Origin of the sequence: Aquincola tertiaricarbonis (genome assembly GCF_000969605.1) — a bacterium.
GTDB lineage: Bacteria > Pseudomonadota > Gammaproteobacteria > Burkholderiales > Burkholderiaceae_C > Aquincola > Aquincola tertiaricarbonis.
Genome location: NZ_JZUE01000003.1, coordinates 1 through 112,923, shown reverse-complemented (window position 1 = coordinate 112,923; position 112,923 = coordinate 1). Strand labels below are relative to the sequence as shown.

100 protein-coding genes, 1 tRNA gene and 4 pseudogenes (1 of these 105 only partly in view) are annotated in these 112,923 nt (G+C 70.5%); 51 read left to right on the top strand and 54 right to left on the bottom strand.

The features are described from left to right. Positions 1-443: the start of an aminotransferase-like domain-containing protein gene (locus VO99_RS04640; protein ID WP_046111652.1), read on the bottom strand. It extends 1,006 nt beyond the left edge of the window; the window shows 443 of its 1,449 coding nt (coding positions 1-443); its start codon is at positions 441-443; its stop codon lies beyond the left edge, outside the window. Positions 444-635: 192 nt separating this feature from the next. Between VO99_RS04640 and VO99_RS04635 the strand changes: the two genes are divergently transcribed. The 3 genes from VO99_RS04635 (at position 636) to VO99_RS04625 (ending at position 2,804) form a co-directional block, all read left to right on the top strand. Then, positions 636-995: a hypothetical protein gene (locus tag VO99_RS04635; RefSeq protein WP_046111651.1), complete on the top strand. Its 360-nt coding sequence runs from the start codon at positions 636-638 to the stop codon at positions 993-995. Between the two features lie 32 nt (positions 996-1,027). Further along, complete coding sequence (locus VO99_RS04630) at positions 1,028-1,996, top strand: threo-3-hydroxy-L-aspartate ammonia-lyase (protein WP_046111650.1); 969 nt, start codon at positions 1,028-1,030, stop codon at positions 1,994-1,996. A gap of 70 nt (positions 1,997-2,066) precedes the next feature. Continuing rightward, the gene (locus VO99_RS04625; protein WP_052736087.1) at positions 2,067-2,804 is read left to right on the top strand and encodes a Crp/Fnr family transcriptional regulator; all 738 of its coding nucleotides are present in this window, start codon (positions 2,067-2,069) and stop codon (positions 2,802-2,804) included. A gap of 24 nt (positions 2,805-2,828) precedes the next feature. Here the strand turns inward: VO99_RS04625 and VO99_RS04620 are convergent, their stop codons facing one another. Beyond that, positions 2,829-5,243: a YgiQ family radical SAM protein gene (locus VO99_RS04620; protein WP_046111649.1), complete on the bottom strand. Its 2,415-nt coding sequence runs from the start codon at positions 5,241-5,243 to the stop codon at positions 2,829-2,831. 203 nt (positions 5,244-5,446) lie between these two features. Here VO99_RS04620 and VO99_RS04615 point away from each other — a divergent pair, with 203 nt between their 5' ends. Further along, positions 5,447-6,424, top strand: coding sequence for a Tim44 domain-containing protein (locus tag VO99_RS04615; protein ID WP_046111648.1), 978 nt, complete (start codon positions 5,447-5,449; stop codon positions 6,422-6,424). A 54-nt stretch (positions 6,425-6,478) separates the two neighbouring features. Here VO99_RS04615 and VO99_RS04610 read toward each other — a convergent pair whose 3' ends face one another. Then, positions 6,479-8,677, bottom strand: a complete 2,199-nt coding sequence (locus VO99_RS04610) for a TonB-dependent receptor plug domain-containing protein (protein ID WP_157039435.1) — start codon at positions 8,675-8,677, stop codon at positions 6,479-6,481. Positions 8,678-8,807: 130 nt separating this feature from the next. On the opposite strand from VO99_RS04610, the gene VO99_RS30750 reads away from it, so the two are divergent. Both VO99_RS30750 and VO99_RS04605 read left to right on the top strand, forming a co-directional pair. Continuing rightward, on the top strand, positions 8,808-8,969 hold the full coding sequence (locus VO99_RS30750; RefSeq protein WP_198156872.1) for a hypothetical protein: 162 nt from the start codon (positions 8,808-8,810) through the stop codon (positions 8,967-8,969). A 46-nt stretch (positions 8,970-9,015) separates the two neighbouring features. Then, positions 9,016-9,654, top strand: coding sequence for a pseudouridine synthase (locus VO99_RS04605; protein WP_046111647.1), 639 nt, complete (start codon positions 9,016-9,018; stop codon positions 9,652-9,654). A 33-nt stretch (positions 9,655-9,687) separates the two neighbouring features. Here the strand turns inward: VO99_RS04605 and VO99_RS04600 are convergent, their stop codons facing one another. After that, on the bottom strand, positions 9,688-10,314 hold the full coding sequence (locus tag VO99_RS04600; protein ID WP_046111646.1) for a substrate-binding domain-containing protein: 627 nt from the start codon (positions 10,312-10,314) through the stop codon (positions 9,688-9,690). Beyond that, positions 10,290-10,598 carry a LysR family transcriptional regulator gene (locus tag VO99_RS04595; RefSeq protein WP_046111645.1) on the bottom strand — a complete coding sequence of 103 codons (309 nt, stop codon included), beginning with the start codon at positions 10,596-10,598 and terminating at the stop codon, positions 10,290-10,292. Before VO99_RS04595 ends, VO99_RS04600 begins: the two co-directional genes overlap by 25 nt. Before the next feature lie 100 nt (positions 10,599-10,698). Between VO99_RS04595 and VO99_RS28595 the strand changes: the two genes are divergently transcribed. From VO99_RS28595 to VO99_RS04570, 5 genes are all read left to right on the top strand, one after another. Next, positions 10,699-11,001 carry a YdhR family protein gene (locus VO99_RS28595; protein ID WP_052736085.1) on the top strand — a complete coding sequence of 101 codons (303 nt, stop codon included), beginning with the start codon at positions 10,699-10,701 and terminating at the stop codon, positions 10,999-11,001. Between the two features lie 26 nt (positions 11,002-11,027). Continuing rightward, positions 11,028-11,774, top strand: coding sequence for an SDR family NAD(P)-dependent oxidoreductase (locus VO99_RS04585; protein ID WP_046111644.1), 747 nt, complete (start codon positions 11,028-11,030; stop codon positions 11,772-11,774). Between the two features lie 59 nt (positions 11,775-11,833). Next, entirely contained in the window at positions 11,834-13,009 is a 1,176-nt protein-coding gene (locus VO99_RS04580) for an MFS transporter (protein ID WP_046111847.1), read from the top strand. Positions 13,010-13,089: 80 nt separating this feature from the next. Beyond that, positions 13,090-13,602: a putative pterin-binding protein gene (locus VO99_RS04575; RefSeq protein ID WP_046111643.1), complete on the top strand. Its 513-nt coding sequence runs from the start codon at positions 13,090-13,092 to the stop codon at positions 13,600-13,602. Beyond that, positions 13,599-15,848 (top strand): ATP-binding protein, encoded by a 2,250-nt coding sequence (locus VO99_RS04570; RefSeq protein ID WP_046111642.1) that lies wholly within the window; start codon positions 13,599-13,601, stop codon positions 15,846-15,848. Before VO99_RS04575 ends, VO99_RS04570 begins: the two co-directional genes overlap by 4 nt. On the opposite strand, the gene murB is transcribed toward VO99_RS04570, so the two are convergent. After that, a complete protein-coding gene (murB, locus tag VO99_RS04565; RefSeq protein ID WP_046111641.1) occupies positions 15,841-16,890 on the bottom strand; it encodes a UDP-N-acetylmuramate dehydrogenase in 1,050 nt (349 codons plus the stop codon). The genes VO99_RS04570 and murB overlap by 8 nt on opposite strands. A 69-nt stretch (positions 16,891-16,959) precedes the next feature. On the opposite strand from murB, the gene VO99_RS04560 reads away from it, so the two are divergent. Together VO99_RS04560 and VO99_RS04555 are read left to right on the top strand one after the other, a co-directional pair. Beyond that, the gene (locus VO99_RS04560) at positions 16,960-17,457 is read left to right on the top strand and encodes a YajQ family cyclic di-GMP-binding protein (protein WP_046111640.1); all 498 of its coding nucleotides are present in this window, start codon (positions 16,960-16,962) and stop codon (positions 17,455-17,457) included. Then, complete coding sequence (locus tag VO99_RS04555) at positions 17,457-18,101, top strand: retropepsin-like aspartic protease family protein (protein WP_046111639.1); 645 nt, start codon at positions 17,457-17,459, stop codon at positions 18,099-18,101. The genes VO99_RS04560 and VO99_RS04555 overlap by 1 nt, the downstream gene beginning before the upstream one ends. Before the next feature lie 30 nt (positions 18,102-18,131). On the opposite strand, the gene flgF is transcribed toward VO99_RS04555, so the two are convergent. The 5 genes from flgF to flgB form a co-directional block, all read right to left on the bottom strand. Further along, a complete protein-coding gene (gene flgF / locus VO99_RS04550) occupies positions 18,132-18,860 on the bottom strand; it encodes a flagellar basal-body rod protein FlgF (RefSeq protein WP_046111638.1) in 729 nt (242 codons plus the stop codon). 34 nt (positions 18,861-18,894) lie between these two features. Then, complete coding sequence (gene flgE, locus VO99_RS04545; RefSeq protein WP_046111637.1) at positions 18,895-20,163, bottom strand: flagellar hook protein FlgE; 1,269 nt, start codon at positions 20,161-20,163, stop codon at positions 18,895-18,897. Between the two features lie 25 nt (positions 20,164-20,188). Further along, positions 20,189-20,851 (bottom strand): flagellar hook assembly protein FlgD, encoded by a 663-nt coding sequence (locus VO99_RS04540; protein WP_046111636.1) that lies wholly within the window; start codon positions 20,849-20,851, stop codon positions 20,189-20,191. A gap of 18 nt (positions 20,852-20,869) precedes the next feature. After that, the gene (gene flgC, locus VO99_RS04535) at positions 20,870-21,352 is read right to left on the bottom strand and encodes a flagellar basal body rod protein FlgC (protein WP_046111635.1); all 483 of its coding nucleotides are present in this window, start codon (positions 21,350-21,352) and stop codon (positions 20,870-20,872) included. 190 nt (positions 21,353-21,542) lie between these two features. Continuing rightward, positions 21,543-21,959 carry a flagellar basal body rod protein FlgB gene (gene flgB / locus VO99_RS04530; RefSeq protein ID WP_046111634.1) on the bottom strand — a complete coding sequence of 139 codons (417 nt, stop codon included), beginning with the start codon at positions 21,957-21,959 and terminating at the stop codon, positions 21,543-21,545. A gap of 138 nt (positions 21,960-22,097) precedes the next feature. Here flgB and flgA point away from each other — a divergent pair, with 138 nt between their 5' ends. The 3 genes from flgA (at position 22,098) to VO99_RS04515 (ending at position 23,791) form a co-directional block, all read left to right on the top strand. Further along, complete coding sequence (flgA, locus tag VO99_RS04525) at positions 22,098-22,883, top strand: flagellar basal body P-ring formation chaperone FlgA (protein ID WP_232315263.1); 786 nt, start codon at positions 22,098-22,100, stop codon at positions 22,881-22,883. Positions 22,884-22,980: 97 nt separating this feature from the next. Then, positions 22,981-23,271: a flagellar biosynthesis anti-sigma factor FlgM gene (gene flgM, locus VO99_RS04520; protein WP_046111633.1), complete on the top strand. Its 291-nt coding sequence runs from the start codon at positions 22,981-22,983 to the stop codon at positions 23,269-23,271. A 112-nt stretch (positions 23,272-23,383) separates the two neighbouring features. Beyond that, positions 23,384-23,791 carry a hypothetical protein gene (locus VO99_RS04515; protein WP_046111632.1) on the top strand — a complete coding sequence of 136 codons (408 nt, stop codon included), beginning with the start codon at positions 23,384-23,386 and terminating at the stop codon, positions 23,789-23,791. A gap of 27 nt (positions 23,792-23,818) precedes the next feature. Here VO99_RS04515 and VO99_RS04510 read toward each other — a convergent pair whose 3' ends face one another. The 4 genes from VO99_RS04510 to VO99_RS28590 are packed head-to-tail and all read right to left on the bottom strand — an operon-like array spanning position 23,819 to position 26,353. Beyond that, positions 23,819-24,211, bottom strand: coding sequence for a DUF1801 domain-containing protein (locus tag VO99_RS04510; RefSeq protein WP_046111631.1), 393 nt, complete (start codon positions 24,209-24,211; stop codon positions 23,819-23,821). Positions 24,212-24,230: 19 nt separating this feature from the next. After that, a complete protein-coding gene (gene ypfJ, locus VO99_RS04505) occupies positions 24,231-25,103 on the bottom strand; it encodes a KPN_02809 family neutral zinc metallopeptidase (RefSeq protein ID WP_046111630.1) in 873 nt (290 codons plus the stop codon). A 47-nt stretch (positions 25,104-25,150) separates the two neighbouring features. Continuing rightward, positions 25,151-25,720, bottom strand: coding sequence for a dCTP deaminase (dcd, locus tag VO99_RS04500; RefSeq protein ID WP_046111629.1), 570 nt, complete (start codon positions 25,718-25,720; stop codon positions 25,151-25,153). Positions 25,721-25,780: 60 nt separating this feature from the next. Then, on the bottom strand, positions 25,781-26,353 hold the full coding sequence (locus VO99_RS28590; RefSeq protein WP_052736084.1) for a phosphatase PAP2 family protein: 573 nt from the start codon (positions 26,351-26,353) through the stop codon (positions 25,781-25,783). 136 nt (positions 26,354-26,489) lie between these two features. On the opposite strand from VO99_RS28590, the gene VO99_RS04490 reads away from it, so the two are divergent. From VO99_RS04490 to VO99_RS04475, 4 genes are all read left to right on the top strand, one after another. Next, positions 26,490-27,017 (top strand): Mpo1 family 2-hydroxy fatty acid dioxygenase, encoded by a 528-nt coding sequence (locus VO99_RS04490; protein ID WP_046111628.1) that lies wholly within the window; start codon positions 26,490-26,492, stop codon positions 27,015-27,017. Beyond that, on the top strand, positions 27,014-27,418 hold the full coding sequence (locus VO99_RS04485) for a hypothetical protein (protein ID WP_046111627.1): 405 nt from the start codon (positions 27,014-27,016) through the stop codon (positions 27,416-27,418). The genes VO99_RS04490 and VO99_RS04485 overlap by 4 nt, the downstream gene beginning before the upstream one ends. Positions 27,419-27,574: 156 nt before the next feature. Next, the gene (locus VO99_RS04480; RefSeq protein ID WP_046111626.1) at positions 27,575-28,276 is read left to right on the top strand and encodes a PEP-CTERM sorting domain-containing protein; all 702 of its coding nucleotides are present in this window, start codon (positions 27,575-27,577) and stop codon (positions 28,274-28,276) included. 76 nt (positions 28,277-28,352) lie between these two features. Beyond that, positions 28,353-31,463, top strand: coding sequence for a DUF8811 domain-containing protein (locus VO99_RS04475; RefSeq protein WP_046111625.1), 3,111 nt, complete (start codon positions 28,353-28,355; stop codon positions 31,461-31,463). Between the two features lie 21 nt (positions 31,464-31,484). On the opposite strand, the gene apbC is transcribed toward VO99_RS04475, so the two are convergent. Beyond that, positions 31,485-32,579 carry an iron-sulfur cluster carrier protein ApbC gene (apbC, locus tag VO99_RS04470; RefSeq protein ID WP_046111624.1) on the bottom strand — a complete coding sequence of 365 codons (1,095 nt, stop codon included), beginning with the start codon at positions 32,577-32,579 and terminating at the stop codon, positions 31,485-31,487. 137 nt (positions 32,580-32,716) lie between these two features. Here apbC and VO99_RS04465 point away from each other — a divergent pair, with 137 nt between their 5' ends. Together VO99_RS04465 and VO99_RS04460 are read left to right on the top strand one after the other, a co-directional pair. Next, positions 32,717-34,333, top strand: coding sequence for an OpgD/OpgG family glucan biosynthesis protein (locus VO99_RS04465; RefSeq protein WP_046111623.1), 1,617 nt, complete (start codon positions 32,717-32,719; stop codon positions 34,331-34,333). A gap of 67 nt (positions 34,334-34,400) precedes the next feature. Next, a complete protein-coding gene (locus VO99_RS04460) occupies positions 34,401-35,975 on the top strand; it encodes an OpgD/OpgG family glucan biosynthesis protein (RefSeq protein ID WP_046111844.1) in 1,575 nt (524 codons plus the stop codon). A gap of 13 nt (positions 35,976-35,988) precedes the next feature. On the opposite strand, the gene VO99_RS04455 is transcribed toward VO99_RS04460, so the two are convergent. Then, on the bottom strand, positions 35,989-38,064 hold the full coding sequence (locus VO99_RS04455; protein ID WP_046111622.1) for an Ig-like domain-containing protein: 2,076 nt from the start codon (positions 38,062-38,064) through the stop codon (positions 35,989-35,991). A gap of 206 nt (positions 38,065-38,270) precedes the next feature. On the opposite strand from VO99_RS04455, the gene metG reads away from it, so the two are divergent. Beyond that, on the top strand, positions 38,271-40,313 hold the full coding sequence (gene metG / locus VO99_RS04450; RefSeq protein WP_046111621.1) for a methionine--tRNA ligase: 2,043 nt from the start codon (positions 38,271-38,273) through the stop codon (positions 40,311-40,313). Between the two features lie 18 nt (positions 40,314-40,331). Here metG and VO99_RS31965 read toward each other — a convergent pair. Together VO99_RS31965 and VO99_RS04445 are read right to left on the bottom strand one after the other, a co-directional pair. Beyond that, positions 40,332-40,421: pseudogene (locus VO99_RS31965) on the bottom strand (PEPxxWA-CTERM sorting domain-containing protein); the annotation flags it as partial. 72 nt (positions 40,422-40,493) lie between these two features. Further along, positions 40,494-41,516 (bottom strand): annotated as a pseudogene (locus VO99_RS04445) (esterase-like activity of phytase family protein); the annotation flags it as partial. A 278-nt stretch (positions 41,517-41,794) separates the two neighbouring features. Between VO99_RS04445 and VO99_RS04440 the strand changes: the two are divergent. Beyond that, positions 41,795-43,507: a SulP family inorganic anion transporter gene (locus tag VO99_RS04440; protein ID WP_046111619.1), complete on the top strand. Its 1,713-nt coding sequence runs from the start codon at positions 41,795-41,797 to the stop codon at positions 43,505-43,507. On the opposite strand, the gene bamE is transcribed toward VO99_RS04440, so the two are convergent. After that, a complete protein-coding gene (bamE, locus tag VO99_RS04435) occupies positions 43,491-43,991 on the bottom strand; it encodes an outer membrane protein assembly factor BamE domain-containing protein (protein WP_052736081.1) in 501 nt (166 codons plus the stop codon). The two genes, VO99_RS04440 and bamE, sit on opposite strands and share 17 nt — an antisense overlap. Before the next feature lie 51 nt (positions 43,992-44,042). On the opposite strand from bamE, the gene VO99_RS04430 reads away from it, so the two are divergent. Beyond that, entirely contained in the window at positions 44,043-44,246 is a 204-nt protein-coding gene (locus VO99_RS04430; RefSeq protein WP_046111617.1) for a DUF3460 family protein, read from the top strand. A gap of 37 nt (positions 44,247-44,283) precedes the next feature. Continuing rightward, positions 44,284-45,138, top strand: coding sequence for a segregation and condensation protein A (locus VO99_RS04425; RefSeq protein WP_046111616.1), 855 nt, complete (start codon positions 44,284-44,286; stop codon positions 45,136-45,138). Here VO99_RS04425 and VO99_RS31960 read toward each other — a convergent pair. From VO99_RS31960 to VO99_RS04365, 13 genes and pseudogenes are all read right to left on the bottom strand, one after another. After that, positions 45,123-45,230, bottom strand: a pseudogene (locus VO99_RS31960) (PEP-CTERM sorting domain-containing protein); the annotation flags it as partial. The gene VO99_RS04425 and the pseudogene VO99_RS31960 overlap by 16 nt on opposite strands. Before the next feature lie 27 nt (positions 45,231-45,257). Continuing rightward, positions 45,258-46,133: pseudogene (locus tag VO99_RS04420) on the bottom strand (SGNH/GDSL hydrolase family protein); the annotation flags it as partial. 96 nt (positions 46,134-46,229) lie between these two features. After that, a complete protein-coding gene (locus VO99_RS04415) occupies positions 46,230-47,999 on the bottom strand; it encodes an ATP-binding protein (RefSeq protein ID WP_046111614.1) in 1,770 nt (589 codons plus the stop codon). Next, entirely contained in the window at positions 47,996-48,742 is a 747-nt protein-coding gene (locus VO99_RS04410) for a response regulator (protein ID WP_046111613.1), read from the bottom strand. The genes VO99_RS04415 and VO99_RS04410 overlap by 4 nt, the downstream gene beginning before the upstream one ends. Positions 48,743-48,792: 50 nt before the next feature. Next, positions 48,793-50,025: a glycolate oxidase subunit GlcF gene (gene glcF, locus VO99_RS04405; protein ID WP_046111612.1), complete on the bottom strand. Its 1,233-nt coding sequence runs from the start codon at positions 50,023-50,025 to the stop codon at positions 48,793-48,795. A 5-nt stretch (positions 50,026-50,030) separates the two neighbouring features. Continuing rightward, on the bottom strand, positions 50,031-51,170 hold the full coding sequence (gene glcE / locus VO99_RS04400; RefSeq protein WP_046111611.1) for a glycolate oxidase subunit GlcE: 1,140 nt from the start codon (positions 51,168-51,170) through the stop codon (positions 50,031-50,033). Between the two features lie 2 nt (positions 51,171-51,172). After that, a complete protein-coding gene (locus VO99_RS04395; protein WP_046111610.1) occupies positions 51,173-52,642 on the bottom strand; it encodes an FAD-linked oxidase C-terminal domain-containing protein in 1,470 nt (489 codons plus the stop codon). A 31-nt stretch (positions 52,643-52,673) separates the two neighbouring features. Next, positions 52,674-53,843: an alpha-hydroxy acid oxidase gene (locus VO99_RS04390; RefSeq protein WP_046111609.1), complete on the bottom strand. Its 1,170-nt coding sequence runs from the start codon at positions 53,841-53,843 to the stop codon at positions 52,674-52,676. A 22-nt stretch (positions 53,844-53,865) separates the two neighbouring features. Next, positions 53,866-55,527 (bottom strand): L-lactate permease, encoded by a 1,662-nt coding sequence (locus VO99_RS04385; RefSeq protein ID WP_046111608.1) that lies wholly within the window; start codon positions 55,525-55,527, stop codon positions 53,866-53,868. A gap of 189 nt (positions 55,528-55,716) precedes the next feature. Further along, positions 55,717-56,598: a LysR substrate-binding domain-containing protein gene (locus tag VO99_RS04380; RefSeq protein ID WP_046111607.1), complete on the bottom strand. Its 882-nt coding sequence runs from the start codon at positions 56,596-56,598 to the stop codon at positions 55,717-55,719. A 6-nt stretch (positions 56,599-56,604) separates the two neighbouring features. Beyond that, positions 56,605-57,459 (bottom strand): alpha/beta fold hydrolase, encoded by an 855-nt coding sequence (locus VO99_RS04375; protein ID WP_046111606.1) that lies wholly within the window; start codon positions 57,457-57,459, stop codon positions 56,605-56,607. 10 nt (positions 57,460-57,469) lie between these two features. Then, positions 57,470-57,922, bottom strand: a complete 453-nt coding sequence (locus tag VO99_RS04370; RefSeq protein ID WP_046111605.1) for a MaoC family dehydratase — start codon at positions 57,920-57,922, stop codon at positions 57,470-57,472. After that, positions 57,919-58,545 carry a ParA family protein gene (locus VO99_RS04365; RefSeq protein WP_046111604.1) on the bottom strand — a complete coding sequence of 209 codons (627 nt, stop codon included), beginning with the start codon at positions 58,543-58,545 and terminating at the stop codon, positions 57,919-57,921. Before VO99_RS04365 ends, VO99_RS04370 begins: the two co-directional genes overlap by 4 nt. Positions 58,546-58,602: 57 nt before the next feature. On the opposite strand from VO99_RS04365, the gene kefF reads away from it, so the two are divergent. Further along, positions 58,603-59,211 carry a glutathione-regulated potassium-efflux system oxidoreductase KefF gene (gene kefF, locus VO99_RS04360; RefSeq protein ID WP_052736080.1) on the top strand — a complete coding sequence of 203 codons (609 nt, stop codon included), beginning with the start codon at positions 58,603-58,605 and terminating at the stop codon, positions 59,209-59,211. Positions 59,212-59,213: 2 nt separating this feature from the next. Continuing rightward, positions 59,214-61,076 (top strand): glutathione-regulated potassium-efflux system protein KefC, encoded by a 1,863-nt coding sequence (gene kefC / locus VO99_RS04355; RefSeq protein ID WP_046111602.1) that lies wholly within the window; start codon positions 59,214-59,216, stop codon positions 61,074-61,076. A gap of 18 nt (positions 61,077-61,094) precedes the next feature. Here kefC and VO99_RS04350 read toward each other — a convergent pair whose 3' ends face one another. Beyond that, positions 61,095-61,838 (bottom strand): sulfite exporter TauE/SafE family protein, encoded by a 744-nt coding sequence (locus tag VO99_RS04350; RefSeq protein WP_046111601.1) that lies wholly within the window; start codon positions 61,836-61,838, stop codon positions 61,095-61,097. After that, entirely contained in the window at positions 61,835-63,568 is a 1,734-nt protein-coding gene (locus VO99_RS04345; RefSeq protein ID WP_046111600.1) for a GMC family oxidoreductase, read from the bottom strand. The genes VO99_RS04350 and VO99_RS04345 overlap by 4 nt, the downstream gene beginning before the upstream one ends. A gap of 138 nt (positions 63,569-63,706) precedes the next feature. Here VO99_RS04345 and VO99_RS04340 point away from each other — a divergent pair, with 138 nt between their 5' ends. Then, positions 63,707-64,141: a DUF1841 family protein gene (locus VO99_RS04340; RefSeq protein ID WP_046111599.1), complete on the top strand. Its 435-nt coding sequence runs from the start codon at positions 63,707-63,709 to the stop codon at positions 64,139-64,141. A 42-nt stretch (positions 64,142-64,183) separates the two neighbouring features. On the opposite strand, the gene VO99_RS04335 is transcribed toward VO99_RS04340, so the two are convergent. From VO99_RS04335 to xseB, 4 genes are read right to left on the bottom strand one after another with little or no spacing between them, the layout of a single operon-like run. Next, positions 64,184-64,744: a nucleoside deaminase gene (locus VO99_RS04335; protein WP_046111598.1), complete on the bottom strand. Its 561-nt coding sequence runs from the start codon at positions 64,742-64,744 to the stop codon at positions 64,184-64,186. 6 nt (positions 64,745-64,750) lie between these two features. Beyond that, complete coding sequence (gene dxs / locus VO99_RS04330; RefSeq protein ID WP_046111597.1) at positions 64,751-66,646, bottom strand: 1-deoxy-D-xylulose-5-phosphate synthase; 1,896 nt, start codon at positions 66,644-66,646, stop codon at positions 64,751-64,753. A 22-nt stretch (positions 66,647-66,668) separates the two neighbouring features. Further along, positions 66,669-67,577: a polyprenyl synthetase family protein gene (locus tag VO99_RS04325; RefSeq protein WP_375136379.1), complete on the bottom strand. Its 909-nt coding sequence runs from the start codon at positions 67,575-67,577 to the stop codon at positions 66,669-66,671. Positions 67,578-67,589: 12 nt separating this feature from the next. Then, positions 67,590-67,832, bottom strand: a complete 243-nt coding sequence (xseB, locus tag VO99_RS04320; protein ID WP_046111595.1) for an exodeoxyribonuclease VII small subunit — start codon at positions 67,830-67,832, stop codon at positions 67,590-67,592. 224 nt (positions 67,833-68,056) lie between these two features. Here xseB and VO99_RS04315 point away from each other — a divergent pair, with 224 nt between their 5' ends. From VO99_RS04315 to VO99_RS04300, 4 genes are all read left to right on the top strand, one after another. Then, a complete protein-coding gene (locus VO99_RS04315) occupies positions 68,057-69,169 on the top strand; it encodes an aromatic ring-hydroxylating oxygenase subunit alpha (RefSeq protein ID WP_046111843.1) in 1,113 nt (370 codons plus the stop codon). A 27-nt stretch (positions 69,170-69,196) separates the two neighbouring features. Beyond that, positions 69,197-70,108 (top strand): DMT family transporter, encoded by a 912-nt coding sequence (locus VO99_RS04310; RefSeq protein ID WP_046111842.1) that lies wholly within the window; start codon positions 69,197-69,199, stop codon positions 70,106-70,108. Further along, positions 70,105-70,968 (top strand): sulfurtransferase, encoded by an 864-nt coding sequence (locus tag VO99_RS04305; RefSeq protein WP_046111594.1) that lies wholly within the window; start codon positions 70,105-70,107, stop codon positions 70,966-70,968. The genes VO99_RS04310 and VO99_RS04305 overlap by 4 nt, the downstream gene beginning before the upstream one ends. 91 nt (positions 70,969-71,059) lie before the next feature. Then, positions 71,060-71,494 (top strand): universal stress protein, encoded by a 435-nt coding sequence (locus tag VO99_RS04300; RefSeq protein ID WP_046111593.1) that lies wholly within the window; start codon positions 71,060-71,062, stop codon positions 71,492-71,494. Positions 71,495-71,524: 30 nt separating this feature from the next. Here the strand turns inward: VO99_RS04300 and VO99_RS04295 are convergent, their stop codons facing one another. Continuing rightward, entirely contained in the window at positions 71,525-72,301 is a 777-nt protein-coding gene (locus VO99_RS04295; protein WP_046111592.1) for a ZIP family metal transporter, read from the bottom strand. A 117-nt stretch (positions 72,302-72,418) separates the two neighbouring features. On the opposite strand from VO99_RS04295, the gene ppx reads away from it, so the two are divergent. Further along, positions 72,419-73,927, top strand: a complete 1,509-nt coding sequence (ppx, locus tag VO99_RS04290; RefSeq protein ID WP_046111841.1) for an exopolyphosphatase — start codon at positions 72,419-72,421, stop codon at positions 73,925-73,927. 6 nt (positions 73,928-73,933) lie between these two features. On the opposite strand, the gene sixA is transcribed toward ppx, so the two are convergent. Genes sixA through polA form a run of 3 tightly spaced genes read right to left on the bottom strand, consistent with a single transcriptional unit; the run spans position 73,934 to position 79,451 of the window. Continuing rightward, a complete protein-coding gene (gene sixA / locus VO99_RS04285) occupies positions 73,934-74,398 on the bottom strand; it encodes a phosphohistidine phosphatase SixA (RefSeq protein WP_046111591.1) in 465 nt (154 codons plus the stop codon). A gap of 12 nt (positions 74,399-74,410) precedes the next feature. Beyond that, positions 74,411-76,543: a polyphosphate kinase 1 gene (gene ppk1, locus VO99_RS04280; RefSeq protein ID WP_046111590.1), complete on the bottom strand. Its 2,133-nt coding sequence runs from the start codon at positions 76,541-76,543 to the stop codon at positions 74,411-74,413. A 46-nt stretch (positions 76,544-76,589) separates the two neighbouring features. Further along, positions 76,590-79,451, bottom strand: a complete 2,862-nt coding sequence (gene polA, locus VO99_RS04275; RefSeq protein ID WP_083440352.1) for a DNA polymerase I — start codon at positions 79,449-79,451, stop codon at positions 76,590-76,592. 31 nt (positions 79,452-79,482) lie between these two features. On the opposite strand from polA, the gene VO99_RS04270 reads away from it, so the two are divergent. Genes VO99_RS04270 through VO99_RS04260 form a run of 3 tightly spaced genes read left to right on the top strand, consistent with a single transcriptional unit; the run spans position 79,483 to position 81,608 of the window. Then, entirely contained in the window at positions 79,483-79,773 is a 291-nt protein-coding gene (locus tag VO99_RS04270; RefSeq protein ID WP_046111589.1) for a hypothetical protein, read from the top strand. A gap of 4 nt (positions 79,774-79,777) precedes the next feature. Continuing rightward, positions 79,778-80,746, top strand: a complete 969-nt coding sequence (locus tag VO99_RS04265; protein ID WP_046111588.1) for a homoserine kinase — start codon at positions 79,778-79,780, stop codon at positions 80,744-80,746. 46 nt (positions 80,747-80,792) lie between these two features. Further along, entirely contained in the window at positions 80,793-81,608 is an 816-nt protein-coding gene (locus VO99_RS04260) for a BPSS1780 family membrane protein (protein WP_046111587.1), read from the top strand. A 66-nt stretch (positions 81,609-81,674) separates the two neighbouring features. On the opposite strand, the gene VO99_RS04255 is transcribed toward VO99_RS04260, so the two are convergent. Both VO99_RS04255 and VO99_RS04250 read right to left on the bottom strand, forming a co-directional pair. Continuing rightward, positions 81,675-83,933: a PhoX family protein gene (locus VO99_RS04255; protein ID WP_046111586.1), complete on the bottom strand. Its 2,259-nt coding sequence runs from the start codon at positions 83,931-83,933 to the stop codon at positions 81,675-81,677. Positions 83,934-84,047: 114 nt separating this feature from the next. Continuing rightward, positions 84,048-85,832, bottom strand: a complete 1,785-nt coding sequence (locus VO99_RS04250) for an amidase family protein (RefSeq protein WP_052736079.1) — start codon at positions 85,830-85,832, stop codon at positions 84,048-84,050. 194 nt (positions 85,833-86,026) lie between these two features. On the opposite strand from VO99_RS04250, the gene VO99_RS31165 reads away from it, so the two are divergent. Beyond that, positions 86,027-88,831, top strand: coding sequence for an ATP-binding protein (locus VO99_RS31165; RefSeq protein ID WP_232315262.1), 2,805 nt, complete (start codon positions 86,027-86,029; stop codon positions 88,829-88,831). Between the two features lie 13 nt (positions 88,832-88,844). Here VO99_RS31165 and VO99_RS04235 read toward each other — a convergent pair whose 3' ends face one another. Next, complete coding sequence (locus VO99_RS04235; protein WP_046111585.1) at positions 88,845-91,169, bottom strand: UvrD-helicase domain-containing protein; 2,325 nt, start codon at positions 91,167-91,169, stop codon at positions 88,845-88,847. A 65-nt stretch (positions 91,170-91,234) separates the two neighbouring features. Here VO99_RS04235 and VO99_RS04230 point away from each other — a divergent pair, with 65 nt between their 5' ends. From VO99_RS04230 to VO99_RS04220, 3 genes are read left to right on the top strand one after another with little or no spacing between them, the layout of a single operon-like run. After that, positions 91,235-92,314, top strand: coding sequence for a patatin-like phospholipase family protein (locus tag VO99_RS04230; RefSeq protein ID WP_046111584.1), 1,080 nt, complete (start codon positions 91,235-91,237; stop codon positions 92,312-92,314). Between the two features lie 13 nt (positions 92,315-92,327). Then, positions 92,328-92,591, top strand: coding sequence for an AbrB/MazE/SpoVT family DNA-binding domain-containing protein (locus VO99_RS04225; protein ID WP_046111583.1), 264 nt, complete (start codon positions 92,328-92,330; stop codon positions 92,589-92,591). After that, entirely contained in the window at positions 92,585-92,905 is a 321-nt protein-coding gene (locus VO99_RS04220; RefSeq protein ID WP_046111582.1) for a type II toxin-antitoxin system PemK/MazF family toxin, read from the top strand. Before VO99_RS04225 ends, VO99_RS04220 begins: the two co-directional genes overlap by 7 nt. 24 nt (positions 92,906-92,929) lie before the next feature. On the opposite strand, the gene mdtD is transcribed toward VO99_RS04220, so the two are convergent. Beyond that, positions 92,930-94,333 (bottom strand): multidrug transporter subunit MdtD, encoded by a 1,404-nt coding sequence (gene mdtD, locus VO99_RS04215; RefSeq protein WP_046111581.1) that lies wholly within the window; start codon positions 94,331-94,333, stop codon positions 92,930-92,932. A gap of 139 nt (positions 94,334-94,472) precedes the next feature. Here mdtD and VO99_RS04210 point away from each other — a divergent pair, with 139 nt between their 5' ends. Together VO99_RS04210 and VO99_RS04205 are read left to right on the top strand one after the other, a co-directional pair. Continuing rightward, on the top strand, positions 94,473-95,450 hold the full coding sequence (locus VO99_RS04210; RefSeq protein ID WP_046111580.1) for a GMP reductase: 978 nt from the start codon (positions 94,473-94,475) through the stop codon (positions 95,448-95,450). An 82-nt stretch (positions 95,451-95,532) separates the two neighbouring features. After that, on the top strand, positions 95,533-98,379 hold the full coding sequence (locus VO99_RS04205) for a valine--tRNA ligase (RefSeq protein WP_046111579.1): 2,847 nt from the start codon (positions 95,533-95,535) through the stop codon (positions 98,377-98,379). A 17-nt stretch (positions 98,380-98,396) separates the two neighbouring features. Here the strand turns inward: VO99_RS04205 and VO99_RS04200 are convergent, their stop codons facing one another. Beyond that, on the bottom strand, positions 98,397-99,338 hold the full coding sequence (locus VO99_RS04200; protein WP_046111578.1) for an NAD(P)-dependent oxidoreductase: 942 nt from the start codon (positions 99,336-99,338) through the stop codon (positions 98,397-98,399). An 81-nt stretch (positions 99,339-99,419) separates the two neighbouring features. On the opposite strand from VO99_RS04200, the gene galU reads away from it, so the two are divergent. After that, on the top strand, positions 99,420-100,286 hold the full coding sequence (gene galU / locus VO99_RS04195) for a UTP--glucose-1-phosphate uridylyltransferase GalU (RefSeq protein WP_046111577.1): 867 nt from the start codon (positions 99,420-99,422) through the stop codon (positions 100,284-100,286). Between the two features lie 21 nt (positions 100,287-100,307). Here the strand turns inward: galU and VO99_RS04190 are convergent, their stop codons facing one another. Together VO99_RS04190 and cysM are read right to left on the bottom strand one after the other, a co-directional pair. After that, positions 100,308-100,535 (bottom strand): sulfurtransferase TusA family protein, encoded by a 228-nt coding sequence (locus VO99_RS04190; RefSeq protein ID WP_046111576.1) that lies wholly within the window; start codon positions 100,533-100,535, stop codon positions 100,308-100,310. 12 nt (positions 100,536-100,547) lie between these two features. Continuing rightward, positions 100,548-101,453, bottom strand: a complete 906-nt coding sequence (cysM, locus tag VO99_RS04185) for a cysteine synthase CysM (RefSeq protein ID WP_046111575.1) — start codon at positions 101,451-101,453, stop codon at positions 100,548-100,550. 105 nt (positions 101,454-101,558) lie between these two features. Between cysM and VO99_RS04180 the strand changes: the two genes are divergently transcribed. The 3 genes from VO99_RS04180 to VO99_RS04170 all read left to right on the top strand — a co-directional run bounded on the left by VO99_RS04180 (position 101,559) and on the right by VO99_RS04170 (position 103,485). After that, positions 101,559-101,643 (top strand) — tRNA-Leu (locus VO99_RS04180). Positions 101,644-101,719: 76 nt separating this feature from the next. After that, the gene (locus VO99_RS04175) at positions 101,720-102,316 is read left to right on the top strand and encodes a rhomboid family intramembrane serine protease (protein WP_046111836.1); all 597 of its coding nucleotides are present in this window, start codon (positions 101,720-101,722) and stop codon (positions 102,314-102,316) included. Between the two features lie 110 nt (positions 102,317-102,426). Continuing rightward, the gene (locus VO99_RS04170) at positions 102,427-103,485 is read left to right on the top strand and encodes a S1C family serine protease (RefSeq protein WP_046111574.1); all 1,059 of its coding nucleotides are present in this window, start codon (positions 102,427-102,429) and stop codon (positions 103,483-103,485) included. Positions 103,486-103,495: 10 nt separating this feature from the next. Here VO99_RS04170 and VO99_RS04165 read toward each other — a convergent pair whose 3' ends face one another. The 4 genes from VO99_RS04165 to VO99_RS04150 form a co-directional block, all read right to left on the bottom strand. Beyond that, positions 103,496-104,632, bottom strand: a complete 1,137-nt coding sequence (locus VO99_RS04165) for a YbdK family carboxylate-amine ligase (protein WP_046111573.1) — start codon at positions 104,630-104,632, stop codon at positions 103,496-103,498. A gap of 76 nt (positions 104,633-104,708) precedes the next feature. Then, positions 104,709-105,923: a cation:proton antiporter gene (locus VO99_RS04160; protein ID WP_046111572.1), complete on the bottom strand. Its 1,215-nt coding sequence runs from the start codon at positions 105,921-105,923 to the stop codon at positions 104,709-104,711. Between the two features lie 148 nt (positions 105,924-106,071). Beyond that, on the bottom strand, positions 106,072-106,761 hold the full coding sequence (locus VO99_RS04155; RefSeq protein ID WP_046111571.1) for an ABC transporter ATP-binding protein: 690 nt from the start codon (positions 106,759-106,761) through the stop codon (positions 106,072-106,074). Beyond that, complete coding sequence (locus VO99_RS04150; protein WP_046111570.1) at positions 106,754-108,028, bottom strand: lipoprotein-releasing ABC transporter permease subunit; 1,275 nt, start codon at positions 108,026-108,028, stop codon at positions 106,754-106,756. The genes VO99_RS04155 and VO99_RS04150 overlap by 8 nt, the downstream gene beginning before the upstream one ends. 56 nt (positions 108,029-108,084) lie before the next feature. On the opposite strand from VO99_RS04150, the gene VO99_RS04145 reads away from it, so the two are divergent. The 4 genes from VO99_RS04145 (at position 108,085) to VO99_RS04130 (ending at position 112,858) form a co-directional block, all read left to right on the top strand. Beyond that, positions 108,085-109,023 (top strand): hypothetical protein, encoded by a 939-nt coding sequence (locus VO99_RS04145; protein ID WP_046111569.1) that lies wholly within the window; start codon positions 108,085-108,087, stop codon positions 109,021-109,023. Next, positions 109,020-110,747 carry a single-stranded-DNA-specific exonuclease RecJ gene (gene recJ / locus VO99_RS04140; protein WP_046111568.1) on the top strand — a complete coding sequence of 576 codons (1,728 nt, stop codon included), beginning with the start codon at positions 109,020-109,022 and terminating at the stop codon, positions 110,745-110,747. Before VO99_RS04145 ends, recJ begins: the two co-directional genes overlap by 4 nt. Before the next feature lie 75 nt (positions 110,748-110,822). Next, positions 110,823-111,947, top strand: coding sequence for a PQQ-dependent sugar dehydrogenase (locus VO99_RS04135; protein WP_046111567.1), 1,125 nt, complete (start codon positions 110,823-110,825; stop codon positions 111,945-111,947). A 38-nt stretch (positions 111,948-111,985) separates the two neighbouring features. After that, positions 111,986-112,858, top strand: a complete 873-nt coding sequence (locus tag VO99_RS04130; RefSeq protein ID WP_046111566.1) for a 3',5'-nucleoside bisphosphate phosphatase — start codon at positions 111,986-111,988, stop codon at positions 112,856-112,858. Positions 112,859-112,923 lie beyond the last annotated feature (65 nt).

Below are 112,923 nucleotides of genomic sequence, written 5' to 3'. Positions count from 1 at the left end.
GGCTGGCGGCGCAGCGCACGGATGGCGGCGGCCTTCAGCGCCTCGCCGGGGTAGGCCTCGGCCGCGGCATAGGTGGCGCCGAAGTCCACCTGGGCCGGGCAGCCCTCGCTGCGCGCCACGAAGGCCGACACCCGGTCGTGGATGCCCACGTACTGCGCGGGATCGGGCGCGCGTGCGAAGTCGGGCTCGCTGGCCGGCGGCATGCCGCCGCGGCGCGGCACGCGCACGAAATAGCCCGAGCGCGGCCGCGCCTCCAGCAGGCCTTCGTCCTCCAGCCGGCGGCAGGCCTGCAGCGCGGTGGACAGGCTCACCTGGTGCAGCCGCTGCAGGCTGCGCACCGAGGGCATGCGCTCGCCGGCCGGCATCAGGCCGGAACGGATGGCGCCGCGGTAATGCTGGGCGATGCGCTGGTACAGCGGGTCTGCGGGGGCGGCTACTTCCATGCGCCCATGATGCCGCGCACCGCGGCCGGCCCACCAGAACAGATCGGGCCGCAAGCCACCGGAACAGCCGCCCGTGCACGCCGGCTGATACGGAACAGATGCCGTCCGCCTGTGCCTGTTGCGCCCTGGCCGGTGTGCCTACGCTGGAGGCCTCGAACGACCCACCCGCCACCCGCCCAGGAGGACCTTGCCATGCGCCATTCCATCCACCCTCGCCAGACCCTGCCGCTGCAGCGCGGCGAAGGCCGCTGGCTGCCGGCCGGCCGCGGGCTGCAGGTCCTGGTGCAGCACGGCAGCGTGTGCTGCCAGGGCACGCCACAATGGCCCGCGACCGGCGGCGCAGTGCAGCGGCTGGCCGACGGCGAGGCCGGTGTGCTGCGCGGCTGGACCTGGGTGCAGGCCGAGCGCTCCACCCTGCTGCTGCTGATGCAGCCGCCAGGCCACGCCGCGCTGTGGCACGAGGCGGCACGGTCGCTGCAGCAGGCGCTGCGCAGCCTGGGCCGGGCCGCCGTGGCCAGCCTGCGGCAGGCACCGGATGCCGGCCTGCGCTGACACCTCTTCCGCATCACCACCCCACCCAAGCCATGCTGAACTTCAACGACATCCAGGCCGCCGCCGGCCGGCTGCGCGGCGTTGCCCACCGCACGCCCGTGATCCATTCGCACACGCTCGACGAGCTGCTGGGCGCCAAGGTCTACCTGAAGGCCGAGAACCTGCAGCGCATGGGCGCCTTCAAGTTCCGCGGCGGCTTCAATGCGGTGAACGTGTTGACCGACGAGCAGCGCGCCAAGGGCGTGGTGGCCTTCTCGTCGGGCAACCATGCGCAGGCGGTGGCGCTGGCCGCGCGCCTGCACGGCTGCAAGGCCACCATCGTGATGCCGCACGACAGCCCCACGCTGAAGCTGGCCGCCACCCGCGGCTACGGCGCCGAGGTGGTGATCTACGACCGCTACAAGGAAGACCGCGCCGCCATCGCCCGCGCGCTGGTGGCCGACACCGGGGCCGCGCTGATCCCGCCGTTCGACCACATTCCGGTGATGGCCGGCCAGGGCACGGCGGCACTCGAATTGATCGAGGACGCCGGGCACCTCGATGCACTGATCGTCTGTGCCGGCGGTGGCGGCTTCCTGTCGGGCTGCACCGTCGCGGCCAAGCACCTGCTGCCGGACATCCAAGTGTTCGGCGCCGAGCCCGAGCGCGGCAACGACATGCAGCAGTCGCTGCGCCAGGGCGAGATCGTGCACATCGACGTGCCGCGCACCATCTGCGACGGCCAGCAGACCCAGGCCGTGGGCGTGGAGCCGTTCAAGGTGATCCAGGCGCTGGTGACCGACGTGCTGACCGTGCCCGACCCGGTGGTGGTGGAGGCGATGCGCTTCGTGTTCGAACGGCTGAAGCTGGTGGTGGAGCCTTCCGGCGCCTGCGCACTGGCCGCGCTGATGCAGCACCGCGAGCGCTTCGCCGGCCGCCGCGTGGGCGTCACGCTGTCGGGCGGCAACATCGGCATCGACCGCTTCATCGCGCTGATGACCGGCGCCGAGCAGGTGGATTGAGCCTCGCGGGGCGGGCGCCCGCATAGACTTTGCGCCGGGCCACCGCCGGGGTGGCCGCCAAGGTCCCGCGATGCTGATGCCCGTGATTCCGCTGTACCGCACCGATGCCGTACCGCATCCACAGGCCCAGGTGTGCGTCGCCTGCGAGGTGCGCCAGGCTGCCCTCTTCGGCGCGCTGGACGACGCCGGCCTGGCGCGCATCCACGAGCACATCCCGTCCACCGAATGGGCCCCGGACGCGGTGCTGTGGCGTCGCGGTGAACGCGGCAGCGCCGCCTACACCCTGCGCAGCGGCATCGTGCGCTTCGAGCGCATCACCTCGTCGGGCGAGCGACGCATCGTGCGGCTGGCTGGCCGCGGCGACCTGATCGGCCAGCAGGCACTGCTGGGCGAGGCCTATGCGGATGAAGCCGTGGCCTGCACGCCGGTGCGCATGTGCCGGCTGCCGGCGCCGATGATCCAGCGCATGGGCGCCGAGGAGCCGGCACTGCTGCAGGAGCTGATGCGCCGCTGGCAGCGCGCGGTCGACGAGGCCGAAGGCTGGCTGGCCGAGCTGACCACCGGCCCGGCGCGCCGCCGGCTGCTGCGCCTGCTCGACCGCCTGGCCGCCGACGCCGAGCCCGGCGCCCTGCTGTGGATGCCCCGCCGCGACGAGATCGGCGACATGCTCAACATGACGGTGGAAACCGCCAGCCGCGTGGTGAGCCAGCTGCGCCGCGAAGGCGTGCTGACGCTGCAGGGCCCGCGCAACGCCACCGTGGAAGCGGCAGCGCTGCGGGCGGCGCTGGAGGCGGAAGACGCGGGCTGAGCCTCGCTGCGCCCCGCCGCCCGCTCAGCCCCGGCCCTTGGCCCGCAGCGGCGCCTTCACCAGAGGCCCCTTGGCCTTGGCCCCGGCCGTGCCGCTCAAGCTGGTGCGGCCGGGCCGGCTGCCGTTGTCGCGCGGGGGCAGGCCAGTGTGCTGGGTGAGCAGGCGGCCGGGCATCGGGCGGCCGGCCTTGCCGGACGTCGGTGCCGAAGCCTTGGCGGCCTGCGGCGCGGGTGTCGAGTTCTTGCGCCGCGCGCTCTGGTAGCTGCCGTCGGTGGTCGGCTGGAAGGTGGGGATCAGGTGGTGCTTGCCGTTGCCGATCAGGTCGGCGCGGCCCATCGCCTTCAGCGCTTCGCGCAGCAGCGGCCAGTTGTTGGCATCGTGGTAGCGCAGGAAGGCCTTGTGCAGTCGGCGGCGGCGCTCGCCACGAACGATGTCCACCTTCTCGGCACGGGTGCCGTCGCGGCTGATGCCCTTCAGCGGGTTCATGCCCGAGTGGTACATCGCGGTGGCGGTGGCCATCGGGCTGGGATAGAAGGTCTGCACCTGGTCGGCGCGGAAGCCGTTCTTCTTCAGCCACAGCGCCAGGTTCATCATATCCTCGTCGCTGGTGCCCGGGTGCGCCGCAATGAAGTACGGAATCAGGAACTGCTGCTTGCCCGCCTCGGCGCTGAACTTCTCGAACAGCTGCTTGAAGCGGTCATACGTGCCGATGCCCGGCTTCATCATCTTGGACAGCGGGCCGCCCTCGGTGTGCTCGGGCGCGATCTTCAGGTAGCCACCCACGTGGTGCTGCACCAGTTCCTTCACGTACTCGGGCGACTTCACCGCCAGGTCGTAGCGCAAGCCGGAGCCGATCAGGATCTTCTTGATGCCCTTGAGCGCCCGCGCACGGCGGTAGATCTGGATCAGCGGGCCGTGGTCGGTGTCGAGGTTGGGGCAGATGCCGGGGTAGACGCAGCTGGGCTTGCGGCAGGCCGACTCGATCTCGCGGCTCTTGCAGCCGATGCGGTACATGTTGGCCGTGGGGCCGCCCAGGTCGCTGATGATGCCGGTGAAGCCCTTCACCTTGTCGCGGATCTCCTCGATCTCGCGAATGATGGAGTCTTCGCTGCGGCTCTGGATGATGCGGCCCTCGTGCTCGGTGATCGAGCAGAAGGTGCAGCCGCCGAAGCAGCCGCGCATGATGTTCACGCTGAAGCGGATCATCTCCCACGCCGGGATCTTGGTCGGGCCGTCGTGGCCGCCATTGGCGTCGGCGTAGGAAGGGTGCGGCGCCCGCGCATACGGCAGGTCGAACACATGGTCCATCTCGGCCGTGGCCAGCGGGATCGGCGGCGGGTTGATCCACACGTCGCGGGCGGTATGGCCTTCGCCGTGGCGCTGCACCAGCGCGCGGGCGTTGCCGGGGTTGGTCTCCAGGTGCAGCACGCGGTTGGCGTGGGCATACAGCACCGGGTCGCTCTTGACCTGCTCGTAGGCCGGCAGCCGGATCACGGTGCGCTCGCGCGGCGGCATCACCACGCGGCTGCGCGGCACGATCTTGATCGGCTGCTCGGCGGCGCCCAGGCCACCGTTGCTGGCCGCCGCGGCCGCGTCCCCGCCCTCTTCCTTCGCGCAGGTGGTGCCCTGGGCCTCGGCCTGCTCGCTGGTGGTCTGGTAGGGGTTGATGTGCTCGTCCACCCGGCCCGGGCGGTCCACCTCGGTGGAATCGAGCTCGAACCAGCCTTCGGCCGACGGATCGCCTGCACGCCGGATGAAGGCGGTGCCGCGCACGTCGGTGATGCTCTCGATCGGCCGGCGCTGCGCCAGGCGGTGCGCCACCTCGATGATGGCCCGCTCGGCGTTGCCGTACAGCAGCAGGTCGGCCTTGCTGTCCACGAGGACGGAGCGGCGCACCTTGTCCTGCCAGTAGTCGTAGTGCGCGATGCGGCGCAGGCTGGCCTCGATGCCGCCGATGATCACCGGCACGTCCTTGAAGGCTTCCTGGCAGCGCTGGGTGTACACCAGCGTCGCCCGGTCCGGCCGCTTGCCGGCCGCGCCGCCCGGCGTGTAGGCATCGTCGCTGCGGATCTTCCGGTCAGCCGTGTAGTGGTTGATCATCGAATCCATGTTGCCGGCCGCCACGCCGAAGAACAGGCGCGGCTTGCCCAGCGCCTTGAACGCCTCCGCGCTGTGCCAGTCGGGCTGGGCGATGATGCCGACACGGAAGCCCTGCGCCTCCAGCGTGCGCCCGATCACCGCCATGCCGAAGCTGGGGTGGTCCACGTAGGCGTCGCCGCTGACGATGACGACGTCGCACTCGTCCCAGCCCAGGCGCTCCATCTCGGCACGGCTCATCGGCAGGAACGGCGCCGGCCCGAAGCGCTTGGCCCAATAGGGGCGGTACGCGGTGAGCGGCTTGACCGTCGGGGCGGGATTCGGTGCGAGGGCGGTGGACACGGGCGGGCTTTCCGGAGCGGCGGCTAACCCTCGATTGTCGGCGCTAGGGGTTCACCCTGTCGGTTTATCCCCTCCGAAACACGGTCTTGCGCTTGAGTTCGCGGTGAAATGAACCAAATCCGCCCTGGACACTCATACCCCGAGTGCCGCATGGGAGCGGTGCACGGGTGCAAGTCACCCTCTCGACGATCAAAGGAGACCCTGTGAAGACCTGGTTGGTAGCCCTTTCCGTGGCGGTGGCGGCCGTATCGCTGCCGCTCGCCTCATTCGACGCCGAGGCCAAGCGCCTGGGCGGCGGCCGCAGTTCGGGCATGCAGCGCCAGGCCCCTGCGCAGTCGCCCCAATCCACCCCGGGCACGCCGGCCCAGCAGCCGGGCAATGCCGCGCCGGTGGCAGGCGCCGCCGCACCCGCGGCTGCCGGTGCCGCCGCCGCGGCGGGCAAGCGCTCGTGGATGGGCCCGATCGCCGGCCTGGCAGCGGGCCTGGGCATCGCCGCGCTGTTCAGCCACCTGGGCATGGGCGCCGGCCTGGCCAACTTCATGACCATGCTGCTGCTGGCCATCGTGGCTTTCGTGGCCATCCGCTTCCTGATGCGCCGCTTCGCCGGCAACCGCCAGGGCCAGAACAACGGCCTGCAGATGGCCGGTGCGGGCGCGGGTGCCGGCGGCAACGCCAACGGAGGTGCCTTCAACTTCAACCGCACGCCCGAGCCGCAGCAGCCGCTGCAGCGCCAGTCGTTCGACGCCGCGCCGGCCGCCGCCGCCACGGGCCTGGGTGCGGTGCCCGCCGCCGCAGCCACCGGCCGCGCCACGCTGCCGGCGGACTTCGACAGTGAAGGCTTCCAGCGCATCGCCAAGATGCTGTTCATCCGCATGCAGGCCGCCAACGATGCCGGCCAGGTGGACGACTTGCGCAAGTTCACCACGCCGGAGCTGTTCGCTTCGCTGCGGCTGGACCTGCAGGACCGCGGCGCCAAGGCGCAGCAGACGGACGTGGTGCAGCTCGACGCCGACCTGGCCGACTATGCCGAGGAGCAGGGCCAGCAGATCGTCACCGTGCGCTTCCACGGCCTGATCCGCGAGGAGATCGGCGCCGGTGCCGAGCCCTTCAACGAGCTGTGGCACTTCGTCAAGCCGGTGGCCGGCGGCGACTGGGCGATTGCCGGCATCCAGCCGCTGTAATCCCCGCCCCCAGCAGGCAAGAAGGCGGCTCCGGCCGCCTTTTTCATGCCCGCCTCACAGCTTCATCTCGAGCTGCAGCTGCCAGTTCATGGTGGAGGGCGACACGGTGCGCGACTGTTCCTGCGCCACCACCGAGCCGGTGATGTCGTCCAGCGGCGCCAGGTTGCTGGCCGACACACGCAGCTGCAGGCCGGGCCGCACCCGCCACAGCGCATACGCATCGATCACCCGCTTGCGGTTCTGGGTGGCGAACTGGTCTTCCGACAGCCGCGCGTCATAGCCCGGCGTGAGGTTGAGGGTGGCGCCCAGGGTCAGCGGCCAGTCGGTCAGGCGGTAGTCGGCGCCCAGGTTGAGCGTGGCGCCGGGCTGCTGGTCCAGCCGGTTGTCGGGCCCGGGCACCGACTTCACCCGCGAGCGGAACAGGCTCAGGTTGCTGCGCACGTCCACCGCCGGCGCGGGGGCCCACAGCGCGTCCAGCTTGAAGCGCGCCTCCAGCTCCACCCCGCTGGTGGTGGCGTCGCCGATGTTGCGCGGCCGGGCCACCCAGCGCGGCTCGGTCGACCAGCTGACCGTCTCCAGCGTGGTGACGGTGCGCATCAGGTCGCGGATTTGCCGGTGGAACAGGTTGGCGCTGAGCAGCCCGCCGCCGGCCAGGTGGCGCTCGAAGGCCAGGTCGATGCCGGTGGCGATCTCGGGCCTCAAGTCCGGGTTGCCGGCGCGGTCGGGCGACGTGGGCTCGTTGGCGCCGGTGGGGTAGAGCGTGCTCAGCGCCGGCCGGCCGATCAGGTTCTGCAACGTGGGCGCGCGATAGCTGCGCGTCAGGCTCAGGCGCACCTGGTCCTTGCGCTGGGCGTCGGGCCGCCACACGCCGTGCAGCAGCGGCGTCCACACGGTGCTGCTGTTGCGAACGCGGGCGCCACCCTCCCCGCTGCCCTCGGTGCGGATGCCTTCGCCGCGCAGGCCCAGCTGCAGGTCCAGCTGCGGGCTGACGCTCCATTCGTCCTGCACGTACACCGCCCAGCGGCGGGACGAGGCGCTGAGGTTGTCGCCGAACTCGTCCAGCACCGGCAGGCCGTCCAGCGTGGTGGCGCGCCGCTCGTCGCGCTGCTGGCCGGCCAGTTCCAGGCCGGAGACCAGGTTGTGCCGCTCGCCCAGCGGCGTGCTCAGCTTGAGCGTGGTGCTGGCGTCGTCGCTGTCGGTCCGGGTGGCGTCGGTGCGCAGGCCGGGGCTGGCGCCGCCGGATTCCGCCCGCAGCGTGTCCGACGACCACTGCGCCTGGGTGCCACCCACGCGCCACTCCAGCCGGTGCTCGCCCAGCCGGCGGTTGAGCTGTGCATTCAGCCGCCGCAGCTGGAAGCCGTTGTCGAAATCGGTACGGAAGCGCTCGTACGGTGCTGCGCCCAGCGTCTGCTGCAGCGTGCCCGCCCGGAAGGGCGTGGCATCGGCCAGCAGCAGGTAGGGCGTGAGGGTGAGGCTTTCGCCCTCGCCCAGCCGCCAGCGCAGCCGGCCGGAGCCGCGCAGTCCCTTGCGCCGGTCGTGCAGCACCTGCTGCGCCTGCTGCTCCAGCGTGGGCGACACGGTGCGGGTGCTGCTGCGGGTGTCTTCCTCGCGGGCGTACACCGACAGCGACGCGGTGTAGTCGAAGGCCTCGCCGAGCTTGCCGCCCCGCGTCCAGGCCACGGTGGGGGAGACCTGCCCTTCGTCGAAGGCCGAGGTCAGACGCCAGTCGTTCAGCGGCTGGCGCTGGTTCTCCCGCGTGACGATGTTGATGGTGCCGGCGATGGCGCGGGCGCCGGTTTCCGCGGTGGGGCCGCGCAGCAGCTCGATGCGTTGCAGCTGCTCGGGCGACAGCGAATCCACGCTGAAACCCGCCGGCAGCGGCTCGCCGTCCACCAGGATCTGGGTGTAGCCGCTGCCGAGGCCGCGCATGCGCGGCGTGCCGCCACGCCCGGGGCTGCCCTGCACCGTCACGCCGGGCAGCCGGCGCAGCACGTCGCTCACGTTGGCGTCGCCGAAGCGCTCGATCTCCTCCCGGCCCACCACCACCTTGGCGGCGGTGGACTGCCGGCGCTCGTCGGCATCGCTGCGGCGGTTGCTGCCGGTGACCTCCACCCGCTGCGCGGGCACCGGGGCCGAGGCGGCCGACGCGGAGGCGGCCGCGGCCGGCGGCGGCGGTACGGGCTGGGCGGCGGCCGTGCTGGCGGCGCAGGCCAGCAGCCAGGGGCGGAGCGACTGCGACAACGGCGGAGACATGGCCGGGATTGTCCTGCAGCCCCATGACGTGCGATGCCGGGAACTGGCGCGGGCAGCGCGCTTGTTTCAGCTTCGCGGCCCGGGGGGTTATGCTGGCGCCGCGGCCATTCGCAGCAACAGGAGACGCCCGGTGGCGACGCCCAACTACTCGTACGAAAAGCGACAGCGCGAGCTGGCCAAGAAGCGCAAGGCGGAAGAAAAGCGCCAGAAGAAGGTCGGCGACCGCGGTAGCCACGAGCCGGCGCCCAACGAAGGCTCGCCCGCCCCGGGCAGCGAACCACCCGCGCGCTGATGCACCGCGGCCCACCCGGGCCGCGGCCAGCGCCGCACACACCGCGATGACGGCCCCGCCCCCGCTGGCCGTGCTGCACCAGGACGACGCGCTGATCGTCGTCGACAAGCCGGCCGGCCTGCTCTCGGTGCCCGGCCGTGGCCCCGATCTGCAGGACTGCATCGCCCACCGGGCCCAGGCCCGCTGGCCGGATGCGCTGATCGTGCACCGGCTGGACATGGCCACCTCCGGCCTCATGGTGCTGGCCCGCGGCGCCCAGGTGCACCGCCAGCTCAGCATTGCCTTCGCCGAGCGGCATGTGGCCAAGCGCTACGTCGCCCTGGCCCACGGCCACCTGGCCGACGACGCCGGCACCATGGACTGGCCGTTGATCTGCGACTGGCCCAACCGGCCGCGGCAGATCGTCAACCTGCGGGAGGGCAAGCCCTCCCTCACCCGCTACCGCGTGCTGCAGCGGCAACCCGACGGCATCACCCGCGTGGCGCTGGAGCCGGTCACCGGCCGCTCACACCAGTTGCGGGTGCACATGCAGGCGCTGGGGCATCCGCTGCTGGGCGACGAGCTGTACGCCCCGCCCGCGGTGCAGGCGCTGGCCCCGCGCCTGCTGCTGCATGCCGAGCACCTGGCGCTGGTGCATCCACGCACCGGGCTCCCGGTGCAGTTCGACAGCCCGGCGCCCATCTGACGCTTCCTGCACGACCTGCGGCGGCGCAACGCCTCACGCCGCCAGGCCGCGCGCCAGGGTGGGCACCACCCGGTGCACGAAAGTGAGGAAGGCCGCCACCGGTCCGGCCCCGGCGGCACCGCGTCGCCACACGGCTTCCAGCGCCAGCCTGAGCGGCGCGCCCGCGGCGTCCAGCAGCGGCCTGGCCAACGCCTGGCGGCGCACGTGGAAGCGCGGGATCACCGCGCTGCCCAGGCCCAGATCCACCCAGTCTTCCAGCGCGCCGTAGCTCATCGCGCGACCGGGGTAGGCCTGGATGGGCAGGCCCGCGGCCTCGAACAGGCCGCGGGTGGCGCTGGCCAACCCGCACAGGTCGGCGGTGAGCAGCAGCCGCTCCCGGCTGGCCGCGGGCAGCGTCGCCGCACCGCCTGCACCCAGTGGCGGCTGCGGCGAGCACAGCACCAGCTCGTCCTCCAGCAGCCGGGCGCGACCGCGGGTGCGCAGCCTGCGGAAGCCGCAGCCCACGATCACGTCGAGCTGGCCGGCGTCCAGCCGCTGCTCCAGGTCGGCCACCGACGATTCAAAGAACAGCAGCCGCACGCCCGCATGTCGTTGCTCGAACGGCTCCAGCAGCAGCGCCAGGCGGCCCGCGCCCATCAGCGGCGTGAAGCCGATGCGCAACTCCTGGGGGCCGCGGAAGCCAGCTCGCGGCTTTCCGCCTGCAGCAGCGCCACCGCGCCGACCACCGCGTCGATCCGCGGCAGCAGGCGCTCGCCTTCGGCGGTCAGGCCGAGCTGCCGGCCCGAGCGCAGGAAGAGCCGTGCGCCCAGCACCGCCTCCAGTTCTGCCACCGCAGCCGACACCGTGGGCTGCGACACGCCAGCTTCGCGTGCAGCGGCGCTGAAGGAACGCAGCCGTGCCGCCGCCGAGGCGTAGTGCAGGGCAGGGAGTCCGTAGTGCGCCATTTCTATAGGCCAGGCCAATGGGTTGATAGAAAGTATAGGCATTGCCCCGATTGCTCACCGGATATATCGTTTTGCTATTGCAACCCTTGCAGAAATTCCCATGCGCTACGCCCAGATCTTTCGCTACGTGCTGACCCTGGACCCCGAGCAATACCAGCAACGCTGGGTCGATCCCTACGCCGATGCCATCGCCGGCGTGCCCGGTTTGGAACGCAAGACCTGGATGGCCGACTTCGACACCGGCACTTTCGCCAGCGTGTACATCTGGCAGGACAAGGCCTCGATGGACGCCTTCATGGCCTCCGAGGCGGTGGCCCGCGTGGCGGCCGAACCCTTCCTGAAGGACCTGGAGATCACCGCGCTGCCGGTGCACGAGGGCGCATCGGTCATCACCCGCGGCTGAGGGCCGGCGCGGGTATCCTCGCCCGCATGCAGTCCCCCTCTTCCGCCTCCCACCTCTTCATCGTCACCGGCAGCTCGCGCGGCATGGGCGCCGCCATGGCGCAGCAGCTGCTGCAGGCCGGCCACACCGTGCTCGGCATCGCCCGCGCGGCCAACCCGCAGCTCACGGGCGCCGAGCAGTGGCAGGCCGACCTGGCCCAGCCGCTGGACGTAGCCGCCCGGCTGGAAGCCTGGCTGGCCGCGATGCCGGCCGACCGCTTCGCCAGCGCCTCGCTCATCAACAACGCGGCGCTGCTGAGCACGCCGGGACCGCTGGAAGGCGATGCGCCCGAGGCGCTGTCGGCCGCGCTGCGCGTGGGGCTGGAAGCGCCGCTGCTGCTGTCCGCCGCCTTCCTGCGGTCCACCCGCGGCTGGACCGGCCAGCGCAAGCTGCTCCACATCTCCTCCGGCCTGGGCCGGCGGCCGATGGCCGGCAGCGCCTCGTACTGCGCGGTCAAGGCGGGGCTGGACCACTTCTCCCGCGCGCTGGCGCTGGACGAGGCGCTGCTGCCCAACGGCGCGCGCACCGTGTCGCTGGCCCCGGGCGTGATCGACACCGACATGCAGCGCCAGCTCCGCGGTGGCGACCCGGCCCGCTTCCCCGAGCAGGCCCGCTTCGCCAACCTGGCCGCCACCGGTGCGCTGGATTCGCCCGAAGCCGCGGCGGCCAAGGTGCTGGCCTTCCTCGCCCGGCCCGACTTCGGCAGCGCGCCCGTCGCCGACGTGCGCGAGTGACGGCCGAGCCGCCGCAGGCCACGGCGGCCGACGCGCCGCTGCGGACCTTTCCTTCCTTCATGCGCATGTGGTGGGGCCGCCTGGCCGGCACCATGGCCGCGCAGATGCTGATGGTGGCCCTGGGCTGGCAGATGTACGACACCACCGGCAGCGCCTGGGACCTGGGCCTGGTGGGGCTGGCGCAGTTCCTGCCCGCGCTGCTGCTCACGCTGGTGGTGGGCACGGTGATCGACCGCAGCAACCGTGGCCATGTGCTGGCCGCCTGCCTGGCGCTGCAGGCGCTGGTGGCCGGCGTGCTGGCCGTCGGCACGCTGGGCGGCTGGGTGGGCCGGGAAGCCATCCTGGGCGTGTCGGTGCTGCTGGGCGTGGCGCGCGCCTTCCAGCAGCCGGCGCAGCAGGCGGTGGTGCCTTCGCTGGTGCCGGCCGCTGTGCTGCCGCGGGCGCTGGCCTTCAGCTCGGGCGCGATGCAGGCGGCCATCATCGCCGGCCCGGCGCTGGGCGGCTTCGTCTACGTGGCCGGGGCGGCGGCGGTGTATGGCACCTGCACGGCGCTCTTCGTGCTGGGCGCGGCGCTGGTGCTGTCCATCCGCGGGCTGCGGCGGCCGCCGCTGCGCGAGCCGGTGAACCTGGCGACGCTGCTGGCGGGCTTCCGCTTCATCGCCCAGCGGCCGGTGATCCTGGGCGCCATCTCGCTGGACCTGTTCGCGGTGCTGCTGGGCGGCGCCACGGCGCTGCTGCCCATCTATGCGCGCGACATCCTGCATACCGGGCCCTGGGGCCTGGGCCTGCTGCGCGGCGCACCGGCGGGCGGTGCGCTGCTGGTCTCGCTGCTGCTCACCCGCTGGCCGCTGCGCCACCGGGTAGGCCGGCGCATGTTCGCGGCGGTGGCGGTGTATGGCGTGGCCACCTTCGTCTTCGGCGTGTCCACCCATTTCGGGCTGAGCTTCGCGGCGCTGATGGTGGCCGGCGCGGCCGACATGGTGAGCGTGGTGGTGCGCCAGTCGCTGGTGCAGCTGGACACGCCCGACGAGATGCGCGGCCGCGTGGCCGCCGTCAATTCGGTGTTCATCGGCGCCAGCAACCAGCTGGGCGAGTTCGAGTCCGGCGCCACCGCCGCCTGGCTGGGGCCGGTGGGCTCGGTGGTGCTGGGCAGCGTGGGCACGCTGGCGGTGGTGGCGGTGTGGATGCGGCTGTTCCCGGCGCTGCGCGAGCGGCAGCAGCTGGTGCAGGGCTGAGGCCGCCCCCGCCGCCTCTGCCCAGGGACCCCCCCTAGAATGCCGCGCAATCCGCTGCCCCTCCACCGCACGTCCCGACGATGCCCCCGTTCCGCCGACGCGAAGTTTTGCTGACCGGCCTGGCACTGGCGGCTGCCGTGCCCCGTGCCGCGCAGGCGCTGGAGCCGCCCGCCGGCGAGGTGCTGCTGACCGTGCGCGGCCGGCTGCGCCGCCCCAACCTGCCCCAGCACGCCGGCTTCGACATGGCCATGCTGCGCGGCCTGCCGCAGACCGACATCGTCACCAAGACGCCGTGGTACAGCACGGTGCGGCGCTTCACCGGCCCGCTGGTGCGCGACGTGCTGGGCGCGGCCGGCGCCCGCGGCGAGAAGGTGGTGGCCGTCGCGTTGAACGACTACCGGGTGGAGATCCCGTTCGACGACCTGCTGCGCCACGACGTGGTGCTGGCGGTGCTGATGGACGGCAAGCCGATGCCGGTGCGCGACAAGGGCCCGCTGTTCATCATGTACCCGTTCGACCGCCAGCCCGAGCTGCGCACCGCCGTGTACTTCAGCCGCTGCGCCTGGCAGCTGGTGAGCCTCGAGGTCCGGTGAGCGCCCGCACCGGCGGACCTTCCGCACCGCGCCGCGGCTGGCTCATCGGCGTCGTGGGCGCGGTGCTGGTGGCGGCCTTCGCGCTGGCGGCCACGGTGCAGGTGCACCAGTTCCGCTCGCTCAATTCGGCGGTGCAGTTCCAGGGCGACTACCTGCTGGTCAACTTGAACCAGCTGGAGGTGGAGTTCCTGCGGCTGCAGATGCAGTGGCGCGACGCGGTGCGCCAGCAGCCGCTGGACCGCCATGCGCTGCAGCTGCGCTACGACCTGTTCGTCAGCATGGCCAACCTGCTGGAGACGGAGCGCGCCGCGCGCCTGATCCGCGACCGCGCCGAGTTCGACCGCACGGTGCAGCAGCTGCAGGCCTTCATCGGCGAGGCCGACCGCTTCCTCGGCCCCGAGGCCGCGCTGCCGCTGGATGCCCCGGTGCTGGCTACGCTGCTGCGCACGCTGGATGCGCTGGCCGCGCCCATCCACTCGCTGTCGCTGTCGGCCTCGCACGAGGTGGCGGCCCAGATCGCCTACCGCAACCAGACCGTACGCGAGCACAACATCGTCAGCGTGGCGCTGACGCTGGTGCTGTGCGTCAGCACGCTGGTGTTCGCGCTGATCGCGGTGCGCCAGATGCGCCAGCTGGAGCGCCGCCAGCTGGGCCTGGAGGCGCTGGCGGCGCGGCTGCGCGACGCCCGCCACGAGGCCGAGGCCGCCAGCCAGGCCAAGAGCGTGTTCCTGGCCAACATGAGCCACGAGATCCGCACGCCCTTCCAGGGCCTGCTGGGCATGCTTTCCTTGCTGCGCGAAACCCGGCTCAACCACACGCAGCTGGACTACCTGCGCACGGCCACCGAATCGGCCGACCACCTGCTGGCCATCCTGAACGACATCCTGGACATGTCGAAGCTGGAGTCCGGCACGTTGACGCTGGTGCCCGATTCGGTGCCGCTGGCGCGCCTGCTGCACGACATCGAGGCGCTGATGAAGCCGCAGGCCGCCGCCAAGGGCCTGGCCCTGCGCATCGGCATCGAGCCGGGCCTGCCCGAGCGGGTGACGGCCGATGCCACGCGGGTCAAGCAGGTGCTGTTCAACCTCATCAGCAATGCCATCAAGTTCAGCGACGCGGGCTCGGTGACGGTGAGCGCCGGGCTGTCGCACGGGCAGCTGGCCTTCAGCGTGACCGACACCGGCATCGGCATGGACGACGCCACCATGGCCCGGCTGTTCCAGCGCTTCACCCAGGGCGACACCTCGCGCTCGCGCCGCCACGGCGGCACCGGCCTGGGGCTGGAAATCTCGCGCAACCTGGCGCGGCTGATGGGCGGCGACATCCGCGTGAGCAGCCGCGCCGGCCAGGGCAGCACCTTCGTCTTCGTGCTGCCGCTCAAGCCGGCGGCCGATGCCGGCTCCGCCAGCGCGCTGCCTGCCGCCGACGTCACCGTGCCGCGCATGCCCGGGCTGAAGGTGCTGGTGGCCGAGGACCATGCGGTCAACCGCAAGTACCTGGAAGCGCTGCTGGGCGGACTGGGCCACGAGGTCACCTTCGCCACCAACGGGCACGAGGCGGTGCGTGCCGCCCAGGCCCGGCCCTATGACGTGGTGCTGATGGACCTGCACCTGCCGGAGCTGGACGGCGTGGGCGCCACCCTGGCCATCCGCGAGCTGCCGGGCGAAGCCGGCCGCATGCCCATCGTCGCCCTCACCGCCGATGCCTTCGCGGAAACGCGCGAGCGCTGCCTGGCCGCCGGCATGACCGCCTTCCTCACCAAGCCGGTGGAGGCGCGCCAGCTGGCGGCCACGCTGGCCGCGGTGGTGGGCCTGCGCCCGGCCGCCGGTTCGCCGGACCTGCCGCAGCCGGAGCTGCAGCTGCAGACACCTTCGGCGCCGCCGCCCGGGCTGCTCAACCGCGAGGTGCTCGACAGCGTGGTGGCCCTGATGACGCGCGAGCGCTTCGCTACGCTGGCCGACGGCTTCCTGCAGGAATGCGCCGCCGGCCTGCCGCGGCTGCTGCAGGCCGCCCGCGAGGGCGACGTGGCGACGCTGGGCGCCAGCCTGCACGGCACCAAGGGCGCGGCCCTCAACCTGGGCCTGCAGCGGCTGGCCGACACCGCCCAGGCGGTGCGCGAGCTGGCCCCGCAGGCCGACGTGCCGGCGCTGCTGGCGCGGCTGGAGGAATTCGAGTCGGTGCGCCGTGCCACGACCGACGCGCTGCGGCAGCTGGGCCTGCTGCCCGCGCCGGCCGGCGTCAGATGATCAGCGGCTCGGGCTCCAGTCGGATGCCGAAGCGGCCGTAGACGCTTTCCTGGATGGCGCGGGCCAGCGTCACCACCTCGGCGCCGCTCGCGCCGCCGCGGTTGACCAGCACCAGCGCCTGCTTCTCATAGACGCCGGCGCGGCCCACCGTCTTGCCCTTCCAGCCGCAGGCATCGATCAGCCAGCCTGCGGCCAGCTTCACCGAGCCGTCGGGCAGCGGGTAATGCACGATCTCCGGGTCGCGGCCGATGATGTCCCGGCACTGCTCCATCGTCACCACCGGGTTCTTGAAGAAGCTGCCGGCATTGCCCACCTCGCGCCAGTCGGGCAGCTTGCCGCGGCGGATATCGCACACCCAGTCGAACACCGTGCGCGCATCGGGCGCGGTGTTGCCCGTCTCCTGCATGCGCCGCTCCAGCTCCAGGTAGCCCAGCACCGGCTGCCACGGTCGCGGCAGGCGGAAGCGCACGTGGGTGATGACGCTCTTGCCGGCCAGGCCGCCGAAGCCTTCCTGCTTGAACACGCTGTCGCGGTAGCCGAAGGCGCAGGTGCGCGCGTCCAGCGTCACGCTGCGACCGGTGACCAGGTCCACGGTGCTCAGCGACTCGAAGCGGTCCTTCAGCTCCACGCCGTAGGCACCGATGTTCTGCACCGGCGAGGCGCCCACGGTGCCCGGGATCAGCGCCAGGTTCTCCAGCCCCGGAAAGCCGTTGTCCAGCGTCCAGGCCACGAACTCGTGCCAGGGCTCGCCGGCGCCGGCCTCGACGATGAAGGCATCGTCGCGCGCTTCCACCAGTCGGCGGCCGCGCACGTCCATCTTCAGCACCACCGGCGCCACGTCGCGGGTAAAGACCATGTTGCTGCCACCGCCCAGCACCAGCTTGGGCGCGCGGCCGTACTCCGGGTGGTCGACCACGCGGCGCACGTCCAGCGCGCTGTGGATGTGCACCAGGGTGCGCGCCACCGCCGGCAGCCCGAAGGTGTTGTGGGCACGCAGGCTTGCGTCGCGCTCGATCTGTAGGGCCGGGGCCAGGCGTTGCATGGCAGAATTTTCGCCGATTCCCCCGTAAGCCTCGGCTTACTGCCTTTTTCTCCAGACCCGGGTGCATTCATGCCGAGCTTCGACACCGTTCTAGAACCCAACCTCGTCGAGGTCCGCAACGCCGTCGACCAGGCGGGCAAGGAGATCACCACCCGCTTCGACTTCAAGGGCTCGAGCGCCAGGGTGGAGCTGCAGGACAAGGGCACCGACAAGAGCATCACGCTGTACGGCGACAGCGACTTCCAGATCGGCCAGGTGAAGGACGTGCTGGTCGGCAAGCTCAGCAAGCGCAACGTGGATGCGCGCTTCATCGACGACAGCGCCAAGATCGAGAAGATCGGCGGCGACAAGGTCAAGCAGGTGCTGGTGCTCAAGGCCGGCATCGACAGCGAGATGGGCAAGAAGATCCAGGGCCTGATCAAGCAGAGCAAGCTCAAGGTGCAGGCCGCCATCCAGGGCGACACCGTGCGCGTCACCGGCGCCAAGCGCGACGACCTGCAGGCCGCCATGGCCCTCATCAAGAAGGACGTGGACGTGCCGCTGTCCTTCAACAACTTCCGCGACTGATGCGCCGCTGCGCCGCGTTGCTGCTGGCCGGCGCCCTGGGCGCGCTGCCGGTGGCGGCGCAGCAGGTGTCGCTCAACGGCAGCATGGGCGACCGCGCCGCGCTGCTGGTGATCGACGGCCAGCCCCGCACGCTCACCGTGGGCAGCAGCCATGGCGGCGTCAAGCTGCTGTCGGTGGCGCCGGATGGCGCGCGGGTGGAGGTGGGTGGCGCGCAGCTGCTGCTGCGCATCGGCGCCGCGCCGGTGAACCTGGGCGGTGCGGCGGCCGCCCGCGGCGACAACGACGTGGTGCTCACCGCCGGGCCGGGCGGGCACTTCATGTCGGGCGGCCAGATCAACGGCAAGACGGTGCAGTTCATGGTGGACACCGGCGCCAGCGTGGTGGCGCTGTCGCAGGCCGAGGCCGAGCGCATCGGCCTGGACTACAAGCGCGGCGCCCGCGGCATGACGCAGACGGCCAACGGCGCGGTGCCGGTGCACCTGGTCACGCTGACCTCGGTGCGCCTGGGCGGCGCCGAGGTGTACCAGGTGCCCGCGGTGGTGCTGCCCGAGCAGATGCCCTTCGTGCTGCTGGGCAACAGCTTCCTCAGCCGCTTCCAGATGAAGCAGGTGAACGACACGCTGCGGCTCGAGAAGAAGCCCTGACCCTTGGGGCGGCCCGGCAGTACCGGCGGATCAGCCGCTGGTGGACAGCAGCTTCTGCGCCGTCTGCTCCTGGCGCTCGCTGGTCTGGATCATCTTCATCTGCTGCTCGAACTGCCGGCCGGCGGAGATCATGGCCACCATGGTTTCCACCGCGCTGACGTTGGAGCCTTCCAGCGCGCCGTCCTGCAGCCGCGCATTGGGGTCGGCGTCCAGCGGATCGGGGCCGGCACGGAACAGGCCGTCGTCGCCGCGCGTCATCGGCGCCTCGGGCGTCACCAGCTTCAGCCGGCCCACCTGCACCTCGGCCTGGCCGGGTGCCTTGGCGGTGACGTTGCCGTCCGGCGAGATGCGCACCTCGCTGTTCGGCGGCACCGTCAGCGGGCCGCCGTCGCCCATCACGGTCAGGCCGGCCTGGGTGGTCAGCGTGCCTTCGGCATTCACGTCCAGGTTGCCGGCGCGGGTGTAGGCCTCGGTGCCGTCCAGGCCCTGCACCGCCAGCCAGGCGTTGCCCTTCATGGCCACGTCCAGCCCGCGGCCCGTGGCCTGCACCGCGCCGGGCAGCTGGTTGTAGCCCACGGTGGACTCCAGTGCGAAGGCGCGCGTGGTGGCGCCGTCGCCGCGGATGGGCACCGCGCGGAAGGCCTGCAGCTCGGCTCGGAAGCCGGTGGTGGTGGCATTGGCCAGGTTGTGCGAAAGCACGTCCTGCCGCTGCATCGACGCCTTGGCGCCCGACATCGACAGGTAGATCATGCGGTCCATCGCGGGCCTCCTTCAGTGCGCTGGCGGCGGGTGGTCAACGCAGGTTGACCAGCGTCTGCAGCACTTGGTCCTGCGTCTTGATGGTCTGTGCATTGGCCTGGTAGATGCGCTGCGCGGTGATCATGTTCACCAGCTCGCCGGTCAGGTCCACGTTCGATTCTTCCAGCGCACCGGCCTGCAGCGCGCCCATGGTGCCTTCGCCCGGCACGTTCACGATGGGATCGCCCGACGCAAAAGTGCGTGCCCACAGGTTGCCGCCCAGCGGCTGCAGGCCCTGCGTGTTGCGGAAGTTGGCCAGCTCGATGCGGCCCACCGGCTTGCTCTCGCCGTTGGAGTAGCGCGCCATCACGATGCCGCTGTCCTCCACCGCGATGCCCGACAGCGTGCCCGCGGCATAGCCGTCCTGCTTGAGGTCGGTGACGCGGAAGCCCGAGCCGTACTGCGTGGACTGGGTCAGGTCCAGCTGGATGCCGGTGATCGGCAGCGTGGGCGCGCCGGCCACGTTGGTGGAAGCGGGAATGTCCACCGTGATCGGGCCCACCGGGCTGGTGACGCTGCCGCCGTTGGTGGTGAAGCTCATCGTCGTCACCGGCAGCGGCGCCGCGTCGGTACCGGCCACGGTGGTGCCGTTGGCGGTGGCGAACACGTTCCAGGTGTCGGCAGGCGAGGCCGCCTTCTGGAAGTAGTAGGTCATCGCCACTTCCTGGCCCTTGGCGTCGTACAGGGTCTGCGAGGTGGCGTTGTTGTAGGTGGTGGCGTCGCTGAAGTCGATGGCCGCGCCGGTGGTGGGCGCGGTGGCGCCCAGGCGGGCATCCAGGTTCATCTCCAGGTCGATGGTGGTGGAGGGCTGCGGGCTGATGCCGGCGGTGGGCAGCTTCAGCGGCTGGGCCAGGCCGGGCTGGATGACGCCCGCGCCATCGGCCGGGTAGCCCATCAGGTTCAGCTTCTCGTTGTTGACGATGTTGCCGTCACGGTCCACCTTGAACTGGCCGTTGCGGGTGTACATGGTGGGGTTGCGGCCATCGCTCACCTGGAAGAAGCCACCGCCGTTGATGGACAGGTCCATCGCGTTCTCGGTGCTGGTGATGTTGCCCTGCGTGAACTGCTGGGCCACGGTCTGCAGGTTCACGCCGATGCCGATGTTGTTGGCGCCGGTGCCGTTGAGCGCGGTGGCGTACATGTCGGCGAATTCGGCGCGCGAGGTCTTGGCGCCGAAGGTGTTGGCATTGGCGATGTTGTTGCCGATGACGTCGAGGTTCTTGCTGCTGGCGTTCAGGCCCGACAGGCCTTGCTGGAAACTCATGATGCGGTCCTGTGGATGAAGTGCGTCAGTTGAAGGACTTGATGTCGGTGTACTTGACCGTGCCGCTGCTGCGCAGCTCCAGCTGCAGCGTGTCGCCGGTGGTCACGGCGTCCACCTTGTCGCGCATCAGCGGCGTGGCCGTCACGTCGCCGGCGCCGTTCTTGGCCACGATGCGGAAGCTGGCGCCGTTGGAGGCGGACACGCCGGCCGATGGCTTCCAGTCGAAGCTGTGGCGGCCGGTGGTCTGCGCGCCCAGGTCCATGGTGTCGATCACCTGGCCGCTGCCGGACAGCACCTCCACCTTCACCGAGCTGGCGGCGCCGCCCAGGTCGAAGCCGCCCTGACGCACGCCGGCCTCGTTGGTGGAGAGCTTGTTGCCGGACACGATGACGTCGGTGCCCACCAGCGTGGCGCCCTGCAGCGCCTGCATCTGCACGAACTGCGCATTCAGGCCGCCCACGGTGGTGTTGAGCTTCTCCACGCCGGTGACGGTGCTGATCTGCGCCATCTGGCTGGTCACCTGGGCGTTGTCCATCGGATTCAACGGATCCTGGTTCTGCATTTGCGCCACCAGCAGCTTGAGGAAGCGGTCGCTGGGGTCGGTGGCCTCCGCGGTGGCGGTGCCGGTGTAGTTGAAGCCGTTGCCCGTGAGGGAAACGCCGGCGACGGGCGTGGTGGTGCTGCTCATGCGGGTCGGGCCTCAGGTTCAGCCGTTGCCCATCTGCAGCGTCTTCTGCAGCAGGGTCTTGGCCGTGTTCATCACTTCGATGTTGTTCTGGTAGGAGCGCGAGGCCGAGATCATGTTGACGATCTCCTCCACCGCATTCACGTTGCTGTAGGTCACGTAGCCGTCGGCATCGGCGCTGGGGTTCTTGGGGTCGTGCACGCGGCGGCCCGGGGTGTCGGACTCGGTGACGGTGGACACCCGCACGCCGGCCGCCGAGGCCACGCCGTCGGGCGGCAGCGACCCGCCGCCGACGGTGCCGACGCGCATGCGGCCGCCGCCCAGCTGCGCACCTTGCGCGCCCATCAGCTCGGTCTGGAACACCACCTGGCGCGCCTTGTAGGCGGTGCCGTCGGGCCCGGCCACGGTGTCCACGTTGGCCAGGTTGGAGGCCACGGTGTTCAACCGCTGGCTCTGCGCGCTGACCGCGCTGCCGGACACGTTGAAGATCTGGAACATGCTCACGTCTGCCCCCGGTTCGTCGAATACGCCGAACCACCCCCCGAGGGGGTCCGGGCCGGCTTGGGAGCGGCCCGGCGCTCGGCCCGGAACGTCTGCCCCCGGTTCGTCGAATACGCCGAACCACCCCCCGAGGGGGTCCGGGCCGGCTTGGGAGCGGCCCGGCGCTCGGCCCGCTGCCTGGCTTCAGCCGTCGTCATGCCGCCTGGCCTTTAATGGCGTCGAGCATGGAGCGCACGCTGCCGTTGATGAAGCGCAGCGAGGCCTCGTACTTCAGCGTGTTGTCCACGAAGCTGGCCCGCTCGCGGTCCATGTCCACGGTGTTGCGGTCCAGGTTGGTCTGCGAAGGCGCGGCATACCGCTGCTCGGCACCGGCCGGGCCGAGGCTGCCGATGCCCACCGGCAGGTGGCCGGCCGACGTGGTGGTGAGCTGCGATGCCGGGCTGCGCTGGCCCACCGCGTTGCGCAGGGCCTGCGAGAAGTCCATCTCACGCGCCACATAACCCGGCGTGTCCGCATTGGCGATGTTGCTGGCGATCATCTGCTGGCGCTCCGACCGCAGCTGCAGGGCCTGCGTCTGGAAGTTCAGCGTGTCGGTAAGGCGTTCGATCATCGAAGGTCCCCTGGGCAGGGTCTGCCGGGATGGCGGCCATTGTCGGCAGCACCCCCCGCCACAACAGTGCAAATAGCAGGGTGTTCGGCAGCTACTTCGCTGCCTGCCGGCGCCCTGGCGCGGCCTACATTGGCTGCCGTGGACACCTCCCCCAGCACCCCCCGCACCGCTGCCGCCCGGCCCCTGGCCGACGGCCGTCGCGCGCCGGCCATGGTGCTGTGGCTGCTGGCCGGCCTGATGGCGCTGCTGGCCCATGCCGGCGTGCAGGCCCAGACCGAAGCCGCCACGCCGCGCGGCGTGGACGCGGCCCTGGCCCGCCAGGTGCGCGAGCTGGCCCAGGCGGCCTCGCGCGCGGCCGTGCCCGGCATGCGGGTGGAGATCGAGCTGGGTGAACTGGACCCGCGCCTGAAACTCGCCCCCTGCCAGCAGGTGGAGCCTTATCTGCCCTCCGGCACGCGGCTGTGGGGAAAGGCCCGCATCGGCCTGCGCTGCCTGCAGGGCGCCACGCGCTGGAACGTGTTCCTGCCGGTGACGGTGCAGGTGTTCGCGCCGTCCCTCGTGGCCACGCGGGCCCTGGCCACCGGCGCCAGCGTGCAGGCCGACGATTTCGTGATGGCCGAGACGGACATCGCCGCCGACCCCTCCCCCGCCATCCGCCTGCCGGCCCTGGTCGCCGGCCGCACCCTGGCCCGGCCGCTGGCCGCCGGCGAGCCGCTGCACCAGCGCGACCTGCGCGCCCGCCAGTGGTTCGCCGCCGGCGAGACGGTGCGCGTCGTGGCGCAGGGCCAGGGCTACAGCGTGGCCGGCGAAGCGCTGGCCATGTCGCCGGGCATCGAAGGCCAGGCGGTCCGCATACGCACCGAATCCGGGCGCATCCTCAGCGGCGTGGCCGTGGCCGAGCGTCAGGTGGAAATCGCCCTGTGAACAAAAACTTCTCCGCCAGCCCTAAAGTCCCGTCAGCAGCCACCGATACAACGACCATGTTGAAAAGGCGGCCCCTCCCCGCTGTCAGGAGCACACCATGAAGATCGGTTCCCTCGAGAACGCGCCGCTGACCCCGGTGGCCGGTGACCGCACCGCCGCTCCCGCAGCCAAGCCCGAGAAAGCCGCGACGCCGGAAGCCAGCACGCAGGTCACCCTGTCGTCGGCCGCCACGTCGCTGGGCGACAGCAGCGCCGAGTTCGATGCGGCCAAGGTCGAGCGCATCTCCAACGCCATCCGCGAAGGCAAGTTCCAGGTCAACCCGGAAGCCATCGCGGACAAGCTGATTTCCAACGCCCAGGAACTGCTGAGCCGCCGCGGCTCGCATTGATCCCGTCCGCCCTCACCGGCGGACCGAGTTCCACAGGGCGCTGCCGGCGCACGTCATCGGGCGTGCGCGGCAGCGCCCAGTTTCATCCACGCCCTGCAGCACCCACCTCGCCATGCTGAACCCTGCCACCGCCGCCGGCGCCTCGTCGAAGAGCCAGGACCTGGAGGTCGCGCTCGCCGCGGTGGAGCTGCACCTCAGCAGCCTCGGGCAGGCGCTGCAAGACAGCAATGCCAGCGCCATCGAGGTGCAGGCCACCGAGCTGCACCGCTCGCTGGCCACGGCGGTGAACCGCTTCGCCCAGGCCGCGCGCCAGGGCGGTGTGCCGCCGGCCCTGCGCCAGCGCCTGGCGCAGGCCAGCGGCCGGGTGGCGGCGCAGCGCGAAAGCCTGGCCCGCGCCACCGCCGCGCTGGACCGGGCCATCGATGCGCTGATGCCTGGCCAGATCACGGCCGCCAACGGCCTGTACGGCTCGGGCGGCACCGCCGACCGCGGCCCGTCGTCGGGCGTCATCCAGGCCTGAAGCCTGCGCGCCGGCGTGGCCGGTGCCTCAGTCGTCCGCCGTCGTCGGCCCGGGCTGCTGCTGCATCAGCTGCACCGTGGCATGCACCAGGTCGGCGATCAGTTCCTCGTCCAGCGGCTGGCTGTAGCGCCACTTGAGGTGACGCAGCCCGCGGCCGGTGCCCTCCAGCATCGGGAATCGACCCACCAGCGCCGCGCCGCGGAACACCTGCAGGTGCACATGGCTCTTGTAGGGCGCGATGGCCAGCGCATGGAAGTGGTGCACCGTGAAGATCAGGTTGCCCCATTTCACCGCCTGCCCCAGTGAAGGCGCCGCCCGCAGCACCAGCGTCTGCAGCGCACGCGCGCTGGGCTGCTGCTGCGGCGGCAGCATGTCGAACCAGGCTTCGATCAGGGCGGCGGAGCGCACCAGGTGACGCATGGGGGCTTCCGGAGGGGGCCTAGAGGTTGCGCGTGTCGAAGGTGTTGCAGTCGTTCATGTTGCCGGCGGCCAGGCCGCGGCGGAACCAGGCCACCCGCTGCGCGCTGGTGCCGTGGGTGAAGGTCTCGGGCACCACGGTGCCGCCGGACTGCTTCTGCAGGGTGTCGTCGCCGATGCGCGAGGCGGCATTCATCGCCTCCTCCAGGTCGCCCTGCTCCAGCCAGCCCTTGCCCTGCTGGGAATCGTGCGCCCACACGCCGGCCAGGCAATCGGCCTGCAGCTCGATGCGCACCGACATCTGGTTCATCTGCGCTTCCGGCACCTTGCCGCGCATCGCATCCACCTTGCCGGTGATGCCCAGCAGGTTCTGCACATGGTGGCCCACCTCGTGGGCGATGACGTAGGCCTGGGCGAAGTCGCCGGGCGCGCCCAGGCGCTGGCGCAGGGTGTCGAAGAAGCCGAGGTCGATGTAGACCTTCTGGTCGCCCGGGCAGTAGAACGGCCCCATGGCCGACTGGCCGGTGCCGCAGGCGGTGCGCACCGCGCCGCGGAACAGCACCAGCCGCGGTTCCTGGTAGGTGGCGCCGCCGCGCTGCATCTGCGCGTGCCACACCCGCTCGGTGTCGGCCAGCACGGTGGAGACGAAGGCGGCCTCGCGGTCGGTAGGCGGGGGCGCGGTGGCCGGCGCGTTCTGGCTGGTGGGCGCCTGGCCGCCGCCTTCCATCAGGCCCAGCAGCGTCAAGGGGTTGATGCCGAAGATCCAGCCCGCCACCAGCGCGATGGCCACGCTGCCCAAGCCGATGCTGCCGCCGCCCAGGCCGATGCCCCGCCCGCCGCCGCCGCCGCGCCGGTCCTCGACGTTGCTGCTCTGCTGCTCGCCTTCCCACTTCATTGCCGCCTCCTGACGTTGTTGGTCGGATGCTGCGGCAAGGCCGATGCCTAGGCCTTCGGCAGCGTGACGCCGCGCTGGCCCTGGTACTTGCCGCCGCGATCCTTGTAGCTGGTCTCGCAGACCTCGTCGCTCTCGAAGAACAGCACCTGGGCACAGCCCTCGCCCGCGTAGATCTTGGCCGGCAGCGGCGTGGTGTTGCTGAACTCCAGTGTCACGTAGCCTTCCCACTCGGGCTCGAACGGGGTGACGTTGACGATGATGCCGCAACGGGCATAGGTGCTCTTGCCCAGGCAGATGGTGAGCACGTTGCGCGGGATGCGGAAGTACTCCACCGTGCGCGCCAGCGCGAAGCTGTTGGGCGGGATGATGCAGACGTCGCCCTGGAAGTCCACGAAGCTCTTCTCGTCGAAATTCTTCGGGTCGACGATGGTGGAGTTGATGTTGGTGAAGATCTTGAATTCGGGGGCGCAGCGGATGTCGTAGCCGTAGCTGCTGGTGCCATAGCTGACGATGCGGTGGCCGTCGGCCGCGGTACGCACCTGCGCCGGCTCGAACGGCTCGATCATGCCGGTCTCTTCGGCCATGCGGCGAATCCAACGGTCGCTCTTGATGCTCATGCGGGGGCTGCTCCAGGTGATGGCGCGGATTGTAGGCAGCGGCCTCCCGTGCCCGACCGGCTAGCGCCGCTGCCGGCGCAGGCCGTCGATCCAGCGCAGCAGCGGCTGCGTCAGCTCCACCTCCAGCGGCCGGCGCAGCAGATGGGCGATGCCCACGCCCACCGCCGCCACCGGCGCCGCGGCCAGCACGTCGGTGGGGAATTGCAGCCCCGCGTACACCTGGGCCCAGCCCACCACCAGGCCCAGCGGCAGCATCAGCGCACCCAGCCAGGGCCAGGCCGGGCGCAGCGTGAGCGCGCCCAGGGCCAGTGCCCACAGCACCGTCACCTGCACGCTGGGAAAGCCCGAAGGCAGCAGCGCATGGAAGTACTGGTGGCCCAGTGCCAGGTCGCCCGGCCGCGGCTGGCGCAGCAGCAGCGACACCACCACCGCCAGCAGCGCAGACAGCACCGCGCCGTGCACCAGCCGCGCCATCGCCCGGCGCAGCCCCACCGGCCCCAGCACCAGGGTGGCCGCCACCGCCAGCAGCGTCATCCACGCCACATGGCCGGACAGCAGGCGCACCAGCAGCAGCCAGCCGCCGTGCAGGCCCTCCGGCGCGTTGAACACTTCGAACAGATCACGGTCCGACATGCAGCCACCTCGCTCCTAGTTCACGAACCCGGTAGCGGACAGGGGGGACGCAGGGAAGTTCCGCTGCACGCCCGCGCTACCACTGCTATCGTCATCGTCAATCCCTCACGCACACGAATTGCAGGAGACAGCCGTCATGCGCAAGGCCAACGATCTCTTGGTGCAGTACGCCACCTACCACCGCGACCGCCGCAACATCGCCACCCATTTCGTCGGCATCCCGCTGATCGTCTTCGCCGTGGGCGTGCTGCTGGCGCGCCCCGAGCTGGGCACCGGCACGCTGGCGCTCACGCCCGCCTGGATCGCCTGGGGCCTGGCCACCCTGTGGTACCTGACGCGCGGGCAGCTGGCGGTGGGCATCGCCGTCAGCCTGCTGAACGCGCTGCTGCTGGCGCTGGGCCACACGCTGGCCGGCGGCAGCGTGGCGCAGTGGCTGGGCTGGGGCATCGGCAGCTTCCTCCTGGGTTGGCTGATCCAGTTCGTGGGGCACTACTACGAAGGCCGCAAGCCTGCTTTCGTGGACGACCTGAGCGGGCTGCTGATCGGACCGATGTTCGTCGCCGCCGAACTGCTGTTCGCGATGGGCTATTGCCGCCAGCTGCTGTCGGACATCGAGCGCCGCGCCGGCCCCACGGTGCTGCGCGACCTGCACAGCCCCGCATGAATCGCGCCGGGCTTTTCGCGGCCACGGCCGCCGCCTGCGGCCTGATGCTGGCCTGCAGCGCCGCCCCGGTGGCCAAGCCGCCGCCGCTCAGCCCGCCCGGCAATGCGGAGAAGCAGTTGCTGATCGAGGCGATCGGCAGCGCCGCCTGCACCAGCGACGAGCAATGCCACACCATGGCGGTGGGCCGCAAGGCCTGCGGCGGGCCGCAGGCCTGGCTACCGTGGTCATCGCAGGTGACCGACGGCATCCAGCTGCAGGCGCTGGCCGACCGCTACACACAGGCGCAAACGCCGGCCGCGGCGGGCGACGGCCGTGCCTCCACCTGCTCCGTGGTGCCCGATCCTGGTGCGGCCTGCATGGCGGGCCGCTGCGGCCTGCGCACCGGACTGCCGCTCAAGTAAGCGATCGGTTACTGAAAAGTTCCAGACTTCAAGGGTCACCCCCAAGAACTAGGGGGGTCGGCTGGCGTGAAATATGTGACAACTGTGCGTCCTTTCGTTTCGCATCCGTAGCGAAAGGCTAAGCAGTCGTTCTTCTCACCCAGAAGGGACCCATCGATGAAGTGTTCGATCCTGGCTGCCGCCGCCTTGGCCGCGGCGCTGAGCTTCACCCAGGGCGCCGCCGCCCTGACATGGAACGAGATCGACGCCGGCGAGGTGCCGGTGTCGGCTGAAATCCCGCTGGGCAGCCCCGGCGCGGCGTTGACCGGCATCACCGGCCGGCTGGACGTGGTGGCCTTGCTCGACAACACCTTCGCCTACCAGGTGGACCTGTTCGGCATCCGCATCACCGACGCCGCCACGTTCAGCGCCACCGCGACGGCAGGCTCCGACGACACCGCGCTCTTCCTGTTCGACATGGACGGGTTCGGCGTCTACGCCAGCGACGACACGGCCAGCGGCCTGAATCCTACGCTGACGCCCTATAGCGGACTGAGCAACGGCCTGTATTACCTCGGCGTCGCCCAAGGCGGCTTCTCGGCCCGCGACGGCCTGGGCGAAGACCTGTTCGTGCAGCCCGCCGGCCTGACCGAACTGGCGTACGGCAACCCGGCCAGTGGCCCGCTGGATTCCTGGCTGGACGGCTTTGGGGCCAATGCCGATTCGTCGCTCGGCTACACCATCACGCTCACCGGCGCCAGCGTGACCCCCGTGCCGGAGCCTTCCGCCGCGCTGATGCTGGCGCTGGGCCTGGGCGGCCTGGTCGCGTTGCGCCGCCGCCAGCGCCACACCGCCCGCTCAGCACACCACGCCGGTTGACAGCCGCACCCGCGGCGCGGGCCCAAGAGGCCTTCGCCGGCTTTGCAACGTCGCTCCTCTACACATCGGAGATCGCATGCAGACAACTCCTCGCGCCTTGAAGGCGCTGGGCCTGGCGCTTTGTGCGCTGCTGGGCCTGCAGCCCGCCGCGCAGGCCCAGACCGCGGCCGGCACCCATGCCCAGGCGCTGCGGCTGCCCGCCGCCGTCACCGCGGCCAGCCCCACCCGCCTGGCCGCGCAGCGCGGCCAGGTGCAGGTGGTGGTGCGCCTGACCGACGCGCCCCTGGCCGTGGCCCTGGGCCCCAATGCCAAGCAGGGCCTGGGCACCATGGGCCTGGCGCAGCGCCAGGCCTACATGGCCAGCCTGAAGGGCAAGCAGGACGCGCTGATGGGCCAGATCCGCGGCCTGGGCGGCGCCGAGCTGGCCCGCGTGAGCAAGAGCTACAACGCGCTGGTGGTGTCGGTGCCCGCCACGCGGCTGCCGCAGATCGCCCGCCTGGCCGGCGTGACCGGCGTGCTGCCGGTGCCGGACAGCCGCCGCTCGCTGGGCGAGACGGTGCCCTACGTGGGCGCCAAGGCGTTGCAGGACCTGGGCGTCACCGGCGCCGGCAAGCGCATCGCCGTGCTGGACAGCGGCGTGGACTACACCCACCGCAACCTGGGCGGCGCCGGCACCGCCGCCGCCTTCGCCGCAGCCGCCAACAACCCGACGGTGGTCACGCCCGGGGTGTTTCCCACCGCCAAGGTGATCGGCGGCTACGACTTCGTGGGCGAGACCTGGCCCAACGGCGCGCTGGCGCCCGACCCCAACCCAATCGACGCCGGCAGCGACGCCGGCCACGGCACCCACGTGGCGGACATCGCCGCCGGCGCCAGCACCGACGGCAAGCACAAGGGCATGGCGCCCGGCGCCAGCATCTACGCGGTCAAGGTGTGCAGCAGCGTCAGCACCAGCTGCAGCGGCGTGGCCACGCTGGCCGGGCTGGACTGGGCGATGGACCCCAACGGCGACCTCGACTTCTCCGACGCCGCCGACGTGATCAACCTCTCGCTGGGTGCGGACTACGGCCAGCGCGAGGACTCCAGCTCGCAGGCGGTCAGCAACCTGGTGCGGTTCGGCATCGTGGTGGTGGCGGCGGCCGGCAATGCGGCCGACCGGCCGTACATCGTCAGCTCCTCCTCCACCGCGCCGGAAGCCATCAGCGTGGCGCAGACGGCCGTGCCCTCGGCCGGTGCCATCGCACTGGTGGTCAATGCACCGGCGTCCATCGCCGGCACCTACGGCAACACCAACACCGTGGAATGGGCGCCGGTGACCAGCGGCTTCAGCGGCCTGCTGGCCTATGGCAGCACCGCCGACGCGCGGCTGTCCTGCACCCCGCAGACCACGCCCGACTTCACCGGCAAGGTGGCGCTGATCGACCGCGGCAGCTGCAACATCAGCACCAAGGTGGCCAATGCCTCGGCCAAGGGCGCCCTCGGCGTGCTGCTGGCCAACAACGCGCCGGGCGAGGCCCCCACCTTCAGCTCCGGCGGCGAGACCAACCTGGTGCAGACGCTGGTCATCGGCCAGGAAGTGGGCGCGCGCCTGAAGTCGGCGCTGGCCTCCGGCGTGACGGTGACCGTCAGCCGCAGCAACCTCATCCCGCTGGTGGGCAGCATGGCCAGCACCTCGGCCCGCGGGCCGTCGTACAGCTATGGCGCCATCAAGCCGGAGATCGGCGCGCCGGGTGCCTCCGTCTCGGCGGTCTACGGCACCGGCACCGGCACCGAGAGCTTCGGCGGCACCTCCGGCGCCACGCCGATGGTGGCCGGCGCGGCCGCGCTGCTGCTGCAGAAGTTCCCGGCCGCCACGCCGGTGGAGATCAAGGCGCGGCTGATGAACGGCGCCAATGCCGAGGTCTACACCAACCCCGCCACGCTGCCCGGCGTGCTGGCGCCGGTGTCGCGCATCGGTGCCGGCGAGCTGCGCGTGGACAAGAGCGCCACGCTCACCACCGGCGTGTGGGATGCCACCAACCCGTACAGCGTGGGCCTGTCGTTCGGCGTGGTGCGGGCCACCGGCATCAGCAAGATCAGCCGCAAGGTGGCGGTGCGCAACTACAGCAACTCCGCCCGCACCTATGCCATCCAGCGCAGCTTCCGCTATGCGGCCGACGAGGCGCGCGGCGCGGTCACGCTGGCCGCGCCGGCCAGCATCACGGTGCCGGCCAACGCCACGGCGGCCTTCGTGCTGACGCTGACGCTGGACGCCGGCAAGCTGCCCGCCTGGAACCTGGGCTTCGCAGGAAACCAGGGCAACGGCGCCCTGCTGGGCGACGTGGAGTTCGATGGCTACGTCACGCTGAGCGACTCGGCCGGCACCGTCTCGGTGCCGTGGCACATCCTGCCGCACAAGGCGGCCAACGTGCTGCCGTCCACCACCTCGGTGGCGCTGGAAGGCGAGAGCAGCGGCCTGCTGGGCGTGAGCAACGTGGGTGGCGCCGCGCCGGGCTACACCGACGTGTTCGCGCTCACCGGCATCAGCCCGCAGATCAGCGTGGTGCAGGCGCCGGCCGGGGGCGAGGTGGCCCTGATCGACCTGAAGGCCACCGGCGTGCGGCTGGTGGACGTGGGCGTGCCGGCACTGCAGTTCGCCATCACCACCTTCGGCCGCCGGGCACATCCCGCCTATCCGGCGGAGTTCGATGTGTACGTGGATGTGAACGGCGACGGCGTGGACGACGCGGTGATCTACACGGCGGAGAACGGTGGCTTCGGCACCAGCGGGCAGACGCTGGTGTACGCCCAGCGGCTGAACCCCGACGGCAGCAACCAGGGACAGGCGGTGGCGAACTTCTACCTGGACGCCGACCTCGACTCCAGCAATGCGGTGCTCACCGTGCTGGCGTCCGACCTGGGCGTGACCAACCTGAACAGCCGCATCCGCTTCGACGTGCTGGCCTTCGACAACTACTACAGCGGCGCGCTCACCGACGTGGTGGTGGGCAACACCTACATCCCGGCGCGACCCAAGTACAGCGTGGGCCTGGACGCCTTCACCCTCCCGGCGGGCCGCAGCGGTGCGCTGACGGTGACCCGGACGCCGGGCGTGGCCGCCGACGCCCATGGCCAGAGCGGCCTGCTGATGCTGCACTGGGACGCCCGGGCCGGCCGCGAGGCCGACCTGGTGCAGGTGGCGCCGTAAGGCGCCCCGGCCTCTCCAGGATCAGGTGGTCTTGGAGATGGTGATGGTGGGGAACTTGGCCGAGAAGTCCTTGGCCTTGCGCGCCACCGTCACCGCCACCTGGCGGGCCACGGCCCTGTACAGGCCGGCCACCTCGCTGTCGGGTTCGGCCACCACGGTGGGCCGGCCCGAGTCGGCCTGCTCGCGGATGCTGAGCTTGAGCGGCAGGCCGCCCAGATAGTCCACCTGGTACTCGGCCGCCATCCTGCGGCCGCCTTCGGCGCCGAAAATGTGCTCGGCATGGCCGCAGTTCGAGCACACATGCACCGCCATGTTCTCGACGATGCCCAGGATGGGCACGCCGACCTTCTCGAACATCTTCAGCCCCTTGCGCGCATCCAGCAGCGCAATGTCCTGCGGCGTGGTGACGATGACCGCGCCCGTCAGCGGCACGCGCTGGCACAGGCTGAGCTGGATGTCGCCGGTGCCCGGGGGCATGTCGACGATGAGGTAGTCGAGGTTCTTCCAGTTGGTCTGGCGCAGCAGCTGGTCCAGCGCCTGCGTGACCATGGGGCCGCGCCAGATCATGGCCTGGTCGGGCTCCACCAGGAAGCCGATGGACATCACCTGCACGCCGTGGCCCACCAGCGGCTCCATCGTCTTGCCGTCGTGGCTTTCGGGCTTGCCCTGCACGCCCATCATCATCGGCTGGCTGGGGCCGTAGATGTCGGCGTCCAGCAGGCCCACGGTGGCGCCCTCGGCGGCCAGCGCCAGCGCGATGTTGGCCGCGGTGGTGCTCTTGCCCACGCCGCCCTTGCCGGAGGCCACGGCGATCACGTTCTTCACGCCGGGCAGCAGCTGAACGCCGCGCTGCACCGCGTGCGCCACGATCACGCTGCTGAGGTTGACGCTGGCGTTCTCCACGCCCGGCACGCTGCGCGCGGCCGCCACCAGCGCCTTGCGCAGCGCCGGAAACTGGCTTTGCGCCGGGTAGCCGAGCTGCACGTCGAAGGCCACGTCGCCGCCGTCGATGCGCAGGTTGCGCAGCTGCCGGGTGGTAACGAAGTCTTCGCCGGTGTTCGGGTCGACGACGGTCTGGAGGGCTGCAAGCAGCGCGGCTTCGGTGGGGCTGGACATGGTGGGCAGTCTAACGAAGGCCGCCCGGCCGGCTCGCCGCAGGGCCGGGCCGACGCCACCGGGTATGGCGGCTGCTTACAAGTGCGGCGCCGGGCGCGCATATCCTCCGCCCCGTTTGTTTGACTACCGCATTCCGCATGGACGACAAGACCACCCGCCTCGACCGACGCCACTTCATCACCGCCGCCGGCAGCGCGCTGGGCCTGGCCGCCCTGGGCCTGCCCCCGCAGGCGCTGGCCGCCACCGGCCTGCGGCTGGGGCCGCGCAAGCCGTTCTCGTTCGATGCGCTGGTGGCCCGTGCCGAAGCCATGGCCCGCCAGGCGCCCACGCCGGTGGTGAACCTGCCGCGCGAGGTGCTGGAGCGCATCGACTACGAAGCGCACGGCAAGCTCAAGTTCGACACCGGCAGCGCGCTGTTCAAGGACGGCCCGGGCCCGTTCCCGGTCACCTTCTTCCACATGGGCCGCTTCTTCCAGACGCCGGTGCACATGCATGTGCTGGAGAAGCAGGGCGAAGCCTTCGGCGCGCGCGAGATCCTGTATTCGCCGCAGTACTTCGAGATGCCGGCCGACAGCCCGGCGCGCGAGCTGCCCGAAGGCGCGGGCTTCGCCGGCTTCCGCTTCCAGGAAAGCCGGCTGGGCGACCAGGCCAAGCTCGACTGGAAGTCCAACGACTGGGTGGCCTTCCTGGGCGCCAGCTACTTCCGCGCCATCGGCGAGCTGTACCAGTACGGCCTGTCGGCCCGCGGCGTGGCCATCAACCCGGCGGTGCCGGGGCAGGACGAGGAGTTCCCGTCCTTCACCCATTTCTGGTTCGAGCCGCCGGCCGAAGGCAGCACCAGCGTGACGGTGCATGCGCTGCTGGAGGGCCCCAGCATCACCGGCGCCTACCGCTTCGTGATGAAGCGCGAGGCCGCGGTCATCATGGACATCGATGCGCGCCTGTTCCTGCGCAAGGACGTGGCCCGGCTGGGCCTGGCGCCGCTGACCTCGATGTACTGGTACTCCGAGACGGTCAAGCCCACCGCCATCGACTGGCGGCCGGAGGTGCACGATTCCGACGGCCTGGCGATGTGGAACGGCGCCGGCGAGCGCATCTGGCGCCCGCTGAACAATCCCGGCGGCACCACCGCCTCGGCCTTTGCCGACAACAACCCGCGCGGCTTCGGCCTGTGGCAGCGCGACCGCAACTTCGACCACTACCTGGACGGCGTGATGTACGACCGCCGCCCCGGCCTGTGGGTGGAGCCGCTGGGCAGCGCCTGGGGCGAAGGCGAGGTGCAGCTGATCGAGATCCCGACCGACGACGAGATCCACGACAACACCGTGGCGATGTGGGTGCCGCGCCAGCCTGCACGCGCCGGCAGCCGCTACGACCTGCGCTACCGCCTGCACTGGACCGACAAGGAGCCCTATCCCACGCCGCTGGCCCACTGCACCGGCACGCGGCTGGGCCGTGGCGGCCAGCCAGGGCAGCCGCGGCCGGCGGGCGTGCGCAAGTTCATGGTGGAGTTCATGGGCGGGCCGCTGAAGGACCTGCCCTTCGGCGTCAAGCCCGAGGCGGTGCTGTCGGCCGCCAGCGGCCGGTTCTCGTACGTGTTCACCGAAGCCGTGCCCGATGGCGTGCCCGGCCATTGGCGCGCGCAGTTCGACTTCACCGCCGAAGGCACGCAGCCGGTGGACATCCGGCTGTACCTGCGCAACGGCGAGCAGACGCTGTCCGAGACCTGGCTCTACCAGTACCACCCCTTCTGACGTCCGCCGGCCGCGCCCTGGGCACTGGCGTTGCCAATGCCAGGCCATGTCACACGACAAGGCCTTCATGCAACGCAGGACCGTGCTCGGCGCCGCTGGTGCGGCCGCGCTTTCGATGCTTTCGCCCGCAGCCCGCGCGGCGGGCCTGAAGCCGCTGGGCAAGGCGCAGGCCTTCGACTACGCCTGGCTCAAGGGCGCCGCGCGCGACCTGGCCGGCAAGCCCTACAGGCCGCACGGGCAGGACTTGCCGGCCGACGTGGCCGCGCTGGACTGGGACCAGTACCAGGCCATCACCTTCAAGCCCGACCATGCGCTGTGGGCCGATGAATCGCTGCGCTTCCAGGTCAAGCTGTTCCACCTGGGCCTGTTCTTCAAACGGCCGGTGCGCATGTTCGAGGTACGCGGCGGCCAGGCCCAGGAGCTGGCCTACGACCCCGCGATGTTCGACTACGGCAAGAGCGGCCTGAATGGCGCGAAGCAGCCGCCCGACCTGGGCTTCGCAGGCTTCCGGCTGAACTTCGACACCAACTTCAAGCTGGACATGGCCGCCTTCCTCGGCGCCAGCTACTTCCGCGCCGTGGGCGCCAGCAAGCAGTACGGCCTGTCGGCCCGCGGCCTGGCGATCGACACCGCGATGGGGCGGCCAGAGGAGTTTCCCGACTTCACCGACTTCTTCCTGGAGCGGCCCGATCCCAAGTCCGGCACGCTGGTGGTCTACGCGATGCTGGATTCGCCCAGCGTGGCCGGCGCCTACCGCTTTGCCATCGCGCCCGGCGACACCACGGTGATGGACGTGGATGCCGCGCTGTACCCGCGCAAGCCGATCGAGCGGCTGGGCATCGCGCCCTGTACCAGCATGTACCAGACCGGCGAGAACGACCGCCGCATGGCCAACGACTGGCGGCCCGAGATCCATGATTCCGACGGCCTGGCGATGCACACCGGCGGCGGCGAATGGATCTGGCGGCCGCTGACCAATCCGCGCCACCTGGCCTTCAACGCCTTCGCCGACCGGCAGCCGCGCGGCTTCGGCCTGCTGCAGCGCGACCGCGACTTCAACCACTACCAGGACGACGGAGTGTTCTACGACCGCCGGCCCAGCCTGTGGGTGGAGCCCAAGGGCGACTGGGGCGCCGGCTCAATGCAGCTGGTGGAGATCCCGACGGTGGACGAGACCTTCGACAACATCGTCGCCTTCTGGAACCCGGCCACGCCGCTGGTGCCGGCGCAGGAGGCGCTGTTCGCCTACCGGCTGCACTGGGGCGCCGAGGCGCCGGTGCAGCCGCCGCTGGCGCGCTGCGTGGCCACGCGCACCGGTCTCGGCGGCGTGGTGGGCAAGCCGCGGCCGTATTTCTCGTGGCGCTTCGCCATCGACTTCGCAGGTGGCGAGCTGGCCCGGCTGCCCGTGGGCGCCAGGGTGGAGCCGGTGATCAGCCTGAGCCGCGGCAAGGCCGAGATCACCTCGGCCCGGCCGCTGGACGCGGTCAAGGGCTACCGCGCCATGTTCGACCTGGTGCCGCCGGACGACAGCACCGAGCAGATCACCGTGCGCCTGTACCTGCGCAGCGGCGACAAGGCACTCACCGAGACCTGGCTGTACCAGTGGCAGCCACCGCCGCCCGCGGAGCGGGCGGTGGGGTGAGGCACCTTGCGCTTCAGGGTGCCGGTGGGGCCGCCTCCACGACCGTCAGCGTGCGGTAGCGGGTGACGGCCGCGTCGGAGGCCGGCACCTCGCCCGTGGGCAGGTACTGCTCGTTCTGCAGCACCACCATGCGGCCGTCGGCCAGCGCCAGCGGCCACCACTGGATCACCTGCTCATAGCCGCCGGAGTCGGGTCGCACGATGTGCGCCTGGCCGTCGGTTTGCAGCGTCCAGCGGCCCGCCGCGTCGTACACGGACGCGGTGCCATCGGCCTGCAGCGTGATGCGCCACCTGCCATAGGCGCCATCGGGGTCGAAGTCCCATGCACGCGCCAGGTCGGCTGCCGTCGGCGTGTACCGCTTGGCCAGCGGCGCGATCGGCACCACCGCGGCCCAGGCGGTGGGCGTGCCGATGCGGCCCTGCACCAGCCAGGATTCCAGGCCGTCGGCCGTGGCCGGGCGCAGCCGCGTATAGCGCCATTCCGCGCCCGTGTTGTCCTTCAGGCTGAAGCTGCCGTCGGCCACGCTCAGCGTGCGCTCCACGCCCGCCAGCTCCAGCCGCGCCCGGGTGGCGGACTCCACCTGCAGCACGTCGGCGGCCAGGCCGTCGAAGCTGGACGACGGCGCGCGCAGCACCGCACCGGCCCAGCGGGTGCCCGGCGCGAGGTCGGCCGCTTCCACCGGGTAGGCATCCAGTGCGGTGGCCACCGACGCCGGCTGCCACGGCTCGGCCTGGGCGGCCAGGAGCACCTCGCCGCTGCGCGGGCCTTCGCTGACGGTCTGGCGCTGCAGGCGGGAAGACACCGCCAGTTGACGGCCGCTGACCAGCCGCAGCCGCAGGCCGGTGGTCTCGACGTTCACGCGCAGCATCTCCTGGGTCTGCGGGTCCGGCGCCCACGTGGTGTAGTCCAGGCGGGGCTGGGCATAGCTGACGGACAGGTCGCCGTCCTGCACCTGCCAGCGGAGGTCGCGCGTGCCTTCGGGCGCAGTGGCGGTGCCGCCACCATCGGCACGCAGCAGCCACAACTCGCCCGGGCCATAGACGTCCTGCACCACCAGCGTGGCCTCGCCGGTGGCGGGGCCGGTGAAGGGCACGGCGGGCGCGCGGTCCATCGTGTCCGAGAGCGCCGACCACCAGCTGCCGTCGACCATCATCTCGTTGCGCCGCGCACGGGTGGCGGACGCATCCAACGCGAAGGCCCAGGTGTCGGCATGCCCTGCGGGCAGGGGCTGGCCATGGTCGATCACCTGCTGCAGCAGCGTGGCCACCATCAGCGCTGCTTCGGGCGACACCGTGGCCAGCGCCGCGTCCAGCGCCTCGCCCGTCTTGGGCGCGCCGTCCTTGCCACGCGAGATCAGCGCGGCGATGGCGGTGCTGACGTGGGACACGTCCAGCCCCGGCTCGTCGGCTGCGCTGACCACGCCGGCGGCATCGATGTCCTCGGCCACCGCGCCGGCCGTGCCGGCATAGCCGACCAGGCGCACGGTGGCTTGCATGCCGGTGCCGGTGGCCTCGATGCGCACCACGTCGGCCTGCGCATCGGCGGTCACCTCCACGCGGTAGCGGCCGTCGGCGTCGGTGGTGGTGCCGAACTCGTCGTCGCCCACCGCCACCTTCACCGCGGCCCGGGCCAGCGGCGCGTCGGCCACGGTGCCGGCCAGGGTCATGCGGGCCTGCACCGCGATGCGCACCGGCACCGCCACCTGGATGCCGGCACCGCTGGCGGTGTAGGTCACCGTCTCCACGCCGAACCAGCCGGGCTCAGGTGTATAGACAAGTCGGCCATCCACCATGGCCGCGGTGCCGTGTTCGGGCTCGGCCACCGAGGCCACGGTCACCGGTCCGTCGTTGCTGCTGTCGTTGGCCAGCACGTCCACCGTCACGCTGGTGTTCCAGGGCATGGTGGCGCTGTCTGCATCGGCGTTCAGCACCGCGGCATCGTCGCCGTCGCCGCCGCAGCCCGCCACCAGCGCGGCGGCCAGCCAGGCGACGCAGAACGGCGCACCGGTGCGCCATCGGCGGCGCGCGGGCTGGGGGTGGCGGGAGCGGCCGGCGGCGGCGCGGGGCTCGGGTGTGTGCGGGCGGGGCATGCGATCCTCCTAGGGGCGCCCGCGGCCCGGGACATCCAGCCGGCAGGCAGCGGCCGCAGCGGGCCGCCGGCGCACTCTCTTCGGCCCCGGTGCGGCAGCACATCCGCTGGCTGATGGAGGCGCTGCCGCCGCCTCCTGCATCTGCAGGAGGCCTTTCCTACAATCCCCGATCGCCCCGAGCGCCCCACTGCCTCGGCGTGCACCCCATGACCCACCGCAAAATCTTCGTCACCACCGCCCTGCCCTACGCCAACGCGCCCTTCCACATCGGCCACATGATGGAGTACATCCAGGCCGACATCTGGGTGCGGCACCAGCGCATGCAGGGCCACGAGGTGCACTTCGTGTGCGCGGACGATGCCCACGGCGCGCCGATCATGATCGCGGCCGAAAAGGCCGGCAAGACGCCGCAGGCCTTCGTGGCCGACATCGCCGCCGGCCGCCAGCAGTACCTCGACGGCTTCCACATCGGCTTCGACAACTGGCACTCCACCGACGGCCCCGAGAACCACGAGCTGGCGCAGGACATCTACCGCGCGCTGCGCAAGGCCGGCCTGATCACCGAGCGCTCGATCGAGCAGTTCTTCGACCCGGTGAAGAACATGTTCCTGCCCGACCGCTACATCAAGGGCGAGTGCCCCCGGTGCGGCGCCAAGGACCAGTACGGCGACAGCTGCGAGGTGTGCGGCGCGGTGTACTCCCCTACCGAGCTGAAGAACCCGTACTCGGCGCTGACCGGCGCCACGCCGGTGCTCAAGACCAGCGTGCACTACTTCTTCCAGCTCTCGTCGCAGCGCTGCCTCGACTTCCTGAAGGACTGGACGCACACGCCGGGCCGGCTGCAGCCCGAGGTGCTGAACAAGATCAGCGAATGGTTCGCGGTGGACGAGCACGGCCACGGCGGCCTGGCCGACTGGGACATCAGCCGCGACGCGCCCTACTTCGGCATCCGCATCCCCGACACCGAGGACAAGTACTTCTACGTGTGGCTGGATGCGCCGGTGGGCTACCTCGCCTCGTTGAAGAACTACTTCGGCAAGACCGGCCGCGACTTCGACGCCTTCTTCGCCGACCCGGCGGTCGAGCAGATCCACTTCATCGGCAAGGACATCACCTACTTCCACACGCTGTTCTGGCCGGCGATGCTGCACTTCAGCGGCCGCAAGACGCCCGACCACGTGAACGTGCACGGCTTCCTGCAGCTCAGCGGCGAGAAGATGAGCAAGAGCCGCGGCACCGGCCTGTCGCCGCTGAAGTACCTGGAGCTGGGCATGAATGCCGAGTGGCTGCGCTACTACCTGGCGGCCAAGCTCAACGGCCGGGTGGAAGACGTGGACTTCAATCCCGAGGACTTCGTGGCCCGGGTCAACTCCGACCTGATCGGCAAGTACGTCAACATCGCCAGCCGGGCCGCGGGTTTCCTGAACAAGCGCTTCGAAGGCCGCGTGCTGCCGGTGGCCGAGCTGCCGGCCGCCGATGCCGCCATCCACGACCAGATCGTGGCCGCGCAGCCGGCGCTGTGCAGGCTGTTCGACGAGCGCGAGTACGGCAAGGCCCTGCGCGACATCATGGCGCTGGCCGACGTGGTCAACGGCTACACCGACGAGAACAAGCCCTGGGAGCTGGCCAAGAAGCCCGAGGCCGCCCAGCGCCTGCACGAGGTGTGCAGCACGCTGATGCGTGCCTTCGAGCTGCTGACGCGCCTGCTGGCCGCCGTGCTGCCGGATACCGCGGCGCGGGCCGCCACCTTCCTGAACGTGCGCTTCGACCGCAGCATCGGCCCTTCGCAGGTGGAGCGCATCGGCGAGTTCAAGCACCTGATGCAGCGCGTGGACACGCAGCAGCTCGACGAGCTGCTGGCCCCGCCGCCGGCGCCCAAGGTGGTGCCGGGCGGCGAGGACATCGCGCCCGAGATCAAGATCGACGACTTCGCCAAGGTCGACCTGCGCATCGCCAAGATCGTCAATGCCGAAGCCGTGGAAGGCAGCGACAAGCTGCTGCGGCTGACGCTGGACGTGGGCGAGGGCCGCACCCGCAACGTGTTCAGCGGCATCAAGTCGGCCTACAAGCCCGAAGACCTGGTGGGCAAGCTGACGGTGATGGTGGCCAACCTGGCGCCGCGCAAGATGAAGTTCGGCCTGAGCGAAGGCATGGTGCTGGCCGCATCGCATGCCGACGAGAAGGCCGAGCCCGGCATCTTCGTGCTGGAGCCCGGCCCGGGCGCGCAACCCGGCATGCGGGTGCGCTGAGCACGTCGGCGCTGTGCCTCAGCCGCCGCGCTTTCGGCGGCGGGCCACGGCGCCCATCAGCGCCAGGCCGCCCAGCATCAGCGCATAGGTCGAGGGCTCCGGCACCGGCGCCAGGGCCAGGTCGCCGTTGACGCCCAGCGCGACGAACTGCGTGAACTCGCCGGTCGAGAAGTTGTTGTCGGCCACCAGCATCAGCGTCTTGCGACCGCCGACGTCGGCACCCCAGGTGATGCCTTCGATGTTGTCCAGCACCAGGGCGGAGCCGTCGTCGTTGCGCAGCGTGCCCAGGTCCAGCAGCAACGACTTGCGCATGGTGCTGAAGCTGGCGCCCTGCAGCGAAGCCAGCGACGACACGTCGCTGGCGCCCACGGTGTCGGTCAGGTACAGCCGGATGTTGAAGCCCACGCCGGTGGAGAACGACCGCTCCATCGCGATGAAGCGGCCTTCGGACACCGCCAGCATCTCCACCAGGCCGTTGTCGGAGAAACCGCCCGGCGCGGGCGCGGCGACGATGGCATCGGTGCGGTAGACGTACTGCGCACCGGCCTGGCCGCTGGCCAGGTTGAACTCGGCCACTCGGCTGTACGAGCCGGCGGCCAGCGTGGCGGCCGGGCCGTCCTGCACCAGGGCGCCTTCGGTGGCCACGTAGGCACGGGTGCCGTCGGTGGACAGCGTCAGGCTCTCGAAGGCCAGGTTGTTGCGCACGCCGCGGTCGCCCGCGGCATTGCCGGCGACGGTGCCGGCCGGCAGGAAGGTGGCGGGCACGTCGACGCCGCGCACGGGGGTGCCGTCGAGGTGCATCTCGCGCAGCGTGGGGTTCTGCAGGCCGGCGGCGCTGCGCTGGCCTTCGCTGGTCCACAGCAGCGTCGGGCCTTTGGCGCCACGCACCAGGCGGATCGATTCCGGGTCGACGCCGGCCGCGGCGAACGGCTGGCCGTCCAGGTTGCGCAGCGTGGTCACGCCGGTGAACTGCACGCCGGCGGCGCTGGCGTTGTTGGCGCGCTGGAACTGCGCGGTGTCCAGCGTCATGCGGTAGTAGCGCGCCGGGTTGAGCTGGCTGCGGTCGTCGCTGATGGCGATGTAGGTCTGGGTGGCCGCGTCGTAGTCGATGCCCGAGAGACCGCCCACCTGCGTACCGGCGAACTGCGTGCCGGTGGCCAGCGTGGCCTGGCCCAGGTAGTCCAGGCCGACCGGCGCGGCCATCGGGGCGCTGGCGGCCAGCATCAGCATCAGCGCAGCAAGGGGGCGAAGCGTGGGAGTCATGCGGTGTCCTGCGGAAGGCAATGAAAGAGCCGCATGCTCGCGGCCGACCATGACCTGCGCATGAAAGCGCACCACAATCGGCGCGTGACACATGCCGCCCCTGCCCCGCAGAACCTGCCGCCATCGCGCAGGCGGCGCTTCATGGCGCGTGTGCATCACTGCGGCCCTCCGATCCTCGCTGCCTGGCATTCCCGTCACAGCAGCCCACCGGAGACCGCATGCCCCCGATCCCGCTCCACCGCTTCCGCCCTCGCCTGCTCGGCAGCCTGAAGGGCTACGGCCGCGACCGCTTCCTCGCCGATGCCGGCGCCGGCCTCACCGTCGGCATCGTGGCGCTGCCACTGGCCATGGCCTTTGCCATCGCCAGCGGCGTCAAGCCGGAGGCGGGCTTGTTCACCGCGATCATCGCGGGCTTCATCATCTCGGCGCTGGGCGGCTCCAACGTGCAGATCGGCGGGCCGGCGGGTGCCTTCATCGTCATCGTCTACGGCATCGTCGAGCGCCATGGCCTGGCCAACCTGCTGATCTCCACCGTGATGGCGGGCGTGCTGCTGTTCGCCATGGGGCTGCTGCGGCTGGGCGCGCTGGTGCGCTACGTGCCGGTGAACATCGTCATCGGCTTCACCAACGGCATCGCGGTGCTCATTGCGCTGTCGCAGGTGCGCGACCTGCTCGGCCTGCGCATCGACAAGCTGCCGGCCGACTTCTTCTCGCAGCTGCGCGCCTTCGGCCAGGCGATGCACACCTTCAACCCGCATGCCCTGGTGCTGGGCCTGCTGTGCTTCGGCGGGCTGCTGCTGTGGCCGCGGCTGTTCAAGCGCGGCGACCTGCTGCCCGGCATACACCTGCCCGACCGGCTGACCGAGGCCGGCATGTTCCAGGCGGCGGCCCGCATGCCGGGGCAGATCGTCGCGCTGGTCACGCTCACGCTGGCCAGCACGCTGCTGGCGCTGCCGGTGGAGACCATCGGCTCGCGCTTCGGCGGCATACCGAAAGGCCTGCCTGCCTTTGCGCTGCCGGCCTTCAGCTGGCAGACGGTGCAGCAGCTCTTCATCCCCACGCTGACCATCGCCGTGCTGGGTGCGGTGGAGTCGCTGCTGTGCGCGCGGGTGGCCGACAGCCTGGGCCAGTCGGCCTTTCCGCGCCACGACCCCAACCAGGAGCTGATGGCCCAGGGCGTGGCCAACATCGTCACGCCGTTCTTCGGCGGCATACCCGCCACCGGCACCATCGCCCGCACCGTGACCAACCTGCGCGCCGGAGCCACCACGCCGGTGGCCGGCATGGTGCATGCGGTGGTGCTGCTGGCCATCGTGCTGCTGGCCGCGCCGCTGGCGCTGCACGTGCCGCTGGCGGTGCTGGCCGGCATCCTGCTGTTCGTGGCCTGGAACATGGGCGAATGGCACGAGTTCGCCCGGCTGCGGCAGTTCTCGCTGGCCTACCGCACCACGCTGCTGGGCACCTTCGTGCTCACGGTGGTGTTCGACCTCACGGTGGCGGTGCAGGTGGGCCTGGTGTCGGCCTGCGTGTTCTTCATCTGGCGCATGGGCACGCTGTTCCAGGCGCAGCCCGTCCCGTCGGGCGTGGCCGGCGTGCAGGTCATCGGCCTGTACGGCGCGCTGTTCTTCGGCGCGGTGGGCAAGATCGAGGACCTGGCCGACCAGGTGCCCGCCGACAGCCGCGTGCTGGTGCTGGAGATGCACCGGCTGGTGTCCATGGATGCCTCGGGCCTGGACGCCCTGGTGCAGCTGCAGCGGGCCTTGCAGCGCCGAGGCGTGCGCCTGGTGCTGGCCGACCTGAATCCACAGCCGCGGTCGCTGGTGCGCCGCGCAGGCTTCGAGACGGCGCTCGGCGAAGGTGGCCTGGCCGCCACGCTGGACGAGGCCCTGCGGCGCTGGGCGCCCGCGCAGCCGCTCAGCCCGGCGACGTGATGCGCGGGTCGTCGCCGATGCCGGTGCGCAGCACCTTCATGCCGGCATCGAACACCACGGTGAAGGCCTTGGCCTGCCCGCCGTCCTGCCAGCGCCAGTCCCATTCGGTCTGCTGCTTCAGGGCGTAGGTCTGCTGCTTCGCCGGCCGGCCCAGCAGGCGGCGCACCTCGTCGGCCGACATGCCGGGCTGCACCCGCTCCAGGTTGCGCGCGGTGAGCACCTGGCGCAGCGCCGTCATGCGGCCATCCGGGCCGATGGTGATTATGTAGTTGACCGCGCCTTCGGGCTGGCGGGGATAGTCGAAAGTGCGCGAACCGTCGGGCTCGTCGAACACGGCTGCAGGTTCGCCGAATTGTTTTCGCACATCGGCCTCGGTGGCCACGCCTTCTTCCAGCTTGGCGATGCGCTCGGCATCGCAGCCAGCCAGCAGGCCGGCCACCGCGGCCGCGGCTGCCAACACGGCCTTGATCGTCCAGTTGTCCATGGGTGCCCCGGGTAAACTCTGAAGTTCCTGCCTCATTCTTGTCCACGCGCCATGCCGCTCTTCTGGAAGCCCTACAAGTCCGACGTGACCCAGTTCATCGACTCGCTGAAGGCGCAGAAGCCCACGCTGGAAGCCGAACAGCGCGCCGGCCGTTCCCTGCTGTGGGACCGGCCCATCGACCGCCAGGCGCAAGCCGAATACAAGGACGCCCGCGTGGCGCAACAACCCTACGTCTACCAGACCAAGGGCAAGTAAGCGGCCCGCCGCCGACCGCCCGCACCCGGCGTCGCCGATGTCCGAGCCCACGCCCGCCCCCGGCGGCGCCCTGCCGCCCGCGGTGCTGGAAGCGCCGCCGCACGTCATCGACACGGTGGCCGTGGCCCGCCTGTACGGCGAGCCGCTGTTCGCGATGCCGCAGGATCTCTACATCCCGCCGGACGCGCTGGAAGTCTTCCTGGAGGCCTTCGAAGGCCCGCTGGACCTGCTGCTGTACCTGATCCGCAAGCAGAACTTCAACATCCTCGACATTCCGCTGGCCGACGTGACGCGCCAGTACCTGGCCTACGTCGACCAGATCCGCAAGAGCAACCTGGAGCTGGCCAGCGAATACCTGCTGATGGCCGCGATGCTCATCGAGATCAAGAGCCGCATGCTGCTGCCGCCGAAGAAGTCGGCGGACGGCCATGAGGCCGAGGACCCGCGGGCCGAGCTGGTGCGACGGCTGATCGAGTACGAGCAGATGAAGCTGGCCGCCTTCAAGCTGGATGCGCTGCCGGTGCTGGGCCGCGACTTCCTGCGGGCGCAGGTGACGGTGGAGCAGAGCCTGAAGCCGCGCTTCCCCGACGTGTCCATCGACGAACTGCGCGAGGCCTGGGCCGACATCCTCAAGCGTGCGCGGCTGAACCAGCACCACAAGATCAGCCGCGAGCAGCTGTCGGTGCGCGAGCACATGACCATCGTGCTGCGCCGGCTGCAGGGCAAGCGCTTTGTGGAGTTCGAGGAGCTGTTCGACACCAGCCGCGGCGTGCCCGTGCTGGTGGTCACCTTCATCGCGATGCTGGAGCTGGCGCGGGAGCGCCTGCTCGAGGTGACGCAGGCCGAGGCCTTCGCCCCGATCTACGTGCGCCTGGCCTACGCGCCCAGCTGAGCCGCGCGGCGGCGCTGCGCCAGCACGCCCACCGCGGCCAGGCCGCCCAGCATCAGCGCATAGGTCGAAGGCTCGGGGATGGCGGACACCGTGGCCAGCATGCCGCCCGCGATCACCTGATGCCCCAGCGTGGTGGGGTGGATGCCGTCCCAGAACAGCGCGGTGGCCGGGTCGCAAGCGGCCGCCGGGTTGCCGCAGGCATCGGTGACGTTGAGGAACGGCGAGTTGTTCGACGGGTCTTGGGCGGCGGCCACCACCGTACTCACGAGGCCGTAGAGGTCGAAGGTGTACACACCCTGCTCGCCGGCCAGTTCCTCCTCCAGCTTGGCGTTCATCTGCGCGGTGAGGAAGCTGGCACCGGCCTGTGCCGCCGGGCCGGCCAGCCGCGCGGCCGGGGTGAGGCCGAGGTTGGGCGCGTTCCACACCACGATGTGCCGGGCGCCCGCGGCCTGCAGGCTGTCCACGATGCCGCCGACGTCGGCCGCGTAGGTGGCCGCGGTGGTGGCGATGGTGGTGTTGGCGTCGGCGCCGCCGGCGATGGCCACCAGCGCATCGCGGCCGTTGTTGCCGCCGCCGGCCACCACGTACAGCGCATCGGGCGGCAGCAGATTGCCGGTGGCCGACAGCAGTCCGCCCGCCTGCACCGCCAGGCTGGGCGCCGCACCGCCGCTGGTGCGCGCGCCGCCGAAGGCGAAGTTGGTGCCGCCTGCCAGCGAGGGCGCAGCCGACTGGCCCAGGGCCTGCGCGAAGGTGGTGGCCCAGACGTCGCCGTTGGACAGCGTGCCGCTGCCGTACGGCCGCGCGGGCACGTAGGCATTCGACGAGATCACCTGCGCCGGATCGGTGCCCACCGCCGCGGCGGCATTGCCCGCGTCCGACAGGCTGTCGCCGAAGATGTACAGCCCGTTGAAGCTGGTGGCGGCCTGGGCGAGCGGCGCGGCCAGCACCAGGCAGGCGGCCCACAACCAGGGGCGGGCACGGAACGGGGCGGTCATGGCACTTCTCCTGCGGGTGTTTGGGCTCGGACTCTAGCCACAGCCCGCCGCCCGCGACAGGGGGCGACAAGGGATTGCCACGCACACCCCGGGCGGCTACCGCATGCCCAGCTTGAAGGCGATCATCGCCCGCAGCTTGTTGGGCAGCACCGGCTTGATGAGCAGGTGGAAGTCATGCGTGGCCGATTCGTCCTCGTGCCCGCCCAGGCTGCTGCCGGTGACCACGATGGCCGGCAGCGTCGCCTTCGGCCAGCGCCCGCGCAGCACGGCCAGCGCCTCCAGCCCGGTGGTGCCGGCGGGCAGCCGGTAGTCCACGATGAGCAGATCGGGCTGCAGCGTGCCGGGCTGGGCGACCCAGGCCTGCACCGCCTCCACCGTCTCGAAGGCGTCCACCTGCGCGCCCCAGGCCTGCAGCAGCACCACCAGGCCTTCGCGCACCGCGGCTTCGTCCTCCACCACCACCATGCGGCGGCCTTCCAGCGTGAGGCCGATCGCCGCCTTGCTGCGGCTGATGTCGCGCTCCACCCGCCGCTGCTCGATGCCCATGGGCAGCTCCAGCGAGAACACGGTGCCCCGGTCCACCCGCGATCGCACCTGCAGCGGCGCCTGCAGCAGGTCGGCCAGCCGCTTGACGATGGCCAGCCCCAGTCCCAGGCCCTTGCGGTGGTGCGCCTCCAGCGGGCGGCTGGTGTGCACCTGGTAGAACTCGTCGAAGATGCGTGGCAGCGCCGCCTCGGACACGCCGATGCCGCTGTCCCACACCTGCACCAGCATGCGCTCGCCGCGCTTGCGGCAGCTCACCAGCACGCCGCCGTCCTCGGTGTAGCGGATGGCATTGCTCACCAGGTTGCGCAGGATGCGCTCCAGCAGCACCGGATCGGTGTGAACCACATGGCGGTCGCCATGGAAGCCCAGCGCCAGGCCCTTCTCGAAGGCCAGCGGCTCGAAGTGCAGCCGCAGCCGGGTGAACACCTCCTTCATGCGCACCGGATGCGGATTCACGTCCACGCCGCCGCTGTCGATGCGGGTGATGTCCAGCAGCTCGCCGAACAGGCCTTCCAGCGCATCCACGCTCTCGTTGATGCTGTTGACCAGCGAGGCCACCTCGGGGTCGCGGATGCGCTGGCGCAGGGCCTCGGCGAACAGGCCCATGGCATGCAGCGGCTGCCGCAGGTCGTGGCTGGCCGCGGCGAAGAACTGGGTCTTGGCGCGGCTGGCGGCCTCGGCCGCGCGGCGGGCCTCGTCGGCGGCGGCCTTCTCCACCCGCAGCTGCGCGGCCAGCTGGTCGGTGCGGGCCTTCAGCATGATGGCCTGCTCCAGCGCGCTGCGGTGGGTGCGGCCGATGACCAGCGTGGCCACGAAGATCACGCCCAGCACCACTGCCAGCTGCCAGTGGAACGGCTCGGAGCTGTCGGTGACGATGCGCAGGATGGTGGGCACCAGCACCAGGCTGATGAAGGCATTGAACACCGGCCCCTGCGTGACCAGCAGCTGCACCGCGCCCAGCGTGTAGGCATAGGCCACCAGGATCAGCGCCAGCCGGTGGTAGGGCGTGCCCAGCTCCCAGAACAGCCACACCGTGGCGCCCCACTGCGCGCCCTGCAGCAACACCAGCACCAGGTAGCTGGGATACCAGCCCAGCAGGGTGGCATCGTCCAGCGTGCCGGCCTGTTCCTGCCGGTGGTAGCGCCACCAGTGGGCCAGGCGCAGCAGCCACAGCAGCATGACCGCGGCGAGCCAGCCGCCCAGCACCATCGGATGGGCCAGCGGCAGGAACACGCCCACCACCACGCCGAAGCCCACCGCATTGCCGGTGAGCGACGCGGGGCTTTGCGCGATCAGCGCGCGGACGTGGTCAGCCTTCATCCGCGGCGGTTGGGCTTCCAGGCCTGGAAGCTGGGCAGCTGCCCCTGCGTCATCTGGCTGACCGCCAGCACCGCCTGCGTGCGCGAGCTGACGTTGAGCGCCCGCAGCACCGCGGCCACATGGTCCTTCACCGTTTCCACGGAGAGGTTCATCTCGCGCGCGATGAGCTTGTTGGGCTTGCCCTGCAGCAGCTGGGCCAGCACGTCGGTCTGCCGCGGCGTGAGGCCCAGCGCGGCCAGCGAGGTGGCGTTCTGCTGGAAGGGCGCGGCCTCGGCCTGCTGGCCGATGCGCATCACGTCGGGCACGGTGTCGAGTTCCGACGGCGGCGGCGGCGCGGCCGCATAGTCGCCGCCCAGGGACATCGGCGGCACGAAGATGCCGCCCGACATCACCAGCCGCAGCGCCTCGAACAGCATGTCGTTGGAGGCCCGCTTGGGCACGAAGCCCATCGCGCCCAGGTCGATGGCCTGGATCACGTCGCTGGCCCGGTCGGAGGCCGACACCACCACCACCGGCAGCGCCGGGTACTGCCCGCGCAGCTCGGCCAGCACGTCGAAGCCGTTGGCATCGCCCAGCTGCAGGTCCAGCAGCACCAGGTCGAACTCGGGATCGTGCTGCAAGTGGTTGCGCAGCTCGGCGGCGCTGGCCACGCCCACCACCGTCACATCGTCGCCCAGCCCGCGGATCACCCCCTGCAGGGCCGACAGGATCAAGGGATGGTCATCGACCAACAGCACCTTCATGGCGAAGCTCCTCGTGCCCTTTGAAGGGCTTGGGGGCCATGGTAGCGCGGCTATGCGAGGGCTTCGTCCACCAGTTCCACCCAGTGCCTTACCGGGGTTTGCGTCCCCGACTGCAGCTGCTGGATGCATCCCACGTTGGCCGACACGATGACCTCCGGCCGGGTGGCCTCCAGGTTGGCCAGCTTGCGGTCGCGCAGGGTGTGCGACAGCTCGGGCTGCAGCACCGAATAGGTGCCGGCCGAGCCGCAGCACAGGTGGCTTTCGCGCGCGGCCAGCGTCACCTCGAAGCCCAGCGCCGCCAGCCCGGTTTCCACCGGTCCGCGCACCTGCTGGCCGTGCTGCAGCGTGCAGGGCGGATGGAACACCACGTTCTTCGGCCCGCCCCCACGCAGCTTGCCGGCCAGCGACGGCGCCAGCTCGGGCAGCAGCTCGCTCAGGTCGCGCGTCATCGCGGACACCTTGGCGGCCTTGGCCGCGTAACGCGGGTCGGTGCGCAGCGCATGGCCGTATTCCTTGACCGTCACGCTGCAGCCGGAGGCATTGATGACGATGCCCTCCACCTGCCCGCCCGACAGCATCGGCCACCAGGCGTCGATGTTGCGGCGCATGTGCTCATGCCCGCCTTCCTGGTCGTTCAGGTGGGTCTTGATGGCGCCGCAGCAGCCGGCCGAGGGCGCCACCACGGCCTGGATGCCGGCCGCGTCCAGCACGCGGGCGGTGGCGGCATTGATGTTGGGCGCCATCGACGGCTGCACGCAGCCGGCCAGCACCAGCACCTTGCGCGCATGCTCGCGCTTCGGCCACTCGTGGGCGCGCGGTGGCTGGCGTTCGGGCACTTTGTCCTTCAGCACGCCGGGCAGCATCGGCCGCACCATCTGGCCCAGCTTCATCGCCGGCTTGAACAGCGGCGAGGTCAGGCCTTCCTTCAGCAGCCAGCGCACCGCACGCTCGCCGGCGGGGCGCTGCACCCGTTCTTCCACCACCTTGCGGCCGATGTCCACCAGGTGGCCGTACTGCACGCCCGAAGGGCAGGTGGTCTCGCAGTTGCGGCAGGTCAGGCAGCGGTCGAGGTGGATCTGCGTGGCGCGCGTGGGCTCGGCGCCTTCGAACACCTGCTTCATCAGGTAGATGCGGCCGCGCGGGCCGTCCAGCTCGTCGCCCAGCAGCTGGTAGGTGGGGCAGGTGGCGGTGCAGAAGCCGCAGTGCACGCACTTGCGCAGGATGGCCTCGGCCTCCTCGCCTTCGGGCGTGCCCTTGAATTCGGGTGACAGCGTGGTCTGCATGGCAATCAGAGTCCGGGATAGAGCCTGCCGCGGTTGAACACACCGCGCGGATCGAAGGCCTGCTTGAGCTGCCGGTGCAGCCTGTCCAGCGGCGGGGCCAGCGGCGCGAAGACGCCGGGCGACTTGTCGAGCGAGCGAAACAAGGTGGCATGGCCGCCGGCCTGGGCCGCGGCGGCGCGCACCTCGGCCGCGGGGAGATGGCCCACCAGCCAGCGCTGGGCGCCTCCGTGCTCCAGCAGCACCTCGCCGGCCAGCGGCAGCGGCGCCGCGGTGGACGGCAGCGACAGCCGCCAGAGCTGCTGGCCGCCCTCCACCGCCGCCAGCGCGCGCGTGTGGAAGGTGCCGGTGTGGTCGCGCAGGCCCAGCCACAGCGGCTCGGCCACCTCGGGCTGCACCAGCTCGCCACCCAGCCGGCGCTGCGCATCGGCCACTGCGGCGCGTGCGCCACGCAGCCGCAGGTACAGCCGGCCGTCGCGCCAGGCGCTGGCATTGATGGGCAGCGGCTGCCCGCCCCAGTCGTTCAGGCGGCGGAGGGCCTCGGCCTGGTCCACCGCGAAGGCCAGCGTGGCCTGCGCCGGCGGCACCGGCAGCACCTTGAGCGAGACCTCGCAGATCACGCCCAGGATGCCCATGGAGCCGGCCAGCAGGCGCGAGACGTCATAGCCCGCCACGTTCTTCATCACCTGGCCGCCGAAGCTCAGCAGCTCGCCGCGGCCGTTGAGCAGCGTGGCGCCCAGCACGTAGTCGCGCACGCCGCCCACCGCCGCACGCGCGGGGCCGGCCAGGCCGGCGGCCACCATGCCGCCCACGGTGCCGCCCCGCGGCGCGCCGTGCGCCGCACTGGCAAAGCGCGGCGGCTCGAAGGGCAGGCATTGCCCCTTCTCGGCCAGCACGGCTTCCAGCTCGGCCAGCGGCGTGCCGGCGCGGGCGGTGACCACCAGCTCGGTCGGCTCGTAGCTGCTGATGCCGGCCAGGGCCGACATCTCCAGCGGATCGCCCGTGGCGGCCTCGCCGTAGAAGTGCTTCGTGTTGGCGCCGCGGATGCACAGCGGCGTGGTGGCATCGGCACCGCGTACCTGGTCCACCAGGCGGGCCAGCACGGGGTCGGCCGCGGTTTCCACTTGCAGGGTCGAGTCGGCGTTCATGGCTAGAACCTCGGCAGCTCGGGAAACGGCAGCAGACCCTTCTTCACATGCATCTTGCCGCCCTCGGCACAGCGCTGCAGCGTGGGGATCACCTTGCCGGGATTGAGGATGCCGGTGGGATCGAAGGCCGCCTTCAGCGCCATCATCTGGGCGTTCTCGGCCGGGGTGAACTGCACGCACATCGAGCCCAGCTTCTCCACGCCCACGCCGTGCTCGCCGCTGACGGTGCCGCCCATGCGCACGCTGGTCTCCAGGATGTCGGCACCGAACAGCTCGCAGCGGTGCATCTCGTCCGGGTCGTTGGCATCGAACAGGATCAGCGGATGCAGGTTGCCGTCACCCGCATGGAACACGTTGCAGCAGCGCAGGCCGTACTTCTTCTCCATCTCGGCGATGGCCAGCAGGATGTCGGCCAGCCGCTTGCGCGGGATGGTGGAGTCCATGCACATGTAGTCGGGGCTGATGCGGCCCGAGGCCGGGAAGGCGTTCTTGCGGCCGCTCCAGAACTTCAGCCGCTGGGCCTCGTTCTCGCTGACCTCCATGCGGGTGGCTCCGCAGCCCTGCAGCACCGCCTGCATGTGCTCGATCTCCTCGGCCACCTCCTCCGGCGTGCCGTCGCTCTCGCACAGCAGGATGGCGGCCGCGTCCAGGTCGTAGCCGGCCCGCACGAAGTCTTCCACCGCGGCGGTCATCGGCTTGTCCATCATCTCCAGGCCGGCCGGGATGATGCCGGCGGCAATGATGGCGGCCACCGCGTCGCCCGCCTTCCGCACGTCGTCGAAGCTGGCCATGATGCAGCGCGCCAGCTGCGGCTTGGGCACCAGCCGCACGGTCACCTCGATGGCCACGGCCAGCATGCCCTCGCTGCCCACCATCACCGCCAGCAGGTCCAGCCCGGCGGCGTCCAGCGCGTCGGCGCCGAATTCCACCGCCTCGCCCTCCACGGTGAAGCCGCGCACCTTCAGCACGTTGTGCACCGTGAGGCCGTACTTCAGGCAATGCACGCCGCCGGAGTTCTCGGCCACATTGCCGCCGATGGTGCAGGCGATCTGGCTGCTGGGGTCGGGGGCGTAGTACAGGCCGTAGGGCGCCGCGGCCTCGCTGATGGCCAGGTTGCGCACGCCGCACTGCACGACGGCCGTGCGCGCGTACGCATCCACCTTCAGGATCTTGTTGAACTTGGCCAGCGACAGCGTCACGCCCAGCTTGTGCGGCATGGCCCCGCCCGACAGGCCGGTGCCGGCGCCGCGCGCCACCACCGGCACGCCCAGCGCATGGCAGGCTTTCAGCACCCCGCTGACCTGCGCCTCGGTCTCGGGCAGCACCACCACCAGCGGCTGCTCGCGGTAGGCCGTGAGGCCATCGCACTCGTAGGGCACCGTGTCCTCGCCGCGCCACAGCAGCGCATGCGGCGGCAGCACCTGCTGCAGCGCGCGGATCACTTCGGCCTGGCGTGCGGCTCGGTCGGTCATGGCGGCCCCTTGGCGTGCTTGTGACGAAGGTTCAGGCGAAATAGCGTGCATCGCCCGTGCGCTCGGGCGACAGCAGGATGCGCGAATCCACGTTCTGGATGTTGGTGTGGCCGCAGAAGGCCATGGTCACGTCCAGCTCCTTGTGGATGATCTGCAGCGCGCGGGTCACGCCCGCCTCGCCCATCGCACCCAGGCCGTAGACCATCGCGCGGCCGATCATCGTGCCGCGGGCGCCCAGGGCCCAGGCCTTGAGCACGTCCTGCCCGCTGCGGATGCCGCCGTCCATCCACACCTCGGTGCGGTGGCCCACGGCTTCCACGATGGGCGGCAGCGCGGTGATGGACGAGGGCGCGCCGTCGAGCTGGCGGCCGCCGTGGTTGCTCACCACGATGGCATCGGCGCCCACGTCGGCGGCCAGCCGCGCATCCTCCACTTCCATGATGCCCTTGAGGATAAGCTTGCCGCCCCACTGCTTCTTGACCCACTCGATGTCCGGCCAGGACAGGCGCGGATCGAACTGCTCGTTGGTCCAGGCGGCCAGCGAGCTCATGTCGCTGACGCCCTTCACATGGCCCACCAGGTTGCCGAAGCTGCGGCGCCGCGTGCCGGCCATGCCCAGGCACCAGCGCGGCTTGGTCATCAGGTTGGCGATGTTGCGCAGCGTGGGCTTGGGCGGCGCGGTCAGGCCGTTCTTGATGTCCTTGTGCCGCTGGCCGATGACCTGCAGGTCCAGCGTGAGCACCAGCGCGCTGCACTGGGCGGCCTTGCAGCGGTCGATCATGCGGGCCATTGCATCGCGGTCGCGCATCATGTACAGCTGGAACCAGAAGGGCTGCTGCGTGGCCGCGGCGATGTCCTCGATGGAGCAGATGCTCATGGTGGACAGCGTGAACGGGATGCCGAACTTCAGCGCCGCCCGCGCCGCATGGATCTCGCCGTCCGCATGCTGCATGCCGGTCAGGCCCACCGGCGCGATGGCCACCGGCATGCGCGCCTGCACGCCCACCATGGTGGTGGCGGTGCTGCGGTTCTCCATGTTCACCGCCACGCGCTGGCGCAGCTTCAGGCGCTGGAAGTCGCTCTCGTTGGCGCGGTAGGTGCTCTCGGTCCACGCGCCGGAATCGGCGTAGTCGTAGAACATGCGGGGCACGCGCCGTTCGGCCAGCACCCGCAGGTCCTCGATGTTGGTGATCACGGGCATGGGCTCTCGTCTCCTGCTCTTGTCAGTGCACGACCATCAGCGTGAACGGATACACGTAGGCCTGCAGCGTGACGAGGATACCCACCAGGCAGGCCAGCGCGATCGAGTGGAAGAACACGTAGCGGAGGATGTCGCCTTCATGGTTGAACCAGCGCGTAGCGGTGGAGGCCACCACGATGGACTGGGCGTCGATCATCTTGCCCATCACGCCGCCGGAGCTGTTGGCCGCGCCCATCAGGTTGGCCGACAGGCCCAGCTGCTCGGCCGCCACCTTCTGCATGCCGCCGAACAGCACGTTGGAAGCGGTGTCGGAGCCGGTCAGCGCCACGCCGATCCAGCCCATCAGCGTGCCGAAGAACGGATAGAACACACCGGTGTTGGCGAAGGCCAGGCCCAGCGTGGTGTCGGTGCCCGAGAAGCGGGTGAGCGTGCCCAGCGCCAGCATCAGCACGATGGTCAGCAGCGAGAAGCGCACCAGCCACAGCGTGCGGAAGAACTGCGACACCAGCTGCACCAGGTTGAACTTCATCACCAGGCCGCCGACGATGGCCGCCAGCAGGATGCCGGTGCCGGTGGCCGACAGCAAATTGAGCGTGTAGATGGCGGACTCGGCCGTGGGCGCCGGCACCACCGGCGGCATTTTCTGCACCAGCCTGTGCAGGCCCTCGATGGGGAAGGCCGGCGCGAAGATGCCGTTGAGGAACTTCTTCACCGAGGGCAGGCCCCAGATGAACACGAACACGGTGAGGATGACCCACGGCGTCCAGGCCTGGATCACCGCCTCGCGCGAGTGACGGGTGATGGCGCCGGGCGCCACGGCCGGGCCGCTGCCGGCCTCATGGCCCTTCAGCGAGGTGCTGGTCCAGATCTTCTTCGGCTGCCACACGCGCAGGAAGCCCACCAGGGCCGCCATCGACACGATGGCCGCGATGATGTCCACCAGCTCGGGGCCGATGTAGTTGCTGACCAGGAACTGCGCGATGGCGAAGGAGCCGCCCGTCACCAGGATGGCGGGCCACACTTCCCACATCGCCTTGCGGCCGGCGAAGGCCCAGATCAGCCAGAACGGCACCAGCAGCGAGAAGAACGGCAGCTGGCGGCCGATCATCTTCGTGACTTCCATCAGGTCGTAGCCGTGCACGTTGGCCAGCGTGATCACCGGCGTGCCCAGCGCGCCGAAGGCTACCGGCGCGGTGTTGGCGATCAGGCTCAGGCCCGACGCCGCCAGCGGCGAGAAGCCCAGGCCGATCAGGATCGCGGCCGTCACCGCCACCGGCGTGCCGAAGCCCGCCGCGCCCTCGAAGAAGGCACCGAAGGCGAAGGCGATCAGCAGCAGCTGCAGCCGGCGGTCCTGGGTGATGCCCGCGATGGAATCCTGCAGCACCTTGAAGGAGCCGTGCTTCTCGGTCAGCTGGTGCAGGAAGATGATGTTCAGCACGATCCAGCCGATGGGCAGCAGGCCGGTGAAGCCGCCCAGCATCGCCGCGCGGCCGGCCATCTCGGCCGGCATGCCGTAGGCGAAGACCGCGATCACCAGCGCGGCCACCAGGCCGGCACCGGCCGCGATGTGCGCCTTCATGTGCAGGAAGCCGAGGCCCACCAGCATCACCACCACCGGGATGGCTCCCAGCAGGGTGGAGATCAGCATGTTCCCGAAGGGGTCGTATACCTGTTGCCAGACCAAGATGAAGCTCCTCGCGTGACGTTCTTGTAGGGGTGGTTGAACTGCTGGCCACCCCGCATCACGCGGGGGCACCGCGGGGCGCACTCTAGGGTGCGCGCCTGCGCCGCTCTTGAAAGTTCTTGGCTGCGCGCGTGAAGCTTTTTCACGGCTCAGGACAAACCCTGAGGCGCCGGCCGCGCCGCACCACGGTCAGCGCAGGGCTTCGTCCAGCCAGTCGACGAAGGCCGCGCATTCCCAGCGCTCCAGCGTGCCCGGCTTCCAGCAGATGAAGTGGTGGTGCGGTGAAGGCACGCTGCGCTGCGACAGCCGCACCAGGCGGCCCGAGTCCACCCAGGCCATGCCCAGCTTGCTGCGCGACAGGGCCACGCCGAAGCCGGCCACCGCGGCGTCCAGCATCAGGCCCACGTCGTTGAACTGGGAGCCTTCGCGCGGCTCGGGCAGGTGGATGCCGCAGGCGTCGAACCAGGTGCGCCACGGCTCCAGCGGGCTGCGGATCAGCCGCGCACGACCCACCCGCTCGGCGGTGTCGAAGCCGTCGAACGGGCCGAACTCATGCAGGTACTCCGGGCTGCACACCGGGAACACCTCGTCGCTGAGCACCCGCTTGCTCTCGAAGCCGGGATAGGCGCCGTGGCCGTAGCGCAGTTCCAGGTCGGCGCTTTCGGCGGTGATGTTGAGCAGCGGGATCGACACCTGCAGGATCAGCTCGACGTCCGGGTAGGCATGCCGGAACAGCGCCAGCTTGGGCAGCAGGATCTGCCGCGAGAAGGTGGGCGTGACGGCCAGCCGCAGCTGCGTCATGCCCGGCGAGCGTAGCGCCTCGGGCGGCTGCGCCAGCAGCTTCAGCGCCGAGCGCACCTGGCCCAGGTAGGCGGTGCCGTCGGCCGTCAGGCTGAAGTCGCCGCGCTCGAACAGCTTGAGGGCCAGCTGCGATTCCAGCTGGCGGATGCGGTGGCTCACCGCGCTCGGCGTCACGCTGAGTTCGTCGGCCGCCTGGCTCACGCTGCGCAGCCGCGCCAGTGCCTCGAAGCTCAGCAGGCAGTTGATCGGCGGGATGCGGGCGGTGGCCATGTGCGGCTAGACGCCGTCGACGATGAACTCGCGCAGCCTCGCCATCGCGGCTTCGGGCTGGTCGCGCCAGGTGCCGTGGCCGGCATCGGCGAGGCTGGCGAAGCGCGACCACCGCAGCGGCAGCGCCGCGGCGATGTCCTGCGCATCGGCCAACGGGCACACCGGGTCCTGCTCGCCGGCCAGCACCAGCACCGGGCACTGCGCCCGGGCCAGGCCGGGCAGCAGGTCCATCCGTTGCTGCTCGCCAGCCGCCCAGTGGAAGAGGATCTCCGGCGTGAAGCGGCCGCGCTCGCGCGCCTGCGGATCGGCCGGCGGGCGGGTGTTGTACAGCGGCATGCACAGGCGGTCGTACACGGCCCAGGTGTCGGCGCCGGGCCGCTGCCAGAAGGCCTCGGCCGCCGTGCGCGCGGGCTCGCCGCCCAGCCGCTCGAACATCGCCAGCTTGCGCGCCAGCCCCAGGTGCGGCGATGTGCTGGACAGCACCACCCGCAGCGGATGCGCCGGATGCCGCGCGATGTAGCGCTGCGCCACGAAGCCGCCGAAGGACTGGCCGAGCACGATGGGCTTGTCGATGCCCAGCACGTCGCACAGCCGCACGATGTCGTCGGCCAGGATGTCCAGCGTGCATTCGTCCAGCGGCCGGGCATCGCTGCGGCCATGGCCCCGGTGGTCGTAGTAGACGATCTGGGCCACGTCGCCCAGCTGCGAGAACAGCGGCTTGAAGCTGGCATGGTCGAAGCCCGGACCGCCGTGCAGCAGGATGAGCGTGGGCTTCTCGCGCCAGCCTGCGCCGTCAGGCACCAGGCCGGGGCCTTCGATGTCGACGAAGAGGCGGACGCCGGGCTCGATGGTGATGCGCATCAGGAGCCTGTCAAGCGAAGCGCCGGCCCAAGGACTCGGCGATGCAGACAGGCTTGGGCGTGCCCTCGCGTTCCACCGTCACCTCGCAGGTGATCTGCACGCCGCCTTCGATCGCATCGCAGGCCAGCAGCTTGAAATGGCCGCGCAGCCGGCTGTCCACCGGCACCGGCGAGGTGAAGCGCACGCGGTTCAGGCCGTAGTTGACGCCTATGCGCGCGCCGGTCAGCTCGAAGGCGGTGGCGCCGAACTCCGGCAGCAGGCTCAGCGTGAGGAAGCCATGCGCGATGGTGGTCTTGAACGGGCCTTCGGCCGCCTGCTGCGGATCGACGTGGATCCACTGGCGGTCTTCTGTCGCCTCGGCAAACAGGTCGATGCGGCGCTGGTCCACGGTGATCCAGTCGCTGGTGCCCAGCACCTGGCCCACCAAGGCGGGCAGCTCGTCGAAGCGGTAACTCTTTTTCATGCTCTTGCCTGCTCGATCCATTCCGTCAGCGGCTGCCACTGGGGCAGGTCGCGTTCCACGCGGCTCGGGGCCACGTCCCACAGCGTCAGGCCATGGGTCGCCAGCTGCACGTAGTTCTGGGTGTCGCGCAGCTGGGCCACCACCGGCACGCCCAGCTCGTCGAGGAAGTGCCGCAGCTGCTCGGCCGCCAGCGTGTGCTCGCGCACGCGGTTGGCCACGATGCCCAGCTGCACCCGATCGCTGCGCTTGTGCTGCTGCAGCTCCTGGATGAAGGCATAGGTGGCGTGGATGTCGAACAGGCTGGGCTGCAGCGGCACCAGCACCAGGTCGGCGATTTTCATCACCTCGTCCAGCCGCCTGCCACGCAGGCCGGCCGGCGTGTCCAGCACCACGTGCGTGGTGCCCTTGGGCGGCTTGACGATGTGGTCGCGCTGCACCTCCCAGCCGCGGATGGCCGGCAGCTGCGGCGGCCGCAGGCCCAGCCAGTGGCGGGACGACTGCTGTCGGTCCACGTCGCCCAGCATCACCGCATGGCCCTGGCGCGCCATCCAGCCTGCGATGTTGGTGGCCACGGTGCTCTTGCCGGCACCACCCTTGGGATTCGCGACCACGACCACCGGCATCGTCAACTCCTCACGTTTTGAGGTTATGGTATCGAAGACTCCCCTGCTGTCCCTGCCTTGGCCTCCACCCTCGTCCTGCTGGCGCATCCCCACCTTGAACATTCGCGCGTGCATCGCGGCCTGCTGCAGGCGCTGCGGGCCCCTGGCCCGGCCGACATCGAGGTGCGCGACCTGTATGCGCTTTACCCCGATTACCTGATCGACGTGCCGGCCGAGCAGGCCGCGCTGGCCGACGCCCGCCTGGTGGTGTGGCAGCACCCGATGCACTGGTACGGCATGCCGGCGCTGATGAAGCTGTGGGTGGACGAGGTGCTGTCCTTCGGCTGGGCCTACGGGCCCGGTGGCACCCACCTGCGCGACAAGGACCTGTGGCTGGTCACCTCCACCGGCGGCAGCGTGCATGCGTACAGCGAGGCCGGCTACAACCGCCATCCCTTCGACGACTTCATGCCGCCCTACCGACAGACCGCCGAGCTGTGCGGCATGCGCTTCCTGCCGCCCAAGGTGCTGCACAGCGCCCAGCGCGCCACCGAGGCCGAACTGCAGGCCTTCTCCGCCGCCTATGTGAAGAAGCTGGCCACCTACCCGGACTGGACGCTGCACCTGTCGCCGACCGAGGAGCACACCATTCCCGTGGCCAGCAGCGACCGCCCCGCGGCTGAATGAGCATGGAACACGGCAGCACCTGGCTGGGCACCACGCTCGTCTACCTGGCCGCGGCGGTGATCGCGGTGCCGCTGGCGCGGGCCGTGGGCCTGGGCTCCATCGTCGGCTACCTGGCGGCGGGCATCGTCATCGGGCCTTCGGGCGCCGGGCTGGTGAGCGATCCGCAGGCCATGCTGCACTTCGCCGAGTTCGGCGTGGTGCTGATGCTGTTCCTGGTGGGGCTGGAGCTGGAGCCGCGCCGCCTGTGGGCCATGCGCCAGCCCATCTTCGGCTGGGGCAGCGTGCAGACCTTCGGCTCCACCGCCGCCCTCATGGGCGTGGCGGTGGCCGCGGGCGTGGACTGGCGGCTGGCCCTGGTGGGCGGGCTCGGCCTGGCGCTGTCATCCACCGCGATCGGCCTGGGCGTGCTGGCCGAGCGCAACCTGATGGGCACCAGCGCCGGCCGCAGCGTGCTCAGCGTGGCGCTGCTGCAGGACATCGCGGCCATCCCCATCCTGGCGCTGGTGCCGCTGCTGGCCTTCGGCGACGCGGCGCAGCACGACAACGGCTGGCTGGAGGCGGCCAAGATCGTGGGCGTGATCGCCGCCATCGTGCTGGGCGGCCGGCTGCTGCTGCGGCCGGCGCTGCGCTGGATCGCCGGCAGCCGCACGCCGGAGATCTTCACCGCCGCCGCGCTGCTGCTGGTGGTGGCCATCGCCGCGCTGATGCAGGCGGTGGGCCTGTCGATGGCGCTGGGCGCCTTCCTCGCCGGCGTGCTGCTGGCCGAGAGCGAATACCGCCGCGAGCTGGAAACCGACATCGAGCCCTTCAAGGGCCTGCTGCTGGGCCTGTTCTTCATCGCGGTGGGCATGACCATCGACTTCCGCGTGCTGCTGGATTCGCCCGGCCTCATCGCGGCCATCGTGCTGGGCTTCCTGCTGCTGAAGATCGTGGTGCTGGTGGCCATGGCCCGCTGGATGCCGATTCCGCTGGCCGAGCGGCCGGTGTTCGTCATCCTGCTGGCCCAGGGCGGCGAGTTCGGCTTTGTGGTGTTCCAGACGGCGCAGCAGGCCGGCGTCATCACCGCCGCGCAGTCGTCGCTGCTGGCCGCGGTGGTGGCGCTGTCGATGCTGCTGTCGCCGGTGCTGCTGGTGCTGTCCGACCGCTGGCTGGTGCCACGGCTGGCGCGCCAGAACCCGCGCCAGCCGGCCGATGCCGCCAGCGAGCTCAAGGAGCCGCAGCATGCGCCGGTCATCATCGCGGGCTTCGGCCGCTACGGGCAGATCGTCGGCCGGCTGCTGCTGGCCAACGGCATCCCCTCCACCGTGCTGGACCATGATGCCGACGCCATCGACACCGTGCGCCGCTTCGGCGTGCCGGCCTTCTATGGCGATGCCACGCGGCTGGACCTGCTGCGCATCGCCGGCGCTGCCGATGCCCGGGTCATCGTCATCGCGCTGGACGACGTGGACCAGAGCCTGAAGCTGGTGGACCTGGTGCGGCAGCACTTCCCAAAGCTCACCATCGTGGCCCGCGCCCGCAACGTGACGCACTACTACGGCCTGCGCGACCGCGGCGTGACCCTGATCGAACGCGAGACGCTGGACGCCGCGCTGATGAGCGGCCGCAGTGCGCTGGAAGCGATGGGATGGCAGCCGCATGCCGCCCGCCAGCGCGCGATGCTGTTCCGCCGGCACAACGTGGCCCTGCTGGAGCGCATGGTCCCGCACTTCCGCGACGAGGCCAAGCTCATCGCCATCACCAAGCAGGGCCGGCAGCAGCTGATGGAGCTGTGGGCGCGCGAGCGGGAGCAGGCCGCGCAGACGCGCGGGCATGGGGGCTGGTACACCGACCGCGACGGCGACACGGAGCCGCCCCCGGGCTGAAACGCCCGGCCGGGCCGGCTACCGCAGCCCGTCCCACAGCAGCTTGCTGCCCGTCAGCAGCATGCCGATGGCGAACAGCCGGTAGAAGAGCTGCGGCGACACCCGCCGCACCAGCTTGACGCCGGCCCAGACGCCCACCGGGGCCAGCGGGGCCAGCGCCGCCGAGGTGGCCAGGTTGCCCAGGTCGATCAGGCCCAGCCAGGCATAGGGGATCCACTTCGAGGCATTCACCGCCGCGAAGAAGACCGCCATCGTCGCGGTGAAGCGCACCGGCTCCAGCCGCAGCGGCAGCACGTAGAAGCTGATCGGCGGCCCGCCCGCATGCGCCACGAAGCTGGTGAAGCCCGAGACGGTGGCCAGCCCGAAGCCCAGCCAGCGCGGCGGCGGCGGCGCGTCGGCCCGCGGCGGAAAGGCCGTGCGTATCGCCAGGAACAGCAGCGTGATGGCGCCCACCACGCCGGCCACCACCTTGGCCGGCAGCACGCCGAACAGCAGCGTGCCGATCACCGTGCCGAGCAGGCCGGCCGGCAGGATGAGCCTGATCAGCTTGCGGTCGAACTCCTTGATGAAGGCGGCCAGCCCCAGCCCGTCCATGATGGCCAGCAGCGGCAGCATGATGGCCGCGGCCTGCGGCACCGGCACGGCCAGCGCCATCAGCGGCACCGCCAGCGCACCGAAGCCGGCGCCGAAGCCGGTCTTGCTCAGGCCCATCAACAGCACCGCGGGCACGGCCACGGCATAGAACCAGGGATCGGTGATCACGTCGTCAGGGTCTCGTGCCGCACGGCTTCTTCGGCAATCCACTGCGCCGCCCGCTCCGCGATCATCAGCGTGGGCGAGTTGGTGTTGCCGCTGGTGATGGTGGGCATCACGCCCGCGTCCACCACGCGCAGGCCGCGCACGCCGCGCACGCGCAAGCGGGCGTCCACCACCGCCATCGGGTCGTCGTCGCGGCCCATCCTCGTGGTGCCCACCGGGTGGAAGATGGTGGTGGCGATGTCGCCGGCCAGCCGCGCCAGTTCATCGTCGGTCTGGTACTGCGTGCCGGGCTTCCACTCCTGCGGCTGGTAGGGCGCCATCGCCGGCTGCGCGACGATGCGGCGCGTGAGCCGCAAGGACTGCGCGGCCACCTGCCGGTCCTCCTCGGTGCTGAGGTAGTTGGGCGCGATGGACGGCGCCTCGTCGAAGCGCGGGCCGCGGATGCGCACCCGGCCGCGGCTGGTGGGATTGAGGTTGCAGACGCTGGCGGTGAAGGCCGGAAAGCCATGCAGCGGCTCGCCGAAGGCATCCAGGCTCAGCGGCTGCACGTGGTACTGCAGGTTGGGCCACTCGCGCTGCGGATCGCTGCGGGCGAAGGCGCCGAGCTGGCTGGGCGCCATGCTCATCGGCCCGCTGCGGTTGACCGCGTACTCCAGCCCGATGCGCGCCTTGCCCAGCAGGCTGTTGGCCAGCACGTTGAGCGTGCTCACCTTCTGCACCTTGAACACCGCGCGGATCTGCAGGTGGTCCTGCAGGTTCTCGCCCACGCCCGGCAGCGCATGCAGCACGTTCACGCCATGCTGGGCCAGCCACGCGCCCGGGCCGATGCCCGAGAGCTGCAGGATCTGCGGCGTGCCGATGCTGCCGGCGCTAAGGATCACCTCGTGCCGGGCCTTCACCGTCACCGATTCGCGCCCGTTCCAGAACCTCAGGCCTGTGCAGCGCATGGTGCCGTCGCCATCGGCCTGCAGCACCAGGCGCTGCACCTGCGCACCCACTTGTATGGACAGGTTGGGCCGCTCCTTCGCTGGCCGCAGGAAGGCCTTGGCGGTGTTCCAGCGCCAGCCGGCGCGCTGGTTCACCTCGAAGTAGCCCACGCCTTCGTTGCTGCCGCGGTTGAAGTCGGGCGTGGGCGCGATGCCGGCCTGCTCCGCCGCGCGGGCGAATGCGTCGAGGATGTCCCAGCGCAGCCGCTGCCGCTCCACCCGCCATTCGCCGCCGGCGCCACGCGCCCGCAGCGACTGCAGGTAGGCATCGTCGCGCGCGCCTTGCGCCTGGCCGCGCAGCACCGCCGGCATCGTGCCCGCGGCGCCGTGCAGCGCGTCGGCGCCACCATGGTGGTCCTCGTGCAGCAGGAAGTAGGGCAGCGTGTTGCGCCAGGCCCAGGCATCGCTGCCGGTGGCGGCGGCCCAGCCGTCGTAGTCGCGCGACTGGCCGCGCATGTAGATCATGCCGTTGATGCTGCTGCAGCCGCCCAGCGTGCGGCCCCGCGGGTAGCGCAGCTGGCGGCCGTTGAGGCCGGCGTCGGCATCGGTTTGGTAGAGCCAGTCGGTGCGTGGGTTGCCGATGCAGTAGAGGTAGCCCACCGGGATGTGGATCCAGTGGTAGTTGTCGGCCGGCCCGGCCTCCAGCAGCAGCACCCGCCGCCGCGGATCGGCGCTGAGCCGGTTGGCCAGCAGGCAGCCGGCGGTGCCGCCGCCGACGATGACGTGGTCGTAGAGTGCCTCGGGCATGGCCTGTCGTCTCCGCTGTTCTTGTACTGCCCGGCGCAGCGAGGCCCGGCGGGTGCATGTTAGGCGCTGGCGGGCGGACGACGCGGCCGCAAGCCACCACGGCCACCCGGGCCGTCCGCGCGCGCGACAATCCAGGCCATGTTCCAGCCCAGCCAACACGACGTCCGCCGCTTCTTCTGCGAGGTGCTGCGCAAGCAGCGCGAGGGCATGCCGCTGGTGCCGATGGAGGCGGTGGCCGCGCCCTGGATCGACGCGCATCCCGAGTACCACGGCGACCTGTCGGACCTGGAAGCCGCGCTGGCCGCCAGCTACACGGTGGAAGAGGGCCGCACTAATCCCTTCCTGCACCTGAGCATGCACCTGTCGATCAGCGAGCAGGTGGCCATCGACCAGCCCACCGGCATCAAGCAGGCCTTCGGGCTGCTGGCGGCCAAGCTGGGCTCGGCACACGAGGCGCAGCACCAGATGATGGAATGCCTGGGCGAGATGATCTGGGCCTCCCAGCGCAGCGGCCTGCCGCCCGACGGCCAGGGCTACCTGGAGTGCGTGCGCCAACGCGCCACGCGCCGTTAGCCGGCCCCCAAGCTCGCTGCGCTCGCGCCCCCCCAAGGGGGATCACCCGCCCTTGGGGCGGCCCGGCGGGCGGGTCTTCCGCTGGGCCCAGAACGCCTGCTGCATCGCCACCGTCTCGGCGGCGATCTCGGACACCGGGCCGATCAGGTCCACCGGCTTCTGGCAGTGGTCGAACACGTAGCGCGAGGGCACGCTCATCGTCGGGTTTTCTTCGTGGCTGCCGGTGGCCTCCAGCAGCTGCTCCTCGGTCATGCCGAAGACGATGCGGCCGATGTTGGCCCAGTAGGCCGTGCCCGCGCACATGCAGCAGGGCTCCACTGCGGTGTACAGCGTGCAGCCCCACAGGAACTCGGGCGTGAAGTTGGTGGCCGCCACGCGGGCCAGCGTGCTCTCGGCGTGGTTGACCGTGTCGATGTTGCACTGCTCCAGCAGCACGGTTTCCTGGTCGGGGCCCACCAGCACCGCGCCGAACGGGTGATGGCCCAGGGCCACCGCGCGCTGCGCCACTTCGTTGGAGCGGCGCAGGTGCTTGAGGATCTGCGCCTGCGTGGGCCGCAGTCCTTGAGGCGGAAGGCCCTGGGGTGGAAGTGGGGTACTGCGCACGGCGCGTCAGCCGGCCGAGGCGGCCACCACCAGCGCGGGCTTGCCGCCGAAGCGCTTGCGGATGGACTGCTCGATGCCGGCCGCGTCCAGGCCGATCATCGCCATCAGCTTGGCCGGGTCGCCATGCTCGATGAAGTCGTCGGGCAGGCCCAGCGACAGCACCGGATTGGACAGGCCCGCAGCCTGCAGCGCTTCCATCACCGCGGAGCCGGCGCCGCCCATCACGCAGCCGTCTTCCACGGTGACGATGGCATCGTGCGTGCGGGCCAGTTCGGCCACCAGCGCCGTGTCCAGCGGCTTGGCGAAGCGCATGTTGGCCACGGTGGCGTCCAGCTTCTCGGCGGCCGCCAGGGCCGGGTACAGCAGCGTGCCGAAGGCCAGGATCGCGATGCGCTGGCCGGTGCGGCGAACCTCGCCCTTGCCCCATTCGAAGTCGGGCAGGCCGGCGTCCGTCGCCACGCCGGCACCGGTGCCGCGCGGGTACCGCACGGCCACCGGGTGGTCGCGGCGGAAGGCCGTGGTGAGTGCCTTGCGGCATTCGTTCTCGTCGGCCGGCGTCAGCACCGCCATGTTCGGTATGCAGCGCAGGAAGGCGATGTCGTAGGCGCCCGCATGGGTGGCACCGTCGGCGCCCACCAGGCCGGCGCGGTCGAGCGCGAACACCACCGGCAGGTTCTGGATCGCGACGTCGTGGATCAGCTGGTCGTAGGCCCGCTGCAGGAAGGTGGAATAGATCGCCACCACCGGCTTCAGCCCCTCGCAGGCCAGGCCGGCCGCAAAGGTCACCGCATGCTGCTCGGCGATGCCCACGTCATGGCAGCGCTGCGGGAAGCGCTTCTGGAACTCCACCATGCCCGAGCCCTCGAGCATGGCCGGCGTGATGGCCACCAGGCGCTGGTCGGCCGCGGCCATGTCGCACAGCCACTGGCCGAAGATGTGCATGAACGACGGCTTGGCCGGCGCGCCCGGCTTGGGCAGGCCCTTGGCGGGGTCGAACTTGCCGGGGCCGTGGTACAGGATCGGGTCGGCCTCGGCCAGCTTGTAGCCATAGCCCTTCTTGGTCACCACGTGCAGGAACTGCGGGCCCTTCTTGTCGCGCAGGTTCTCCAGCGTGGGGATCAGCGCGTCCAGGTCGTGGCCGTCGATCGGGCCGACGTAGGTGAAGCCGAATTCCTCGAAGATGGTGCCGGGCACCACCATGCCCTTGGCATGTTCCTCGAAGCGACGTGCCAGCTCGAACAGGCTGGGCGCGTTCTTCAGCACGCTCTTGGCGCCTTCGCGCGCGGCGCTGTAGAACTTGCCGCTCATCAGCCGCGCCAGGTACTTGTTGAGCGCGCCCACCGGCGGGCTGATCGACATGTCGTTGTCGTTCAGCACCACCAGCATGTCGGCCAGCATGCCGGCATGGGCCACGCCCGCGTTGTTCAGCGCCTCGAAGGCCATGCCGGCGGTCATCGCGCCGTCGCCGATCACCGCCACCGCCTTGCGGTCCTCGCCCTTGAGCTTGGCGGCCATGGCCATGCCCAGCGCGGCCGAGATGGAGGTGGACGAGTGCGCGGTGCCGAAGTTGTCGTACTCGCTCTCGTCGCGCCGCGGAAAGCCGCTGATGCCGCCCAGCTGCCGCAGCGTGCTCATGCGGTCGCGCCGGCCGGTGAGGATCTTGTGCGGGTAGGTCTGGTGGCCCACGTCCCACACCAGCCGGTCGTTCGGCGTGTTGAAGACGTAGTGCAGCGCGATGGTGAGCTCCACGGTGCCGAGGTTGCTCGACAGGTGGCCGCCGGTGCTGCTCACGTTCTGCAGCACGCACTCGCGCAGTTCTCGGGCCAGCGTGTGCAGGCTGGTGCGGGGCAACCGGCGCAGGTCGGCCGGGCTTTCGATGGTTTGGAGCAGCGTAGTGGTCATCGCATGGTGGGGCGGCCTGGCGTCAGCTGTGGCGCTCGACGACCTTGTCGGCCAGGATCGCAAGGCGCAGCGCATCGGCCAGGCCGCTGCGCTTCAGGGCCGCATGGGCCTGGTCGCGCAGTTCGTCGGCATGGCGGCGTGCGGCATCCAGGCCGAGCACGGACACATAGGTGGGCTTGTTGTGGTGCAGGTCCTTGCCGGCGGTCTTGCCCAGCGTCTCGGATTCCTGCGTCACGTCGAGGATGTCATCGACCACCTGGAAGGCCAGGCCGATGGCGGAGCCGTAATCGGACAGCGCGGCCCAGGCCTCGGGCGTGATGCGGCCGCAGGCGGCGCCCATCAGCACGCTGGCCTGCAGCAGGGCGCCGGTCTTGCGGCGGTGCATGTCGCGCAGGGCGGCCTCGTCCAGCGGCTTGCCGATGCTGGCCAGGTCGATGGCCTGGCCGCCGGCCATGCCGGCATGGCCTGCGGCCCGCGCCAGCAGCGAGCACAGCCGCGCCTGCAGCGCGGGCTCCACCCCGGCATCGGGCGTGAGCACCTCGAAGGCCAGCGCCTGCATCGCGTCGCCGGCCAGCATGGCCTGCGCCTCGCCAAACTGCACGTGCACCGTGGGCTTGCCGCGGCGCAGCACGTCGTTGTCCATGCAGGGCATGTCGTCGTGCACCAGCGAATAGGCGTGGATCAGCTCCACCGCGCAGGCCGCGCGCATCGCAGCCTCCCGGTTTCCGCCCACCGCCTCGCAGGCGGCCAGCACCAGCAGCGGACGCAGGCGCTTGCCGCCGTCCAGCACGCCGTAGCGCATCGCCAGGCCCACGCCGGCCGGCGCATCCGCCGGCACCCAGGCGTCCAGCGCCGCTTCGACCGCTTCCAGTTCGGCGCGTGTCCAGACGTCGAAATCGTCCACCTTCATCGTGTCTCCCACGCTGTGCATGCCGAGCCGCCGTCAGGCGTTGGTCCAGGGCTTGAGCTGGCCGTCTTCCAGCACCTTGACCTGCTCCTCGACCGCCTGCAGCCGCGAACGGCACAGGCTCAGCAGGTCGGCACCACGCTTGTAGCTTTCGAGCAGGCGGTCCAGCGGCAACTGGCCGCTTTCCATCGTCTGCACCAATTGTTCGAGCTCGGCCAGCGCGTCCTCGTAGCGAAGCGCTGGCAGCTCGGCGTCGGCCGCCTCGGGCTTCGCATTCATTCGACTGGCCATCTCGTCTTGTGAAAAGTCAGGGCAGCGATTGTAGTCAGCCCAGCACCCCCCATCTGGGTTCGACTCCCATCCTTGACGGATTGACGCCGCTTGTTTCGCCCCGTTGCCCCCGCGCGCCCACGGTCGACCCCCCTGGGTACAATCCCGCGCTCTTCAAACCCGCCCTCAGTCTGGCGGGGGGTTGACATTGGTTTTTGGAGATCCTGGGGATCATGTCCGACCTGAGCATCAAGCTTGCCGCGCTCGAACGCAACCGCACCCAGCTGTCGGTTGACACCTACTTCAACGAGGACCGGTTCCGCAGGGAACAGGAACTCATCTTCCAGCATGGACCCCGGTACCTCGGGCACACGCTGGCCGTGCCCGAGGTGGGGGACTACTACGCGCTGCCCCAGGAAGGCGAAGGCCGGGCCCTGGTGCACACCCGCGACGGCATCGAGCTGGTCTCCAACGTCTGCCGCCACCGGCAGGCGGTGATGCTGCGTGGCCGCGGCCACACGCGCAGCCACATCGTGTGCCCGCTGCACCGCTGGACCTACGACCTGCACGGGCAGCTGGTGGGCGCACCGCACTTCCCGCAGGACCCCTGCCTGCACCTGAACAACTACCGCCTGCGCGAGTGGAACGGCATGTTGTTCGAGGACAACGGCCGGGACATCGCCACCGACCTGGGCCAGCTGGGCCCGCGGGCGGCGCTGGACTTCAGCGGCTACGTGCTCGACAAGGTGCACCTGCACGAGTGCGACTACAACTGGAAGACCTTCATCGAGGTCTACCTGGAGGACTACCACGTCGGCCCGTTCCATCCCGGTCTGGGCAGCTTCGTCACCTGCGACGACCTGCGCTGGGAGTTCGGCCGCCACCACTCGGTGCAGACGGTGGGCGTGCACAAGGCGCTGGAAAAGCCGGGCTCGGCCATCTACCGCCGCTGGCACGACGCGGTGCGCAACTTCAACGGCGGGCAGACGCCGCCGCACGGCGCCATCTGGCTCACGTACTACCCGAACATCATGGTCGAGTGGTATCCGCATGTGCTGGTGGTGAGCACGCTGTACCCCAAGGGTCCGCAGAAGACCACCAACGTGGTGGAGTTCTACTACCCCGAGGAAATCGTTGCCTTCGAGCGCGAGTTCGTCGAAGCCCAGCAGGCCGCCTACATGGAGACCTGCGTGGAGGATGACGAGATCGCGCTGCGCATGGACGCCGGCCGCAAGGCGCTGTTCGAGCGCGGCGACGACGAGTACGGCCCTTACCAGAGCCCGATGGAAGACGGCATGAAGCACTTCCACGAGTGGTACCGCGCCTCGATGCAGATGCTCAGGTAGCAAGCGCTTGCCACAATGGGGCGGATGATGTCCGCCCCGTTGTTGATGGTTGCCGCCGCGTTCCTGTTCGCCTCCATGGGCGTGTGCGTGAAGCTTGCTTCCGCGTACTACCCCGCCGGCGAGATCGTCTTCTACCGGGGCCTGATCGGTGCCCTCTTCATCGCCGGCGTGGCCCGCGCGCGCGGCGGCACCCTGCGCACGCCGGTGCCGATGATGCACCTGTGGCGCAGCGTGGTGGGCGTGGCCTCGCTGGTGCTGTGGTTCTATGCGCTGGGCAACCTGCCGCTGGCCACCGCCATGACGCTGAACTACATGTCATCCATCTGGATGGCGATGTTCCTCATCGGCGGTGCGGTGCTGGTCAGCTTCAACCAGGGCAACGGCAGTGCCGGCCACGGCATCGACGGCCGGCTGATCGTCACCATCGTGCTGGGCTTCCTGGGCGTGGCGCTGGTGCTGCGGCCCACGATGGACAGCCACCAGCTCTGGTACGGCGTGGCGGGGCTGCTGTCGGGCATGCTGGCCGCGATGGCCTACCTGCAGGTCACCGCCCTGGGCCGCATCGGCGAGCCGGAATACCGCGTGGTCTTCTACTTTTCGCTGGGCAGCTGCACCGTGGGCCTGGGCACCATGGTGGTCAACGGCGTGCATGGCCATACCTGGCAGGGCGCGGCGCTGCTGCTGGCCACCGGCCTGCTGGCCACCAGCGCGCAGATGATGATGACCCGCGCCTACTCGATCGGCCATGCGCTGACCAACGCCAGCCTGCAATACCTGGGCATCGCCTTCGCCTTCGGCTATGGCGTGCTGCTGTTCGACGACCCCGTGACCTGGATGGCGCTTGCAGGCATGCTGCTGATCGTGGGCGCCGGCCTCGGCGCCACGCTGCTGCGGGCGCGCCAGGCGCCCGCCGTGTCCAACAACTCGGTCGAAACATGAACCTGCCCCGCCCGTTGATCTCCGCGCCCGCGCTGCGCGAACTGCTGTCCTCCGGCCAACCCGTCGTGCTGCTGGATTGCGGCTTCGACCTCACCGACGCCAGCGCCGGCGAGCGGGCGCATGCCGCCGGCCACCTGCCCGGCGCGCTGTATGTCCACCTGGACCGCGACCTGTCCGGCGACAAGTCGGCCGGCCCGGCGCAAGGCGGCCGGCATCCGCTGCCCACGCGGGAGGCGCTGGCCGCCACCGTCGGCCGCTGGGGCATCCGCCCCGGCGTGCCGGTGGTGGCCTACGACGCGCAGGGCGGCCCCTATGCCGCCCGCGCCTGGTGGCTGCTGCGCTGGCTGGGCCATGCGGAAGTGGCGGTGCTGGACGGCGGTCCGGCCGCCTGGCAGGCCGCCGGCGGCAGCCTGACCGATGCCCCCTCGCAGGCCCAGGCGCAGCCGCCCTACCCCGCCAGCGCCCAGCCGGCCCTGCCCACCATCGACGCGCCGACGCTGCTGCGCGGGCTGGGCCAGGTGCGGCTGTTCGACGCCCGCGCGGCCGAGCGCTTCCGCGGTGAGGTGGAACCGCTGGATGCCAAGGCCGGCCACATCCCCGGCGCGCGCAACCGCTTCTTCAAGGACAACCTGGGCGCGGACGGCCGCTTCAAGCCGGCCGAGGTGCTGCGCGCCGAATGGCAGGCGCTGCTGGGCGGCGCCGCGACGCAGCAGGTGGTGCAGCAGTGCGGCTCCGGCGTCACCGCATGCCACAACCTGCTGGCCCTGGCGCATGCCGGCCTGGGCGATGCCACGCTGTACCCCGGCTCCTGGAGCGAATGGTCGGCCGACGCCGCGCGGCCGGTGGCCACGGGTTCGTGATCCAGGTCAAAAGGGCTGGTGCCGATTGGCGGAACAGTCGGACTGCGGCACGCTTGCGTGTGCCACAGGACCTCTCACCAAGGAGTACGCGATGTTCAAGCACATCCTGGTTCCGACCGATGGTTCCGACATCACCGCCAAGGCGGTGGACACGGCGATCGACCTGGCCCGCACGCTGGGCGCGCGGCTGACCACCGTCAGCGTGAAGGAGCCGTTCCCGTACAGCGCCATCTCCGAGATGCAACCGGTGCCACCGCAGGAGTTCTTCGATGCGCAGGAGCGCATCGCCGCCGGCCGCGTGAAGGCGGTGGTGGACCGGGCCACGGCCGCCGGCCTGGCCTGCACCGGCAGCACGGTGGAGGCGCTGCACCCCTGGGAGGCCATCCTCGACGTGGCCGCCAAGGAAGGCGCCGACCTGGTGGTGATGGCCTCGCACGGCCGGCGCGGCATGGCCGCCCTGCTGCTGGGCAGCGAGACGCAGCGGGTGCTGATCCACACCAAGCTGCCGGTGCTGATCGTCAAGTGAGCGCGGCGCGGGCGGCCGGCCGCCCGCGCTTCAGTGCTGGTGCAGGGCCGTCATGGCCGCCAGCACGATGCCCAGGCCGGCCGCCAGCCAGCCCACCTGCAGCAGCGTGTCGCGCAGGGACAGGCGGCGCTGCATCTGCGGGATCAGGTCGGCCACCGCCACGTAGATGAAGCTGCTGGCGGCCACCACCAGCAGGTACGGGAACAGCGCTTCCCACGGCCCCACGACGAAGTAGCCCACCACGCCGCCCACCACCGCGGCGCCGCCCGACAGCGCGTTGTAGACCAGCGCCCGCGTGCGCGACAGCCCGGCGTTCAGCAGCACGATGTAGTCCCCCACCTCCTGCGGGATCTCGTGCGCGATGATGGCCAGCGCCGTCACCGCGCCCAGCTTCGCGTCGGTCAGGAAGGCGGCGGCGATGATCACGCCGTCGCAGAAGTTGTGGATGCTGTCGCCCAGCAGCACGCTCCAGCCGCCGCTGCCCGCCTGCTCGGCATCGAAGTGGTGGTGATGGTGGTGGCCATCGCCTTCATGGTGATGGGTGTGGCGGTACAGCTCCACCTTCTCCAGCAGGAAGAAGAACAGCAGCCCGCCCAGCAGCGTGGCGAACAGCGCATGCGCATCGGCATCGCCCTCGAAGGCCTCGGGCAGCATGTTCAGCAGCGCGGTGGACAGCAGCACGCCGGCCGACAGGCTCACCAGGCTCTTGACCACCCGGCCGAGCAGATGCACCGTGAGACTGGCTGCGATCGCCACCGACAGCAGGCCGCCGGCCAGCGTGGCCAGGACGATGTACAGCAGGGTCATGGAAGGCGGTGCGGGGCGGGCGCTTGAAGGGGAGCGGCATTCTAGGAGCGCGCACGCCACCACCCGGCGATGCGTTTGCGCCACGGGCCGCCCGCGGGCAGCGGCCACAATGCCCGCATGGACTCACAGCGCACCCTGACCTCGGGCCCTCTTGCCGCCATCGACATGGGCTCGAACAGCTTCCGGCTGGAGATCGGCCAGATGCAGCACGGCCGCTATCGCCGCATCGACTACCTGAAGGAAACCGTGCGCCTGGGCGCCGGCCTGGACGAAGACGGCCTGCTCACCGAGCCCGCCGCGCAGCGCGGCCTGGCCTGCCTGGAGCGCTTCGCCCGTCGGCTGGAAGGCTTCAGCGTGGCGCAGGTGCGCGCGGTGGCCACGCAGACGCTGCGCGAGGCCCGCAACCGCGATGCCTTCCTCGCGCGTGCGCAGCAGGCGCTGGGCAAGCCCATCGAGGTGATCTCCGGCCGCGAGGAAGCCCGCCTGATCTATTCCGGCGTGGCCCACCTGCAGCCGGGCGATGCGCCGCGGCTGGTGATCGACATCGGCGGCCGCTCCACCGAGATGATCCTGGGCACCGGCCGCCTGGCCACCACGGCCGAATCCTTCCGCGTGGGCAGCGTCAGCCTGTCGATGCGGCACTTTCCGGACGGCCGGCTGACCGAGGCCGGCTTCCGCGCCGCGCAGATCGCCGCCGGCGCCGAGTTCGAGGAAGCGCTGGAAGCCTTTGCACCGCGCCGCTGGACCGACGCGCTGGGCTCCTCCGGCACCGCGGGCGCGGTGTCGCAGCTGCTGGCGGCCAGCCGCATCACCGACGGCAGCATCACGCCCAAGGGACTGCGCTGGCTGATCCAGAAGTGCATCGCCGCCGGCCACATCGACAAGCTGGACCTGCCCGGCCTGAAGGAAGACCGTCGCGCGGTGATCGCCGGCGGCCTGGCCATCCTGTACACGCTGGCCGCGCACTTCCGCATCGAGAGCCTGCAGCCTGCCCGCGGCGCGCTGCGCCAGGGCGTCATCATCGACCTGTACGACCGGGTGCATGCCCCGCGCGAGAGCCTGGGCGGCGACGTGCGCGACGGCTCGGTGCGCGAGCTGCAGCAGCGCTTCCATGTCGACGTGGCGCAGGCCCAGCGGGTGCGCGTGGTGGCCCTGGCCTTGTATAGACAACTGGCGCCGCAGGCCGAGCCGGAGGCGGTGCGCGAGCTGGGATGGGCCTGCGACCTGCACGAGGTGGGCATGATGGTCTCCCACCACGACCACCACCGCCACAGCTGCTACCTGCTGAGCCATGTGGATGCGCCGGGCTTCTCGCAGAACCAGCAGCGGCGCCTGGCCGACCTGGTGCTGGGCCAGCGTGGCGGGCTGCGCAAGATCGAGGCGGCGCTGGGCAACGAAGGCTTCGCCTGGCAGGTGATCGCGCTGCGGCTGGCGGCCATCGAATGCCATGCCCGCGGCGCCTTCCCGGGCCATGCGATCGACGTGCAGCGCCAGGGCAACGGTGCCACCGTGCTGCTGCCGGAGGACTGGGCCCGCAGCAATCCGCGCACGCTGTACCTGCTGCAGGAAGAAGCCGCCGCCTGGCAGCGCAACGGCGCGATGGAGCTGCGGGTGGCGGCGGGCTGAAGCGGCCTACAGGTGCTCGGGCCCGCGTACGCAGGCCAGCACGACCTCGGGCGTGCCGTTGCGATCGCGCAGGCGCAGCCACCACACGCCGGCCTTCTTGATGCTCCAGGGCTGCACCGTACCGCCGGTCAAAAGGTAGGAAGCCGTCAGCCCCAGGGTGGGCTGGTGGCCCACCACCAGCACCGGATGGCGTGAGTCGGGCCAGCGGGCCTCGGCCAGCAGCGATTCCACCGTGCCATCGGGCGCCAGGCCCGGCGCCGTCTTGAACTTGCGCTCCAGCGCCTGCGCCGTCTGCTGCGTGCGCCGGGCCGGGCTGGCCAGGATGCGGGTGCTGTCGGGCAGCACCTGGTTGAGCCAGCTGGCCACGCGCGCCGCCTGCCGTTCGCCCTTGGGCGTCAGGCTGCGGGCCATGTCGTCGTCCAGCTCGCGCATCTCCAGCGCATCGGCATGGCGCCACAGGATCAGGTCCATCGTCGCCTTTCCTCAACCGCCGAAGCGGCCCATCAGCGCCTGCTGGGCGCTCACCCCGGGTCCGCCATCGGCGGCGGCCACCGGCTCGTAGTGCCCGTCGGAGCGCAGCAGCCAGGCTTCGCGGGTGTCGTGCAGGTAGGGCACCAGGCATTCGTCGATCACACGCTGGCGCAGCGCGCGGTCGTGGATGGGCCAGGCCACCTCGATGCGGCGGAACATGTTGCGGCTCATCCAGTCGGCGCTGCTGAGGTACAGCGCCTCGTGGTCGTCGTCGTCGCCCCAGCGGAAGTACAGCACCCGGGTGTGCTCCAGGAAGCGGCCGACGATGGAGCGCACGCGGATGCGCTCGGTGAAGCCCTCTACCCCCGGGCGCAGCATGCAGGCGCCCCGTACCACCAGGTCGATGTGCGCGCCGGCCTGCGCCGCGGCCACCAGGCCGGCGATGAGCTGCGGGTCGGTGAGCGCATTGCACTTGACCACCACCCGCGCCGGCCGGCCTTCGCGTGCCGCATCGGCCACCTGGTGCAGGTGCTTGAGCATGCGGCCGTGCAGCACGAAGGGCGCGGTCAGCAGGTGGCGCGGCGGCTTCATCGCGGTGAGGCTGGCCAGCTGGTGGAACACCGCGTCGGCATCGGCCGTCAGGTGCTCGTCGGCGGTGAGGTAGCCGATGTCGGTGTACAGCCGCGCGGTGCGCGGGTTGTAGTTGCCGGTGGACAGGTGGCCGTAGCGGCGCAGGCGCACGCCTTCGCGCCGCGTCACCAGCAGCAGCTTGGCATGGGTCTTCAGGCCGACGATGCCGTACACCACCTGCGCGCCCACGGCTTCCAGCCGCTCGGCCCAGTTGATGTTGGCCTCCTCGTCGAAGCGCGCCTTCAGCTCCACCACCACCATCACTTCCTTGCCGCGGCGGGTGGCCTCGATCAGCAGGTCCATCAGCACGCTCTGGCTGCCGGTGCGATAGATGGTCTGCTTGATGGCCAGCACGTCGGGATCGTTCACCGCTTCGCGCAGGAACTGCACCACCGGCTCGAAGCTCTCGAACGGATGGTGCAGCAGCACGTCGCCCTGGCGCAGCCGCGCGAAGATGGACTGCGAGCGCGGCAGCCGGTGCACCGGCCAGGCTGGCTCATGGTGCGCAAAGCGCAGGCGGTCGGCCGCGGCCTGGTCGATCAGCTGGTTCAGCCGCACCAGGTTCACCGGCCCGTTGACGCGGTACAGCGCCGCGGCCGGCAGCGCGAACTGCTGCAGCAGGAAGGCCGACAGCTCCTCGGGGCAGCTCTTGACCACCTCCAGCCGCACCGCCTGGCCGAAGTGCCGGGTGGTCAGGCCCGAGCGCAGCGCCTGCCGCAGGTTGGTGACGTCGTCCTCGTCCACCTCCAGGTCGGAATCGCGGGTGACGCGAAACTGCGAGAAGGTCTCCACCTCGCGTCCGGCGAACAGGTCGCCCAGGTGCGCGCGGATCACGCTGGACAGCAGCACGAAGCCCTGCTCGCCCTTGTTGCACACGGTGGCCGGCAGCTTGATGACCCGGGGCAGCACCCGCGGCACCTTGACGATGGCGATGCTGCTGGCGCGCCCGAAGGCATCGCGCCCGCTGAGGCGGACGATGAAGTTCAGGCTCTTGTTGGCCACCAGCGGGAACGGGTGCGCCGGATCCAGCCCCACCGGCACCAGCAGCGGCATCACCTGCCGCTCGAAGAAGCGGGCCACCCACTGGCGCTGCGCCGGGTTGCGCTCGGCATGGTTGAGCACCACGATGCCTTCTTCGGCCAGCGCCGGCATCACCTGCTCGTTGAACAGGGCGTACTGCTCGTCGATCAGCGTGTGCGCATCGGCCGACAGCGCCTGCAGGTCGGCATCGGCCGCCGAGCCCATGGCGGCCGCGGCCTCCAGGTAGTCGGCATACCGCACCTCGAAGAACTCGTCGAGGTTGGACGAGACGATGGTGATGTAGCGCAGCCGCTCCAGCAGCGGCACGTCGGGCCGGCTGGCCTGGGCCAGTACGCGGCGGTTGAACTCCAGGATCGCCTGTTCGCGGTTCAGCGGCGCCAGGGTGACCGGCGCGGCCCCAGGCGGCAACGGCAAGGCAGCGGCCCGCGCCGCCTCGGCGGCGTTCGGATACGGCTGATCTGAGACATCCGGCATGAAGCCAGTTTATGAACCTTGTGCGAAAGAAATGTGACAGACGCGGTCAGTGCGCCTGGTCCCAGTTGGGGCCGATGCCCACCTCTGCCAGCAGCGGCACCTTCAGCGCGGCCACGCCGGCCATCAGGCGGGGCACCTCGCTGCGCACCCAGTCCACCTCGGCCTCGGGCACCTCGAACACCAGTTCGTCGTGCACCTGCATCACGATGCGCGTGGCCTTGGCGGCGCGGTCGATCTCGGCCTGCACCGCGATCATCGCCAGCTTGATCAGGTCGGCCGCGGTGCCCTGCATCGGCGCATTGATGGCCTGGCGCTCGGCCGCGGCGCGGCGCGGGCCGCTGCCACCCTGGATCTCCGGCAGCACGATGCGGCGGCCGAACAGCGTTTCCACGTAGCCGCGCTGGGCCGCGCTGGCACGGGTCTCGTCCATGTAGCGCTTGACGCCGGCAAAGCGGTCGAAGTAGCGGTCGATGTAGTTGCGCGCGGCCTTCTGGTCGATGCCCAGGTTGCTGGCCAGCCCGAAGGCGCCCATGCCGTAGATGAGCCCGAAGTTGATGACCTTGGCATAGCGCCGCTGCTCGCTGCTCACCTGGTCGAGCGCCACGCCGAACACCTCGGCCGCGGTGGCCCGGTGCACGTCGCGGCCCTCGGCGAAGGCGCCCAGCAGGCCGGGGTCCTCGCTGATGTGGGCCATGATGCGCAGCTCGATCTGCGAGTAGTCGGCGCTGGCGATCACATGGCCTTCGGGCGCGATGAAGGCCTCGCGCACGCGGCGGCCTTCCGGCGTGCGGATGGGGATGTTCTGCAGGTTGGGATCGTTGCTGGACAGCCGCCCCGTCACCGCCACCGCCTGTGCATAGTTGGTGTGCACGCGGCCGGTGTTGGGGTTGATCATCAGCGGCAGCTTGTCGGTGTAGGTGCCCTTGAGCTTGCTGAGGCTGCGGTGCTCCAGCAGCCGCGCGGGCAGCGGGTAGTCGGCGGCCAGCTTCTCCAGCACTTCCTCGTCGGTGGAGGGCGCGCCGCTGGCGGTGCGCTTGGCCACCGGCAGGCCCAGCTTGCTGAACAGGATCTCGCCGATCTGCTTCGGGCTGCCCAGGTTGAAGGGCTGGCCGGCGATCTCGTAGGCCTCTTGCTCCAGCGCCATCATGCGCTCGGCCAGCTGGTGGCTTTGCCGCGCCAGCGCTCCGGCATCCACCAGCACGCCGTGGCGCTCGATGCGCTGCAGCACCTCGCTGGTGGGCAGCTCGATGCTTTCGTACACGTAGCGCAGGCTGGGCGCGGCGGCCGGCTGCGCCTCGAGCTGCGGCCACAGCACGCGGTGCACATCCAGCACCATCTCGCTGTCCTCGCCGCTGTAGGTGGTGGCGGTCTTCACGTCCACCTGCGCGAACGGAATCTGCTTGGCGCCCTTGCCGCAGATGTCCTCGTAGGTCAGGCCCTTGCGGCCCAGGTGGCGGTCGGCCAGCTTGTCCAGCGCATGGGTGAGGTGCGCTTCCAGCACATAGCTCTGCAGCAGCGTGTCGTGGCGCCAGCCGCGCACGTGGATGCCGTGGTTGGCCAGCACGTGGGTGTCGTACTTGACGTTCTGGCCCATCTTGCCGGCGGCCGGGTCTTCCAGCCAGGGCTTCAGGCGGGCCAGCACCTCGTCCAGCGGCAGCTGCGCGGGCGCGTCGGCATAGTTGTGGGCGAGCGGCACGTAGGCGGCCTCGTGCGGCTGCACCGCGAAGCTGATGCCCACGATGCGCGCATGCATCGGGTCCAGCGAATCGGTCTCGGTATCGAGGGCCGCCAGCGGCGCGGCCTGCAGCCGCTGTAGCCAGGCGTCGAAGCGTTCCCAGTCGGTGATGGCCTCGTACACGCCCTGCACCGCCACCGGCTCGCACACCGTGGCGGCGGGCTGGGCGGCATCGCCCCGGCCCTCGGCGAAGGGCTCGTCGGGCGAGGCGAACATCGACGCGGTGGCCGCCATGCGCGCTTCCAGCTCGCGGCGCAGGCTCTTGAAGCCGTAGCGGGCATAGAAGTCGAGCAGCGCGGCGTTGTCGGGCTCGGCGAAATGCAGCGCGGTCATCGACTCGTCGGCGGGCCAGCCGGGCACATGCGCGGCCAGGTCGCAATCGGTGCGGATGGTCACCAGCTCGCGGCCCAGCGGCAGCCAGTCGAGCGCCTTGCGCAGGTTCTCGCCGGCCACGCCCTTGATGCCGGCGGCCGCGGCCACCACGCCGTCCAGCGACCCATGCTCGGCCAGCCACTTGGCAGCGGTCTTGGGGCCCACCTTGTCCACGCCGGGCACGTTGTCCACGGTGTCGCCGATCAGCGTGAGGTAGTCGACGATGCGGTTCGGCGGCACGCCGAACTTGGCCTGCACGCCGGCGATGTCCAGCGACTCGTTGCTCATGGTGTTGATGAGCACCACCTGCTCGTCCACCAGCTGCGCCATGTCCTTGTCGCCGGTGGACACGATGACCTTGCCGCCACGCGCAGCCACGGTGCGCGCCAGCGTGCCGATGACGTCGTCGGCCTCGATGCCGGGGATCTCCAGCACCGGCCAGCCCAGCAGCTTCACCACCTCGTGGATCGGCCGGATCTGCTGCGCCAGCGGTTCGGGCATGGCGGCGCGGTTCGCCTTGTACTGCGGATACAGGTCGTCACGAAAGGTCTTGCCGGGGGCGTCGAACACGCAGGCCGCATGCACCGCCGGGAATTGCGCGCGCAGCCGGGTGAGCATGGACACCATGCCGTGCAGCGCGCCGGTAGGGAAGTTGTCGGGCCCGCGCAGGTCGGGCAGCGCGTGGTAGGCGCGGTAGAGATAGCTGCTGCCGTCCACCAGCAGCAGCGTGGTGGGCGGCGCCGCTTCGGGCTCGGTGGTGCGGTGGGCGTCGCTGCCCGGGGCGGATGTCGTCTCGGTCATGCGGTGATTGTGCGTCGCTAGAATCGCCGCCATGAGCCCCGCCCGTTTTCTCCTGCCGTTTGCTGCCCTGGCGGCCCTGCACGGCCCCGTGTCGGCCGAGCCGATCGAGCCCAAGGTGCAACAAACCGTGGTCGAGGACGACGGCGTTCGCATCGAGGAACTGAAGGTTCGCGGCCAGACGCAGCGCCTGGTGGTGCGGCCGAAGGCCGGCGGCAAGGAGTACGAGATCATCCCGGCCGACGGCGCGCGCAACATGTCGCAGGCCGCCGGGGCCAGCCGCGGCGCGGCGGGCCAGCGGGTGTGGAACGTGCTGTCGTTCTGAAGCGGTGGCCGTCTTCACCGAAGTCTCCCCGGACGAGGCACGCACCTTCATCGCCGGCCTGGGCGTCGGCACGCTGCTTGAGCTGCGCGGCATCCGCGCCGGCATCGAGAACACCAACTACTTCGTCACCACCGACCGTGGCGAATACGTGCTGACGATCTTCGAGCGCCTGACCTTCGAGCAGCTGCCCTTCTACCTGCACCTGATGCAGCACCTGGCGCAGCGCGGCATCCCGGTGCCGGACCCGCATGCCGACGCGGCCGGCCAGATCCTGCACACGCTCAAGGGCAAGCCCGCCGCGCTGGTGGACAAGCTGGAAGGCGAGCACCAGCTGGCGCCTGACCTGCACCACTGCGCCCAGGTGGGCGGCATGCTGGCGCGCATGCACCTGGCCGGCGCCGACTATCCGCGCCAGCAACCCAACCTGCGCGGCCTGGCCTGGTGGACCGACACCATTCCGCTGGTGCTGCCCCACCTGGCGCCCGGCCAGCATGCGCTGATCAGCGAGGAACTGGCCTTCCAGCAGGCGCTGGCCGAATCGGCCGCCTTCCAGAGCCTGCCGCGCGGCCCCATCCATGCCGACCTGTTCCGCGACAACGTGATGTTCGCGGGCCTGCCGGGCCACGAGAAGCTCACCGGCTTCTTCGACTTCTACTTCGCCGGCGTGGACACGCTGCTGTTCGACATCGCGGTGTGCCTGAACGACTGGTGCATCGACCTGGACACCGGCACGCTGGTGGAAGAACGCGCCGCGGCCTTCGTGGCCGCCTACGAGCGCGAACGCCCGCTGGACGGCAATGAACACCGGCTGCTGCCCGCGCTGATGCGTGCGGCGGCCCTTCGCTTCTGGACATCGCGGCTGTGGGACTTCCACCTGCCGCGCGACGCCACGCTGCTGAAGCCCCATGATCCCACGCACTTCGAACGGGTGCTGCGGGCGCGGGTCGAACGGCCATGGCACCCGGCGCGCTAGCAGCGCCGCGGCCCCACCCAACCCGCGCACCGCGCGTGAACATCCCATGACGTTTCATCTTCACCCGGTTGCGCCGCGCCAGGGCATCGCCTGGACGCGCGAAGGCTTCCGCACCTTCTTCAAGCGGCCGATGGCGCTGGCCAGCCTGTTCATCACCTTCATGTTCGTGGGCGTGCTGGTGATGGCCGTGCCTGCGGGCGGCGTGCTGCTGGTGCTGGCGCTGCCGCTGCTGTCGCTGGGCTACATGATCGCCACCCGCTCGGCGCTGGCCGGCGGGCCGGTGCACCCCGGCCAGCTGATCGAGCCGCTGCGCACGCTGCCCGGCCAGGTGGATGCGCAGCGCCGGCGCAAGGCGCTGCTGGTGCTGTGCGGCCTGTATGCGCTGGTCACGCTGCTGATCATCTGGCTGAGCGGCAGCATCGACGGCGGCCGCTTCGACCGCCTGCAGGTGCTGATGGCCAGCGGCGAGAGCACCGACGCCGCCGAGGCCGAGATGCAGCAGCTGCTGGCCGATCCGGCGCTGGTCAACGGCCTGCTGGTGCGTTTCGGCCTGGCCGCGCTGCTGGCGGTGCCCTTCTGGCATGCGCCGGCCCTGGTGTGGTGGGGCGGCCAGGGCGTGGCGCAGGCGCTGTTCTCCAGCACCGTGGCCGTGTGGCGCACCAAGGCCGCCTTCTTCATGTACGGCCTGGCGTGGGCGCTGGTGGTGGGCGTGTTCGGCATCGTCACCGCCACCGTGTTCTCGTTGCTGGGTGCGCGGCAGCTGGTGGGCGTGGCCGCGATGCCGGCCGCGCTGATGTTCACCGTGGCCTTCTACGCATCGCTGTACTTCAGCTTCGTCGACACCTTCGGCCAGCCGGACTGAGCCCGCCGCGGCGCCAACGAAAAAAGGCCGGCTTGCGCCGGCCTTTTACTTGGCGGGTTGCGCCGATCAGCTGCCGACGACGCCGCCGCCGGTCTTGGTGATCACGATGGTGGCCGAGCGCGGCCGGGCGTTTGCACCGCCGGCGCCGTAGCCGGCGTTGCCGGGCCAGTGGCTCAGGTACTTGCTGGGGTCGGTCACCGTGGCCGAGCTGATGGTCTCGCCCGGGTGCTGGATGTTGACGAACAGCGCCTGGCCGTCCGGCGTCTCGGCGCAGCCGGTGATCTCGCAGTCCTTCGGGCCCACCAGGAAGCGGCGCAGCGTGGCCGGGGTGGGCGCCTTGCCCACGTAGGTGGTCACGTTCAGCGCGCTGCCGTCGGCCTTGCTGTAGGCCAGCGTGCGGGCCGCGCCGTCGCCCACCGTGCCGGGGATGCCGGCCAGCATCATGCAGTTGGTGACGTCGGTGTAGGCGCCGTCGTCGGTCTGGATCCAGCACAGGCCGGTGGCCTTGCTGAACCACAGGCCGTCGGGGCTGGAGAAGTCCTGGTCGGCCGTCAGCGACGACAGGTTCACCTTGGCGGCATCGCTGCCCGCCTCGGCGCCGAACAGGTACACGTCCCACTTGAAGCCGGTCGCGGCCGCTTCGCCCGCGGTTTCGGCCAGGCGCACGATGTGACCGTTGATGTTGCCCGGCGAGCCGGCGGCGGCGCCGCCGTAGCTGTCGGCATAGGCGCGCGGGTTGGCGGCATCCACCGCGGCCTGCGAGCTGCCCGAGGCTTCCACCTTGCGGTTGCTGTTGTTGGTGAGGGTGAAGTACACCTCGCCGGTGGTGGGATGGGTGGCGCACCACTCCGGGCGGTCCATCTTGGTGGCGCCCACCGCGTCGGCAGCCAGGCGGGCGTTGACCACCACGTCGGCCTGGTCGGCGAACGCATAGGCGGCGTAGCCCTTGATCGCCGCGTTGTCGATGCTCAGCTCGATCCACTGGCCCGAGCCGTCGGCATTGAACTTGGCCACATACAGCTTGCCGCTGTCCAGGTACTTGTCGCCGGTGGCGATGCGGTCGGCGGCGTTGGCATCGGCGGCCACCCAGTTGGCGGCCGACACCCACTTGTAGATGTACTCGCCGCGCGAGTCGTCGCCCATGTACACGGCCAGCGGCTTGCCTTCCACCAGCTTGCTGAAGGCGGCGCTCTCGTGCGCGAAGCGGCCCAGCGAGGTGCGCTTCTTGATGGCCTTGGACTTGTCGTAGGCGTCGATCTCAACCAGGTAGCCGAACGTGTTCAGCTCGTTGCGGTAGTCGTCGCTGCCGTCGGCCGAGGCGCCGGTCTTGCTGATGTTCCAGCGGGCGTACTTGTCGTCGGTGCCGCCGGTTTCCCAGCCGTGGCGGCTGGCCGAGCCCTGGGTGCGGCCATAGCGGTTGAGCGAGGCCACGCTCTTGTCGCCGCGCGCGGCGTTGTCGGTGGACGAGCGGAAGAAGTAGCCGGCCCAGTTCTCTTCGCCCGTCAGCATCGTGCCCCAGGGCGTGATGCCGGTGCCGCAGTTGTTCAGCGTGCCGCGGCCGGCGGTACCGGCGGTGGAGTACTTGGTCTTCATCAGCGCATTGCCACGGGCCGCGCCGGAGATCTCCACCGGCGTGAGCGGCGTGATGCGGCGGTTGTAGGCCGAGGCCTGGACGGTGCCGAAGACACCGTTGACCTTGCGCACTTCCACCACCGAGACGCCATGCAGCGGCACCTCGCGGTCCACTTCGGCGGCCGGACGCGGCAGCGTGTTGGTGCCGCCGTTGGCATGCACGAAGGCCGATGCCCGCTCGGTGCCGGCATGGCTGGTGGCCTCGTGGTTCATGGCCAGCAGGCCGCGCTCGGAACCGTTGGGGTCGCGGCGGGTGCCGTCGGCCGACAGGCCGAAGTACTCCATGCCGTCGTGGTGGTCGCCGGCACGGTTGTCGAAGTCGCCGTCGGTGCCGTCGTTCTTGTAGGCGGTGGCGCTGGCGGTGATGGGGTCGCCCAGCGCATAGATCACGCTGGCGGTGTAGCCGGCCGGCACGCTGCACACGTCGGCCACGCTCTTGGCCACGGGGGTGAAGGCCAGGGCCGTCAGCGGCTGCAGGGCGTCGTCGTTGTCGTTGTCGCTGTCACCGCCGCAGGCCGACAGGCCGATGCCGCCCAGCAGTGCGGTGGCCGCGGTGCCCACGCTGCCGCGCAGGAGGGAGCGACGCGACAGCCGCGTCTGCAGCACGGCGTCGAAGCTGGCGTTGCGGGTCGGGTTGTGGTCGATGGTGTCGGGATCGACGTAACGCAGTTCGAAGTCGTTCGGCTTGTTCAAGAGGAACCTCGCGGGTGCTGGGACAGACAAGCCCGCGATGTTGTGGACGCTCGATGAAAGGGGCATGACATGCGCATGACGGATGCATGACAGCCCCTTTGCCGTGCCGCCGCCTTACAGCTCAGGCGTGGTGGGCGGCGCCACCCGCGGCCTGGCCGCCATTTCCCAGGCATGGCCCAGGCGGATCAGCGTGCCTTCCGCGAACTCGCGACCCAGCATCTCGAAGGCCACCGGCTCAGCCACCGTGGCCGCGGCCGTCGCCTTGGCGAAGCCGGCCGGGAAGGCCATGGCCGGGAAGCCGCTGAACGGGCTGAGCCGGTTGTTGCTGCCGGAGTTGACGCTGGCGCCGTTGAAGCCCTGAAGCACCGGGTACACCAGCACGTCATATGCCGTGCCCTTGGCGGTGCCGGTGCTGAAGTCCACGTTGTCCAGCGCGGCCTGCACGCGCGGAATCACATAGGCGTCGCGCGGCTTCAGGTTGCGCTGCCAGGTGCGGTAGGCGGCGGTGCTGGTGTCGGCCATCGCCGCGTCGTTGGCGAGGTAGCTCTGGAACGAGCGCAGCACCACCGCCTCGGCCGGGTAGGTGGCCAGCGCGGCGGCCACCGCCTGGGTGCTGCGCAGGTGGTTGTCGGTGGTGGAGGCCCAGGACGACAGGTAGGCCGTGAGATCGGCGGTGAACTCATAGGCCGACAGGCTGGCGAAGCTGCCGGGGTTGCCTTCGATCGGTGCCGAGACCGCACCGATGACGGCGCGGTTGTCCTCGATGGTCACGTCCTCCACGATGGCGCCGGCCTCGCGCATCTTGGCCAGCGCGGCCTCCAGCGTGTCGAGGAAGGCCTGGTTGCTCGCGGTGGCGGCCGGGAACATCGCGCGCACCACGCCGATGCGTGCGCCCTTCAGGCCGTCGGCCTTGAGCTCCGCGGTGTAACTGGCGGGCACCTTGGCCACGGCCGCATATTCGGCGGCATTGGCCACCAGTGGCGCATCGAAGGCCTTGGCCGTGCGCTGGCCGCTGAAGGGGCTGGCGTCGTAGCCCACCATGGCGTCGAGCAGCAGCGCGCAGTCGGCCACGGCGCGGCACATCGGGCCGGCGGTGTCCTGCGAATGGGCCAGCGGCACGATGCCGTCCTGGCTCACCAGCCGCAGCGTGGGGCGGATGCCGAACAGCCCTTCCACCGCCGAGGGCACGCGCACCGAGCCACCGGTGTCGGTGCCCACGCCGATCATCGCGAAGCTGGCCGCCACCGCGGTGCCGGTGCCCGAGGAGGAGCCGCCCGGGCTGTTGGCCGGGATGTAGGCATTGGCCACGCGGCCGCCAAGCGCCGACGCGCCGCCGAAGCCGAAGGCGAACTCGTCCAGGTTGGCCTTGGCGATGATGATGGCGCCCTTGGCCTTGATGTTCTTCACGATGTAGGCATCGTCGGGCGGCTGGTTGGCCGCCATCACCAGCGAGCCCGCGGTGGTGGGCACGTCGACGGTGTCGACGTTGTCCTTCACGATCACCGGCACGCAGTGCAGCGGGCCCGCCAGGCGGCCGCTGCCGAAGTAGCGGCGGTCCAGCGCATCGGCTTCGGCCAGCGCGTTCGGGTTGGCCAGGATGACGCTGCGCAGCGCGGGGCTGGACGGAAAAGCGGCGCTGGCGTCCTTGTCGTAGGCGGCAATCCGGTTGAGGTAGCCCTGCACGATGTCGCGGCAGGACACCTGGCCCTTGCTCATCGCGTCGTGGAACTGGGCCACGCTGGTTTCCACCAGCGGGAAGGGCTTGCGGCCGGGGTCGAGGATCACGCCGTCGTCGTCGCCACCGCAGGCGGCCAGCACGGCCATCATCACGGCGCTGGTGCCCAGGGCCAGCCAGCGGCGGCGGCCGGCGAACAGGGTTGTCTCGTTGGGATCGGTCATCGGGGTACTGCTCCTGCTGCCCGCGCCGGCGCCTCACGATGAGGAAGACCGTCACACGGGCAGGGGCCCGGTGAATGCAACGCCCGTGCCTGGCTGGAGCGGCATGGCTCGCACGTGCCGACGCACCGGGGCGCCTTAGGATCGGCCTCTACCGGCTTCAGGGATGACCGCCCACTGTGGATGCAACCACGCTGTTGATCACCAACGCACTGCTGTCCTCGGCAGCCGCCATGGTGATGGGCGTGGTGCTGGTCACCCGCAGGACCTATCCCGGCTTCGGCTACTGGACCGCGGGCATCGCCTGCCTGGCGCTGGGCGCGGCGCTGCTGGTGCCTGGCGTGCTGCCGCCGACCTGGGCCACCCGGGTGGGCCGCAATGGGGTGCTGATGGCCGGGCACCTGATGCTGCTGCGGGGCATGCTGGTGTTCCGCGGCTGGCGGGTGGGGCCAGGCCTGGAGGCCGGCGTCGCGCTGGCGTTCCTGCTGCCCTTCGGCTACCTGAGCCTGGACGGCGCGCGGCTGGCCGACCGCATCGTCTGCTATTGCCTGTTCGCCGCGGCAGTGAACGGGGCCACGGTGATGGTGACCCTGCGCCGCAGGCCGCCGCACTTCGGCTCCAACGACCGGCTGCTGGCGCTGTGGCTGCTGCTGTTTGCGTTGATCACGCTGGTGCGCGCCGCGCAGGAGCTGGCCGACATCAGCACCGCCTTCGAGAGCATCAAGGGCTTTGGCAGCGTGTATGCGCTGGCGCAGATCCTGTCGGTGCAGCTGGTGACGCTGACGCTGGTCAGCATGAACTCGCAGCGCATCGAGTGGGACCACCGCGTCAGCGCCGCCGACCTGCAGGCGCGCGAGCAGCAGTTGCGCCTGATCGGCGACAACCTGCCCGCCGGCTTCATCTACCGCTACGTGCTGGCCGGCGGCCAACGGCTGTTCCACCATGTCAGCAGCGGCATCACCCGCACTTTCGGCCTGACGCCGGCCGCGGTGATGCATGACGCCGGCCCGCTGTTCGCCATGCTCGCGCCGCAGGCGCTCGACCGCTACCTGAGCGCGGAGCAACACAGTGCGGCCACCCTGACCGACTTCCACGCCACGCTGCTGTTCAACCTGCCCGACGGGCGCCAGCGCTGGCTGGACGTGCGCTCCCATCCGCAGCGCGCGCCCGACGGCGCCACCTTCTGGGACGGCGTGGCGCTGGACGTCACCGATGCGGTGGCGGCGCGGGCGCGGGTGGTGCGGCAGGCCGGCCTGTACCGCTGCCTGTCGCAGTGCAATGCGGCGGTGGCACGCTGCACCGACCAGAAGGCACTCTTCGACGCGGTGTGCCAGGCCATCATCGACGCCGCCTGCATGCGCCTGGCCTGGGTGAGCCTGGCCTGCGCGCACGGCCGGCTGCAGCTGCAGGCGCAGGCCGGCGCGCCCGAGGACCTGCCACCGCGGCTGCATGCCGACGGCGACATGCCCACCTCCGGCGACCAGGCCCTGCGCAGCGGCCAGCCCGTGTGGTGCCAGCACCTCCACAGCGACCCGCTGACCCAGGCCTGGCAGGCCCTGGCGCCGCAGGCCGGCCTGCAGGCACTGGCAGCCCTGCCGGTGCGCCGGGCCGGCAGGGCGGTCGGCACGCTGACCATCTGCGCCGGCGAAGCCCAGGCCTTCGACCCGGAGACCCAGCACCTGCTGATCGACCTGGCCGCCAACATCAGCTTCGCGCTGGACAACTTCGACCGCGAAGCCGCCCGCGAGCAGGCCCAGCAGGCGCTGGACGCCCATCGTCAGCACCTGGAGGAGACGGTGGCACAGCGCACCGGCCAGCTGGCCGAGGCCCGCGAGCGCGCCGAATCCGCCAGCCTGGCCAAGACCGCCTTCCTGGCCAACATGAGCCATGAGATCCGCACGCCGCTGAACGCGATGATCGGCATGGCCCACCTGATCCGCCGCGAGGACCTCAGCCCGCGGCAGGCCGACCGGCTGCTGAAGCTGGAAGTCGCGGCCAAGCACCTGCTGGAGGTGCTGAACGCCGTGCTCGACCTGTCCAAGATCGAGGCCGGCAAGATGACGCTGGAGACGGTGCCGCTGCGGGTGGAGGCCATCGTGGCCAACGTGCTGTCGATGCTGGGCGAGCGTGCCGAGGCCCGCAGGCTGCGGCTGCACAGCGAGGTGGACGCCATGCCCCGCGACCTGCTCGGCGACCCCACCCGGCTGCAGCAGGCCTTGCTGAACTACGCCAACAACGCCATCAAGTTCACCGACCAGGGCGGCGTGACGCTGCGCGCGCGGCTTCTGACCGAGGAGGCGCACAGCGCCTGGTTGCGCTTCGAGGTGGAGGACACGGGCATCGGCATCGACCCTGAAGCGATGCCGCGGCTGTTCGCCGCCTTCGAGCAGGCCGACCGGTCCAGCACGCGGCGCGCCGGTGGCACCGGGCTGGGCCTGGCCATCACCCGCAAGCTGGCCACGCTGATGGGCGGCGAGGCCGGCGCCGTGCCGCGGCCGGGCGGCGGCAGCATCTTCTGGTTCACCGCCCGGCTGCAACGCTCGGCCACCGCCGGCCACGCGCCCGCCCGTCGACCCGAGGCGGATGCGGAGGAAGCGCTGCGCCGCCGCCATGCCGGCGCCCGCGTGCTGCTGGCCGAAGACAACCCGGTGAATGCCGAGGTGGCCCAGGCCATCCTGGAAGAAGCGGGCCTGGTGGTGGCGCTGGCCGTCGATGGCGAGCAGGCGGTGGCCATGGCCCTGGAGGGCGGCTACCGCCTGGTGCTGATGGACATGCAGATGCCGCGGCTCGACGGCCTGGACGCATGCCGGGCCATCCGCCGGCAGCTGCCGTCGGCCACGCTGCCGGTGATCGCGATGACCGCCAATGCCTTTGCCGAAGACCGCGCCGAATGCCAGGCCGCCGGCATGGACGACTTCATCAGCAAGCCTGTGGACCCGCCGATGCTGTACCGCCTGCTGCTGCACTGGCTCGACCGCAGCCCGCCGGCCGTCGCCGGCTGAACCGTAGCGGAACTCAGTCCACCGGCGTGAGCTTGGCCACCGACAGCGCCAGCCACTTCAAGCCATGCCGGCCGAAGTTCACCTGCGCCCGTGCATCCTCGCCCTGGCCTTCCAGCGTGAGGATCAACCCTTCGCCGAACTTGGTGTGGAACACCGACTGGCCCACCCGCAGCCCGTGGCCGGGCGCCTTGGGCACCAGCGGCGGCGGCGCGGCCGGGGCCACGCGGCCCGCGCCCACCATGCCGCCGAAGCCGGAGCCGCGCTGCCAGGCCTGCTGGTACTCGCGCGCATAGCCTGAGCCAAAGCCCTGCTGCTTGGGCGTGAGCCACTTCAGCGCATGCTCGGGCAGCTCTTCGAAGAAGCGGCTCTTGACGTTGTAGCGGGTCTGCCCATGCAGCATGCGGGTCTGGCTGAAGCTCAGGTACAGCCGCTGCCGGGCCCGGGTGATGGCGACGTACATCAGCCGGCGCTCCTCTTCCAGGCCGTCGCTGTCGCTCAGTGCGTTCTCGTGCGGGAACAGGCCTTCTTCCATGCCGGTGATGAACACCGCATCGAATTCCAGCCCCTTGGCCGAGTGCACCGTCATCAGCTGCACCGCGTCCTGCCCGGCCTGGGCCTGGTTGTCGCCGGCTTCCAGCGCCGCATGGGTGAGGAAGGCGGCCAGCGGCGACACGATCTCGCCGGTCTCGGCATCGGGCGTCAGGTCGGGGCCGGGCGCGGGTGCATTGCCGCTCAGGCTGCCGGGGCCGTGCTCGTCCACCGGTAGCGCCACCGCATCCTTGCCGAAGCCTTCCTGCGTGACGAAGGCCTCGGCCGCGTTGACCAGTTCCTCCAGGTTCTCGATGCGGTCCTGGCCTTCCTTCTCGGTGCGATAGAAGTCGATCAGGCCGGCGTCCTGCAGCATGTGCTCGATGATCTCGCGCAGCGTCAGGCCCCGGGTGCGTTCGCGCAGGCCTTCGATCATGCTCACGAAGCCCGACAGGTTGCTGCCACCCTTGCCCGCCACCGCGCCCACGCTCTGGTACAGGCTGCGGCCGGTGCCGCGGGCCGCGTCCTGCAGCTGCTCGATGGTGCGCGCGCCGATGCCACGCGCCGGAAAGTTCACCACCCGCAGGAAGCTGGTGTCGTCGTTCGGGTTCTCGATCAGCCGCAGGTAGGCCAGCGCATGCTTGACTTCGGCCCGCTCGAAGAAGCGCAGGCCGCCATACACGCGGTACGGAATGCCCGCATTGAACAGCGCACTCTCGATCACCCGCGACTGCGCATTGCTGCGGTAGAGCAGCGCGATCTCCTTGCGCGCCAGGCCGCCGCGGTGCAGCTGCTGGATCTCCTCCAGCACCCATTGCGCCTCGCCGAAGTCGCTGGTGCTTTCCACCACGCGTACCGGCTCGCCGGGACCTTCGTCGGTGCGCAGGTTCTTGCCCAGGCGGCGGCTGTTGTGCGCGATCAGCGCATTGGCCGCGTCCAGGATGTTGCCGAAGGAGCGGTAGTTCTGCTCCAGCTTGACCACCTTCTGCACGCGGAACTCGCGCTCGAAGTCGGCCATGTTGCCCACCAGCGCGCCGCGGAAGCCGTAGATGCTCTGGTCGTCGTCGCCCACCGCGAACACGCCCTGGCCGCCGCCCGGCGGCGCGAACATCTTCAGCCAGGCGTACTGCAGTCGGTTGGTGTCCTGGAACTCGTCCACCAGCACATGCTTGAAGCGGTGCTGGTAGTGCGCACGCAGCGGATCGTTGTCGCGTAGCAGCTCGTAGGTGCGCAGCATCAGCTCGGCGAAGTCGACCACGCCTTCGCGCTGGCACTGGTCTTCGTACGCCTGGTACACCTCAACCATCTTGCGGGTGTGCTCGTCGCGCACCGGCACGTCGCGCGGGCGCAGGCCCTCTTCCTTGCTGCCGGCGATGAACCACGTCACCTGCTTGGGCGGAAAGCGCTCGTCGTCCAGGTTCATCGCCTTGACGATGCGCTTGACGGCCGACAGCTGGTCGGCCGTGTCGAGGATCTGGAACGACTGCGGCAGCGCGGCCAGCTTCCAGTGCGCGCGCAGGAAGCGGTTGCACAGGCCGTGGAAGGTGCCGATCCACATGCCGCGCACGTTGACGGGCAGCATGGCCGACAGCCGCGTCATCATTTCCTTGGCGGCCTTGTTGGTGAAGGTGACGGCCATCACCCCGCCAGGCGTGATGGCGCCCTGCTGCAGCAGCCAGGCGATGCGGGTGGTGAGCACGCGGGTCTTGCCCGAACCCGCACCGGCCAGGATCAGCGCCGGCTGCGCCGGCAGCGTCACCGCGGCCAGTTGTTCAGGGTTCAGGTTGCGCAGCAGCGGATCATCATGCATCCGGCCGATTCTAGGAGGGGGGTGCCGGCGGCCCGGCTGCCACGCCCGCGTGGCATGCTGGCCCGATGGGCTTGCCAGACTGGTTGACACCGCGCCGCGCCGACGCGCGGCCTGCACTGAACCTTGCGCTGCAGGGCGGCGGCGCCCATGGCGCCTTCACCTGGGGCGTGCTGGACGCGCTGCTGGAGGCCGACCGCTTCCACCTCTCTGCGCTGAGCGGCAGCAGCGCCGGCGCGATGAACGCGGTGGTGCTGGCCCAGGGCCTGCTGGACGGTGGCCCCGACGGCGCACGCGCCGCGCTGGAGCGCTTCTGGACCGCCATCGGCAGCCACCTGCCCTTCGAATGGCTGACCACCGGCCAGGACGACGCGCTTGCGTTCAGCCCCGCCGCACGGCTGCTGATGCGCTGGACGCAGTCCTTCGCGCCGCACCAGCTCAACCCGCTGGACCGCAACCCGCTGCGCGACGTGCTGGCCGCGCAGGTGGACTTCGAGCGCCTGCGCCATGACACCGGCGGCCCGCGGCTGAAGATCGCCGCCACGCAGGTCGACAGCGGCCGGCTGACGGTCTTCGAGCGCCACCAGCTCAGCCTGGAAGCGCTGCTGGCCTCGGCCTGCCTGCCCACGCTGCACCACACGGTGATGGTGGACGGCGAGCCCTATTGGGACGGCGGCTACAGCGCCAATCCGGCGCTGTTCCCGCTGCTGGCCGATGCCGGCTGCGCCACCGACACGCTGCTGGTGCTGCTGGCGCCGCGCAGCCATGCCAGCACGCCGCGCAGCGCCGCCGAGATCCGCGAGCGGGCGATGGACATCGCCTTCCAGGCGCCCTTCCTGCGCGAGCTGGCGCTGCTGCACGAGATGCAGGCCGCGCTGCAGCCACCCGCCTGGTGGCGCCGTGGCCTGCCAGCCCGGCTCGCGCGCGCCCGCTGGCACCTGGTCGACGGCCAGGCCACGCTGGCCGCGCTGCACGGCGAGACGCGGCTGATCGCGCACCTGCCTTTCCTGCAGCGGCTGCGCGATGCGGGGCGCGCCGAGGCGCAGGCCTGGCTGGCCAGCGGCGCGGGGCGGGTGGGGCGAGGCGGTGGGGTGACGTTGGGGGCGGTAGCGGGCAGACATGTTGCCCAACCATCCTTCTTGGAATAACATTGTTGTCACTATGCAAGCCATCCACGTCTCCATCCGAACCATCGGCAACAGCCGCGGCTTTGTCGTGCCGAAACCGATCCTGGCTCAGGCTGGCCTGGAGAACGCCACCGACGCCGAGATGCTGGTTGAAAATGGCGTCATCGTCGTGCGCAAGCCCACCAAGCCCGTGCGCAGCGGTTGGGCCGAAGCAGCCAGGCAGGTGGCGGCCGCGGGCGCCGACGAACTGGTCATGGGCGAATTCGGCAACGAGGGCGATGCGGAACTGGCATGGTGAAGCGGGGCGACATCTGGTTGGTGAACCTCGATCCCACCGTCGGCAGCGAGATCAAGAAGTCGCGGCCCTGCGTGGTGGTGTCGCCGCCGGAGTTGAATGACGCTCTTCGCACGGTCATCGTCGCGCCCATGACGTCCAAAGGTTTCGCGGCGCCATTTCGGCTGCCGGTGACGCATGCGGGCACCAAAGGCCTGGTCTTGCTCGACCAGCTCCGCACCGTCGACAAGGTGCGTCTGAGCAAGAAGCTGGGTCGCCTGACTCCCAAGACTTTGAGCAGCACCCTGGCCACGCTGCAGGAAATCTTCGCCGAGTGATTTCCGGCAACCCGCCGGACGCTGTCAAGCCTCCACCTCCTGCGAAGCCGGCCCGCTCGGCCGCTCGTGGCGGCCGAGCTGGAAGAAGATCCACGAGGCCATCACCGACAGCGCGCCCACGCACAGGTAGGTGCGGTGGAAGGCCGGCATCAGCGCCTCGCCTTCCAGTGCCTGCGGATTGAAGGCCAGCAGCAGGCTGGCCGCGGCGGCCACGCCCAGGCTCATCGACAGCTGCATCATCACCGACAGCAGGCTGTTGCCGCTGCTGGCGGTGCGCTCGTCCAGGTCGCTCAGGCTCAGCGTGTTCATCGCGGTGAACTGCAGGGAGTTGACGATGCCGAAGCAGGCCAGGTGCAGCAGGATCACCGCCTGCGGCGTGCCGCGGTCGATCAGCGAGAAGCCGGCGATCATGCCGCCCAGCATCAACGTGTTGGCCACCAGCACGTTGCGGTAGCCGTAGCGGCCGATCACTCGTTCCGCGAAGCGCTTGGCCACCATTGCGCCGGCCACCGTGGGCACCATGCTCAGGCCCGCGGCCGAGGGCGAATAGCCCAGCCCCACCTGCAGGAACAGCGGCGTGAGGAAGGGCATCGCCCCGCTGCCCAGCCGGCTGAACAGGTTGCCGGCGATGCCCACCGCGAAGGTAGGAATGCGGAACAGCTGCAGCCCGAACAGCGGCTGCTCGGCCCGCGCCGCATGCAGCCAGTAGCCGCACATCGCGGCCAGGCCGGCCACCAGCAGCAGCACCGAAGCGGCCGTGCTGAAGGCCCGCTCGCCCAGGCCCTGCAGCGCCAGCGACACCAGCATCAGGCCCAGCGAGAACAGCACGAAGCCGCGGCCGTCGAAGCGCGGGCGCTGGGCCGCGCGCAGGTCGGGCATGTAGCGCGTGGTCAGCAGCACGCCCAGCAGGCCTACCGGCAGGTTGATGAGGAACACCCAGTGCCAGCTCGCCACCTCCACCAGCCAGCCGCCCAGCGGCGGCCCCACCAGCGGGCCGAACAGGCCGGGGATGGAGACGAAGGCCAGCGTCTTCAGCAGCTCGGCGCGCGGAAAGCTGCGCAGGATGGCCAGCCGCCCCACCGGCAGCATCAGCGCGCCGCCCAGCCCCTGCACCACCCGGCCGGCCACCAGCACCGGCAGCGTGGGCGCCAGCGCGCAGAACAGCGAGCCCAGCGAAAACAGCGCGATCGCCGACATGAAGATGCGCCGCGTGCCGAAGCGGTCGGCCAGCCAGCCGGAGGCGGGGATGAGCAGCGCCGTGGTGAGCATGTACGCCACCACCACCGACTGCATGCGCAGGGGGCTTTCGCCCAGGCTGCGCGCCATGCTGGGCAGCGCGGTGTTGAGGATGGTGGCGTCCAGCGTCTGCATGAAGAACGCGACGGCGGCGAGCCAGGGCAGCAGCCGCCGGGTGGGGGTATCGGGCACGAAGACTTCCTTGCTGGACCTGGCGCGTAGAATCAGTCACCGGGCCCAAATTTTGGCGCCCGGTTTTTCTTGGGCACTTACGGTGCCCGGCCGGGTTCCAAGTCAAGCGCTCGCCTGACGTTATTAAGGAGCCTGGCTCATGGAAATCTTCGACTACGACAACGTTCTGCTGCTGCCGCGCAAGTGCCGGGTGGACAGCCGCAGCGAGTGCGACACCTCGCTCGAATTCGGCGGCCGCCGCTTCAACCTGCCGGTGGTGCCGGCCAACATGAAGACGGTGATCGACGAGCCGATCAGCCAGTGGCTGGCGGCCAACGGCTACTTCTACGTGATGCACCGCTTCGACGTGGACAACGTGGCCTACGCCCGCCGCATGCGCGACAAGGGCCTGTTCGTGTCGATCAGCTCGGGCGTCAAGCCGGCCGACTTCGAGGTGATTGACCGCCTGGCCGCCGATGGCGTGGGCGCCGACTACATCACCATCGACATCGCCCACGGCCATGCCGAGAGCGTGCGCCGCACCATCGAGCACATCAAGCACAAGCTGCCCAAGGCCTTCGTGATCGCCGGCAACGTGGGCACGCCCGAAGCCGTGATCGACCTGGAGAACTGGGGCGCCGACGCCACCAAGGTGGGCATCGGCCCGGGCAAGGTGTGCATCACGCGGCTGAAGACGGGCTTCGGCACCGGCGGCTGGCAGCTCTCGGCGCTGAAGTGGTGTGCCCGCGTGGCCACCAAGCCCATCATTGCCGACGGCGGCATCCGCGACCACGGCGACATCGCCAAGAGCGTGCGCTTCGGCGCCAGCATGGTCATGATCGGCTCGCTGTTCGCAGGCCACGAGGAGTCGCCCGGCCAGACGGTGGAAGTCGACGGCAAGCTGTTCAAGGAGTACTACGGCTCGGCGTCCGACTTCAACAAGGGCGAGTACAAGCACGTGGAAGGCAAGCGCATCCTCGAGCCGGTGAAGGGCCGCCTGGCCGACACCCTGCGCGAGATGCGCGAAGACCTGCAGAGCTCGATCTCGTATGCCGGCGGCACCGGGCTGGCCGACGTGCGCCGGGTCAACTACGTGATCCTGGGCGGCGACAACGCCGGCGAGCATCTGCTGATGTAGCCCCGCCTACAATCGGCGATCCCCCTGCAACGCCCTCGCGCCGGCCCGTTTTCCGCGGGCGGGCGCACCGGCCATCTTCGCCATGACCGAACTCGCCAAGTCCTTCGAACCCGCCGCCATCGAGGCCCATTGGGGTCCGCTGTGGGAGAAGAGCGGCGTCTACGAGCCCACGCTCGATCCGGCCAAGCCCAGCTTCAGCATCCAGCTGCCGCCGCCCAACGTCACCGGCACGCTGCACATGGGCCATGCGTTCAACCAGACCATCATGGACTCGTTGACGCGCTACCACCGCATGCGCGGCTTCAACACGCTGTGGGTGCCGGGCACCGACCATGCCGGCATCGCCACGCAGATCGTGGTGGAGCGCCAGCTGCAGGACCAGGGCCTGAGCCGGCACGACCTGGGCCGCAAGAACTTCGTGGCCCGCGTGTGGGAATGGAAGCAGCAATCGGGCTCCACCATCACGCAGCAGATGCGCCGCATGGGCGACAGCGTGAGCTGGGGCCACGAGTACTTCACCATGGACGACAAGCTGTCGAAAGTGGTCACCGAGACCTTCGTGCGGCTGTACGAGGAAGGCCTGATCTACCGCGGCAAGCGCCTGGTGAGCTGGGACCCGGTGCTCAAGAGCGCCGTCAGCGACCTGGAGGTGGAGAGCGAGGAAGAGGACGGCAGCCTCTGGCACATCCGCTACCCCATCGAGGGCAGCGACGAATCGCTGGTGGTGGCCACCACGCGGCCCGAGACGATGCTGGGCGACACCGCGGTGATGGTGCACCCGGAGGACGAGCGCTACACGCACCTCGTCGGCCGCCAGGTGCGGCTGCCCGTCACCGGCCGGCTGGTGCCGGTGATCGCCGACGACTACGTGGACAAGGCCTTCGGCACCGGCGTGGTGAAGGTCACCCCGGCCCACGACACCAACGACTACCAGGTGGGCCTGCGGCACCAGCTGCCGATGCTCACCATCTTCGACCTGGAAGCCAAGGTCAGCGGCGCCGAGGTGCCGGAGATCCCCGCCAGCTACGTGGGCCTGGACCGCTTCGTCGCGCGCAAGCAGATCGTCGCCCAGCTGGAAGCCGAAGGCCTGCTGGTCGAGGTGAAGAAGCACAAGCTGATGGTGCCGCGCTGCGCCCGCACCGGCCAGGTGATCGAGCCGATGCTGACCGACCAGTGGTTCGTGGCGATGACCCAACCGGGCGCCAACGGCCAGAGCATCGCCGAGGAAGCCATCGGCGCAGTGCAGTCCGGCGAAGTCAAGTTCGTGCCGGAGAACTGGGTCAATACCTACAACCAGTGGATGAAGAACATCCAGGACTGGTGCATTTCGCGCCAGCTCTGGTGGGGCCACCAGATCCCGGCCTGGTACGGCGAGAACGGCGAGCTGTTCGTCGCCCGCAGCGAGGAAGAAGCGCGCGAGCGCGCCACCGCTGCCGGCTACACCGGTGCGCTGCAGCGCGACGAGGACGTGCTGGACACCTGGTACTCCTCGGCGCTGGTGCCCTTCAGCACCCTGGGCTGGCCCGAGCAGACGGTCGAGCAGGACCTCTTCCTGCCCAGCAGCGTGCTGGTCACCGGCTACGACATCATCTTCTTCTGGGTCGCCCGGATGATCATGATGACCAAGCACTTCACCGGCCGCGTGCCCTTCCGGCACGTGTACATCCATGGCCTGGTGCTGGATGCGCAGGGCAAGAAGATGAGCAAGAGCGAGGGCAATGTGCTCGATCCGGTCGATCTGATCGACGGCATCGAGCTCGGGCCGTTGCTCGACAAGCGCGTGGTCGGCCTGCGCAAGCCGGAAACCGCGCCCAAGGTGCGCAAGGCCACCGAAAGGGAATTTCCGGCGGGCATTCCGGCCTATGGCGCCGATGCGCTGCGCTTTACCTTCGCGGCCATGGCCACGCTGGGCCGCAGTGTCAATTTCGACAGCAAGCGCTGCGAGGGTTACCGCAATTTCTGCAACAAGCTCTGGAACGCCACCCGCTTCGTGCTGATGAACTGCGAAGGCCAGGACTGCGGCCTGGCCGAGCACAGCAAGGCCGAATGCGCGCCCGGCGGCCCGTTCCACGGCTACATGCAGTTCAGCCCCGCCGACCGCTGGATCAGCAGCGAGCTGCAGAAGGTGGAAGCCGCGGTGGCCCAGGGCTTCGCCGAGTACCGGCTGGACAACGTCGCCAACACGATCTACAGCTTCGTGTGGGACGAGTATTGCGACTGGTACCTGGAAGTGGCCAAGGTGCAGATCCAGACCGGCAACGAAGCGCAGCAGCGCGCCACCCGCCGCACGCTGATCCGCACGCTGGAAGCGGTGCTGCGGCTGCTGCACCCGATCACGCCCTTCATCACCGCCGAGCTGTGGAACACGGTGGCGCCGGTGGCCGGGCGTGAAGGCCCGTCCATCGTCACCGCCGCCTATCCGCAGGCGCAGCCGGAAAAGATCGACGAAGCGGCCATCGCCTGGATGGCGCGGCTGAAGGCCACCGTCGGCGCCTGCCGCAACCTGCGCGCCGAGATGAACCTGTCGCCTGCCGAGCGGGTGCCGCTGATCACGCTGGGTGATGCCGACTTCGTGCAGGCCGTTGCGCCGCTGCTGAAGGCACTGGCCAAGCTGTCGGACGTGCAGGTGTTGGCCGACGAAGCCGCCTTCGATGCGGCCACCGCCACCGCGCCGGTCTCGGTGCTGGGCGACATCCGCCTCGCCCTGCATGTGGAAGTGGACGTGGCGGCCGAGAAGGCCCGCCTGGCCAAGGAGATCACGCGCCTGAAAGGCGAGATCACCAAGGCCAATGCCAAGCTGGGCAACGAGAGCTTCGTGGCCCGTGCGCCCGCCGCCGTGGTGGATCAGGAGAAGGCCCGACTGGCCGACTTCACCCAGACCGTGGCCCGGCTGCAGGCCCAGGCCGCGCGGCTCGAAGCCACGGCGTGAGCGGCCGGGGCGGTGCTTCAGGCCGCGCTTGGCGCGGCGTACAGCGGCGCGGGCCGGCTGCCTGGTGAGGCCTGGCGGCCGATGGGCGCCAGCAGCGCGTCGATGCGGCGGGCCACCGTCCAGGCGCTGCGCTCGCGGGCCTCACGCGTGCTGTCGGCCAACCGGGACGTGACCTGCACGCCGGGCAGCCCATGCAAGGGCCGGCCGGATTCGACCAGCCCGGGCTCGGCATCGTCCAGCCACACGTCGGCCACGCGGCCGTCGGCCATCGCCTCGGCCAGCGCCAGTTCATCGAACACGCTGGAATGCGTCAGGCTCACCAGCACCTGGCCGGGCTTGCAGGTGGACAGCACCCGCTCGCCCAGCAGTCCGCGGTAGCGGCTGAACATCGGCAGCAGCACGCACACGCCATCGCATGCGGCCATCATGTCGCGCAGCGGCAGCGGCTCGATCTGCCAGCGCGACCACAGCGGATCGGACGCATGCAACGAGGGGTCGTAGCCCACCACGCGGGCGCCGAAGGCCTGCAGCAGCGCTGCCAGTGACCGCGCGGCCGGCTGCATGCCGAACAGGCCGATGGTGGCGCTACCCAGCTCCCGCTGCGCCGCGCCACGCCGCCACTGGTGCAGCAGCGCGCCGATCACGAACTCGGCATTGGCGGTGGCCTGCGCGCCGCCGTTGCGCACCACCTCCACGCCCGCGCGCTCGCAGGCGTCCAGGTCGATGACGGCCGGCGGCTCGGAGCCCACGCGGGCCAGGGCCCGCAGCTGCGGTGCCGCGCCCAGCAGGCCGCCGTCCACCCGCAGCGATTGCGGCGCCACCAGCGCACGCGCCTGCAGCAGCGCGGCGCGCAGGCCATCGGCATCGTTCATCAGCTCGGGGGCGTGGTGCACGCCATGGCGCTCGGCCAGCCATCGGGCCACATCCGCGTCGAACGCGTCCAGGATCAGGACGTCCATGTCACACGGTGTAGGCAAACTTGCCCGATGGCATATTTTCTGCGTGCCACAATCTTCCAACTCCCTCTTCCTACGTTTTTTATGTCGGTCACCAAAGCCATCTTCCCCGTCGCAGGCCTGGGCACCCGGTTTCTGCCGGCCACGAAAGCACAACCGAAAGAAATGCTGCCAGTGGTGGACAAGCCGCTGATCCAGTACGCCGTGGAAGAGGCGTACGCCGCGGGTGTGCGGGAGATGATCTTCGTGACGGGCCGCCACAAGCGGCCGATCGAAGACCACTTTGACATGACGTTCGAGCTGGAAGTAGCCCTTGAACAAGCGGGCAAGAAGGAACTGCTGGACGTGGTCCACAGCGTCAAGCCCAAGGACATGGAGTGCATCTACGTGCGCCAGGCGCAGGCCCTGGGCCTGGGCCATGCGGTGCTGTGCGCCCAGCGGCTGGTGGGCAACGCGCCCTTCGCCGTGCTGCTGGCCGACGACCTGATGGTGGGCAAGCCCTCGGTGCTGGCACAGATGGTCGAGCAGTTCAAGGAATGGCGCGCTTCCATCATCGCGGTGCAGGAAGTGCCGCCGGAGCACACCCGCCGCTACGGCATCGTCGACGGCACGCCGGTGAGCGACCGCCTGCTGGACCTGACCCGCATCGTCGAGAAGCCCGCGCCCGAGAACGCACCGTCCAACCTGGGCGTGGCCGGCCGCTACATCCTGACGCCGGGCGTGTTCCATGAGATCGCCAACCAGCCGCGCGGCGTGGGCGGCGAGATCCAGCTGACCGACGGCATCGCCGGCCTGCTGCGCCGCGAGAAGGTGTTCGCCTACCGCTACGAAGGCCAGCGCTACGACTGCGGCAGCAAGGAAGGCTTCCTGGAAGCCAACGTGGCCCTGGCCCTGGCGCATCCCACGCTGGGCCCCGGGTTCCGCGAATACCTCAAGTCGATCGAACTCTGAGCGAGGGCCCGGCTGCGGGCCTTATCTGCGCTTGAGGTAGTGCACCAACTCGCCGCCGTTGGCGGTCTGTTCGAGCAGGTCGTTGCCGGTCTGCTTCGCAAAGGCCTGGAAGTCGCGGGTGGACGAGGGGTCGGTCGCCACCACCTTCAGCACCTGGCCGGAGGCCATGTCGGCCAAGGCCTTCTTGGCCTTGAGGATGGGCAGCGGGCAGTTCATGCCGCGGGTGTCGATCTCTTTGTGGGCTTCCATGCTGCTGCGCCTTCAGGCCGGGAACACGCCGGTGGACAGGTAGCGGTCGCCGCGGTCGCACACGACAAACACGATGGTGGCGTTGTCCACCGTCTGGGCCAGCTGCAGCGCGGCCCAGCAGGCGCCGGCGGCGGAGATGCCGGCGAACAGGCCTTCCTCGCTGGCCATGCGGCGCGCCATGTGCTCCGCATCGGCCTGCGAGACGTACACCAGCTCGTCCACCGCCTTCGGGTCGTAGATCTTCGGCAGGTAGGCCTCGGGCCATTTGCGGATGCCCGGGATGCGCGAGCCCTCGCTGGGCTGCGCGCCCACGATGCGCACCGCCGGATTGCGCTCCTTCAGGTAGCGCGACACGCCGGTGATGGTGCCGGTGGTGCCCATCGCGCTGACGAAGTGCGTGATGCGGCCATCGGTCTGGTCCCACAGCTCGGGGCCGGTGGTGTCGTAGTGCACCGCCGGGTTGTCGGCATTGGCGAACTGGTCCAGCACCCGGCCCTTGCCGTCCTTCTGCATCTGCTCGGCCAGGTCGCGCGCGTATTCCATGCCGCCGGAGCGCGGCGTCAGCACCAGCTCGGCGCCGAAGGCCTTCATGGTCTGCGCGCGTTCGATGGACAGGTCCTCCGGCATGATCAGCACCATGCGGTAGCCGCGGATGGCCGCGGCCATGGCCAGCGCGATGCCGGTGTTGCCTGACGTGGCCTCGATCAGCGTGTCGCCCGGGCGGATCTCGCCGCGCTCCTCGGCGCGGCGGATCATGTTGATGGCCGGCCGGTCCTTCACCGATCCCGCGGGATTGTTGCCCTCCAGCTTGCCGAGGATCACATTGCCGCGCTTCGTGATCTCGTCGCCGGGCAGGCGCTGCAGGCGCACCAGTGGCGTGCCGCCGATGACGTCTTCAAGGGTCTTGTAATGGGCCATGTTTTGATTGTGGCAGCAGTGCCTGCGCACTGCAGCGCACCCGGTGATGCAGGCCCCGCATGACATAATCCGCGCCCACGCAGGAAGCCCGCAACGGCTTCCGAAGCCCGCGTGACGAAATCGGTAGACGTAGCGGATTCAAAATCCGCCGCCGCAAGGCGTGCCAGTTCGAGTCTGGCCGCGGGCACCACGCAAGCACGCCGCCCAAGGGCCTGTCCGGCACCGCGCGCCGCTCGCTCGCTCCGCACCCCCGAGAGATCATCCGCATGCCGCCTCTGCCGCCGGTCACCAAGACGCTGATCCTGATCTGTGTGGGCATCTTCTGCCTGGGGTTGCTGATACCGGCGCAGTACGAAGCCATCGCGATGCTCTGGCCGCTGAGCACCGGGCTGTTCCAGCCGTGGCAGGTCATCACCTATGCCTTCCTGCATGGCAGCGCGTTCCACCTGCTGTTCAACATGCTGGGCCTGTGGATGTTCGGCTCGGAACTGGAAAACCTCTGGGGCCCCAGGCGCTACATGCAGTTCCTGGCCGCCAGCGCGCTGGCCGCGGCCGCGGTGCAGCTGGGCTTCACCGCGCTGATCGGCTCCAACGCGCCGACGGTGGGCGCCTCCGGCGCGCTGTACGGGCTGCTGCTGGCCTTCGGCATGCTGTTTCCCAACCGCACCATCCAGCTGCTGATCCCGCCCATCCCGATGAAGGCCAAGGTGTACGTGGCCATCTTCGGCGGGCTGGAGCTGCTGATGGGCCTGGGCGGCCCGAGCGGGGTGGCGCACTTCGCCCACCTCGGCGGCATGCTCGGCGGCTTCCTGATGATCCGCTACTGGCGCGGCCAGGCGCCCTTCCCGCGCCGCCGCCGCTGACGCGCGCCGGCCGCACCTGCGGCTAAACCCTGCGGCGCGCATGGTGCGCCGCATGCCTCATGCTTTTTGCCAGTCGCCACACGGTGCAGGGCGATGCATGGAGGTGTCCCATGGGCCGCGATCGCAAAGCTTGGATGGAGGCGTTGCTGATGGCCGCCGCGCTGCTGGTGGCGCTGCTGGGGGCGCTGGTGAACGTGGCCGCGGCCGCCCCGCTGCCCGACGCCGCCGCCGGCCCCTCCCCGTCGCAGACCCAGGCCTTGCAGCGCGCGCACCAGGCGGTGGTGGGCGTGCAGGCGCTGGCGGTGCCCGATGCACGCTCCAGCAGCTCGCTGGGCCGCGCGCGGGCCGGCTCCGGCGTGGTGATCGACGGCGACGGCCTGGTGCTGACCATCGGCTACCTCATCCTGGAGGCCGACCAGGTGCTGCTGACCCTGGACGACGAACGCAAGGTGCCGGCCCGCGTGGTGGCCTATGACGTGGCCACCGGCTTCGGCCTGCTGCAGGCGCTGGCACCGCTGAAGGTGCAGCCGGTGCCGCTGGGCTCGGCACGGGCGCTGCAGGTGGAGGAGCCGCTGATGATGGCCAGCGGCGGCGGCGATGCGGCGGTGGGCATCGCGCAGCTGGTGTCGCGCCGGCCGTTTGCCGGCTACTGGGAATACCTGCTGGAGGATGCGCTGTTCACCGCGCCGGCACGGGCCGACCACAGTGGCGCCGGCCTGTTCAACAGCCAGGGCGAGCTGGTGGGCATCGGCTCGCTGGTGGTGGCGCAGGCGCTGGGCGAGCAGGGGCCGGCATTGCCGGGCAACATGTTCGTGCCCATCGACCTGCTGCCGCCCATCCTGGCGGAGCTGCGCAGCAGCGGCATGTCGGCCGCCAGCCGCCGTGCCTGGCTGGGCCTGAACTGCCTGGAGCTGGCCGGCGAGGTGCGGGTGCTGCGGGTGAATGCCGACAGCCCGGCCGACGTGGCCGGCCTGCAGCCGGGCGACCGCATCGTGCGCATCGACGGCGCGGCCGTGGGCTCGCTGGGCGCGCTGTGGAAGACGCTGTGGAGCGGCGGCGCCGCCGAGCGCGACGTGCGGCTGGAGATCCTGCGCGACGACACGCCGCAGACGCTGACCCTGCACAGCGTCGACCGCATGAAGACGCTGCGGCGGGCACAGGGGATCTAGCAGCCGGCCCCTAGCGAAGCGGCGCCCTCACGCCCTCGAAGCGCAGGCACTGCTGGCGCACCACCTCGGGCAGGTATTGCTCGCGCTGCTGGATGGAACGCAGCCAGCCGGCGTCGCTGGGCTGGTCGCGGGTGAGCTGGTCGCGCAGCAGAAGCAGGCCCTTCTCGGCGCGCAGCTCGATGGCATGCATCTCCACCTGCTGCAGCGTCTGAGCGATGAGCTGGCGCAGCGGCTTGTGCTCGGCGGTGCGCGGGTCCACCACCTCGCCGTCGAGCCCGAAGCGGCAGGCCTGGAAGCGGTTGTAGGTGTAGACGAGGTAGTCGTCGTCCTGCGGCTCGAAGGGCTTCTCGGTCAGCAGCCAGCGGGCCACGCATTGCAGGTACACCGCGATGGCGGCGGCCTTTTCCACCGTCAGCGGCACGTCCATCACGCGCACCTCGATCGTGCCGAACTCGGGCTTGGGGCGGATGTCCCAGTAGAAGTCCTTCATCGACTTGACGACGCCGGTATGCTCCATTTTGCTGAAGAAGTGCTCGAACTCGCTCCACTTCAGCATGAAGGGCGCACGGCCCGACAGCGGGAAGGCCGACACCGTGTTCAACCGCGACGACTCATAGCCGGTGTCGCTGCCCTGGATGTAGGGCGACGAGGCCGACAGCGCGATCACATGCGGCACGTAGCGGCTGAGCGCATGCAGCAGCCACAGCGCATCGTCGGGCGAGGGGCAGCCGATGTGCACATGCTGGCCGAACACGGTGAACTGCTTGCTCAGGTAGCCGTACAGCTGCGAGACCTGCAGGTAGCGCGGCGTGTCGACGATGCGGCGCTGGCTCCAGTCCTGGAAGGCATGGGTGCCGCCGCCGCACAGCCGCAGGTTGAGCTGGCCGGCGCTGTCCACCAGCGCGTCGCGCACGTCGGTCAGCTGCGTGATGACGTCGTGGTGGCGCTCGCAGATGCCGGTGGACGTCTCGATCATGCTGCTGGTGATCTCCGGCTTGACGTCGGCTTCCAACTTGTGGCGCTCCATCACGCGCAGCAGGTCGGTGGCGCCGTTGGTCAGGTCGTAGTCGTGCCGGTTGACGATCTGCAGCTCCAGCTCCACGCCCATGGTGAAGGACTTGGAGGAGGCAAAGGCTTCGAGGCTCATGATGGGGCACCCTCCCGCTGCGCGGGATCCCTCCGGGAGGGAGGAGCACCGCCTTCGGGCGGCCGTGCGGCGTTGCTCATTGGCGTTCCTTTTCAATTTCGCCCACCGCGCGCAGGCTGTACATCACCACCAGCGGCGAAGGCAGCTCGATGAAGGCCAGCATGGCCAGCACGAACGGCAGCAGCGCCGGGCCCACCTGCGGATGCGCCACGCCGAAGTCCAGCGCCAGCACCCAGGCGGTGGCCGACAGCGGCAGCAGCGACGCCCCCAGCGCGCAGGCCTGCTTCCAGGCCAGGCCGCTGGGCCGGGCCAGCATGAACACGGCGGTGATCTTGGCCAGCCAGCGCACCACCACCAGCACCGCGGCCACGCCGCCCGCGGTCACGAGCGCGGCCGGCGACCAGGCCGAGCTGACGGCCACGAACAGCACCAGCACCAGCACGCCGCCCACGGTGCCGAAGTGGCGCGGCCACACCCAGGGCCGGTCGGTCCGGTTGCGCAGCCACATGCCGGCCAGCAGGGGCACCAGCAGCAGGCTGAGCTGCAGCGTCTTGGCCACCACCAGCGCCACCATCACGCAGCCCAGCACCAGCACCACCGAATTCTCGTTGCGCAGGTCCAGCCGGCGCGCCATCAGCGCCAGCAGCGAGCCGAGCGCGGCGCCCACCAGGAACGACCCGAAGAAGGAGACGGTGACGGTGGGCAGCGCACTGAGCCAGGTGCCCGGGTCACTGAGCAGCAGGCCGGCGCTCAGCAGCTTCAGCGCCAGCACCGCATACAGCGTGTTGAGGGCGGACAGGGCCATCAGCCGTTCCGTCACCTGCCCGGCCGCGCCGCACTCGCCCACCACCCGCTGCACCACCGCGGGCGACACGCACATGCAGATGATGGCCAGCGGCCCGGCGACCGCCGGCGGCACCCCCATCAGGCGCGCGGCCACCAGCACCACGATGCCGGCCAGCGCCGCCTCGAACAGGCTGGTGGCCAGCAGCCACGGATTGCGCGCCAGCCAGCGCAGGTTCAGCCGTGCGCCGGCCTCGAACAGCAGCAGTGCCAGCGCCACGTCCACGGCCAGCCGCAGCGCGGCCTCGTTGCCTTCGGCCCCCAGGCCGGTGAGGGCCAGCACCGCGCCCACCGCGGCATAACCCGTCAGCCGCGGCCAGCGCAGCCGGCGCCAGGCCAGTTCTCCCAGCAGGGCGGCGGCCACCATCAGCAGGCTGGCCCCCAGCAGGGTGTCGGGGCGCAGCGCCCAAGGCGCGGTGATCACGAAAGACCACAGCGAGTCGGTCATGCACTCTCCTCGTTATCGTCGTTATGGGCAGCGATGGCCGATACGGTGGCACCGGGTCGTGCCGGGGCCGGCCCGCCATCTTCCGCAGGCGGCGTGCAAAACCGTGTCAGCCGATGCCGCGTGTCGCTGTAGGACAGCGCAGGATTCTTCAGCCTTCGCCGAGCACGCCGCTGCGCATGCGCAGCATGCGGTCGCAGCGTGACGCCAGGCTTTCATCGTGCGACACCAGCACGAAGGCGGTGCCGCGTTCGCGCGCCATGGCCAGCATCTCGGCAAACACCACCTGCGCGGTCTCGCGGTCCAGGTTGCCGGTGGGCTCGTCGGCCAGCACGCAGGCCGGGCCGGTGACCAGCGCCCGCGCGATGGCCACGCGCTGCCGCTCGCCGCCCGACAGCTCCGAGGGCCGGTGGTCCACCCGCTGCGCCAGGCCCACGCGAGCCAGGGCCTCGCGTGCGGTGGCCAGCGCCTGCGGCCCGCCCATGCGGCGGATGCGCAGCGGCATGGCCACGTTGTCCAGCGCGGTGAACTCGGGCAGCAAGTGGTGGAACTGGTAGACGAAGCCCAGGTGCTGGTTGCGCCAACGGCCCTGCTCGCCCGCGCCCATGGTGGCGAAGTCGCGGCCCATCAGCTCCACCTTGCCGGTGGTGGGCGCATCCAGCCCACCCAGAAGGTGCAGCAGCGTGCTCTTGCCCGAGCCCGAGGCGCCGACGATGGCCAGCGTCTGGCCGGCACGCACGTCCAGTTCGATGCCCTTGAGCACCTCGACGTCGATCGTGCCCTCATGGAAGCGCTTGCGCAGGCCGCTGCACTTGAGCACGGTGCGGGAAAGCTCATTCATAACGAAGCGCTTCCGCGGGATTGATGCGGCTCGCGCGCCAGCTCGGATAGATCGTCGCCAGGAAGGCCAGCACCAGCGAGATCACGCCGATGGGCGCGATGTCGTCCCACTGCGGATCGCTGGGCATGCGGCTGATGACGTACACGCTGGCCGGCAGGAAGCTGGTGTTCAGCAGCCGCTCGATGGCCGGCACGATGGTGTCGATGTTGAAGGCCACCAGCAGGCCCATCAGCACGCCGGTCGCCGTGCCCACGATGCCCGAGGCGGCGCCCTGCACCATGAAGATGCCCATGATCGACCGCGGACTGGCGCCCAGCGTGCGCAGGATGGCGATGTCGGCGCGCTTGTCGGTCACCGTCATCACCAGCGTGCTGACGAGATTGAACGCGGCCACCGCCACGATCAGCGTGAGGATGATGAACATCATGCGCTTTTCGAGCTGCACCGCGTCGTACCAGTTGCGGTTGGTGCGGGTCCAGTCGCGTACCACCACGTCGGAGCCGAGTGCGGTGCCCAGCTGCGCGGCCACCGCGCGCGCATCGTTGAGGTCGCGCAGCTTGAGCTGCAGCCCGGTGGGCCCGCCGGTGCGGAACAGCACCGAGGCATCGTCCAGGTGGATCATCACCAGCGAGCTGTCGTATTCGTAGTGGCCCGACTCGAACAGCCCCGCCACGGTGAACTGCTTGAGCCGGGGCACCACGCCGGCTGGCGTCACCTGCCCGTTGGGCGCCACCAGCGTCACCTGCGAGCCCGGCTGCACGCCCAGCTGGCGGGCCAGCTCGGCGCCCAGCACGATGTTCCACTGCCCGGGCTGCAGCAGGCCGAAGGCGCCGTCACGCAGGCTGGCGGCCAGCGGCGTGACCTGCGCCTCGTCGGCCGGAGAGATGCCGCGCACCAGCACGCCGCGCATGTCATCGCCGCGGGCCACCAGGGCCTGCTGCGCCACGAAGGGCGCGGCGCCGATCACGTCGGGCTGCAGCTGCTTCACGCGCGCCGCGGTGGCCTGCCAGTCGAGCATCGGCGCGCCTTGCGCATCGAACAGGTCGACGTGCGGGATCACGCTCAGCATGCGGTCGCGCACTTCCTTCTGGAAGCCGTTCATCACCGACAGCACGATGATGAGCGCGGCCACGCCGAGCGCGATGCCCAGCATCGACACGCCCGAGATGAACGAGATGAAGCCGTTACGGCGCCCGGCCCGGCCGGCGCGGGTATAGCGCCAGCCGATCTGCAATTCGTAGGGCCAGGAACTGGATGGTCTTGTCATGCGGGGCGCATGGTAGCCCAGGGTGTTTGCCGGCTTGTGCCGGGATAATTGCCGCCATGCACCTGCTGATTCCCCATGCGGCGCCGCTGTCGGACGCCGGGCGCCATGCGCTGAGCCAACTGCAGCTGCCCCACCTCGAAACCCTGCTGGCCACCTGGGCCGAGGCCGAGCGCGATGCCGGCGACGAGACCAGCCTGTCGCCGCCGCATGAGCGGGTGCTGGCCCGCGCGCTGGGCTGGCAGGCCGCCGACGGCCAGCTGGCGGACGGCCTGCTGCCCTTTGCCGCCCGCGAGATGGGCCAGCCGCCCGCCGGCGAGGAGGCCGCCGGCTGGGGCTGGGTGACGCCCGCCCACTGGGCCGTGGGCTCCGACCAGGTGACGCTGCTGCCGCCCGCTGCCTTGTCGCTGGACGAAGCGCAGTCGCGCGCCGTGTTCGATGCGGTGCTGCCGCTGTTCGAAGGCGATGGCGCGCGGCTGCTGTGGCAGGGTCCCGACCGCTGGGCTGCGTCGCACCCTTCGCTGGCCACCCTGCCCACCGCCTCGCTGGACCGTGTGATGAACCGCGGCATCGACCAGTGGCTGCCGCGTGCGGCCGGCCAGGGCGCGGCGCGCCTGTGGCGCCGCCTGCAGAACGAGGTGCAGATGCTGCTGCACGAGCATCCCATCAACCAGGCGCGCGAGGCGCAGGGCCTGCTGCCGGTCAACTCCTTCTGGCTCAGCGCCACCGGCGCCTGGCAGCCGGCCGACGAAGCCGCCGCGCCGCAGGTGGACCACCGCCTGATCCAGCCGGCGCTGGGCGAGGACTGGTTCAGCTGGGTGCAGCAGTGGCATGCGCTGGATGCCGGCCCCATCGCGCAATCGGCGCAGCAGCCCGGCGCGCGACTCACCTTGTGCGGCGAAGCCAGCGCCATCAGCTATACGTATCGGAAGCCATCGCTGTGGCAACGGCTGCGCCCCGCACGCCGTGCCGCGGCACCTTTGCTGGAGAGCTTGTGAGCGGTTCCAACGTCTTGCTCGAAGCCCGCGACGTGCCGCCGCGGGTGGCCTTCGCGCTGGAGCAGGCGGGCGTGCACCCGCTGCTGGCGCGGCTGTTCGCCGCTCGCGGCGTGCGCACGCCCGACGACCTGGACGACGGCCTGGGCCGGCTGCTGCCGCCCGCCGCGCTGCACGGCACCCAGGCCGCCGCGGTGCTGCTGGCCGACACGCTGGCCCGCGGCGGCCGCATCTGCATCGTGGCCGACTACGACTGCGATGGCGCCACCGCCTGCGCCGTGGCGCTGCGCGGCCTGGCCATGCTCGGCGCGCAGCCTGGCACGCTGCGCTACGTGGTGCCCGACCGCGCGCTGCACGGCTACGGCCTCACGCCCACCATCGTCGACCTGGCGATGCAGCAGCAGCCCGACCTGCTGGTGACGGTAGACAACGGCATCGCCAGCCTCGAAGGCGTGGCCCATGCCCGCGCGCTGGGGCTGCAGGTGCTGGTGACCGACCACCACCTGCCCGCCGTGGTGGGCAACACCGTGGTGCTGCCCGAGGCCGACGTGATCGTGAACCCCAACCAGCCCTGCTGCGGCTTCGAGAGCAAGTCGCTGGCCGGCGTGGGCGTGATGTTCTATGTGCTGCTGGCGCTGCGGGCCGAGCTGCGCGCACGCGGCGTGTTCGATGCCGCCACCCAGCCCAAGCTGGACGCATTGCTCGACCTGGTGGCCCTGGGCACCGTGGCCGACGTGGTGAAGCTCGACGCCAACAACCGCCGCCTGGTCGCGCAGGGCCTGAAGCGCATCCGCGCCGGGCGCATGCAACCCGGCGTGGCGGCGCTGTTCAGCGCGGCGGGGCGCCATGCCAGCCGCGCCAGCGCCTTCGACTTCGGCTTTGCACTGGGCCCGCGCATCAATGCCGCCGGCCGGCTGGCGGACATGACGCTGGGCATCGAATGCCTGACCACCGACGACAGCGCACGCGCCATCGAGCTGGCCGGCCAGCTCGATGCCATCAACCGCGAGCGGCGCACCGTGGAAAGCGGCATGCGCGACCAGGCCGAGGCCCTGCTCGACCGGCTGATGCCCGATGGCGAGCCGCCGCCCGCGCTGGCCCTGTTCGACGACGAGTTCCATGAAGGCGTGGTGGGCATCGTCGCCGGCCGCCTGAAGGACCGCCTGCACCGGCCCACCTTCGTCTTCGCGCGCGGGCAGGACGGGCTGCTCAAGGGCTCGGGCCGCAGCATTCCGGGCTTTCATCTGCGCGATGCGCTGGACCTGGTGAGCAAGCGCCATCCCGGCGTGCTGCGCAAGTTCGGCGGCCATGCGATGGCCGCGGGCTGCACCCTCGACGAGGACGGCTTCACCACCTTTGCCGAGGCGCTGCAGCAGGTGGCGCGCGAATGGCTGGACGCCGACACCCTGCAGCGCCGGCTGCGCACCGACGGCGCGCTGCCGGTGGAGTACTTCAATGCCGAGACGGTGCAGGTGCTGGACGGCCAGGTGTGGGGCCAGGCCTTCGAGGCGCCCACCTTCTGCGACGAGGTGGACGTCATCGCCCAGCGCCTGGTGGGCGAGAAGCACCTCAAGCTGCGGCTGCGGCTGGGCGGCCAACTGCGCGACGCCATCTGGTTCGGCCGGGTGGAGCCCCTGCCCGCGCGGGCCCGGCTGGCCTACCGCATCTGCCTGGACGAGTACCAAGGCCAGCAGCGCGTGCAGATGATGGTGGAAGCCTCGGTGTAGCCGCTTGCGGAACCGGCCTGCCGTGGCCGGGTCCATCCTTGCATCCTTCATCCCGGCCGCCCTGGCCTGCAGTCCATGAAACGTACCCTGCTTGCCTTTGCCGCCGGTTGTGCCTTGTCGCTGGCCCTGGTGTCCACCCAGGCCGCCGAGCCGCGCACCGTCACCGTGGCCCGCGGGCTGCAGAATCCGTGGGCCCTGGCCTTCCTGCCCGACGGCCGCATGCTGGTGACGGAAAAGGCCGGTCGGCTGCGCATCGTCGCGGCCGATGGCAGCGTAGGCGCTCCGCTGGCCGGGCTGCCCAAGGTGGATGCCGGCGGCCAGGGCGGCCTGCTGGACGTGGTGGTGGACCCGCGGTTCGGCGAGAACCGCCGCATCTACTGGAGCTACAGCGAGCCTGGCGACGGCGGCAACAACGGCACGGCCGTGGCGCGGGCCACGCTGGACGGCAACACCTTGTCCGACGTGCAGGTGATCTTCCGCCAGGCGCCCAAGCACAGCGGCGGCAGCCACTTCGGATCGCGGCTGGTGTTCGACCGCAGCGGCGCGCTGTTCGTCACCCTGGGCGACCGCTTCTCGCTGAAGGAAGAGGCGCAGCAGGTCGGCAACCACATCGGCAAGATCGTGCGCATCACCACCGACGGCCAGCCGGCACCGGGCAACCCCTTCGCGGCCGGCAGCACCGGCGCCCCGGCCGGCGCGCTGCCCGAGCTGTGGAGCTACGGCCACCGCAACGTGCAGGGCGCGGCGCTGCACCCGGCCACCGGCGAGCTGTGGGCCACCGAGCATGGCCCGCAGGGCGGCGACGAACTCAACCGCGTGGAAAAGGGCCGCAACCACGGCTGGCCGGTGATCACCTATGGCCGCAACTACGGCCTGGGCACCCGCATCGGCGAAGGCGAGGCCCGCGACGACGTGGTGCCGCCGCTGCGCCATTGGGTGCCGGTGTCCATCGCGCCTTCGGGCCTGGCCTTCCTGACCAGCGAGCGCTACCCCGGCTGGCAGGGCAACCTGTTCATGGGCGCGTTGCGCGGCCAGGCGCTGCTGCGGCTGCAGCTGGACGGCAGCAACAAGGTGGTGAGCGAGGAGCGCCTGCTCACCCGCCTGGGCGAGCGCATCCGCGACGTGCGGCAGGGGTCGGACGGCTGGCTGTACGTGCTGACGGACAACGCGGACGGGCGCATCCTGCGGCTGCAGCCCTGACGGGCTCGCGGGCGGGCCGCGGCTGAGACAATCGCGCCATGAGTGCCCCGACCGCCATCCTCAATGCCGACCTGCACTGCCACTCGCAGGTGTCCGACGGCACGCTGACGCCCGAACAGCTCGCCGCCCGCGCCGCCGCCAATGGCGTGGAGCTCTGGGCGTTGACCGACCACGACGAGGTGGGCGGCCTGCACCGCGCCCGCGACGCGGCGGCGGCGGCGGGCCTGAACTACCTGACCGGCGCCGAGATCTCGGTCACCTTCGCCGGCATCACGGTGCACATCGTCGGCCTGGGCTTCGACATCGACGACCGGGCGCTGCACGAAGGCCTGCGCCGCACCCGCGGCGGCCGCGAGGAACGCGCCCGCGACATGGCCGCCGGCCTGGCGCAGGTGGGCATCCAGGGCGCCTTCGAAGGCGCGCTGCAGTACGTGGGCAACCCCGAGCTGATCAGCCGCACCCACTTCGCCCGCCACCTGGTGGCCACCGGCGTGTGCGCCGATACCTCGGAGGTGTTCCGCCGCTTCCTCACCGAAGGCAAGCCCGGCTTCGTGCCCTTCAAGTGGGCCACGCTGCGCGACGCGGTGCGCTGGATCGTGGATGCGGGCGGCATGGCAGTGATCGCCCACCCGGGTCGCTATGCCTTCACGCCGACGGAGGAATACGCCCTGTTCACCGAGTTCATCGCGCACGGCGGACAAGGCGTGGAGGTGGTGACCGGCAGCCACACCACCGCGGACTATGTGAAGTACGCGGAGATGGCCAAGGAGTTCGACCTGTATGCGTCGCGCGGCAGCGATTTCCATTCGCCGGACGAGAGCCACACCGACCTGGGGGCGCTGCCGTTCTTGCCGGGGCAGTTGAAGCCGGTGTGGGAAGCCCTGGAAGGCCGGATTCTCCGGCCACACTGAACGCCGTCAGGCGTCCGGCGCCACCGTGTGATTCGCCATCACCTCCAGCGCCTTCACCAGCGCCG

Coding starts and splice junctions, on each gene's coding strand:
- VO99_RS04635 (WP_046111651.1), top strand. CDS start 636: ATGCGCCATTCCATCCACCCTCGCCAGACCCTGCCGCTGCAGCGCGGC.
- VO99_RS04630 (WP_046111650.1), top strand. CDS start 1,028: ATGCTGAACTTCAACGACATCCAGGCCGCCGCCGGCCGGCTGCGCGGC.
- VO99_RS04625 (WP_052736087.1), top strand. CDS start 2,067: ATGCTGATGCCCGTGATTCCGCTGTACCGCACCGATGCCGTACCGCAT.
- VO99_RS04610 (WP_157039435.1), bottom strand. CDS start 8,677: ATGTCTCCGCCGTTGTCGCAGTCGCTCCGCCCCTGGCTGCTGGCCTGC.
- VO99_RS04605 (WP_046111647.1), top strand. CDS start 9,016: ATGACGGCCCCGCCCCCGCTGGCCGTGCTGCACCAGGACGACGCGCTG.
- VO99_RS04595 (WP_046111645.1), bottom strand. CDS start 10,598: ATGGCGCACTACGGACTCCCTGCCCTGCACTACGCCTCGGCGGCGGCA.
- VO99_RS28595 (WP_052736085.1), top strand. CDS start 10,699: ATGCGCTACGCCCAGATCTTTCGCTACGTGCTGACCCTGGACCCCGAG.
- VO99_RS04585 (WP_046111644.1), top strand. CDS start 11,028: ATGCAGTCCCCCTCTTCCGCCTCCCACCTCTTCATCGTCACCGGCAGC.
- VO99_RS04580 (WP_046111847.1), top strand. CDS start 11,834: ATGCGCATGTGGTGGGGCCGCCTGGCCGGCACCATGGCCGCGCAGATG.
- VO99_RS04575 (WP_046111643.1), top strand. CDS start 13,090: ATGCCCCCGTTCCGCCGACGCGAAGTTTTGCTGACCGGCCTGGCACTG.
- murB (WP_046111641.1), bottom strand. CDS start 16,890: ATGCAACGCCTGGCCCCGGCCCTACAGATCGAGCGCGACGCAAGCCTG.
- VO99_RS04560 (WP_046111640.1), top strand. CDS start 16,960: ATGCCGAGCTTCGACACCGTTCTAGAACCCAACCTCGTCGAGGTCCGC.
- VO99_RS04555 (WP_046111639.1), top strand. CDS start 17,457: ATGCGCCGCTGCGCCGCGTTGCTGCTGGCCGGCGCCCTGGGCGCGCTG.
- flgF (WP_046111638.1), bottom strand. CDS start 18,860: ATGGACCGCATGATCTACCTGTCGATGTCGGGCGCCAAGGCGTCGATG.
- flgE (WP_046111637.1), bottom strand. CDS start 20,163: ATGAGTTTCCAGCAAGGCCTGTCGGGCCTGAACGCCAGCAGCAAGAAC.
- VO99_RS04540 (WP_046111636.1), bottom strand. CDS start 20,851: ATGAGCAGCACCACCACGCCCGTCGCCGGCGTTTCCCTCACGGGCAAC.
- flgB (WP_046111634.1), bottom strand. CDS start 21,959: ATGATCGAACGCCTTACCGACACGCTGAACTTCCAGACGCAGGCCCTG.
- flgM (WP_046111633.1), top strand. CDS start 22,981: ATGAAGATCGGTTCCCTCGAGAACGCGCCGCTGACCCCGGTGGCCGGT.
- VO99_RS04515 (WP_046111632.1), top strand. CDS start 23,384: ATGCTGAACCCTGCCACCGCCGCCGGCGCCTCGTCGAAGAGCCAGGAC.
- VO99_RS04510 (WP_046111631.1), bottom strand. CDS start 24,211: ATGCGTCACCTGGTGCGCTCCGCCGCCCTGATCGAAGCCTGGTTCGAC.
- ypfJ (WP_046111630.1), bottom strand. CDS start 25,103: ATGAAGTGGGAAGGCGAGCAGCAGAGCAGCAACGTCGAGGACCGGCGC.
- dcd (WP_046111629.1), bottom strand. CDS start 25,720: ATGAGCATCAAGAGCGACCGTTGGATTCGCCGCATGGCCGAAGAGACC.
- VO99_RS28590 (WP_052736084.1), bottom strand. CDS start 26,353: ATGTCGGACCGTGATCTGTTCGAAGTGTTCAACGCGCCGGAGGGCCTG.
- VO99_RS04490 (WP_046111628.1), top strand. CDS start 26,490: ATGCGCAAGGCCAACGATCTCTTGGTGCAGTACGCCACCTACCACCGC.
- VO99_RS04485 (WP_046111627.1), top strand. CDS start 27,014: ATGAATCGCGCCGGGCTTTTCGCGGCCACGGCCGCCGCCTGCGGCCTG.
- VO99_RS04480 (WP_046111626.1), top strand. CDS start 27,575: ATGAAGTGTTCGATCCTGGCTGCCGCCGCCTTGGCCGCGGCGCTGAGC.
- VO99_RS04475 (WP_046111625.1), top strand. CDS start 28,353: ATGCAGACAACTCCTCGCGCCTTGAAGGCGCTGGGCCTGGCGCTTTGT.
- apbC (WP_046111624.1), bottom strand. CDS start 32,579: ATGTCCAGCCCCACCGAAGCCGCGCTGCTTGCAGCCCTCCAGACCGTC.
- VO99_RS04465 (WP_046111623.1), top strand. CDS start 32,717: ATGGACGACAAGACCACCCGCCTCGACCGACGCCACTTCATCACCGCC.
- VO99_RS04460 (WP_046111844.1), top strand. CDS start 34,401: ATGCAACGCAGGACCGTGCTCGGCGCCGCTGGTGCGGCCGCGCTTTCG.
- VO99_RS04455 (WP_046111622.1), bottom strand. CDS start 38,064: ATGCCCCGCCCGCACACACCCGAGCCCCGCGCCGCCGCCGGCCGCTCC.
- metG (WP_046111621.1), top strand. CDS start 38,271: ATGACCCACCGCAAAATCTTCGTCACCACCGCCCTGCCCTACGCCAAC.
- VO99_RS04440 (WP_046111619.1), top strand. CDS start 41,795: ATGCCCCCGATCCCGCTCCACCGCTTCCGCCCTCGCCTGCTCGGCAGC.
- bamE (WP_052736081.1), bottom strand. CDS start 43,991: ATGGACAACTGGACGATCAAGGCCGTGTTGGCAGCCGCGGCCGCGGTG.
- VO99_RS04430 (WP_046111617.1), top strand. CDS start 44,043: ATGCCGCTCTTCTGGAAGCCCTACAAGTCCGACGTGACCCAGTTCATC.
- VO99_RS04425 (WP_046111616.1), top strand. CDS start 44,284: ATGTCCGAGCCCACGCCCGCCCCCGGCGGCGCCCTGCCGCCCGCGGTG.
- VO99_RS04415 (WP_046111614.1), bottom strand. CDS start 47,999: ATGAAGGCTGACCACGTCCGCGCGCTGATCGCGCAAAGCCCCGCGTCG.
- VO99_RS04410 (WP_046111613.1), bottom strand. CDS start 48,742: ATGAAGGTGCTGTTGGTCGATGACCATCCCTTGATCCTGTCGGCCCTG.
- glcF (WP_046111612.1), bottom strand. CDS start 50,025: ATGCAGACCACGCTGTCACCCGAATTCAAGGGCACGCCCGAAGGCGAG.
- glcE (WP_046111611.1), bottom strand. CDS start 51,170: ATGAACGCCGACTCGACCCTGCAAGTGGAAACCGCGGCCGACCCCGTG.
- VO99_RS04395 (WP_046111610.1), bottom strand. CDS start 52,642: ATGACCGACCGAGCCGCACGCCAGGCCGAAGTGATCCGCGCGCTGCAG.
- VO99_RS04390 (WP_046111609.1), bottom strand. CDS start 53,843: ATGCCCGTGATCACCAACATCGAGGACCTGCGGGTGCTGGCCGAACGG.
- VO99_RS04380 (WP_046111607.1), bottom strand. CDS start 56,598: ATGGCCACCGCCCGCATCCCGCCGATCAACTGCCTGCTGAGCTTCGAG.
- VO99_RS04375 (WP_046111606.1), bottom strand. CDS start 57,459: ATGCGCATCACCATCGAGCCCGGCGTCCGCCTCTTCGTCGACATCGAA.
- VO99_RS04370 (WP_046111605.1), bottom strand. CDS start 57,922: ATGAAAAAGAGTTACCGCTTCGACGAGCTGCCCGCCTTGGTGGGCCAG.
- VO99_RS04365 (WP_046111604.1), bottom strand. CDS start 58,545: ATGCCGGTGGTCGTGGTCGCGAATCCCAAGGGTGGTGCCGGCAAGAGC.
- kefC (WP_046111602.1), top strand. CDS start 59,214: ATGGAACACGGCAGCACCTGGCTGGGCACCACGCTCGTCTACCTGGCC.
- VO99_RS04345 (WP_046111600.1), bottom strand. CDS start 63,568: ATGCCCGAGGCACTCTACGACCACGTCATCGTCGGCGGCGGCACCGCC.
- VO99_RS04340 (WP_046111599.1), top strand. CDS start 63,707: ATGTTCCAGCCCAGCCAACACGACGTCCGCCGCTTCTTCTGCGAGGTG.
- dxs (WP_046111597.1), bottom strand. CDS start 66,646: ATGACCACTACGCTGCTCCAAACCATCGAAAGCCCGGCCGACCTGCGC.
- VO99_RS04325 (WP_375136379.1), bottom strand. CDS start 67,577: ATGCACAGCGTGGGAGACACGATGAAGGTGGACGATTTCGACGTCTGG.
- xseB (WP_046111595.1), bottom strand. CDS start 67,832: ATGAATGCGAAGCCCGAGGCGGCCGACGCCGAGCTGCCAGCGCTTCGC.
- VO99_RS04315 (WP_046111843.1), top strand. CDS start 68,057: ATGTCCGACCTGAGCATCAAGCTTGCCGCGCTCGAACGCAACCGCACC.
- VO99_RS04310 (WP_046111842.1), top strand. CDS start 69,197: ATGTCCGCCCCGTTGTTGATGGTTGCCGCCGCGTTCCTGTTCGCCTCC.
- VO99_RS04305 (WP_046111594.1), top strand. CDS start 70,105: ATGAACCTGCCCCGCCCGTTGATCTCCGCGCCCGCGCTGCGCGAACTG.
- VO99_RS04300 (WP_046111593.1), top strand. CDS start 71,060: ATGTTCAAGCACATCCTGGTTCCGACCGATGGTTCCGACATCACCGCC.
- VO99_RS04295 (WP_046111592.1), bottom strand. CDS start 72,301: ATGACCCTGCTGTACATCGTCCTGGCCACGCTGGCCGGCGGCCTGCTG.
- ppx (WP_046111841.1), top strand. CDS start 72,419: ATGGACTCACAGCGCACCCTGACCTCGGGCCCTCTTGCCGCCATCGAC.
- sixA (WP_046111591.1), bottom strand. CDS start 74,398: ATGGACCTGATCCTGTGGCGCCATGCCGATGCGCTGGAGATGCGCGAG.
- ppk1 (WP_046111590.1), bottom strand. CDS start 76,543: ATGCCGGATGTCTCAGATCAGCCGTATCCGAACGCCGCCGAGGCGGCG.
- polA (WP_083440352.1), bottom strand. CDS start 79,451: ATGACCGAGACGACATCCGCCCCGGGCAGCGACGCCCACCGCACCACC.
- VO99_RS04270 (WP_046111589.1), top strand. CDS start 79,483: ATGAGCCCCGCCCGTTTTCTCCTGCCGTTTGCTGCCCTGGCGGCCCTG.
- VO99_RS04260 (WP_046111587.1), top strand. CDS start 80,793: ATGACGTTTCATCTTCACCCGGTTGCGCCGCGCCAGGGCATCGCCTGG.
- VO99_RS04250 (WP_052736079.1), bottom strand. CDS start 85,832: ATGACCGATCCCAACGAGACAACCCTGTTCGCCGGCCGCCGCCGCTGG.
- VO99_RS04235 (WP_046111585.1), bottom strand. CDS start 91,169: ATGCATGATGATCCGCTGCTGCGCAACCTGAACCCTGAACAACTGGCC.
- VO99_RS04230 (WP_046111584.1), top strand. CDS start 91,235: ATGGGCTTGCCAGACTGGTTGACACCGCGCCGCGCCGACGCGCGGCCT.
- VO99_RS04225 (WP_046111583.1), top strand. CDS start 92,328: ATGCAAGCCATCCACGTCTCCATCCGAACCATCGGCAACAGCCGCGGC.
- VO99_RS04220 (WP_046111582.1), top strand. CDS start 92,585: ATGGTGAAGCGGGGCGACATCTGGTTGGTGAACCTCGATCCCACCGTC.
- VO99_RS04210 (WP_046111580.1), top strand. CDS start 94,473: ATGGAAATCTTCGACTACGACAACGTTCTGCTGCTGCCGCGCAAGTGC.
- VO99_RS04205 (WP_046111579.1), top strand. CDS start 95,533: ATGACCGAACTCGCCAAGTCCTTCGAACCCGCCGCCATCGAGGCCCAT.
- VO99_RS04200 (WP_046111578.1), bottom strand. CDS start 99,338: ATGGACGTCCTGATCCTGGACGCGTTCGACGCGGATGTGGCCCGATGG.
- galU (WP_046111577.1), top strand. CDS start 99,420: ATGTCGGTCACCAAAGCCATCTTCCCCGTCGCAGGCCTGGGCACCCGG.
- VO99_RS04190 (WP_046111576.1), bottom strand. CDS start 100,535: ATGGAAGCCCACAAAGAGATCGACACCCGCGGCATGAACTGCCCGCTG.
- cysM (WP_046111575.1), bottom strand. CDS start 101,453: ATGGCCCATTACAAGACCCTTGAAGACGTCATCGGCGGCACGCCACTG.
- VO99_RS04175 (WP_046111836.1), top strand. CDS start 101,720: ATGCCGCCTCTGCCGCCGGTCACCAAGACGCTGATCCTGATCTGTGTG.
- VO99_RS04170 (WP_046111574.1), top strand. CDS start 102,427: ATGGGCCGCGATCGCAAAGCTTGGATGGAGGCGTTGCTGATGGCCGCC.
- VO99_RS04165 (WP_046111573.1), bottom strand. CDS start 104,632: ATGAGCCTCGAAGCCTTTGCCTCCTCCAAGTCCTTCACCATGGGCGTG.
- VO99_RS04160 (WP_046111572.1), bottom strand. CDS start 105,923: ATGACCGACTCGCTGTGGTCTTTCGTGATCACCGCGCCTTGGGCGCTG.
- VO99_RS04155 (WP_046111571.1), bottom strand. CDS start 106,761: ATGAATGAGCTTTCCCGCACCGTGCTCAAGTGCAGCGGCCTGCGCAAG.
- VO99_RS04150 (WP_046111570.1), bottom strand. CDS start 108,028: ATGACAAGACCATCCAGTTCCTGGCCCTACGAATTGCAGATCGGCTGG.
- VO99_RS04145 (WP_046111569.1), top strand. CDS start 108,085: ATGCACCTGCTGATTCCCCATGCGGCGCCGCTGTCGGACGCCGGGCGC.
- VO99_RS04135 (WP_046111567.1), top strand. CDS start 110,823: ATGAAACGTACCCTGCTTGCCTTTGCCGCCGGTTGTGCCTTGTCGCTG.
- VO99_RS04130 (WP_046111566.1), top strand. CDS start 111,986: ATGAGTGCCCCGACCGCCATCCTCAATGCCGACCTGCACTGCCACTCG.